Genomic DNA, 115,343 nt, shown 5'->3' on the forward strand with positions numbered 1-115,343 from the left:
AAGTGCCTGTAATAGCCATCGATGATGCAATGTGTGAGTTGGCAGTGAAATCGGGCAGCCGAATCAGAGTCATCGCTACGGCCCGTAGTACGGTTGGACCCACTGAACAACATCTGCGTGCGACTGCTGTTCGATATGGTCTTCCCTTACCAGAAATCATGTCTTCTGATGATTCCGAAGCCTATGAGGCGATGAAACGTGGCGACATGGAACTTCATGACAAACATGTATTGCAGACAATTGCCGATACATCTGGGTATGATGTCATTGTCCTTGCCCAGGCATCCATGGCACATCTGGCCGATCAAGGTACCAGATTGTCTGGGATTCCTGTCCTTGGTTCGGTCCCGTCGTGTCAAGCGACTATTGCCGCTATGCTCAATAAGGAGAATGATTGAAATGAAGGTTCCTATCCGTTCATACTGCAGGCTCGGTATTGTCCATTCCATGGCTTATCCTGAAGCTGCCCAAGCTTCTTCATCGTTCATCCAGACTTTGCATCATCTCATGGAGGATCCTTGGTTTGACATCATTGAGCTGGGACAGCTGCCGTTTCCTGAACAAGAAGCTGTTGTGGTGGAGAGCTGTGCCCAGGCCCATGTCGGCTGTACATACAGCGCACATGGAAGACTGTTCAGGACAGGGCTGAACATCAATTCCCTTGATGAAGCAGAACGACTTCAGGCAATCCGGGAACTTGAAGCCGGAGTGGATGAGGCTTATCGTCTCGGAGCTTTGGACTTTCAGTTTCTGTCACGGGGATGGTCTTCCGATGCTATTGATGAGCATTTGGCTGCCTTGGTTGATTCCACAGTTACGATTTGCAGATATGTAGCGGAAAAGGGTCAGATGCCTGTAGTATTGGAGATATTCGACAACGATATTGATAAATGTTCTCTCATCGGACCTGCTCCGTTAGCCGCGCGATACGCTCAGGCCGTATGCCGGGAAGTGGACAACTTCGGGCTTATGGTTGACTGCAGCCATATACCTATGCTGCGGGAGACGTTGGATGAGGCTATCGATCCTATACGAAAATATATCCGGCATGCTCATATGGGCAATACGTTGATTTCTGATCCATCGAATCCTTGTTATGGTGACCTTCATCCCCGCTTTGGATATCCTGGCAGTGAAAATAATACGGAATATCTTGCGGCCTATCTGTCAAAGCTTCTGGAGATAGGATATCTCAATCCTGTTTCGCGTCCTATTTTGAGTTTTGAAGTGAAGCCACGTCCCGATGAAAATCCGGAACTTGTCATCGCCGGTTGCAAGAGGATCCTGGATGAAGCTTGGCTGATGGTATAGTGCAGACTTGCCTGATGTTTTTCCAAGATAGTGAAGATGCAAACTAATCCTATTGTTGGTTCAGTCTGAAATCATTCTTATGCTTCTTTTTGAACATTGGCTGAACGTCATGTGATTTGCATAAAGGTATGAAGGGAATACCTTGTGAATCTGTTTATTTGAATGATGGCTGTTGTTTCATGAAACAATATTTGTAACATTGATAAAGGTATGATATTTTTCATTGATTTGAATTTTAGTAGAATATGATAAGTAAGTTATGTTGGTTACAGTAAATAGTATATATATCAGAGGTTTTTGCAAAACTCACGGATGCCTGAATAAATATTCACGGATGATGCATATCCATGCAGAAGCCATGCCTGACAGCTGCAGGGGATGGAAACCGGCCGCATCATGTAGCCTTTATGGCCTGTCGCAGGCCTGCGCGCACACGCAGGACGGACGCCCTCCCGGGTGCCTGCCTCTGTCATCATTTCCGTTCCTTCCTGCTATGCGCTCTTCCCTGCTGCCTGCCGTGCTTCCAGCACCTTGCCCATCCGCTTGACGGTCAGCATCAGCACCGCAAGCCGCAGGTCGAAATGTGCCCTCGGCCCCCGGCCGTACAGCACCTTCGGCAGGAAGCACTCCTTCAGCTCGCTGTTGGTACGCTCCACCGTGGTCCGTGCCCCGTACCTGGCGCGTTCGGCAGGGTCCATCTCCTCCTTGGCCCCGTTGCGGTCGGCCTTGAAGTCGATGAGCGGCACCCTGCCCATGGCAAGCACCCTGTCCCTGATTGCCCCGCTGCTGTAGCCGCCGTCCATGAGGGCATACAGCCAGGTGCACCGCCCTGCGGCGATGCGCAGCAGGGGGATTGCCGGCTGCGTGTCATGCACGCACGCCCCCGTCACCGCACTGGCCACCGGGATGCCGCTGTCGTCCACTGCCAGGTGTACCTTGTAGCCCACGCGCCACTGCATGTGCCCCCTGCTGTTCCGCTTCCCGGTGACCGTACACCGCTGTTCCAGCGTGGCCAGGTAGGCATGGGGGTCCCCGCTGTCGCGCAGCTGCACCAGGCGTGCCTCCTGCCCCTTCCTTTCCTGCACCGCCTTCTCCTCTGCGCTGCCGGCCTTCGGGCGGCCCCTCCGGCCCTTCTGCCGCTTCGCCCTCACCGCAGGCTTCTCCCGTGCATCCACGGGCGTGCTGTCAAGGCTCAGGTGGCACACCGTCCTGCCTGCATAGAACTGCCTGCACAGCCGGTCATGGATCCCCCGGAAGTCCATCTCCTCCAGCAGCCGTGCCGTCCGCCTGCTCACCGACGACGGGCTGGGTACCCGTCCCAGCTGTGTCACCGTCCTCAGGTTCGGGCTCGAGCGCAGCAGGGCAACCGCCGCCGTGACGGTGTCCAGGCGGAAGAAGAGCAGCACCGCACGCACCGCCAGTATGTCCATCAGGCTGTAGCCCCTGCGCCCGGTACGCCCTCCCGCAGGCCGGGAAAGCCGCGTGGGGACCAGGGCAACCAGTGCCTGCCAGTAGCGCAGGAACTCCACCTCCTTCGGGGTGGGCTCAAGGAAGAAGCAGCCGCACAGGTCCTGCCGGTCGAAGAGGAGGGGTTGCAGTGAAAGGCGGTTCGGTGTATTATCCATGGTAAAGGCTCCTTTTATTCTTTTTTACAATCAAAGTATATCAAAAGCGAGCCTTTTTTCATACCCTAAAAAGAATTGTTTTTCAAAGAAAAGAATGACGGTGCACCTGTCCTTTGCCGTACGGGGCGGGGCTGTCCTCCCGGCACCATGGCATGCTGGTGCAGCCTTTCCCTCAGTTCCTCCCTCTTCTTTCCCTTCCGGACACAGGCCGGGAATCCTGCTGAGAAAACTGCATATTTATGCACCCTGACCAATCAGTTTCGAGTTTTGCAAAAACCTCATCAAAAAAATATAAAATTTTTATATAGTAAGCAGGACTTGGCACGGAATATGTTTATATGTGGTAAGTGTTGGAAATGGTGTTATCCAACCAGTAAAAGGAGAGTGGTAGAATGTATATTGATTTAAGTTGGCCGATTATAGAAAATCATTGGCGATACCCGAAGTTCCATAGGGAAGAGATTTCTTCATTTGAACGTGGAGATATGTGGCAGATCACAGGATTCAATCTGACTTCCCATTGGTTTTCACACATTGATTTTCCACGTCATACCGGTGCTGAATTTCCAGACAGTACGGCTTTTCCTCTGTCATATTTCAATGGGGAAGCCCGGGTTGTTGACCTTGTGTTGCCTCATGGATGTGCTGACCATGCTTATACAGCAGAGGAAATTGAAAAGGCAGTCACTGCTGGACCCCAGGCAAAGATTTTGTTATTGCGAACAGATTGGGGTGTACAAATGGATTGGAAAAGTAAGGATTTTTGGGATCATGCACCATATATAACACCTGAAGGATTGTCCTATATTGCATCCATACACCCTCAGACAGTGGCTTTTGATTTTCCCCAGGATTATGCAATTAGATTGTTGAAAGAACGTAAGGTAGGCCCTGAAGAACAACCTTCTCATACTATATTGCTTCGAAATAATATTCTCTTGGTAGAGTATCTTACTAATTTTGACAAGATCGGCAGTGACCGTTGTGAATTCATCTGTATGCCATTGCATTTGGAGCATGTGGATGGTTGCCCTGTGCGTGCAGTTGCAAAGGTATAGGTTATGGATGCAAAAAAATATGCTCGTTTGGTTTATGATTTTAAAATTTTTCTCGGTATTCTCGTATTATTGTGGATTATTTTGGAAAATATAGTCATCGTTACCCGATATGTACTTAAGATATCCATTCCTTGGAGCAATGAACTGTTTATTCTCATGTTCGTTTGGTTCGTTTTCATTGGTGCTGCTTTGGAGAGCATTGACGAAAAACATATAGCAATTACATTGCTGCATGATGCACTCAAGACATCCCGATCAATTTATATTTTGAAATTGGTTCAGGATTTTCTGTTTCTTGTATTTATTGCTATTGTCTGTTATGAAAGCTGGAATGTTTGTTTGCTTCAGCATCATTCAGGGCAGATTACGTCTATATTGAAACTGCCTGTTTATATTTCCACGATGTCTCTTTCAGTGGGATCAACAGCTTGGGCAGCCATTCTGATACAGAAGATTCGACTTGATTTCAAAGGAATAAAGGAAGGAGACAATATCCATGAGTAGTTTGTTGATGATTGTTTTCTTTTTGGTTTTATTGCTGTTAGGGGTACCTGTTGTTGCTTCAATGGGTCTTGCTGCAATTGGATATGTGCTCGGTTTTATGAATTTACCCTTGAATATTGTTGCAAATCAGATGATGACCGGAGTTGGATCCGTCCCTCTTATGGCGATACCATTCTTTATCATTTCTGGTGCATTGATGGAATATGGGGGTATTTCGAGAAGAATCATTGGCTTTGCCGAAGCTCTGGTCGGACATTTGCCTGGTGGTATGGGTCTTGTGGTTATCGTTGCCAGCGCATTTTTTGCTGCCATGACTGGTTCTGGAGCCGCCTGTGTGGCTGCAATAGGTGGAATGATGATTCCTGCAATGACCAAGAATGGTTATGATATTGATTTTGCCTGTGCACTTCAAGCTTCAGGAGGTTCTCTTGGACCGATTATCCCGCCAAGTATTCTGATGGTGCTGTATAGTTGCAGTACAGGAAATTCTGTTGGGGATATGCTTCTTGCAGGGCTTTTCCCTGGCCTGTTGATTGCAATTTTGATGATGGTCCTTACGGTGCTGATTTCAAAAAGGGAAGGATATAAAGGCAGCGGTTCTTTCTCGATGAAAAAAGTCTGGCATAGCTTCAAAGAATCCATTTGGGCATTGCTGACACCCGTAATTATTTTGGGTGGTATCTATTCCGGGATATTTACACCGACGGAGGCTGCTGCCGCCAGCTGTCTCTATGCCATTATCATTGGACTATGGGTGTATAAGGAATTAAAGTTCAAGGAGCTTATGCTATGTCTTTATAATTCTCTGAAAAGTGTCGGAATGATTCTTAGCATTGTTGCTGTAACACAATTATTCAGTTGGATTCTCACGCGGCAAGGATTGCCTCAGATGATTGCACAGATGTGTACTCATATTTCCGATGATCCAAAAGTGTTCATGATTTTGGTAGGCATGATATTGCTTGTCGTCGGTTGTTTCCTGGATCCTGTTCCTGCTGTATTGATTTTTGCACCTATCCTTACACCAGCAGCAGGTGCAATGGGTATTGATCCTATACAGTTTGGCGTAGTAATGGTGGTGACATTCTGTATCGGCCTGGTAACACCTCCTGTCGGCATGACACTTTTTGTTGCTTCGGGTATCGGTGAACGTCCTGTGATGTCAATAAGCAAGAAAATCTGGCCTTTTGTCCTCGTAATGTTATTTGCTGTCATATTATTGATTATTTTCCCGCAAATCAGTCTGTGGTTACCACAGATGGCAAAATAAAAAAGGAGGAGTGATAAAAAGTAAATAGTTGGTGATTACCTAGGAGCTGGAGGGCCTATACTGGAAGGTACAGGCAGGAAGGCTGAGATGCAAGTCCGGCATATCTAATGGCACTTGATGTCGCAAAGGAGAATGGAAGGGTTTACATCGAATCACTCAGTGGTCCGCCGCAGCGATGCGGCTGAGGCCGGATAGGAGATTGGAAGGAATCACCGAACGGAAGCCGTCCTGCCCGGAAACTGAAGCGAGGAGGCCTGATATGGCAAACGGCATGGAAGAAGGGACGGAGAGGCTGGACGTAGGCGTGGACCTGCACAAGACGCAGGTGACGGTATGCGTCCTTGCGGACGGAGACGAGGAAAGGCCCGTGGAGGAGAAGGCATACGTCACCAGGGGACATGACGGGCTGGGACAGCTGGCAGCGAGGCTGCATGGCCTGCAGGAGGCATACGGCTGCCCGGTACGGCTTGCCGTGGAGACGACGGGCAACGCCCGGTACTTCAAGAACAGGTTCGAGAAGGAAGGCTTTGCCGTGACGGTGGTGAACACGAACAGGTTCAAGGTCATCAGCGAGAGCACGAGCAAGAACGACAGGAACGACGCGAGGACGCTGGCCTATTACCTGTACAAGGACATGCTCCCGCAGAGCCACCTGTGCGACCAGCAGAGCGAGGAGGCCAGGCGGCTGCTGAAGGCCAGGAGCATCCTGGTGAGCACGCAGGTGAAGGTGAAGAACCAGGTCCACGGGATGATGCTCGGCTACGGGGTCGACACGAGGCACAGCCAGCTGCAGAGCAAGAGGAAGCGGCAGGGACTGCTGAAAGATCTCGAAGACCATGGATTCACGCAGACCGCCGCCGCTTCGCTCAAGCTTCTGTTCGGCATTATAGACGACCTGGCGGAGCAAATCAAGGCAGTGGAGAAGCAGCTGGCCGAGACGGCCGGGGAGAACGAGGACGTGGCGCTGCTCAGGACGGTGCCGGGGATCGGCGCGGTCACGGCGATGACGATCGCGGCCTATGCGGGGGACCTGCAGGGACGGTTCGGGGGAGACTTCAGGAAGTTTGCCTCGTATGCGGGGCTGGTGCCGTCGGTGCACAACTCGAACGACACGGTCCTGCTGGGGAGGATAACGAAGCACGGGCCGCAGATGCTGCGCACGGCGCTGGTGCAGGCGACGATGGGGATGCTGCGGCTGTCCAAGAAGACGGGCAGCTGGCGGCTGATGGTGGCTTACCGAAGGATGAAGGAGACGAAGGGGTCGGGGAAGTCCATCATAGCCACGACGCGTAAGCTGGCGAGGGTCATCTTTGCGATCCTGAACAGCAGGAGGCCGTTCGACGAATCCCTGATGGTAAGGGAAGTCGGGGGGTCACTGAGTGCGGAGGAGGTCATAGGGGCCTAAAGGTAAGGTCTCCTATGAGGAGAAAACAAACGGAGCTTGATAGTTTCCGTAGAAACTATTGACTTTTTATAGGAGCTCTATATGAAAAGAAAAAGTATGATGATGTTGGTATTGCTTTGTGCTTTGCCTATGCTGTTTGCAAATGGAACAGGTGAAGCTGGAAGTAAAAAAGGGATTGAACTTTCTGCTGCAACAGGTGGTATGTCCGCAAATAGCCCGGCTGGAAGAGCCATGGCAAAATTTGCAGATAAGGTACAGGAATATTCACAGGGATCTGTGGATATAAAGGTTTTCTATGATACGACCTTAGGTAATGCCTCTTCGATGATCAACGGATTCCAACAGGGTACTGTTGATATCGGAGTATGCGGTGATTCCTACTATTCAGGTCTGGTTCCTGAAATTCAAGCTTTTGAGTTGCCATATGTCTTTGACTCACTTAAGGATGCCCGTACTGCTGTAGCAGGTAAAGCTGGTGATTATATCAAAGATAAGTTGCAACAGAAAGGAATACATCCCTTGACTTTTTGGGAGATTGGTTTCAGGGAGTTGACAAATAACAAGCGTCCGGTGACTGTGCCAGCTGATCTCAAAGGAATCAAATTACGCTGTTTGCCTGCAAGTTTTCAAGTCAAAGCCTGGGAAGCCGCAGGAGCCATTCCCGTGCCGATGGATGTTTCAGAGCTTTATTCATCTCTGCAGCAAGGAGTAGTCGATGGGCAGGAAAATCCTTTAAGCGAGATATATAACCAGCGATTTTATGAAGTGCAGAAGTATTTGTCTTTGACTGATCATGTGTACACGCCGATGCTTTTCAGTATCAGTAACATTGCATGGAATAAGCTTGATGCTTCCCAACAGGATGCACTTGTCAAAGCTGCAAAAGATGCGCAGAGCGAAGTGTATAGGATCAATGACGAGGAATCAACGATATTGCTGAAAAAGATTGAAGATGCAGGGGTGAAGGTCGAACAACATCCTGATAAAGCAGCTTTCAAGGTTGCCATGGCTCAATCCTTGGTATTATTTAAAAATGAATATGGTGATACAATGTTTACCCTAATGGGAAAATAACCGATATTGTTTCATAGAAGGCATGGAAAATGGTTTCCCATGCCTTTTTTTTACAAAAAACTAAGCAGAAATTTTGGAATATGCAGGATTTTGTGAAAGGTTTTTTTCGGTTATGTTTTTGTCATCGAATCAGGATCGGTATTCTTGATTCCGACATTTCGAAAAGTAACCGCTATCCTTTAGCCATTGCAATATACCGGGAGTATCGTTCCGGTAAGCCTGATATGAGCTTTCCTGGCAGACGGCGAGCCATGCCAGTTACTTTTTCAGCATACGGGATCCGATGAAAAAGTCTGTCGTTTGGTTAAGTTCACTGATTTGCTGCAAAAACAGATTTAGAAATCATACTACATTTGGACAGCGGAGCTAGATATGTTTTTTGTTGCTGACTATCACAGAGACTCCGTCTGGGATTGCTATGATTTTTGCCTGGGGATTGCCTACTATGTCTTCTGCGAGTTTCAATGCTTCCCCAATGCTGTGAGCCGGGATCATGTGCAGAGCACGTATCATATCGTCGGGAGCTTCTGATATGTAGATGACCGTTGCCTTTTGTAGGATCCTGATGAAAATCTGCGTCTGCCATTGATCGGGAACGGTAGCTGTCCTGTTTCTGCTCATAAACAGCTTGAGTGTCTTGTTGATATCCGGTTCATCTGCCATCTGATGGTAGAAAGCATCTCCACCGGTACCGTCGTCTGATCGTGCGATCATGATGATGACTCCTGATTTGGTCACGGCAGCTTCAGCGGCGGTCATTCCTTTGACAGCCTGGTAGATGTTCTGATCAAGCGGGTAACCGCCGTTGGTGGAGATGACTATAGGGGCTGGGGCCGTTTCAACCTTGCACAAGTTGTCCAGGAACCGACAACCTGTCTCATGTGCTGCTTCCATATCTCCTGCGACTGCATATATGGGAGATTTCCTGGCATCTATGACTACGTTGACGATGAAGGCCAGCTTTGCCTGGCGGGCGGCCCAGACCATGTCCTTGTGTATCAGGTTACCTTCAAGAATCCCTGTCCTGGAATGGGAGTCTGCAATGAACTCTGAGCAATGGTTGGCCAGTACCGTTGTCCTGGAGGCGACTCCGGGCAGAACACTTTTCCGTGATCCTGAGTATCCGGCAAAGAAGTGAGGTTCTATGAACCCTTCGGATACCAGCAGGTCAGCTTCAACGGCCAACTTGTTGATCAGGCAGGTACCGCCGCTTGGCAGTGTACCGATGTCCACTACAGGAGAAGTGTCACAGTCGTGGATGACAATATGTTCTTTGCTGACTATTTCTGTTCCGAATTTTGCAATCAGTTCCTGTTTTGTCGTTCCACGATGACAGCCGGTTGCAATCAATATAGTAATTTCAGCTTCGGGGTTGCCTTTACGTATTTCCCTTAGCATTGCAGGAATGATAAATCTGCTTGGTACTGGTCTGGTATGATCACTGGCCAACAGGACGATGTGTTGGCGATTTTCCGAAAGTTCGCACAGTTTCTTGCTGCCGATGGGATGTTCCAGGGCCTCATCGATGAGTTCCTGTGGGGAGGCAGGCGCCTTGTATTCGTGCAGGGGTGATACCAAGATATTCTGTATCCTGTCTTCAGGGATATCGGCATGGATTGTGTTTTTTCCGAATGGGAAGTCAATGATCATATGCTACCTCTTATTTTTTGTATACAGTATACAATATACTTCAATAGTAATTCTTTGTGATGCTTTGTTCAAGATGAAATTGAATGTTTCCATAGGCTGTAAAAGTTCCTGATCGAAGTGTTTCATTGGTCCGTTTATGGTCTCAAATGAACAGCGATTGAAACAAATAGGTGAGCGTTTTATCTGAAATCAAATGAATTATATTTTGAATAGGGATTTTTTTTTCTGCTAACTACTGGTTATATGCTAATTACGTAACAATACCTACTTATAAGACAGAAAGGTTGTTTCTTCCATGGATTTTGGCATGGAAGTTGCTTGGAGAATGATACGGATGGAGTACCGTTGGATGTGGGACACTAGTACCTAAGCTGATGCTGCGATTCGTCCGTTTCATATTTAACATAAGGAGATTCCAGAGTATGAATGAAAAACCTGTTCTAGGTATATTGCTCGGCGATGCTGCTGGTGTTGGTTCAGAGATACTTGCCAAGTTGGCTTCTTCCCATTTCTTCGATGCATATTGCAGACCTTTGTTCATCGGTGACATACGTGTTATGCAAAGAGGATTCGATATCATCGGAAAAACTTCATGCATCAATGCAATTGAGGATGCTCATGAGGCTTCATGGGAACAAGAAGGATGTTATCCCCTCTTGGACCGAAAAAATGTTGATCCTTGTAAGGTTCCATTCGGGAAGATATCCCTCATTGCAGGACGTGCCTGCATCGATATGCTGGCGACAGCAGTGCAATTGAGCAAGGAAAAACTGATTGCAGGATTTTGCTTTGTTCCATTGAACAAAGCCGGCTTGCGTGAAGCTGGCTGTCTCTATGAAAGTGAACACCATTTTCTTGCCCATGCCTTTGGTGTGACCGGGCCTTTCGGTGAGATAAATGTCGTCGATGACTTATGGTCCACAAGGACAACCAGCCATATTCCTATCAAGGATGTGAGTAGCAGTCTTTCTGTCGAAAGGATCGACAATTCGATTCTCTTATGTAATGAAGCCTTGAAATCGAGTGGAGTCAAGAAGCCTAGGATTGCCATCTGCGCTTTGAATCCCCATTGTGGCGAGAACGGCAAGTGCGGCACTGAAGAAATTGAAATCATCACACCGGCCATTGAAAAAGCAGAAGCTATGGGTATTGATGTTACAGGGCCTTATTCTTCTGATATTACGTTCATCAAGGCTTTCAAAGGTGATTTTGACGGAGTCGTGACTATGTATCATGACCAAGGACAGATTGCACTCAAACTCAAAGGTTTTGACCAAGGCATAACGATTGCAGGGGGGATGCCTGTGCCGATTGCCACCTGTGCTCATGGAACAGCCTATGATATAGCTGGAACTGGGGTTGTCAATCCCCATGCATTTGAGAATGCAGTCAGGATGGTAAGTCGAATGGCTGAGCATCTTGCACAAGAATAAAAAGAAAAAACAAAAGGAGAAAACAATGAAAAAGATTTTTTTGAGTTTGATTATTGCCAGTGTATGCAGTTTTACTTTGATGGCAAATGGTACAGCGGAGGTTGATCACAGTTACCCTACGAAACCTGTTAAGATTGTGGTTCCCTATGGTGCAGGCGGAGGTTCAGACATTACAATTCGTTTGCTTGCAAAATATATGGAACCGACCCTTGGCCAAAATATTGTCATACAGAATGTAAGCGGTGGCAGTGGGACCATTGGGTGGACTCAGGTCTCTGAAGCAAAACCTGATGGATATACACTTAGTTATGGAGATTGCCTGATGTCCAATGGTCAACTTCTGTTTAAGGGAATTACCTATGATAATACATCCTTTACTCCTATTGCCATGTATGCCAATGATCCTCATATCATCGTTGCTTCAAAAAATTCGGGTATTACAAGCTTCCAGCAGTTGGTTGAATATGTAAAACAGCATCCGGGTCAGGTAACTTTCGGACTTGGTGGGGCCTGGACCAGTCATGATTTCTTAAGGCTGAGTTTGGAAGAAGCCACTGGGATTTCATTCAAGAGGATGGTATTCCAGAGTGGTGCACTGGCAGTCACTGCCGTTGCAGGTGGCAATTGTATGGTAGCTGTACCATTCGTGAGTGAAGCCCTTGCACAGATTGAGGCAGGCAATGTCATTCCTTTGGCTGTCTCGAGTGCAAAGAGGATTGATGTAGCCCCTCAGATTCCAACTATCAAGGAATGTGGCGTTGACTACACGCATACAATGTGGAGAGGTATCATTGCTCCGGCTGGGTTACCGGATAATATAATTCATGCTGTGGATACTGCAATTGGAAAAGCTTTTGATAATCCTGAATATGTCAAAGCTGCAAAAAATGCTGGTTCTTTCCCTGAGTATATGGGATATGACCAATTCCATGACTATTTCAATCAGAATCATGAAACGTATAAGGCATTGATTACGAAAGCATTAAGCGAAACCAACTGATTGTTTTTTGAAAACGGCCGATAATTTATCTGGCCGTTTTCTGATAAAGAAAGGAGAAAAATCGATGGGAAAACTTAATGGTAACAGATTGTTTATCTTGGCATTCATTGGTCTGCTTGTTGCCTTTGCAACGCAATTGCCGGCAATGCCTGCAACTGCTGCACACTATCCTTTGGTATTGTTGATAGCTAGTTTTGTCCTTGCCTTATGGTTGTTGTTCGATAAGCAAAAAGAAGAACAGCATCTGGACTCTTGGTGTGTAATCCATGTCTGTGTGTTTGCATTGGCTGTTATAGCATATATTTTTCTAATGTCATATATCGGCTATGTGATTTCTACCTTGCTGTTTTTGTTTTCTAGTCTTTTATATCTGAAAATACCTGGTAAGAAAGTGCTGTTTATTTTTCCTGTAGTCGTTACTCTGTTGCTCTATATATTCTTTACCGATGTCCTCAATGTCTATTTACCGACTGGACATATATTTTCTTGATTGTTTTTCGGGAGCGTTATGATGATTCACAACATTCTTTTGGGCTTGTCTGGGGTATTTACCGTACAAAATTTCTTTTTTATGGTACTTGGTATTATCATTGGAATTATTTTTGGCGCGTTGCCTGGTTTCAGTGCAACGATGGGCGTGGCTGTATTTGTACCATTTTCATATGTGCTTTCTTCGGGTGCAGCAATGTTGCTATTGTCAGGAATATACTGTGGTGGTGTGTATGGAGGTTCGATTCCTGCTGTTTTGATTGGCATCCCTGGTACTCCTGCAAGCGTACCGACTGCTATGGATGGCAGACCTATGGTCGAGAGAGGCGAAAGTGGCAGGGCTTTGTCCTTGGTGACTATGGCATCGTCTTTTGGTGGATTCATTTCCTCGTTGGCTTTGCTTTTGGGGGCGCCTCTTCTAGCAATCGTTGCCATGAAAGTAGGACCTCCGGAACAAATGATGATAGCAATCTTTGGGTTGTCCGTAGTATCTACGCTCAGTGAACATAATATGAAGAAAGGACTGTTTGTTTGCTTTGTTTCGTTATTGATTGCAACGGTCGGACAAGATCCAGTCCTTGGTTTTCCCCGTTTTACTTTTGGTAATTATCAATTATCAAGTGGTTTTGAAATTGTTTCTGTGTTGATTGGCTTATTCAGCATGCCTGAAGTATTTAGGATGATTGAGAGCTTACATGAAGAGAATAGACAGAAACAAGCTCATATAAGCAAAATGAGTTTTTCTGCTTTTGAAGTATTCAGTAATCTCCGTAATTTACTTAGATCGACCTTCTTGGGAATAGGTATAGGTATCATTCCGGCAGCAGGCCCTGACATTGCCTCTTTCCTTTCTTATAACCAAGCAAAGCAAGCCAGTACCCATCCTGAAAAGTTTGGTCATGGATCTTCTGAAGGCATTGTTGCGAGTGAGGCTGCAAACAATGGTGTTACCGGAGGTTCGCTCATTCCTTTATTGACGCTGGGTATCCCTGGAAGTGCTCCTGCAGCGATTTTTCTTGGTGCTTTGATCATCCATGGTCTACGTCCGGGCCCTTTGCTTTTTAGTGCCCATGCTGGTGAAGTGTATACGCTTCTGGTAGGCTTTGCGATAATTAATATTTTGTTGTATTTCCTTGGTATGTTGTTTTGCCGTTTTGCTGGCAAAGTCTTGATTATTCCAAAACAAATCCTGATAGTGATTATCGTCACGTTGGCTACGGTCGGTTCATTTTCTATTCAACAGAATTTTGTTGATGTTATTACTATGTATGGTGCCGGAATCATTGGCTACTTTATGACAAAATATGACTATCCTCTTTCTCCTGTAGCGCTTGGTTTGTTGTTGGGGCCTATGCTTGAGGAAGCCATTAAGCTGACTGGTACGATGTATACCAATTTTGCACTGATTTTTACTAGACCTTTGACTGATGTATTTCTTTTCTTCATTATCCTTTCCTTTGCTTGGCCTGTCCTACGTAACTATTTGTCTCATAGAAAGAAATGTGCAAGTGCTGAGGAGGTTTGCAATGATTAGGTTGTTTGTCGCGCATTTGCTTGCAGGAGCTGATCTACATCTTGAAACAAATAAAATACTTACCATTGAGGGAAAAACAATTACATCTATTCTTCCCGGAACTGCTGATTCTGCTGATGTTGTACTGCCGTCTTCGGTGACATTGCTTCCGGGGTTGATAGATTGTCATTCCCATCTTGCATTGGATGCTCGGATTCCTGGACATCTGGACATGATGGATGATACTGAATCTGTACAAACACTTCGGGCTCTGAGAGCCATAAAAGATGATCTGTACCAGGGTATAACGGGTCTGAGATGTATGGGTGATCGATATTATCTTGACATTGTCCTGAGAGACAGTGCTGCATGCGAAGACATCATAGCTCCTTGGATGCAGGTCTCAGGTATTGGTATGAAGGGGATACATGGACATGGATATGTCGGCAAGGCTTTTTCAGGGGTCGAAGAATTCAGAAAGCAGGCTCGCGAAAACTTGCATCATGGAGTTGATTGGTTGAAAATTTTTGTTACCTCCGGAACTCCAAGTGAACATATTGACTGGTATCTCAGGAGGGAAGAAATCCGAGCTGTTATCGATGAAGCTCATAGTTGTGGCATAAAGACCTCTGCTCATTGCATAGGAGGGCAAGGACTGCAATACTGTGTTGAAGAAGGCATTTCTGTTCTTGACCATTGCTATTGGGTTGATGAACACAACATTGAATTAATTATGAAAAGTAATTCAACGGTATGTTTTACACCCGGTATTTTCATGGATGATTTGAGATTACCCATGTGTCCTGCTGCTCATGCCGAGAAAGTGAAATACTATCGGGCGGAAGTTGAAAAAAGGCTGTCAAGATTGGTTGCTGCAAAACCTCGGTTTGTGGTTGGAAGCGATGCCAATCATGGCTTACTTTGGAAAGAAGTTAATTATATGGTACAATTAGGAATGCCTGTAGAGGAAGCAATCAAGGGCGTAACCGTATATGCTGCACATTTGATGGAGCGAAAAACCGGGCAACTTACCTCAGGCTATGATGCTGATATGATTGCTGTGGATGGTAATCCACTTAAGGATGTTGCTTGCTTGGAACATGTTCGCTTTGTCTGTAAGGGAGGGCGAATGGTCCGTTGTGATTTTCCTACGACAAGTTCTGACCGATGTGCTGGTGAAATTTGATTGTTGAAAAGTGATTGACAAAAGCACCCTTCTTCTCCAGCTGTGCGATCTTGCCTCTCACCCGCTTGGAACCCCTGTCCGCATAGGCTATGACTGACGGGCACTGTCCCTGCTGCCTCGCGAGTATCCGCTTCGACTTGCCGTACGGGCTGCTCCTCTTGATGCCCTTCGCCGCTTCCACCAGCAGCAGCCGAAGCCTGGTGTTGCCGCATTTCGTTATCGTGTTGTACCTCACCTTCTGCCCGCTCGATTCCTGTCCCGGGCATATGCCCAGTAAGCTTGCGAACCGCCGTGCATCGGGGAAGCGGCTGAAGTCGCCGACCTCGCAGCAGAACGAGAGGGCCAGGTGCGTCTGTATGCCGGTGAAGCAGACGAGCCTGCCCACCTTTTCCCTGTAGCGCTCCGAATCCGCCAGCTCCTCTATCCTGGCGTCTATGAGCTCCAGCTTGGCCCTGAGGTCCTCCGTCTCCTGCAGGTACTGCTCGAAAGCCAGCTGGAGCAGCCCGTTCCCGAACCGTATGGACTTCAGCCACTGCCTGAACTTCCCGGTCCAGTAGGAACCGGGGAACGGATAGGAGTAGCCGGTCCTCAGCAGGAAGGAGAGGAGGTTCTGCTTCGCCTTCTTCAGATGCCTTGCAAGGGTATTGCGCATCCTCGTGTATTCCTTCGCCGCCTCATCCTCGCCGTCGGGGAGGACCACCTTCCTGTAGGTGCCGTTGGCAAGCGTCACCGCAAGCAGCATCGCATCGCGCCTGTCGGTCTTCACCTTCTGCCCCGATGCCCGCGCTATGGTGGTCGGCGCCATGATCACGCAGGTGCATCCCTGCTCCTTGTTCATCGCCCTGCACAGCCCGAAGCCCGTGGGACCGGCCTCATAGCCGACGAGGAACCGTACTGACGGGGCAAGGGCGAAGTCCCTGCGTGCCTTCCTCAGGAACTTCATGAGGAACTGCGCCCCCGCTTCCATCCTTGCGGCTTCTCCCAGGTAGCGGTTGTGCTCCCTGTCGAACATGCAGACGCTGTTGGTAGCCTTGTGGACATCCACCCCTACATAAATTATACTTTCCATCGTGACCTCCGATTTGTATGTGCTAACGCTCCATACTGTAAGATTTATTTTTCCTAAGTATGCAGCCGAATTCACGTCTTTGCAAACTCAGGAGGTCACATCATATTGTCTAAGCGAAAATAGATAGAGGAGAAATTAATGAAAGAAAAAAATCACAACAGAAAACAGTCTTTTACCGTAAGTTGGACTAAGAAAGAACCTAAGACTACCAGAAGTAGAGTCGGCATGATGTATTGCTTTAGAAATTGTTCAAAAAATAATAATTAGTTTCTACATAGTTGTCTTGAGTTTGCAAAAGCAATATGAGCAGTAAAGAAATAAATCTCCATATGCGGTATATCCTTCCTCAAGAAGTTGCTTATGTCTCGGTTGAAGATAAAGAGCTGGTAATTTTTTCGGAAGGATGTAATTGGTTGGTCTTACCACAGGGAGGAGAAAAAGTTTACCGTGCTCTTGCTGAAGGAAAAACAATTGCCGAGGTATTGGCAAAATTTAAGCGGGAAACTGTTATTTCGGTTATTGCTGAAATCGAAGCGAAAGATTTTGTACATTCATCCAAGGATTATGTTCTGCAGACATCAGAAGTGTTTATATATCTTACAAATCGATGTAACCTGAAATGTCCTTATTGCTACTTGTCCTCTGGTGATGTTACCTATGCTGAATTGTCATTGTCACAATGGCAAAAAGTGCTTGAAAATTTGTTCGCTGCAGGATTTACTACAGTAACTTTCAGTGGTGGAGAACCATTGCTTTATCCTGCGTTTCCTGAACTTTGTGAATTCGCACATAAATTGGGATTTCAGATTTGTGTGTTGAGCAATGGTCTCCTATGGACAGAAGAGCTGATTGCTAGACTTGCTCCAGTCTTAAGTGAAGTTCAGCTCAGTCTTGATGGATTTGATGCAGATTCTTATGCATTTGTACGAAAAGTGAACGGATTTGACCGTGTGCTCCGGTCCTTGGATTTGCTTTATGATGCAGGTGTGATGTTATCAATTTCTGTAACGCCATTATACGAAAATGTTGCTGATTTTCAACAGCATTATATAAATTTCGGTCATCAGCTACTTTCTCATTATCCGAATCTACAAATTAAATTTTCCTATGAATTGATGCCTGGAAGAGCTATTGAGGTATCGACAGAACTTAATGATCGGTACAGACAGATAATTTACGGAATCGTCGAAGAATTATATCCCGATTATGCTGCAGAGAATTTCTATATGAATCTCAAGACTAAAAAACGCATCAGAGGTTGTGGCTATGGAGGTCTTACTTTGGCTGCCGATGGAAACGTGTATTGGTGTAACAGATTGCCACAGTTGAAATCTGTAGGTAATATCCTTTCAATGCCTCTTGAACAGATACTGAGTATGTCAATGCAGACAAAATCTGCTGTGGCTGTAGAACATGTCCGTCCTTGCAATGACTGTCCTGTCAAATATATCTGCGGGGGTGGATGCCGTCTACAATATCTTCCTGTTTCTTCAGCTACAGATGAGAACATCCATTTTGAGACCAAATGTTCTGAAACTGTAAGAATGTCATTTTATAAAAGGATGATATGCGCCGATAGGTATTTTTATGTCTGATCCTTATCTTATTGTAGTAATGGATATATACACTTCAAAAAAATATCATGCTTTTTGCTTGGAAACCTATAGTGGCGAGAAAAAAATAGTCGGAAATGGAATTTTTTCAGGTTTATTGCATCCTGTTGATATTTTTAACTTTGATATCAATATTGTAAATGATTCTTTATTAAAACTTATGCAAACATCTTTGCACACTGGCGAGTTGCAACAAATCTCAAAGGCTCTTGTACTGTGTCAGGATTTACAATTGCTTTCTCTGGTTGCTACCAGCGGAATGTTGTTTTACCGACTTGAGAAACTGGGTAAAGTTTCATTGTTAACAAAAATTACACACCATTTTGCTGATAAATTTTCGCCAGGACATATACTTGAAATCAGTAACATGCAAATTTATTTTCATGATCATACATTGTACTGGTATGAAAATGCTAAAACTACAGTTGAGAAACAGCTCTTAGGATGTCTGCCGCAATCCATACTTCTTTTAGAAAAAGATGCTACAAATATTTCCCAGATAGAAGGACATTTATATTTCCGGTATGGGAACGAAGATATACATCCAGATTCAAAAAAACTGATGGTTTCTGGTTGTTTCAGAAATTTGAAAGTAGAGAAAGAAACAACAGAACTGTTTTTGCATAGTCCGTGGCATCATAGAAAAGCAAATATCTATGCTGTTTTATTACCAGAATTATATGAAGCCTGTGTTTTTGCCTATTCCCACGGTGTACAACTGTTTCGAGATAATAGAGCAGTACAAATATACCAAGGAAAGGCTTTGGAGTTTTCACAGAAAAAACGAGATTGGTTTGAATTAAGTGATTCTGTTTCTATTGAAGGTGAAACGTATGCGTTGACAAAACTTATGGATATGCTGAAACATCATCAGGATTGGGTGCAGCTTGATGATGCCTTTTTTTTGTTTCCTCATTCGATACAACAACTTTTGAAATTTCCTCGGCAAGAGAATACTGTACACATTCCTGTGTCAGGATTGAAGGAAAGTATTGACTTTTTGTCCGATAGCCACATATCACCTGTAATCGTGAATACTTTACCTAAAAGACAACTGGTAGATGTTCATTTGGATATCAACGATAGATTATTGAATCTATTACGCCCATACCAAATCGTTGGAGTCCGTTGGTTGAAATATCTGTATATGAATGGGTTGGGAGGTTGTCTGGCCGATGAAATGGGATTGGGAAAAACCATCCAGACATTGGCAACGCTTTCAGATAATGAGGTAGCAAAAAACAGTGTTCCTGATCTTATTGTGGTACCGAAAACACTTTTATTTAACTGGTTACATGAAATTGCCAGTTTTTTCCCTGAAGCCCATGTAATTCTTTACTACCAATCAAAGCGATGTTTACCGAAAACTGTTAAGTCCCATACTTTGATTATTACGACATACGGAATCATAGATAATGACATACAACTTTTTGCCTCAACTACTTTCAATTGTCTTGTGTTTGATGAAGCTCAAGCCTTGAAAAACAGCAGGACAAAGCATCACCAATCTTGTTTGAAATTAAAAGCTCGTTTTTGTTTGGCATTGACAGGGACACCTATAGAAAATTCTGTAGCTGATATTTGGTCGATCTATCATATTGTGCTTCCTGGATATCTTGGAAAACGAAAAGAATTTATCACAAGATATGTATCCTCTGAAAAACAAATTTATCTTCATAGGATACTTTCTCCAGTATTGCTTCGGAGGACAAAAGAAGAGGTACTCAAAGAATTACCTCCGAAACAATTTATTCCTATATATAATTCTATGGATGACAAGCAAAGGGAATTGTATGATGCAATTCTTATTACGATACGAACGGCATTGCAGAAGCATGGATCCTCCCATGTAATGACGAATAATTCAGTAATTGTATTGAATGGCTTACTACGACTTCGTCAAATATGCTGCCACCCTCAGTTGTTGCCTTTTGAGTTGAATTTCAATCATGCACACAGTAGTGGTAAATTTGACCAATTTTGTGATTTAGTTGCTCGGTTAATCAGTGAAAGACGGAAAATTGTGGTATTTTGTCAGTTTACGTCTATGTTGAAAATTATTTTGAGATGGGTGATTGCACAGCATATTCCGCATTGGTATCTTGACGGTACAACAGAAAATCGAGGAAGTATTGTCGAGGGATTTGAATGTGCTGATATAGGTATTTTTCTGATTAGTCTTAAGGCTGGAGGTACAGGAATTAACCTTGTCTCTGCCCATGATGTCATTGTGTATGATCCTTGGTGGAATCCTGCAGTGGAAAACCAAGCTATTGACAGACTACATCGTATCGGACAAACAGAAACTGTTTCTGTATATAAAATGATTACGATAGATTCAATCGAAGAAAAAATTGTTAAGTTACAAAATGAAAAAAAGGATATTTTCGATGCTGTATTGCAGCATCAGGAAACTCCACAGTCCTTTGAAGTTCTGAAAAAACTGCTATTGCAATAGTTTGTTCTTATTCTTGGCTTTAGCCTGTAGCGACCATGGAACAGGTACTGCAAAAAAGGGGCTGTTACCGTGACATCCGATGACTTTTGCAGATTATATATGTATAAACTGAAGTTTCGCAGTTGATCAGGCACTTGCCTTCAGATTCTCTCCGAGGGTATCGGGAAGGTGTTTCAGAAAGATATCCATCAGCCTTGTCCTGTCCGACTCAGAAAGACAGATGTGAATGTCAAGAAGATTTTTCAGAGATGGAAAAGTCCTTGCCGATGAAAACATCATATCGCGCACAAGACAGAAGGACTGTGGAATGTCGTCGAAGACGGCCTTGATGATGAGGGCCAAAACCGTGTGGGCGGAGATATCCGCCATCTGGTCGCACATGTAGAAGAACAGCTCGCCGATCGTCCTTTCGTCGACATCGCTGCATTTTATGACGGCCAGCATCATGTACTGGATGAGGACCAGGGAGACGTAGCTGCTGACGATGCTGCTGTAGTAGTGGTGGCGGCACTGGCAGCCCTTGGTAATGTGCAGCACGCTCTTGCACACCTTTTAGAATACCTCTGTCGATTATCCCGTTTGCGGAATAAGCGACAGATCGAGCTGGTGATGCGCTATTACAAGTCGGCCTGCTCGCTTGGCAGTACACGGGTGCATGACGACTACTCGGTCATCGGCAGCGAGTTCTGTGATTTCCTTGCCTCGGTGCTCACCTACAGGCTGCTTGACGCGTTCGACAGGGCCGGGCTGTTGGAAAGCCTGACCTACAGGAAGATCATGGCCGTGCTGAAGAGGGTGAAGAAGGTGAGGAGCGGCAAGGAAGAGTGGAAGACCCGGGAAATCATGATATAGTCCTACGATTTGGGAAAGTGTTAGTTAATGAATGTTGTAGGCCCGCAAGGACTGTAAAGGCTGCAGATGTGGTCATTCCTGGCCTTTTGTAATTATTCTGCATAACTTTTGAGTAAATAGGCATTGGCACTAAACATTCATTCAAACATTCATTCAGGCATTCATAAGATTTGCAAAAGCTCTAAAAGATAGAAATATTTTTAATATTTTTATTGATAAATTAAATATTATTGTTTAAAATAGGTGTATTTGGAGATAATAAATGAGAATTGACAAACAATTGAAAATACTTAGCGTAAAAACAGATTTATCATTGACAGAAATTGGAAAACGTCTAGATAAGTCACCTCAGGCTTTTAGCCAGAAAATTAAAAGGGGAACTTTTACTATTGATGAATTGGAAGATATTGCAATGGTTACCGGGTGTAAACTGGAATGTTTTTTTACTCTACCAAATGGTGACAAAATAATTATCAGAGGGACAGATTTATGATTAGGTACTTAGAAGGAGATTTATTTAAAAGTCCAGCACAAGTTATTGTAAACACCGTAAATACAGTAGGTGTCATGGGAAAGGGAATAGCCTTGGAGTATAAAAAACGCTATCCTGATATGTTTGAAAAATATCGAAATGTTTGTGAAAAAAGGCAATTACAGATTGGAAAATTGATGTTATGGTATGCTCCTGATCATTGGATTTTGTTATTTCCGACCAAAGAACATTGGAGAAAACCTTCACGAATGGAATATATCGAAGAAGGTTTGATGAAGTTCGTTCGGACTTATTCCGAAAAACATATAGTATCCATAGCTTTTCCTAGGCTTGGTTGTGGAAATGGGGAATTGAAATGGGAAGAAGTAAAGCCTTTGATGGAGAAATATTTAGAACCACTTCCTATTGATGTATATATCTACCTTGGAAAAAATGAAACGGTGAAGCCTGAGCATAAAAATCAAGCGGAGACTATCAAATGGCTTAGGCAACATGCAAAAGACCTATCCTTCAATGGTGTCAAGGATGATATTATACATAGTAGGAAGGATTTGTTTACTCCTTATTCGTTCGGTTTTGACGGGGATCAATGGTCAGCAGAATGGGATAATGGTTTGAAATTTTTTAGAGGAGATAGCAATGATTTCTCTATACTGGTACCAGAAGATAATTTTAGAGAATTATGGGATGAAATTCGTACGCAGTCTTTTGTTTTGAAAGATGAAAAAAAAGTTGATGCAAGCCTGATTTATGCATTGCTTAATTCCTTAGGATATTTATCAGAAGTGCGTATTAAAGAAAAAAATACTGAAAAAATGATTGATGGATACCAATTAAATGAAGGTGTCGGGCGTGTTTTTTCTTTTAAGGAGGACTGAATGAATTTTCCAGAAATAATAACAGATAATTGTGCGAATCATTCAGAAATCGCATGGTGGCCAGAGTTCGCATTTCATTATACAAATATTACAAATGCTATCAATATTCTAAGAACTGGTTATCTTTATAGTCGTGTTAAGGCATCAGAACAAAATTTGATGAAAAGTGACAATGCTAGCAAGCAGGTCATAAACATGACAAACTCAAAAACAACCGAATTCGTTCGGTTTTATTTTAGGCCAATGACTCCTACCCAATATCATAATGAGGGATTTAAACACAGCCAATTGCGTTATGATGGTGATACAAATGCAAATGTCCCTGTTCCTATTTTTTTTCTTTTTAATCTTAGAAAATTGTTGGAAATGCCTGGCACCCAATTTTCACAAAATCCACAATCTGGCTATGGGTCCTCTTTATATACCGGAGCAAGTAATTTTGCAAAATTGGATTTTGATAAAATTTATGGAAATGGACCTATGTCCAATCCTTCAGAAGACAAGAGATTCCGTCATGCAGAAATAGTATACCCAGGCTCTTTTGATATTTCTTCTTGTTTGCAGTTTATCGTATGTAGGAATAATATAGAAAAAATTACGCTTCTCAATTGTATAAAAGATGTAAGCATCAAGCTGTTTGAAAAATATAGTCCAATAGTGAAGGTCCCGACCAAAGAAGTTTTTTATAAAAATGGATTGTTTATTACTGATTGTGCATATAATAACAGAATTTGTAGCGTAGTGTTTTCTGATACATATGCTAAATATAGTTATATGAATTATCAAATGAGTAAGCTTTCCGTAAATGAGTTAAGGAAACTAAATGTTCAGGTATCGTTTGATTGGGTAAATAAGCGTGATCATGTGTATCAAGAAGTAGTTGATTTTTATATTGATTATGCTAATCCAATAAATATTACTTTAACAGATTTACCTTTGTTCCCTAGAGCAACAAATATCAAGATAAAGGTTTTTATAAATAAAAAACTAATGTGCTATATTGAACAGCCGTTAGTCAGTGATTCTGTTTATTAAACCTAATTGTGTATCGTATGACTGGAAGTGTAGCAATTTCCAGAATGATAAGAAGAGAAAATTACTTGTAGGATTAGTTTCTATCTAAGCTTCATTTTTCTCTGGGGGTTCGGACGATTGTTCGGACCTTTTCTTATGATACCAGACCAAGACTCTTCCTGTAGTCCTGCGGGCTTCGCCCACCCAGTGACAGCTTGATCCGCTTCTCGTTGTACCACCTGATGTAGGCAGCAACTTTCTTGATGAACGGACTGACTGTTACGTCCCTCAATGACCTACCGTAGAATATCTCGTTCTTCAGCCGTCCAAAGAAGCCTTCACATGTCGAGTTATCAGGCGTGTAGTCTTTCCTTGCCATCGAGCGTACCAGCCCTGCCTGTTCCATTTTCCAAATCCATCCCGACCAGCAGTAATGGCAGGCAGTTCCTGTCCGTATTGTGTGCGGTATGATATTTTTATCGGTAAGGAGTTTTTTCAGCAAGGACTTTTCCTTTGGAAAATCTTCTTGACATTCACAGCCTTCTCCAGGATGCCATCCTCATCCTTGCCTGCTGGAGTTGCTTCCTTGTGTTACTCTGTGGTATAGGCATTGAAGGTGGCTTGTTCTTTTCCAAGGTTTCGGTACTGCCTGTACCTTGAAACAAGTATCGTGCGTTCAGGGTAACCCAGCTCATGGATTACAGAAGGTGTTTGTTTTTAAGCCATCAATTTCATCTATGAAATCAATTGTTCATGAATTCAAGAAGATTTATATGTCTGATCCCTTGCTGTGAGAAATCCAGGTGGTCTGTAGTGATCAGATATTTCGGATAGTTATCCCTTATGCTAAGCAACGGATCAAGTTCTCGTTTCAGTACGGATCCGTCGGCAACGGAAAGACATACTTGATAATATGAAGTTTCCGATTGCCTTACTGCGATGAAGTCGATTTTTTTACTATTGTTCTTTCCCGTACAAACCTCATAACCGCGGCGTTTCAGCTCCAGATATACCAAATTCTCTATGATGTGCCCCACATCTGAGGGTCTGGATCCAAGCAATTGGCTACGGAGTGCAGTATCTATGACATAATACTTACCGTTTGTCTTCAGTCGTTCTTTTCCTCGGATATCATATCGTTCGCACTGGTACAGGATATAGGCATTGCACATAAGCTGAAGGTACGCATCGACTGCATCTACGGATATCCTATGACATTCGGTCTTAAGGGTATTGGCAATTGAATGCGCAGAAATCGGTGAGCCGATATTTTCAAATACAAATTTTGCAACTTTGTAAAAAGAACCTATATTCTTTATTTTTCCTCGAAGCAAGATATCACGGCTGAAAATCGAATCAAACAAACCGGAAATAATCGCTGTTTTGAGATCTTCGTTTTCCGTCAAGGCCATCGCAGGAAATGAACCGATACGAATATATTCAGCCAATTGCTTTTCCTTGTCCATGCCAGCAGTCTGCAAAGATGATTCGGCTCTGAACTGTATAAATTCAGAGAAAGAAAGCGGATACATACGTATTTCTATATATCTTCCGGTCAGGTAGGTAAGATGTTCACCTGCAAACAACCGGGAATTGGAACCGGTAACATACAAATCGACATTGAAACTGACGCGGATGCTGTTGATTATTTTCGCCCATTCAGAGATTTCCTGAACTTCATCGATGAGAACATATCGTCGTTTGCCATCATCAGTGATTCGTTCCTGGACATATTTCTGCAATGCATCACCCTGCTGCAATGGAAAATATTCGCTTTTTTCAAAGTTGACATACAGGATGTTTTCTTCCGTGATATGACCCTTTGTAACAAGGTAATCACGGAACATGGCAAGAAGTGAAGATTTTCCACATCGTCTGACACCGGTAATGATTTTGACAAAGTCAGTGTCCATCGCGGAAATCATTTTATTCAAATAGAATTCTCTCTGAATCATACGACAAATATATATCCGAAGAGAGAGAAAATCAATAGTTTTACGATTATAAACCGTAAAACTTGTTATTATTTAATATTTTTCTATTATTAACCCAAAAATGTTATCAGATTTCTTGTTTTTAAGGATGTTTATTGCTATTTTTATAACAGTTATTGCCTTCAGAGACTGTTTCTTTGATTTTTATCAGACTATATATATATGGTCTTTGCTCCCTAAAAATTTACACTTTCCGGTACACTGCATCCCGACAGGTTGACAGGCCGATCTGTTTTTTCATTGCAGTATGTTTTCTAGTTACGTTAAGTGTTTGTCTGACGACCATTGATAACGGTCCCATTCAAGATATGTTGCAGGGGATAGCCAGCCTAGACTTTGCTTTAGCCGTTCCTTGTTGTGCAGACATTCGTCCTTCAGTACTCCGAGGAAGCTCTCCATCGTAGCATTGTTCAGGTATCCACAAACTGTCAATATTCTTCGTAATGACCTTTGCATGAGATGATGAAAAGGCCAAGTTCCGTCATTGTGTAAACCAGTCTGTCCTTCTGGTTGATTCGTCTACTGTAAATTTCCTTATCCTTGTATTTGAGCCGCTCAGGATTGCCGGGACCTTCAAGAACCCCTTTGTGGACGATCTCAAGTATGAGCTTGTTGATTTTTTCCTAGGTCGTATGGGTATTCCTCAGCTATGAAGTGTATTCGGCAAAACCTTTAGGTGAGAAAATTATGTTAGTCCTTATACAGTCCCAGCTTCCTGGCCTCTTCATCGGTGATGGCCTTCACATTTCCTTTTTTCAGGGCCTGCATAGCCTCATCAATTTTTGCCAGATACTGGGCATTGTTATAGACTTTTTCCATTTTTCTGAATTCGGATTCAGAAACCAGCACTACGTTTTTGTTTTTGGTACGGGATACAATCACAGGCTCTCCGTTTGCAGCGATGTCGCAGAAGTTCTTGAAATTGTCTCTCACGCTTATGGTTTTTGCAGTAATCATACAGCACCTCTATCATTAAAATAGTACGATTTTTCGTACGAAATCAAGTCTTTGGAAAATTTATTGACTGGTTCATGCATCTTCTGCATTGTGCGGAAAGTAGATGATAACCGGGGAAAGATTCCCGAGTCCAATTACCATTAGGAGGACATAGGCATGGCAATGAAAGTCCTCATAAAAAGGTAATACGTCATCGGCAAGACGGTGAAGGTCGCTACATTCAGCCCACAGCCCTCCTGCCGCTGCATGTACCTCCTGCTGTTCCGTTTCCCAGCCCAAGTAGGTATGGGGGTCATATAAAGATACCCAAAACCAAAAGTTACAGTTTGCACGAGACAATAATTAAAACCATTGGTTTAATTGGAATTATCTAGTATAATGACAATTAGACACTGGAGATAGGTAAAATGATTCATAATCTGATTGCAGAGGCTACTGAATGCGATTTTAAGGTTGCACTTGAAACAAAGAAACCAAAAAGCTGGCTTAAAAGCGTCAGTGCCTTTGCAAATGGAATTGGGGGGAAGCTTCTCTTTGGTATAGATAATGACGGCAAGGTGACTGGACTCACTAATGTCCAGTCAGATGCAGAAGCAATCAGTAGGCTGATAAAAGAACGCATTATTCCGCTTCCTCAGTTTGTTCTGACTCCCTTAAAGGAAAAAGGATTGGATATTTTGTCTTTAACTGTTGAAGCCGGGCGTTCGACACCCTATTATTACAAAGCTGATGGGATTATGGAGGCTTTTATTCGTGTTGGAAATGAAAGTGTTGTTGCTCCAGATTATATTCTCAATGAATTGATATTAAAAGGTACTCACCGTTCATTTGATGCATTAATTACAGATACAAAGAAATCCGATTATAGCTTTACACTTTTAGAAGCTACTTACCGTGAAAGAACAGGCTTGGTATTTGAACCATCCGATTATATTTCCTTTGGTTTGGCTAACAAAAATGGGTATTTGACAAATGCAGGAAAGTTACTATCTGACCAGCATATTGTATATAACTCAAGAGTATTCTGTACACGATGGAATGGGCTTGAAAAAGGTTCTATATTTGATGATGCGCTTGATGATAAGGAATTCGAAGGTAGTTTGATTTATCTGCTGCAAAATACTGAAGATTTCATTCGTAATAATTCAAAGACACGTTTTATAAAAGGTAATCAGTACCGAATTGATAAACCTGATTATGCAAGCAGGGCTATTACAGAAGCAATTGTCAATGCTTTGATTCACCGTGATTACATCATCCTTGGTAGTGAAATCCATGTTGATATGTATGATGACCGTCTGGAAATACAATCTCCAGGAGGTATGTTTGAAGGAAAAGCTATCCAAGAACGTGATATAAAATCTATTGGTTCTGCACGTCGTAATCCTGTAATTGCAGACCTTTTCCATAGAATGAAATACATGGAACGTCGTGGAAGTGGATTAGGTAAAATCCTGCTAGAAACAGCGCATTTGCCCGGATATAGAGAACAATTTAAACCTAAATTTTATTCCTCGTCATCGGATTTCCGTGTGGTTTTGAAGAATGTTAATTTCAACTTGGATGTTGTAGCCATGCAAGATAACATGCAAGATAACATGCAAGATAACATGCAAGATAACATGCAAGATAACATGCAAGATTTATTATCAAAAAAATATATAAAAGAAATTATTGGATTTTGTTCAAAGCCTCATACAAGGGAAGAAATTCAAGATTATATTAAAATAGCAAACCGTGATTATTTTAGAAAAACCTATTTAAAACCTTTGATAAATTCGGGATTACTTAAAATGACAATCCCAGATAAGCCTAACAGCCGTAATCAAAGGTACGTGGCATCTGATTCCCCTATCATAACGTAAATAATATAGAATTCAGATAGAACATAAATTGAAAAACATTGAAGAATTGAAATATATGGCAACCTAAAATGAACTGGCCAAAAGATTCTGAGAGGTTTTGGCTTGAGGAAAGGCTGAGGACATAAGCTTGCCCGACAGGCCGGTGAATAATCAGCAACACTTTCAAATTTGAAGTGTTCTGCGGTTGTACAAAATCCAATACCTATTCTATTTTAGATATTGTAGGATTGATACTATGATAAACAAAGTGGCTACCCTGAGGGAATGGAAATTCATGCTTTGCCATGCAAGCTTCTTTATCCGTTCGAAAACATTGGTTGTTTCATAGTTGGAATAATGATAGCATATCGTATAACTTGCCGGCTTACTTTTTGCTGATGATTTCTTCTTTTCACTGATTTTATTCGAAAACAGCGTTCTTATGTTGCAAAAGGAACAGATGGTATGCTTTCAATTAACAATAAGTTAAAGAATGTATCTTTGTCTCATAGACTTACCTTGGTAAACATTATTCCTATTATTGCCATAATGTTGGTCCTGACATTTTTGATAAAGGTTATTTTTACCCATATCATGATTGAAAATGCACAGAAGGAATATGCAGTCAGATTCCAACAGGTATCTGCCGGTTGTGCACAGGTTTTCCAAGATGCCCAACAGATTTCAACAGTGCTGCTGACTGATGCTGAAGTACAGCGATGGTTTGAAATTGATACTGTTCCGTATTCTGAAAAGCTTCGCACTCAAATGGATATAGAAAGTCGCCTTGATTATCTTGATGCTATCAGATTCTCATCACTTTTCAGTAACATTTTGATTTTTAATACAGCCGGTGATGTCGTTGCAACAAATGCCGTCCGAAAATTTGCAGATAAACAAAAAGAGCTGTTTACTACAAAACTTAAATATATTACGAAACCAACATGGCTTGTTATTCCGTCAGAGGAAGGCACGAAGAGTGTAAATACCGTTTCAATTGGTTATCTGCAACCTTACAGGGATTATTTGTCCGGTAAAATCATCGGCTATGTTATGGTTCTGTATGACAGCCATTTCTTGCTTAGCAATTTTATGCATCTCCAGTATGGTGAGATGGGACAATTCCTCGTAGTTGATTCCTCTACGGCTGAAATTGAATTTGCCTCTGATGAGGTCAAACTGCATGTATCGGCTTCACAACTGCATGATATTGTTACTTCAGGTACTGATGAAAAGGGAATACAAGTCCTTGATGGAACAGATTACTTTTTAGTCCAGCAGCCGATTGCTCCCCTTGATTGGACGATGATTGGGTTCATTTCAGTCAGTGATATGATTGCTCCAGGGAAAAACATCATCTATACCATCTATCTGATCGGCGTGCTTGCGTCATTGATTGCTTTTGTTATCAATGAAATTACCGTACATAAGCTGATGAAACCGATTCATGATCTTGTCTTGACGATGCAGGCATTCGGCAAGAGTGGCAGAAGCAATCATGTTGCAGTGACTTCTGCTGATGAGATTGGGATTTTGGCACAGACATACAATACAATGACAGATAAAATCCAGAATTTAATGGAACAGGTAGCCATTGAGCAACAGAATAAGCATAAATTTGAGCTTTCTGCTTTGCAATCGCAGGTAAATCCTCATTTCCTTTACAATGTCTTGAATAGTGTATGTTCTCTTATCTCTTTGAATGAACCTGAAAGTGCTATTGCCATGGTCCATGATATCAGTACGTTCTATAGGACTTCCTTGAGTGAAGGCAAGGATCTGATACCATTGCAGGAAGAAATGGAAAACCTGAAGAGTTATATCAAGATTCAATCATTTAGGTATGAGGACAAGATTTCTTACTCAGTTTCCTTGCCGCAGGAACTTCTTTCTTGCCAGATAGTCAAATTCACCTTGCAGCCTTTGGTTGAAAACGCCATTTATCATGGTGTCAAGGAGAAGGACACTGAAGGGCATATCCAAATCATAGGATCTTCAGACAAAAAAGACATATGCATCCGTATCATTGATGATGGGAAAGGGATGAATACAGAATTGGCTCAGAAGCTGCTTGCTCCTGAAGCTGAAATTACGAAGGGTGCTTTTGGACTGACTAACATCAACAAACGGATACAATTGTACTTTGGAAAGACTTATGGCTTGACCATCCATAGTATTCCAGGTAGCGGTACAACAGTCCTTGTACGTTTTCCCTACAGATTGGAAAAGGAAGAGAATGATGATTACGGTACTTGTTGTTGATGATGAACCCTTACAGTTGAAAATGATTCGGAAAACTATCCCTTGGGATGAACTTGGCATGAACATCATAGGAGAAGCCCAAGATGGTTCAAAAGCCATTGCCATGGCAGAGAAGACATGTCCGGATATAATTATCATGGATATCAATATTCCACATTACAATGGCTTGGAAGCTGCCCGTATGATTACATCTGCCTTACCTGATACACAGATATTGATACTTACGGCTTATAATAAATTTACCTATGCAAAGCAAGCAATAGAACTTGGTGTGTTGAGTTTTGTCCTGAAGCCTCTTGACCCAGAGGAACTGGTTCGCGGATTGCGCAAAGCCCGTACTCGGATCTTGCAGATCAAAAAGGAAAAAAACAAGATTTTGACTCTTGAACAGAGAGTCAGAAATGACGGCAGGAAGCAGACGGTTCTTGAATTGCTTTCAGGTGTACCAAACAGCAGACTTATGTTTCAAGAATCAAAACTTGAAGGAAAAATCTGTATTGCTGCTTTTTTGGAAATCAACATGGAAACAAAGAATATTATAAAAGATTTTGCTATGTATATGTTTCCGTATGCACCATGTTTTGATTCAAAGGGCATTTTCATCATAATCTTTTGTTCTGGCCAGCTTGATGATAAAACTTATTTTTCAAAGATAAAGGAATCCTATGCCTTGTATGAGACAAAACTCAAAAATAAGCTTTGCGGAGCAATAAGTACGGTGTATCAAACTCCATCTGAACTCTATCTTGCTTGGCAGGAAATACTGTCAATTTTGCCACAGGCACGGGAAACGAATTCTTTTGTTATTATGACAGAAAAGGAGTTGTCCCATATTCTTGCTGATTTGCCTTTTCGTCAAAATCAGATGCTTGTCTATTTGAGGCTTCAGCAATATGACAAGGCAATGCATGAGGTCAAAGCCGCACTGATACTTATGAAATCACACCAAGAGCATCAGAAGTTCTATATCCTTTTTGCCATACTATCGACTTTTTCCCTTTATTTTGCTGAAAAAGGACAAAATTTCCATACTTTGTTTGCAGATGAAATCGCCCAGATGGATAAGGCCACATACAAAAATGATTTTTCGACGATTGCACATCTGATTCAATGCATCATGGCGTATGTACAGTTGCCGTCTCCGACAGCTGCACAATCTGCAGTAGAAGAAAAAGTCAACAAAGCGGCTGAATATGTCAATTTACATTTCAAGGACAAGGAACTTTCCTTGTCGATAGTTGCACAGGAAGTTGGTGTAAATCCCAACTATCTTTGTGATATTTTCAAAAAGAACAAGAAGCAATCTCTTCGTGCCTACATCATTGCAACCAGACTGGAATTCGCCATGACATTTATGAGGGAACATCCAAATTTTACATTAGCTGCCGTTGCCGATGAAGCCGGATATACTGATGTGAGTTATTTCAGTAAATCTTTCAAGAAATATTTTGGTTGTTCTCCTTCCCATTCCATAAAACAAATATAGGTACGACACACAAGACTTGAAGAAAATTTTCCAAAGTCTGAAGAAAGTTCAAATAGGCTGAAATTACTCCATATATTGTTGCTCTCATGTCCATATACTACAGATAAAGACTCAGTAGAGACAAAGGAGAGAATGTGGATGAGTAGGCTAGGATTGCGTCAGATTCATCTTGATTTCCATACCAGCAGTGCCATAGATCCTGTAGGGGACCAGTTTGATCCGGAAGAGTTTGCCAAAACACTTGAGGATGCTCATGTCGATTCAATAACGTTGTTTTCCCGTTGTCACCATGGGAACCTTTACTATGATTCCAAGCTTTTCCCCCAGAATGTACATCCTCATTTGCAGCCGAGAAATTTACTGGAACAGCAAGTACACAGTTGCCATGCACATGGAATTGCAGTGAATGTCTATACGACGATACGATGGGACAAGCGATGTGCAGATGAACATCCTGAATGGGTTTGCATAAATCCTCAGGGTGCGCTGGATGATTACAAAGGCAAAGGATATTTTGAAGCAGGGTTTTATAAGAATCTTTGTATAAATACTGGTTACCGGGATTACCTCAAGAAGCAATTGCAGGAAGTTCTCCAGATGGTTCCTGCAGAAGGTGTATGGTTTGATGCTGCGTTCCTCACTGATTGCTGTTGTCCGACATGTATCAGGAAAATGCAGGAACTTGGTCTGGACCCGACAGACAGTAATGACCGAAGGGCTTTTTCTTTACAGACATATGCAGATTTGGTCAAGGAATTATCAACTTTGGTTAGACAGATCAATCCAAAACTAAATATTTTCTACAACAAAGGCCATGTCGGATTCGTAGATAAAGCAGTACAGGATTATTATTCTTATTTTGCTTTTGAATCCTTGCCTGGAGGAGAATGGGGCTATATGGATTTTCCTCTATGTGCAAAATATGTAAGGAACTTTGGCAAAAGATGTCTGGGTATGACAGGACGTTTCCATACCGAATGGGGTGATTTCCATTCATATCGGAACAAAGCTGCCTTGGAATTCGAGTGTTATTCCATGCTGGCAAATGGGTGTGACTGTATCATCGGAGACCAACTGACACCCAATGGTAAGCTTGATTCATTTATGTATAAGGAAATAGGTGATGCCTTTGCATCTGTAGAACAAAAAGACCCATGGTGTGAAGGAGCAGTCCCCGTAGTGGAAATCGGACTGTTTACCGAGGAAGAATTTACAGACTCTGTAAAAGTCGGACACTTGCCAAAGGCAACAGAAGGTGCGGCGAGAATATTGATGCAGCTATCGTACCAATTCGATATAATTGACAGTACTTTTGATTTTTCCAAGTATAAGCTATTGATTCTTCCTGACTCTATTCCTGTATCGAAGCCGTTTGCCAGAAAACTGTCCATGTATGTTGCTGAGGGAGGAAAATTACTTTGCTCGTATCATGCCGGATTGTTGCCGAATGGAGATGCTTTTGCCATGGACTTGGGTGTTACCTATAGAGGAGAGGCTCCATACAGTCCTGATTTCATTATCCCTACTGGTAGAATCGGAGAAGGACTTTGTCCTTCTGAACATGTCATGTATCGTCAGGGGGCCCTTGTGGAGGTTTCTGATACAGGGAAACTGCTTGCAAATACGACATTGCCCGTATTCAATCGTACTTGGGAACATTTCTGTTCGCATTTACATTCACCTTCTTCCGGGAAACTTGGCTATCCTGCCATTGTCTGTACAGAACACAGCATATATTTTATCCATCCTGTATTTTCACTGTATCAATATAACGCTACGCCTTGGTGCAGGACGTTTGTCCGCAATGCCTTGCGAATGCTGATCATGCATCCCTTGGTCCAGCATTCGGGGCCTACGACAATCATAACCAACCTGATGACACAGGACGAACATGAGAGGTGGGTACTCCATTTGCTTCACTACGTTCCTGAACGTAGCTGTGATACGATGGATATCGTTGATACAGTCATCCCTCTTCATGATATCAATTGCGTGGTATGGGTACCTCGTGCCGTCAAGTCCGTCAGCTGTGTTCCTGAGTGTCGACAGATTCCATTCACCTATCATCCTACCGGCGAATTGACATTTTGTGTCCCTGAGGTGAAAGGACATCAAATGATAGAAATAAATTTTGCTACATCTGCTAATTAAGGAGGAAAACGTATGAGGAAGATGTTGGTAAGTATTACGATTGGGTTACTGCTATGTTGCAGTGGACAATTGTTTGCGAATGGTACCGGAGAGACTACCAAGGTACAGCAGAGTAACGATAAGGTCAAAATTACCTTTATGAGCCGTGACAGTGGTGATACTCCTATGGCCAAGGTGTATGAAGAACAATTGGCCGCCTTTCAGAAGGAGAACCCGAATATTGTTGTACAGAATGATTCGATTTATGAGGAATCTGCCTACAACAATAAGCTGAAGGTTGAAATTTCTACCGGAGTTACTCCCAGTATCTTTTACTATCCAGCAATTGCCGGATTGACTGAATGGGCAAAAAATGGAGTAATCATGGACCTGAGTCCGGCATTGGATGCTAATCCGGAATGGAAGGATTCATTCCTGGACGGAGCCTTGGATACCTATAGGCTGGATGCATATGACGTAAAAGGTATCTATGCTATTCCTAATGAAAGCAATGTTGATGCAATCTTCTATAACAAGGCCTTGTTCAAGAAAGCGGGTATAACTGCACTTCCTACAACTATGGATGAACTTTATGCTGACTTTGATAAGTTGAATGCAGCAGGTATTACTCCTTTTGGTGTAGGTGGAAAAACAACATGGGTAATGGGGCATATATTCAATAATATCCTTTTCAAGCAAATTGGATTGAAAGGTGTTGTTGCACTTGGAACCGGACAGAAAAAGTGGACTGATCCTGATGTTGTCAAAGCTCTGGAAATAGCAAAACAACTGAAGGATAAAGGTGCCTTTGCCAAAGGCTTTGAGGGCATGGACTATAATACCCAGATGAATCAGTTCCTGTCTGGTGAAGTGGCAATGATTTCCCATAGCAGCCCTATTATTCCGGAAATCATGGCTTCGGATTCAGAAATTAAAGATCAGTTCAGCTTTTTCCCATTCCCTTATTTTGCGGACAAGCCGGAATATAAAGACTTGCATGTCATTTATACTTCAGGATTGATGGTTTCCGGTTCAATGAGTAAGGCCCAGCAGGATGCTACGATCAAGTTGCTTGAATATCTGACAACCAAGCAAGCAATCAAGGCCAGGATGGATAAAGCAAAGCGGATTGCTCCGTTCAAAGATGCCCAAGTCCCTGATTCTGCACCGCAGATTTTCAAAGATATGATTGCTTATTCAAGTACTATCAAAAAATCAGGAGGAGAATATTTTGACTATGACACTTCATCGTCATTGGTTGATGTATCTCGAAATGCAATCTTGGATATGATGCTTGGCAAATCTGCTCAAGAAACGGCAAATACCATTCAGAAATCTCTTGATGCATCAAGGTGATTGTTCACTGGCTACATAAGATCTCCCTGCTTTCCTTGTCGGAGGGGAGGGAGATCAAAATTATAGATTGAGCACGACAATGGATAAATACTATAAAAATCGAAAAATAATAATTGCTTTTCTGATTCCTGCTATGGCAATTTACTTGTCCTTTGAGATAATACCTGTAATTTTGACTATATTGTTTTCTTTTAATACTTGGCCTGGCATACAGTCTGTTCCCTTGAAATTCGTCGGACTACATAATTATTTGTTATTGTTCAAGGACTCTGTTTTTCTTCATTCGCTGAAAAATATTGCCGTGTACGTGATTGCAAGTGTTTTTTTGCAAGTTCCCATAGGATTTGCCCTTGGTTTTCTGATTCATTATTTTAATAAAGGTGAAAAACTTTTCAAGGCAGCTTTTTTCATTCCGATGATCCTGTCTGTAACTGCAGTAGCTCTCCTATGGAATTTTATTTTTTTCCCTACTGAAAAAGGAATCCTCAACAGTATTCTTCTGGCACTTGGTATATTGAAAACTCCTCATCAGTGGCTGGTTGATCCTTCGACTTCTTTGATTTGCCTTATTGCTGTTACGACATGGACAAGTGTCGGTTACTATATGATAATCTGTCTTTCTGGATTGACTGCTGTCCCGCAAAGTATAGTTGAAGCATCTGTTCTTGATGGGGTGACAGAATTTCAAAAAATACGATATATGTATGTGCCTCTGCTTTGGGATTCAATAAAGGTTTCTGTCATTATGGTGATTACCGGGGTCCTGAAAGTGTTCGATACTGTTTACATACTTACACCGACAGGCGGTACTGATAATTCCACGATTGTCCCAGCGTTGCTTATGTACAATGAAGCATATCGCTACAGCAGATACGGAATCGGCAGTGCCATTGCAACGCTTATTTTTTTGTTGAGCATACTTGCTTCAATTTTCAGTTTACGTCTTATGCGACAAAGCAGTGAGGAAGATACTTTATGAATGTTAGGAAAATTTTGCATTTGATTGGTTATGTCCTGTTTGTTTGCCTTGCAGTGGCTAACATTTATCCTCTTGTTTTCTCCTTGTTCTGCTCTTTGAAAGGTAATTTGGAAATATTCCAGTCTTTCATGGCTTTACCAAAGCATTTCCGATACCAGAATTATATAACGGCATGGAAAGTCGGGAGAATCGGACGATATTTTGCAAATACTATTTTTCTTGCTGCAATGACCATTGTATTGTCTGCCGCAGTGGGCTCGCTTGCCTCATATATTCTTTCACGGTTTCGTTTTCACTCAAAAAATTTTGTTTACTTTTTTTTCATTGCCGGATTGATGATTCCGATGCAGGCCGTACTGATTCCTCTTTCTTATCTGCTGGGAAAACTCGGGGCAATGAACAAATATTCAGTATTGATTCTGTTGTTTACAGGATTTTGTCTTCCTATGACGATAATGATCATTACCAGTTACATGAAAAGTATTCCAAGAGAATTGGAAGAGTCTGCTGTAATGGATTATGCCAATACGGTTCAGATATTCATGTTGATTATTTTTCCTTTGATTCAACCTGCAATTATCAGCGTATCAATATTTAATTTTATTCAGGTGTGGAACAATCTGTTGTTTCCTCTGATTTTTATTTCGGATTCAAGCAAAGGTACTATCTCAATGGGGCTTTTGTCTTTCTTCGGAGAGTTCAGTACAAATTATAGTGCTTCAATGGCAGGTATTTGCCTCACGACAATTCCTGTCGTAATTGCTTATCTGTTCTTTCAGGAGAAAATTGAAAATGGAATTATGTCCGGAGCATTAAAGGGATGATGAGATGATATAGGGTCTGATATCTCGGAATTTGTTTACTTCCAAATTGCAAACATCATTTTATACTGTTCCTAAAATGAACTGGCCAAAAAATTCTGAGAGGTTTTAGCAATATTGAACGTTACGGAAACATGTGCTGTATTTTTCGGATATTCATAATTCTTTTGGACTCATCATATACCTCTGAAAAAATATTGTCTGCATGCACTGGAACTTTATGGTATTGACGACTATCTAATGCGTGAAAAAACAACCATTTTGTACATTTTGCTTGAGAAAAAACTGATTGTGTAAGCTTTTTTAATCAGAGTTTTGCAATACAGGTTTAGTATGAATTGCTGAAAACCATGTAATATCCTTGTCTGATTGCAGTTATGTGCCTTGAATCTTTTCTTTATTTGTATTAAACTTTAGTACATATAAAGGAGGCCAGGCATGGGCAGGAAGAAGGATCCGAACGCAAAGTACCGGATGAAGGCATTCCGTTCAAACGGCCATAGGTATGCGATAACCACAGATCCCAAAATCAACAGGAAGGGCATCCGTGTCCCCGACATCACCGTCTGGGGCAAGCTTGACGAACCCTTCCTCTTCATCCCCAACATCCGCTTCAGGCTTCTTTCTTCCGATGAGAAGGAAAGGTTCCTCTTCCCCGAGGCATGGGACCTGTCCCGCCGGTATGACCGTACAGGGGTTCCCGACGACGGTCCCCCATACGAGGGTGAGGATCGGTACCTGCTCTACGGCGACAGCCTCATGCTTGACCTGCTTGCCTGCGACTGCGGGCTGAAGGAGGATCTCGAGACCGTCTTCGGTCGCGGGCGTACCGCCGAGATCCTCACCATCGCCTACTTCCGGCTCATCTACGGACGCAGCTGCAGCAGGCTCGAGTCGTCGTCAAAAACCCAGTGGTATCCTTCCGCAGGGATCGACTCCAGCAGGATAACGAGGCTGTCGCAGTCGGTCACCAAGGAGCAGGCCGACCGGTTCATGGCACTCCGCACCTCACGCGAGGGCGGGGCTGCCGACTGGTTCGGGATAGACAGCACCAGCATATCCAGCCATGCAAGGGACCTGGCGGATTCCCGATGGGGGAAGAACAAGGAACACGACCTCGCAAGGCAGGTGGGGCTGCTTGTCATGTACGACATGGAAACCGGCCTTCCCGCCCATTACCGGAAGCTTCCCGGAAACATCCCCGACTCCAGGACGCTGAGGCTATTGCTGGAGGAACTCAAGAGTGCGGGATTCAGTGACTACGGCCTCATCCTGGACAGGGCGTATCTCAGCAAGGAAAACCTGGATCTCCTCGTGCCGGAGGGGATCAGGGCCATATTCATGGCGAAGACCGGTGACGCAAAGATCACGAAATGCATCGGAGAGGCCCTTTCCGAAAGCGGGAGCATCACGGCCAGGGGAGTGTTCCTCAGGGACCACGACTGCTATGCCAAGGATTACGAGTACCCCTATTGCTACAGGGAAAACGAAGGGAAAGGCCATGGGACGTCGGTTCCGCAGAGGCTCTGTCTCTTCTTCGATCCCGAGGCCAGAGGCGCAGAGGACAAGGCGCTCACCGTGGAGCTGCTTGACGAGGAGGAGAGCCTCCTCGGTCACCTGGAGGGCGGCCCGGCGCCGGATGAGAGGCTCCTGAAGAAATTCCGCAGGCACTTTGCCGTCGAGACCGATGGTGACGGGACGGTCATCTCCTGCTCGAGGGACGAGGAGAAGATTGCGGGATGCAGGAAACGCTGCGGGTTCTTCGCGATCGTCTGCACGAACATGGATGCACGGGAGTATCCGCTTGGGTGGGTCCTTTCCAAATACCGGATGCGGGATTCCCAGGAGAAGGCTTTCATGTATCTGAAGGGCTGGCAGGGAGGAAGGAGGCTCCGGACCTGGACGGAGCCCAGTACCGACGGAAGGGTCTTCTTCCAGTTCGTCGCACTCATCCTCAACTGTTACCTCCATGCCCGCTATTTCTCCACGAGCGATGGTTTCAGGAAGCGGTTCGCGACTCCGTGGGACGTACTTGACGAGATGCGGTCTGTCAGGCTTGTCCAGCTCAGGGGCAGGTCCCCGAAGGTCTCGGAGTTCGTCGGGAAGCAGGTGGACATCTTCGACGAGTTCGGGCTGGAGATCCCCAAGGGTTCAAGGCCCGGTTCCAGGAAGAAGCCGAAAACAAGCGGTAAAAAGAAGGATTGAGGGATTTGTACTAAACCTGCATTGCAAAACTCTGAATTCTCAGTGACAATGACAGGAAGTCCGGTCTTGCTGACGGTTCTTCTTACACAATCTGCTACAGCAAACGGAGCAAACTCATATCCCATAGCAGTCAGCTTCTTGCCAGGAGGACAAGGGAAATCATGCTTGCTGACCGGTGCATCAGGATTATGTCCGGCAGGAATATAATTGGTCGTATACGCCTGTACACCTACGTAATCATCACCCTTTGTCAATGCAAAGTAATGCCCTTCACAATTCTTTACGATACGTTGCTGGCATAGTTCTTCTTCAGTTCCATCAAATACCCAGTCAGTGACAGCGAGGCCAAGTCCGACCTTTACGTCCGGAATATTTTTTCTGATTGCTTCCCTTGCAAGTATATGAGCCTGGGACATGTGGGGCTCGACAATAGCTGCCACTTTGTCAGGTTCCATTGTCTTGATCGCCATGAAACCAGGATAGGTACGTCCATAACGATAACCAAGATTTGTATCCAGATCCGGCTGGTTGATCGTCATGGCATATGGGATAAGATCACCCAGTTCTGCTGTAACCAGATCACAATACTGACTGAACCGCTTAGGTGCATCTTTCCAAATCCAACCACCCTTACGGCTTACCCAGATAGGAAGCGTATGATGGCAGAATGTTACGATCGGCGTGACATTGTTGGCCTTGCAACATTCAAGCACCCTTCTGTAATGCTGTAGTTCTGCATAGCTGATCTCCCCGTCTTCCGGTTCAATGCGTGCCCATTCGATACCGAAACGGAACGTGTTGAGCCCAAAAGAGGCGAGCATGGCAATATCTGCTGCATATCGATGATAATGATCAGTGGAATCTCCACACTTATCTTCACATGGGCTATCATAACGACGTTCAAATTCCCACCAGTCAGAAAAACGGTTACCTCCTTCTACTTGATATGCAGAGGTGGCAGCACCCCAAAGAAAACCTTTTGGAAAGTCCATGTTATACTCCTGTATTATTTTTCAGCCTTTGACAGCACCGGCAATGGCGCCGCTTTCAAAAGCTCTTTGAGTGCATAAGAAAAAAATCAACGGAGGCAGCAACAGCAACATTGCTCCTGCAGCCTGCACCGTGATATGCTCACCATAGCCGCCTCCGGCATTTGCAAGAACAGCCGTAAGGGGACGGTATTGTGAATCCGGGATGACGATAAGTGCTCTGAGCAGATCGTTCCAGACCCAAAGAAAATCGAATATTGCAAGCGAGACCATACTTGAGGCAGACAGAGGAAGTACAATCCTCAGATAAGTCTTGAATATACCAGCTCCATCAATCTTTGCAGCATATATCAATTCCTTGGGAATGCTTGACATGAAAGCACCTAGCAGGAAAATTCCGAACGGGAGTGTAGCTGCAGTATGACTCATCCATATCCCTGGAAAGGTATTTTGTAAATGTACGCTTTTCAGAATGATGAGCGTCGGTGCAAGCGTAATCTCTGCAGGTATGATGATCAGGGCAGCAATGTATTCATATAGTTTCTTCCTATGTGGTACGGAAGTGAAGAACAGTGCATATGCAGCAATGGAAGAAAAGAAGAGCACAAAGAAAACAGTCGGGAAGGTGATGAAAACGCTGTTCTTGAAACCTTGCAGGAATTTTCTTTGGCTGACCATTGCCCTATAGTTATCCATGGTGAATTTGTGCTCTGACAATGCATGCCACCAACCGGAACTGGCTGCATTGCTGAAAGGACGGAATGAATTCACAAATACTCCGCAGAGAGGAAGTACCCAGATCAGAATGAGCGAAACAATGACTACTGCCTTAACTATAGCAGAAACAGAGTATTTCTTATCCATTATGCTTCCTCTCTTGTGGCGACTCGGCTGATGTAGTAAATCATCACGATGAAAAAAGCCATAATGGAAACAACTGCAGCTCCGTAATGCGGAGACGAGAAAATAAACGTCTGTTTGTAGAAAAGCAATGCCAGTGTCTGGCTTTTATTGGCCGGCCCTCCATCTGTGAGTACGAAGACGATATCAAAAACCTTCAGGACCTGTACCAGTTCAGTCACGACAAGAAATGAAAACTGCGGCCTTATGGCAGGAAGTGTGATATGCCAGAAACTCTGTCTGTTGTTGGCACCATCTATGCTTGCTGCTTCCAGAAGTTCTGTGGGGACATGTTCCAACGCTGCTGCCAGAATAATGAGCGCCATGCCCATTTGGCTCCATATCCAGATGAAAACCAAAGCGATATTGACAGTCTTGGGGTTCCCCAACCATGAAACGGATGCGTGCAACAGGGCGGCAAGCAATCCTACGTTCGGGTTCGGAGTAAACACAAACATCCAGATGATTGCAGTAGAAGTACCTGAAATGACAAGAGGAATAAAGAAAATGCCTCTAAACAACTTCCGGTGCTTGTACTGTTGTGTAAGGAGGGCTACACAGAATCCTAGGCAGATAACTACAGGAACACCAAGTAGCAGCCATTGTAACGATGTAATGATTGCTCCCTCACTTGAAAACCCTTTCCATGAGAAGAAGTTTTTATCATGGAAAAGCCTGCTATAGTTTGCAAGTCCGACAAAAGAGCCTATGTTGAATCCCTTCCCGTCACTCAGACTCAATATGATGGTCATGCATGCGGGAAGGAGGAGAAAGAAAAAAATAAGCAGAAGAGCAGGTAGCAGCAAGAGCAAGCCCGATATGCTTTCGTTCTGTCTGTGATGATGCCGAATCTGTCTGCTTTTCATGCTTATACCTTCTTTCAATTTTTTCCGAAATTTTTCTGCATATCATCAAGCAGGGAAGGAATATCTTCCGGGTTGAGAATTGCAGCCTGCAAGGCACTTACCAAAGCAGCATTTTCTTCATTGCCGATAGATGCAGTAATAGCAGGTATGATGGCTGAAGAAGCAAGCATGTCCATGGTTTTCTTTGTCAGAAAAGCACTGTACAGGTCACTGCTTACATGTCTGTTCGGTACCACATATCCTGACGGTGCAAACTGAGCTTGCCCGTCCTCACTGGCTAGGAATGAAATCAGCTGCAGTGTTTCTGCATCATCTGTCAAAGCGAGTGCCACATCGGCATTTGCAATGGCAAGACCTTTTCCTGCATCGGTACCTGGGAACAAGGTGTAGTCTATATCCTTACCCTCGACAAGGCTGTCATTTACAGCGCTTTCTGCAATCCCTGCTACCCAGCTGCCGCTTGAAATAACAGTTGCTGATGCATTTGTTCCGAATACGTTGGCAATTCCGTCGACGAGATCGGTTCCGAGACCTGCCATTTTTCCGCCGGCAATATAGTTGTCACCGTAGAAAACAGCAACTTTCCGGAATGCGTCCACAACCGTAGGATCGTTCCATGCAATATCCTTTGCAAGGAAACCAAGATACTTGTCATGCCCGTTGGTTGCTGCATAGATAGAAGTGAAAAGTTGAGGAATGGTCCATGAAGCTTTGCCTATCGCACTTACGATATAATTTTTCTTTGCAGCTTCGCTGTCGGCATAGGAAATGAAAGAGTCCCATGAAGAGAAGTCACTTTCTTGTGCCTTTTTAGGATTGAACCAGAGCAGATTGAGTACGTTTGTCCTGACAGGAACTGCATAAATATTGCCATTTGAACTGAACTGACTTGTCCAATCAGTTCCAAAATCAGTTTCAAGCTCGTCTCCAATTGAATTAAGGCTTACTGCATTACCTTCCTTGACTAGGTCTGTATACCCAGTTGCACCTCCGAGAATGACAATGTTCGGTGGATCTCCTGCAGCTAACCTCGGTCCAAGGATAGGCATCGGGTCCGCAACACCTTCGTAAAGAACTTCAATACCTGTAGTTGTCCTGAACTTGTCAAGCACTTTCTCAAATGCCTGTTCCTCACTGGCACTCCAAGGTCCGAGAATCTTGAGAGTTTTTGTCTCTGTGGCATCTTCGGTCGTACCATTGGCAAAGACCATACCACAGTTCAGCATAACAAGCATGGCACATATTGCAACCATTTTTGTCTTGTATCCCTTCATTTCTTTCGTAGCCTCCATGATGCAAGTATTTATAAAGATAATCTTTATATAGCTTTTGAACTTCCTCTTATAACCAATCTTGTGGGTAAGATGACGTGGGGTTGGTCAAGTGCTGTGTTTTCAACACGTTTTACCAGCATTTCAACAGCTTTCGTTGCTATTTCATCTATGGGCTGATGAACTGTCGTCAGCGGAGGAATGATCATGGATGCGGCATGGTTGTCATCAAATCCGATAACCGAAATATCATCAGGTACTCTGAATCCCAATTGCAGGAGTGCATTGATGGTGCCGAGGGCAGTTTCATCACTTTCACAGAAAAAAGCGGTAAGCTTTTTATTTTTCTTCAAGATTTCTTTTGTGTTCTTGTATCCTGAAAAAAAGGCACTTTCTCCTTCCTGCATGGAAAATAATCCAGACTGTACTTCAAGATTTGCTTCCTGCAGGGCAGTCTTATAACCATTGAATCGATCTATACCTTCCTGATAGGTATTGCCGATGATACATCCGATCTTTTTGTGTCCAAGCGATATAAGGTATGAGACAGCTGTCTTTGCACCTTGAAAATCATCAATAGTGACATAGTCATGATTGGCATGGGCTGTGAGATCGTGAGGATGTACGATGACAAATGGAGTTTCATGTTTTGTAAGTTTTTCGATAAATTTGCTGTTTATGCCAGATATCGTATCAAGTACCAAGCCATTGATGATGCCTCCGGCACAAGCTGTCAGTATACGGTTCTGGGCTTCCGTGGCGTCAGTAGCAGTTGAGAACACATTCAGGTTGTAGCCACGCATGGTACAAGCCTTGAACGTTTCGTTTATCAGCTGGGATGTGTAGAATGAATCGATTGGCCACCCTACCACAATGCCAAGGTTCATTATACGTTTGCTGTTCAGTGAACGTGCAATGAGATTAGGGGTAAAGTGAAGTTTCTCGATTGCCTTTTCAACTTTTTCACGGGTCCCTGCAGAAACATTTGGTTCGTCATTGATTACCCGGGACACCGTCTTGAATGCGACGCCGGCTTCTTTTGCGACATCTCTCATGGTTGTACTCATAGGAAGACTCCTTATCCACATATGACACCGTTGTCAATCTGACAATTTGCATATTATTATAAAATGACACCGTTGTCAATAGGATTTTATGCATAAATTCCTACAGATAGTAATGGATGATGATTTATGAACCTTCAGACGAAAAGCTTCATTTATTTGTAGTATGATGAGGATTGACACTATTTCTATTTCTGCTATGCTACCTTCATGAATGAAAAGATAGATGAAGACTTGCTCTCTGCTGTATGCAAGTCATACCAGGCTACAGCATCTCTTGCTGAAACAGGAAGACAATTGGGACTATCCTATGTAAAAGTAAGGAAGATTCTCATTACAGCAGGTGTATACCATTCTGACACCTGTGATGCAGTACTACGACTGTATGAAGAAGGCATACCTCCTTCTCAGATTGCTTCTGCACTTTCTATGACAATGAAGCAGGTAAATGCCTTTATTCCATATGAAAGAACTGCGTATAATAGAAACACAGCAAGCAAAGATGCAAGTAAATGTGAACTCTACAGGAAGAGGATCAAGCATGCCAAGGAACAAAGCATAGGAAAGAAGAAAGGAGTGAGAAAAATGACTAAGCTTACCAGTACATTTGATAATAGTGAGTTTGAACCAGTACGATTACATCTTGAACTCTCAAACAGGATGACAGCTGATGAAATCAGCATCTTGCACCAGTATGGCAATGTAAAACATGGCAAAACCATTTCCAGGGATATCCTAGTCCCCTCTGATATCACCCTGCATGCCTTACATTTCATAATACAGAAACTCTTTGGTTGGCAGAATTCTCATCTACGGGAATTTTCTCTTCCCGATAAACTGTATGATTCCTTGACCAAGGGAACCATGGAAGGCTTTACCAGATACGCAGGAATTCTATTCCAATACTTTGCTGATGTCGATAGACCGAACCAATACTGGGATGATATCTTCGATGAAAGGACCAGTTACCAGACATGGCTCAGAAGAAAGTATCGGGGACCATATGCTTGGTACTGTGATGAAGAACGATACGATACTGTTCAAAAAGCTTTGCAGGAACTTTTTGACAAATTTCTCTCTGCCAACGTAAGGGAATCCTGGAGTTCCGATAAGATCGTAAAGACTTCGCTACTTAAAAAACTGACTATAAAAGAAGCTGGGAAAAGCATTGCATTCTATACTGATTTCAAAGGCTTGCTGGAACGCCTTGAAGTATGTGCTCTTCTGACTTCTCCGACAGAAAAGCTCCATGACATAGAAGCCTGCCGGGGCCGCTATGACAGGAAAGGGGATCCAATCGTATGCCCATGTACCAGAAAATTGGACTATGCCTACGATTTCGGAGATGATTGGCATGTAGCCATCACCAGACCTGATGACTACAGTGATTTGCTCAAGGCAGGTATAGTTACCGAAGAAGCCATACAGGAAGCAACAGATACGGTCCGTACCAAGCATCTTCCAGTCTGCATAGCCTATGACGGCTATCGTCTTGTCGATGATGTTGGCGGTATAGGTGGTTTCTTGGATCTTCTGCAGCAGAATGTCTTTTTGCATGGTACACCTTATAGTGATGACCCTGACGAAGACCTGCGAGGCTGGGCAAGGGATATGGGGTGGTCTACCCGTATGGGAAAAGCAAAGAACCTGCTCTAACAACTTGTTTATTTCTTAAGTACTATATTCCTTGGATAGCCACATGAAGTGTCTTATCTCTTAGGCTCTTCATGTGGCTATCCAGTTTCTGGTGTTTTTATCTGATTTTTCCTACTTGTTCTATCCTTCCTGCATTTTTCCCTGATAATTGCTGCTACAGCTTCTACTGTGTATCTATCGCAGATAGCATTGATCCACTTGTTCTTTTCATCTTCATCATCCATAAAGGACTTGATCGGTTTCGGTATTATTTCCAACCCTTTGAGCGATATCACAGGGACTCCTCTTTGCTTACCTTCTTCTTTGACCATGAAGTCCTGTTCCATGCAGTTTGTTCCGTTGATCCAGACCCAACGCGTCTTTGGATTTTCTCTGAGTGTCATATCAAGGAATACGATATTTCTTTGCACAATATCTTCATGGGCGTAACCCTTGCCTGTAATGACTAGAAGAAGTTTTTCTTTGTTTTCTTGTAAAAGGATGCTTTTCCCTTTGAGAAACAAACTGCAGTACTCAGGAGTCGAGTAAATCCCTTCGGGAGTAACATCACGATAGTCTTTGTTTTTGAACAGCCGATGGATTTCGTTCATCATCCTGCTGGTGTAATCCTTGTCAATCTGTCGGACTGTAATGATCATACTACCGGCAGATGCCTTTTCCTGTCTTGGTACAGGAGTTACCTGTAATTGTTCAAGTTTCATATTTGCTACCTTTGCCTATAGGTGTTTCCTTCTTTGTCTGATGTGCTTTTATCTCTTTTCCCTTTATGGTCGAATAGCATGCCGAAAGAATTTTTTCTCTTTCAGCATGCTGTTCTCATGCAATCAAATAACCTTCCTGCCGTTATTCTTCAGCTGACTTGGCAAACTGGGTAAAGGTTTGACTCCCTAAAGCAGTGGCTTTGAGGTGGTTGGTTGCCTCATCGTAGGCGAGGGTAAAGGAAGCATCACTTTCACTGGTTCCTTGGTAGTACAGACTACCGGAAACAACAGTCAGGTCATACGTACTGTCCAAGATCACTCCACCGGCATCGTTATATGCATACATCAGCCAACTGTCATCGGTACAAGTAAGCACAATCCTTCCAAAACCATCTAGGATACCTCCATCCTGTGTACCAGTTTGCAACCAAGTCCCGACATATAGGCTCTGAGCTCTGGCCTGTTCTGCTTCTTGGTCGACCAGCGAATCAATGTTATCCGGTAGTTTGATCTCTGGATCATCCAGACATCCTTGATTCAACACACAGCATGCCAGCAATACTGCACACACTCCGATACCATGTCTTAACTTCATGGTAGACCTCCTTATATTGTTCACTTGCTTTGATTTTTCGGGATATAGAACACTCTGAGGTTATCTTTTCCGACGAGAGACAATGTTTCACTCAGGCCGTTCCTACTTGCAGCATGAAGCAGCTTCATCTTGTTGCCATTGGGTAAGTAGGCAACAAGGCACTTGGTTTCCTTGTCGTAAGTAGCAGATCCAGCAAAAGGCAAGGCAAGCGTATCGTCTATGAGATAAAAGTACAGTGGAAACAGCCTGAGGCCTTGGACTTCTCCATGCTTGTCTGGCAGGCCGGAGAATACCAATCGCTGGAACTCAATCCCTTCAAATTCAGCAGGTAGTTCAGCACCTGCCATCCTGTCATATTCCCAACTGCTTCCTAAGAAAGAGAGCAACAATGTCGTAGCTTCATCTTCTTCAATTTCCGGAACCGGACTCTTCCGTACACTGCAGAACAGGACATAGACGAGAAGTGTGAGAGCAGCAAGGAACAGTATGCACATGGCTATCCGCCCACGGGTCCAGAACTCCTTCTTTGAAGGGGTATTTGACCCTTCATCTTCTGTTTGTTTCATTATCAGTTACCTCTGTTGTTATCAGCTTGCACTGGATTTGCGAAGAAATCCATCTACTTTGGCCGAAGTAGAAAAATGGCAATTAGAGTACTCTATTTGCTATTTTTTCATGCCCAGCTGGATAAAACGCCTTTTCTCGAAGTAACTGATAAGGCAAAAAAAAACTCATAGTACGGATGTTTTCTAATCCGAAGTAACAGAACAAAAGCAACGGGAGGTTACTGTCCCTTATGCTGTAACAAGTGTGAGCGAAGTACCCAATGTGTACGATTCATACTTCAAGCAGAATTCCTCAATGGAAGTATCCAAGGCTGTGACCCATAGGATGAGGGTGATCATGGGAAGTTCATCTATGGAATCACGTTGTTCGTTGCGATAGATTGTCTGTGGGCTCAGACAGGCTTTCTTAGCAAGGGCAGATTGGGACAATCCTTTCTTTTTCCTTTGTTGCCGGACAAAGGTTCCGAACCTGTGTATTTCGGGATTTTTCTGGGCAAGATACTGTAACCGTTCCTGTTCCAGATTTACTGCCTTGCCGCCGGCCAGTGCGAAGAATGCATGTGGCAGTATCTGGACAGCTCGGCAGAGCTTGCGGATTGTCAGGAACTTTGGGTTCCAATTGTCTTCTGCGTAGAGAAGCGTCGTCTGTCCGATTTTTGCAAGGGCTGCAAGGTTACTGGGAGACATGGATGCAAAAGTAGACAATTCTTCGATTGCCTTGGCATAGGAAAGGGTGCCATTTTCTTGATGATGCATGATAGTTCCTTTTTGAGCTAGTAAGCTATATAGCAAACTATTGTAATATGGAATTTCTATTTACGCAATAACTTTTTACCATGTCACAAATTAATGACATTGCTACACATATGTAATGTTATTTTTATATCTAAAAATGGCTTTTATTTGTTGCTATCAGATGTCAGAAGTATATATCTTTTTCACTATAGGTTCGGATTTACATTATTGAAAATACGATAATTTATGTGTTATATATCAATCTATTTCTTTACTATTATTGAAGAAAAGTCCTCTGTAACTTGACTTGGCAATACTTACAGACAGGAGACATGGCAAGAATCTTTTTGCTTTTGCAGAGACCTTTTTTTCGGGATTACCATATTTCAAAAATGAGTTTTTCTTTGAACAAGTTCCGAGGTATCAGTTGATACTTTTTCATAGCGTCAAGAAGGATTACACATACTTACTGTGTGTTGTTACAGCTTGCAATATAGACAACAAGAAGTAAGGATACTGTACTTCATCACAATTGCCTTGTAAGGGAATGCAACGGTTTTCTGAACATCGGTATGGGCCATATGTAAGGCTAAGAGAATATTCAATATCGGGAGGTACATTGGAAACATACGGTGTATTTGCATTGTTGCCATCGCTTGTAGCGCTGTTGCATTTTTTCTTGACGAAAAAAGTCATTGCATCATTGTTCTACGATGTACTTGTGGGAGGTCTGATGATTTACCATGGGAACATCTTTGCTGCGGTAGCTCAGAGCTGGTTGGAATTAGTCTTCCCAGCAGTTGATGGATAAGTGGTAGGCAGAGTACTTCTTGTTCCTGTTTGTCACCGGTGCTATCGGTATCATCAAGGTTTGTGGTGGCTATGTACTGGCAAAGAAACTTGAGAAGTGTATCAATTACAGCAGGAGATCAGAATTTCTTATTGCTATCCTTGGTATACTCATATTTTCAATGAATATGCCAATACTATCATTGTCGGCACGGCAACTAAGTCACTTTCTGATGGAAAGCGCCTACCCTGTGAGAAATTTGCTTACCTGCTTGATTCTACTGCTTCACCGGTATCAGGGCTGTCCCCGATTTCTGACTGGGCTGGATTCCAGACAAACACCATTGCAGTTTCCTTGGCTGGTATCGGTACAGGTGCCTATGCTATCTGGCTGCGTTCCATCCTGTATATGTACTATTACTGATTTACCATTACCTTGGTATGCATCATTGCGCTTACCCAGAGGAACTTTGGCTCGATGTATCTGGCCGAGTACCGTACCAGGACAACTGGCAAGTTGCTTCGTGACGGTGCCGAACCTGCCAGAAATGTCGAAGCCGAAGTAGGTGAGATGAAAACAGAATATCTTTCGATCTAGACCTTCATACTGCCGATTGTCATCTTGATTTTCCTTGCTCTCTTTGACATGTGGTGGACCGGCGGCGGTCCCGAGGCTGAGTCTTTCTCTGCTGCCTTTGGGGATTCCAATACTGCCTGTGCCCTGCTGTGGGGTACCTTTGACATAGTCATCATCGGTATGATCATGCGCCTTGTACTGAAGATCATGAGCTTCAAGGAGATTATGGATACCTTCATGAGCGGAGCCAAGACAATGTTCGTTGCATTCCTGCTGATGGTATTTGCCTGGGCGCTGAAAGCTGCCTGCCTGTGATGCTGTAGAAACTGCAGACTTCTGTATCAAGACCATTTTGCTGTTGGTAGATAATCTTCCTGCTGTTCTTCCTGTTGCCGTCTTCATCGTCTGCATGATTCTGTCTTTCGGACTGGGTACCTCTTGGGGAACGGTGGCAATCATCACACCGATTGCTCTCCCTCTTGCTTTTGCTACTACCGGTGGTCAGCTTAACTGGATTGTCTATGCAACCGTAAGTTCTGTACTCAGCGGTTCGATATTCGGTGATCATTATTCTTTGATATCGGATACAACGATTATCTCTTCTACCTTTGCAGGATCTGATCATATGGACCACGTGACTACACAGATCCCATATGCTGTGTTTGCTGCAGTGATTGCTATCATAGGCTACTTCCTGATGCTTATCGGGTTGCATTGGGCTATTATCCTGCCACTTGATGTCGTAGCTCTGTACTTCGGTACCATCTGGCTCAACAAGAGATCTGCCAAAAAGTATGGGATCCCTGAAATCCGGCAGGATTTCAAGGAATGACAACGTCTTTTACCGTTTGATTGGTGTTTGTTTTGCTATGTGCAGTGGCATCGGAAGAGTCCGGTGCCACTGTTCTTTTTGATGCTATGATTCTTACTTATAAATTGCGGTCGATAGAATAATGGCAAGAACTATTTTGAGTGAAATTCCATAAGTATAAATTTTAGATCTTCCTACTTTGAAAAAAATTAGAATAAAATATTTGTAAGTATTTGATTTTAGATGTATTCTTTTGCTATTATTTTTTAAGTAGGATGGTAATTTTCTTGTAGTAAAAGGAGATGATAGTATGAGATATTGGATTACAACACAGTGGCCTGAATATGACATCAAAGATTCAAGTAGCCATGCTTGTATATGGGTAAGAGAAAATGGTAGAGAAATTATCAAACAAATGGCAATTGGGGATTATGTTTTTATTTATGAGTCTAAGACTGGTCCATGCAGATATTGTAATGGTGAGCAATTTTGCAGTCCGACTGATAAGAATTGTCGGATATGCCGTGCGAAAAAAGGTAAAAAAGGAATAGTCGAATTACGAAGAATATGCTCTGAGGTGCAGAAAAATGATAAGTTCTCATATTTTTCAAATAGAAAGAGTGACAAAGAATTATGGGGTTGGTATCGGGAAACAGATTTGGTTAATCAATTTGGCAAGGCCAGTCCCTCTGTGGAAGTAAATAAAGTGTTGGGCTATAAAAGTGGTTATAACCTTCATGGTTTTGGACAAAACCATTCTGGTATACGTGAGATAAAGAATACTGAATATAAAGAATTGCTAGCTTATGCACATAAAGTGATTTATCAAGAAATTTAGTGTGTCTAGACACCCCTGTATCATCTGTAATTCTCTGTACTGTGGCCCTTTCCTGTAGAGGCAGCACCTGCATAAGCAGTTGCACGGCCTTCCTTTTTACTCTCTTCAGTTGTTGCACGGCCGGAAACGGGTAGCCGTACAGGTTGTTGTCCTTGTGGCAAATTGCCTTTATTTCGTCCTTGAGTGTCTTGTCCCTGTCAGGCTTGTGGCTTGTTTCGGCAAGACAAGGTCAATCATTTGCTGGTATCAGACCTCTTCTGTGCCATGTCATGGAGGATATGTTTTTTTAGCAATTCCTTGGCTTGTTGCTTCTTGTTATCCTTGAGCAACTGCATGAGTGTACCATGTTGTCCTATGTACATGGATAGCTCCTCGTCTGGTTCGTCTTGTTCGATTCTCAGTTGCTGGACCTTTGCGTCCAACCGATTGTAAAGGTCCATCAAGGCATTATTGCCTGTTGTCTTGATCAGTGTCGAATGGAAGAGAGAGTCATATTCAAAGGCTTCTGCACGTTTCCCTGTGGAGAAAGCAAAGAAACAGTCTGCGGCATGCCGTGAAAGTGTGGGGAAGTTCAGTTCCAAGATTTTCGGATCGATGTTGTCGATTGCAAAACACTCCAACGCGATGCGTACCTTTGCTATGTCAAGTGCTTCCCTGTCATTTATTTTGTTTACTTCGGCATGTGTCCGTGGATTCAAGGTTACCAAACCATATTCACTTAATCTCCTGATGGCTTCCCTTATGGGTGTCCGTGATACCCCGAACTGGCGGGCCAGTTCCTCTTCCTGTATTTTTTCTCCTCCTTTGATTTCCTTGCTCAGGATCTTTTCCTTGAGTACCTCATATACTTGATCCGCAAGACTGGTCTGTTTGATTAATGACATTTGTTTCCTTCGGGTTATTGTTTTGTGTATACAATAAGCATAATGCCTTATTTCGTCAAGTTTGGTTTCTTTTACAAAAGTCCAGTAATTTGCATTTTATTCTAGGAGAAAAACTTTGGCTATTTTTCTTGACAAAATAATAAAACAATGGTAGGTATATTGTATACTGTATACTGTATACAATTGTACAGTAAGGAGACAAGATGGAAAAAGGAATATCAGAATTGCTGGCAGATCCTTCAAGAAAAATGAATGCCGAGGAACTGGCTGCTCTTGCAGCAGTATTTCGGAGGAAGATGTTTGAAATCCTTCACCAGAGGGGAACAGGTCATTGGGGAGGTGCCTCTTCCTGTGCAGAACTGGTTACCTCTCTTTATTTCAACAGACTGAACATAAAGGCCGATTGCCCGGAGTGGACAGATCGTGATCGTTTCATACTGAGTAAAGGACATGCTTCTGTGAATCTCTATACCGTCATGGCATACAGAGGATTCTTTTCCGTGGACATGCTTCCTGAGTTCAGGACGCTGGGGTCCTGCCTGCAAGGACATCCTTGTATGACGAAGTTGAAAGGTGTGGACATGTCTACTGGAGCTTTGGGACATGGTATTTCCGTAGGACTAGGTATGGCCTTGGCAGCAAGGGTAGCGCACAGGGACTATTGGACGTATGTACTGACCGGAGAAGGCTGTCTGGATGAGGGTTCGAGCTGGGAAGCGTTGATGGCAGCATCCAAGTATAAACCTGAGCACCTGGTACTGATGATCGATTACAATAAGGTCCAGTTGGATGGTACCGAGGATGAAATAATGCCGTTGGAACCTTTGGATGACAAACTGAGGGCCTTTGGATGGAATGTCTGTCCCTGTGAACTTGACGGCAACAATACATCTGATATCCTGCGGTCCTTTGAATGGATGGATGAGGAAGGTCCATGGCCGAAGGCAGTTATCTACAATACCGTCAAGGGGAAAGGAGTATCCTTCACGGAAGGAAACCATAAGTGGCATGGAGCTGTCATTACGGACGATGCTTTCGAGAAAGGTATCGTTGAACTGAATGCGGATATTGTTTCAAAGGAGGCTGCATTATGAGCGAAGCAATGAGAGATGCATGGGGCATGGCCCTTGTCTCCTATGGAGAAGACCACCCAGAACTTGTCGTGCTTGATGCTGATGTTTCTTCTTCGACCAAAAGTCGGCTCTTCGGTGAAAGATATCCTGAACGTTTCTTCAATCTCGGTGTAGCAGAAGGCAATTTGCTCGGTACTGCAGCAGGCCTTGCAACGGCAGGTTTCCACCCTGTGGTCAATGCTTTTGCAATTTTTCTGGCATTGAAGGCGAGCGATCAGATTCGCAATGATATCTGTTACAACAATTTACCAGTTGTCATAGCCGGGGCTTATGGAGGACTTTCCGATTCCTTTGATGGTGCCAGCCACCAATCAATTACCGACATAGCTATCATGAGGGCTTTTCCCAACATGCAGGTGATTGTTCCTTCCGATGCTGGGCAAGCGAAGGCTGCCCTTGCATATGCCATGGCCCAACACGGACCGGTGTATGTGCGGTTGAACCGCAATGCGATGCCTGATCTTCCTTTTTCGGCTGACTTCGCCAAGGGCAAGGCCATATGCTGCAGGAAAGGCAGTGATGTGACCATCGCTGCCAATGGCATAACTGTTTCCCTTGCCATGGAAGCCGCTGAAATGCTTGCAAAGGACGGTATCGAAGCTGAAGTACTTTCCGTTCCCTTTGTGAAACCTTTGGATGTTGCTGGTCTTGCAGAAAGCGCTATGAAAACAGGAAGGATACTTACCGTTGAGGAACATAACCTTGTCGGAGGATTTTCCGGAGCGGTAAGCGAGGCTTTTATGAAGAAAGGCATCTGTTGCCGTTTTGACAGCATCGGAATCGAGGATAGATTTACAGAAACAGGTCCATATCTGCCGTTGTTGGCGGCTTATGGAATCAGCAGTGAACATATCGCAAAATGTGCGACCACACTTTGCAAATAGGAGAGAACATCATGGATTATAGAAAAAAAGCTTATGACTTGCTGAAGGCTTGGAAAGGTGAGAGCTATGTCTTCGGCATGGGTGTACTTGACCAAGTAGGCAGTATAGCTGCCGGGTATGGGAAAAGAGCTTTGGTGGTATGCAATGGTACCTATATGAAACCGGTGCTTGACCGGATCCTCCAGTATCTTGATGCTGCCGGTGTCGAACTGGTCGGAGGACGTGTGGCTCCGGATGCAAAGCCGAATGCCCCGAGGGAAGATGTCTACCGGCTCGTTACCTATATCCTTGACTATAAGCCAGATTCAATCATTGCTGTCGGTGGTGGTTCTACCATTGATGCCTGCAAATGTGCCGGTGTCCTTGCAACGCTCGGTGGAAAGGTAACACCGGAAGTCGATCATTACTTCGGAACCGGGATTGTCAGTGAAGAACTGGTGAAGACAGGCAGCAAGTTGCTTCCTGTCATTGCCGTAGAGACTTCTGCTTCTAGCGGAGCCCATCTTACCAAGTATTCCAATATTACGGATCCTGTAGTTGGACAAAAAAAGCTCATCGTGGATGAAGCTGTCATTCCTGCTACCAGTATCTTTGACTATGAAATAACAGCTACGATGCCTGTACGTGTGACTATTGACGGAGCTTTGGATGCCATTGCACATACCTTTGAAGTCTATTGCGGAGCAAAGGGCGAGAAACTTGAGTTATGCAGGCAACTTGCTGAAACTGCCATCAACCTATGTGCAGAGAATGCACACAAGTTGGTCGATGATCCGACAGATCTGAAGGCCCGTGAGGCCATAGGTCTGGCAACAGACCTTGGCGGCTATGCAATCATGGTCGGTGGAACCAGCGGTGCCCATCTGACGAGCTTCTCCTTGGTTGATATCGTGGGACATGGGACGGCCTGTGGCATCATGAACCCGTACTATGCCGTATTTTATTCCAAGGCTATCCAGCCACAGCTCAAGGTTGTCGGTAAGATCTTTGCAGCCCATGGATATACCGATGCAGACATTGAGCATTTGGAAGGCCGTGCTTTGGCTGAGGCTGTCGCACGGGCGATGATTGCCTACGGGAAAAGTATCAATGCACCTACGACACTGGGCGAGCTTAGGGGCTTTACCGAACAGCATATCCAGCGGGCACTGAAAGCTGCAAAGGATCCTCAGCTGAAGATGAAGTTGCAGAATATGCCGGTACCGATGCGTGCAGAGGATGTCGATACCTATATGGAACCGATACTCCGAGCTGCTGTAGCAGGTGATTTCAGTCTCATCAAGGAGATGTGATGATTGCCGCAGTATCCGCTGTACAGGCGGATGCTGCTCTTGAAAATTGAAAAGGAGATGGCCAATGAAGATTTCAGTTGCAATTGCTGGCAGCGAAGCGATGCCGAACGCCTTTGTCGTGTTCCGTGGTCTTGAGACTTCGATTGAAAAAGCTGCCAGACTGGGATATGACGGCGTTGAACTTGCGTTGAAGCGTTCGGATGAAATTGGAAGGAAAGACCTGAAGGCTTTGCTGGATAAGTACGGTATGGAAGTGTCCGCAATATCCAGCGGTCAGGTATGGGCTGCGCGTGGATTGAGTTTCATGGAAGAAGATCCACGCAAGCGGGAGGAGCTATCCAGGACGTTCAAAGGATTCATCGACCTTGCCTCAGACTTCGGTGGCTTGGTAAATATCGGCCGTACAAGAGGAAGTATCGGAGAGAGGGACCGAGAACATTGCATTCAGCTGTTTCTCGATATGGCGGGTGAGTTGAGTGTGTATGCACAGACGAAAGATGTCGGACTGATCCTAGAACCGGTGAATCGGTATGAGATTGATTTCATCAACACCCTTGATGAAGGTGCAGAACTGGTACGCATGGTCAATCAACCGAACTTTTATATGATGCCTGATGTATTTCATATGAACATCGAGGACAGGAATTTGCATGAAGCATTGCTGGAGAATCAGGAAATGATACGTTACATACATTTCGCTGATTCAAACAGACATGCACCGGGAGATGGGCACCTTGACTGGAATCAGATATTCGAAGCTCTCTCAGAAATGGCATATGATGGATGGACGACCGTGGAAATATTACCTTGGCCTGATCCTGAAATTGCTGCCCGGCGTTCGATTGAATTCCTGCGTGGGACATACGGCAGGTTCTACACATAAATATGTTGGAACTGATAGCATGTCTTGTAATTTCCATCATAGGGGGATATGTAGCCCGAAAGCTCCATATCCCGGCACCTTTCCTCGTCGGAGGTATCCTTGCTGTCGGTGGCTATAGCATCCTGCTTAGGCTCCATTGTTATTTCCCTGCAGTCAAGTTTTGGGTGCAGGTCATAAGCGGGACATATATCGGCAGTACCATCGACAGACATTACCTTGCCCAGAGTCGCAAATTGCTTTTTCCCATTGTCTTTTTGGTGAGTGGGATGTTGGCTGTGAACCTGGGAATGGGGAGCTTGATTCATTTTATGTCTGGCTTTGATCTGTTGACGTGCCTGATGGGGACGATACCAGGGGGTGTGACCGAAACTGCTGTCATTGCTGAGCAATTCGGTGCTGATGTATCTGTTGTCGCACTGCTTCAGTTGTGCAGATCGGTATTTTCCATCATGCTGTTTCCCTTTGTGATAAAGTGGTTGCTTCGTAAGCAGCATCACGGACTTGAAGGACAGATTCAAGATGTACCTGCTCCTACTGAAAAGGTAGAATCTGAGGGGACCTTTCGAACCAAGATGCCACGGTTGTTGATCTCATTGACCATCGGAACCATCGGGGGTATCTTTGGTCAATATGTCCAGTCAATTCCTGCATCGGTCCTCGTATGTTCCCTTCTCTGTGTCGGTGCTTACAACCTGAGTGTTCACAAGGCCTACTTGCCCATGCAGGTGAAACGGGCGGGACAGGTCCTTACCGGTGTGTTCGTCGGTACGAAGATGACTTATGAGACGATTCTCAACCTGAGGTCGATCTTGCTCCCTGTCATCATGCTGTTGGCAGGATTCCTTGTCTTTCATACACTCTTGGCTTTGCTGGCCTGCCGTGTATTCCGGATGGATTTAGGGACTATGCTCTTTTCTTGCATTCCTGCCGGAGCCAGTGATGTAGCTTTGATTGCAGGGGACTTGGGTTGTGACGATCCCGGCATTACCTTGTTCCAGTTATCACGCCTGATCTCCTGTATTCTTCTTTTTCCTGTGGTACTTCTTCGCTTTGCGTCTCTGTTTTCCTAAAAATGTTTTCGGTGGTGTTTTCTTCTGGACTCAGTATTGAAAAAGGTTTACTTCCCGAGTGTTCGTGTTAGAATGGCATGCATATGAAAGAGGGCTTACCTTCGGTCGGATGGAGCGTGATTACCACAAGACGGTATGTACAGGCATATTTACTGTCGGCGGAAGTTCCATATGGATGTTCCTTTCTGATGATGGCGGGACTATGTATGCTTTGCAGGATATAACAAATGACGAAGATATTCTTTATTGTACCATATGAGGAACTGGAGGTACTGTTCCGTGAGGAAGCCTCTGTATACAATGTGTCAAACATTGTGTGTGAATTCAAGCATATCTATGGAAGTGACTATACAAAGCTTTCTTCCATAGATGCCGATATCATCGTAGCTCGTGGAATCACTGCCCGGGCTGTGGAAGCTTGCCATCCTGATGCCAATGTAATCCCGATACCGATGGGTACGAATGACTTGCTGGAGGCACTGTACAAGAGTCGGGAGCATCCTGCCAAGTGTATTGGCCTTCTTGCGGAAAGCAAAGAAGTATGTGATGCCGACCATGTTTCACGGATGATAGGTAAAAAGGTAATCATGCACATTGCCAATGATCAGGAAGAAGTCAGGGCCGGGATTGATTTGTTGCGTTTTAAGGGCTGTTCCCTGTTCGTCGGAGGATTGACCATGGCACGCATCTGTGAAGAGAAGGGCTATGCCTATATTTCCATCCAGACAGGACGACATGCAGTCAAACGTGTGGTGAGGGATGCCATAGCATCTGCCCGTTCCTTGGAAAAAGCAAAGGTCAGGACCAACCTGCTGGTTTCCTTGCTCAACAAAGGTGATGATGCGATTGTGGCAATCGACAGCAAGGGTATGGTCATGGAAAGCAACCTGCTCGCTGACAATCTGTTTGGGAAAAAACTGACAGGGACTATTCTCGGGAAAGTATATTGCAACCAGGCTGTCAACCTGACCATGGAACTCGGTACTGAGAATGAGTTCATTGATGATATCGGTAAGGATCCGATGTTCATTACTTGCCAGCCTATCGGTAAGGATCCGATGGGATATAAAGTCCTGCTGATTTTCCATAGGGTCGAAGCGATACGGGATGAAGAGAGCAAGATTCGCCGTGAATTGAGCAAGAAAGGGCTCATTGCCCATTATACCTTCGGGAACATCATCACGGACAATGCACAGATGAAGTTACTGATCCTCAAAGCCAAGCGATATGCATCGGTCGAAGGATCAATCCTACTTGTCGGTGAGACTGGAACGGGCAAGGAAATGTTTGCCCAGAGCATCCACAATGCCTCTTCAAGACGTAACGGTCCTTTTGTTGCTCTCAATTGTGCCGCGTTGTCGGAACAGTTGTTGGAAAGTGAACTGTTCGGATATGCCCCCGGGGCCTTCACCGGTGCTCGGAAGGAAGGTAAAGTCGGTTTGTTCGAATTGGCACATACGGGTACGATTTTCCTTGATGAGATAGGAGAGATGCCGATACAGCTACAGGCCAAGTTGCTGCGGGTGCTGCAGGAACATGAGATAATGCGTGTGGGCGGGGATTCAGTAATCCCGGTCGATGTACGGGTCATCAGTGCGACGAATGTCGATATCAGTGAACGGATCAAGCACAATACGTTCAGGCTTGATTTGTTCTATCGGCTGGGACTGTTCATACTGAGTCTTCCTCCCCTTCGGTCGAGGGAATCTGATATACCTTTGCTATTTACATATTTTCTCAGACAGTATTGCATCGCAGCCAAGCGTGAAGTTCCACGGCTTACAAGTTCTGCCTGCCGGTTGTTGGAGGAGTATGCCTGGCCAGGTAATATCAGGGAGTTGAAGAATGGAGCCCAGCGATTGGCTGTATTGAACCGTTCCTCAATCGTTGATGAAACAGCCGTCCGAGATTTGGACATCAATACATCGATGTTTCAGAAACAGGCCGTCGAACAAAAGTCTACCCGGAAAATGAGCGCATGTGAGATTGCCATGCTATACAAGGAAAGCGGGTTGAGCAAAGAAGAATTTGCCGAGGAATTCGACATAAGCAGGACAACATTATGGCGGAAACTGTCTGAAGCGAAAAGATAATTTGATATATAGCAAGTTACTGACATATTGCATTAGAAGCCATTTCCTGCTGCATGTCGATGGTTTCTGTGCTATTTCCTTATCCTCTTACTTCGTTATGTTTTATCTGACCGTTCAGAACGTGTTTCATGGGCGTTGAATGAAACATACCATTGGTTCCAAGAGAAAAGTTGGCGAAGGTACTTAAGTAAATTTTTATATTTAATTAGTTTCTATATATGTAAATAATCTGATGTTTTTAAAATATTGTAAAAAAGGTCGATGTGGGTATGTGCAGTTGGCATGTGTTTTGCTGTAGTACTCCTTGAAAGCAAAAGAGAGGAGTGTCTATGAGAATAGCCAGACCAATCCTAGGGGCCTTACTAGGAAAGACGACCGAAGTCAAAACGGAAATGATTGTAACATTGTCAAAAAACAGCTTCTTCGTGAAGTGTTGCTAGCCATTGGTCATCAGTGATCACAGGAACCTTGGCATGTTTCCGATGCTTGCTGGAGAAACTTGTTTTACGTATGGTGTCTGAACTTTTCATGTTCGGATATAAGGCAGGCTTCTGCTTTGCACCGTTGGACAGGATCACTTTAAGGCAACAGGTTTTATGTGAAGAACAGGTCAACGGAAAAGGATGCAAAATATGAATAAGTTCAGAAAGTTAAAGACAAAGATTATCATTCCGATTGCTACTTTTGTCTTCGGTGCCGTCTTTGCGTTTCTTGGGATAACCAAGTATGGCTTCTATCATGCAACAAAGGGGCCATTACCGGGATTTTTCCCGTCTATTGTCGGTATCTGTCTCATGATTGTCAGCGTGCTGACCTTGTTGCAGGCTCGATCGGATGATGATCAACACAGCAGGAAGGAAAATTGGTATCCGGTTCTTGGTACCTTGGCTATCCTGCTTGGATGCTTGGTTTTCGGCATGTATCTGTCACTTGGGATATTCCTGTTCTGGTGGGTACGTATCTATGAAAAGGCCAGCTGGAAAGCCACCATAATATGTTTCATCATTATGGGTGTCATTGTAATCGGAGCTTTTGGCTGTTGGCTCAACATAGATTTTCCAAAAGGTTTGCTATTTAGCTGGATGTAAGGGAGGTAGATGAATGCATAATCTCATATTGCTGGGCAACGGTCTTCTCAATGTCCTGTCGATACAGAATCTGTTGGTTACCGGTTTGGGTGCAATTCTGGGCTTGATGGTCGGAGCCATGCCTGGAATAGGTTCTTTGGCTGGCGTTGCACTGTTGCTTCCTCTTACCTATAAGTTTAATCCAACGACAGCAATCATCATGCTGGGTGCACTGTATTATTCGAATATGTACGGAGGCTCCTTCAGTGCCATCCTGCTGAATATTCCTGGAGACAGCCCTGCGGTTATGACGACATTGGATGGCTATCCTATGGCTACAGTGAAGAAGCGGCCTGGACAAGCCTTATATACATCCAATTTGTCTTCCTTCATCGGTGGATTTATCGGTATTGCAATCCTCATATTCATGGGACCTGCACTGGCCGAGTTCGGGTTGAAGTTCGGTCCTGTTGAGATGACAGCCCTGCTTCTGGTGGCTATGACTAGCATTGGATGGTTGGTGGGGGATAACCCTACGAAAGGCGTTGTCCTTACCCTTGCCGGTATATTGGTTGCGACTGTAGGCATGGATACGCTGACAGGTTCACCGAGATATGATTTCGGCAATGTATTCCTGTTGGGGGGTATACCTTTCATCCCGTTTGTTATCGGTACTGTCGGTTTTGCCCAAGTTATGAAGCTGATTGATGAAAAGGATGTCGGTACAAAAACAGTGGTTGAAGGAAAGATGTCCCTGAAGGGTTCCTTGCTGTCCCGGCATGAATTGCGCCGACTGTTGCCTCCTGCTATCAGGAGTGGTTTCATGGGAACGTTCGTGGGAGTGTTACCTGGAGCTGGTGCGACGACGGGTTCATTCCTTGGCTATGCCATGCAGAAAGGCTTCAAGAGCGAAGAACCGTTGGGGACCGGTGCCATCGAAGGCATTGCTGCCTGTGAAGCTGCGAACAATGCTGCAGCTGCTGGTTCCTTTGCACCCTTGCTTGCCCTTGGAATTCCTGGTTCGGGTACCGGAGCTGTCCTTCTCGGCGGATTGATGATGTGGGGGCTGAATCCCGGACCTCTGCTTTTTTCTTCCCAACCTGAATTCTGCTGGAGCTTGATTGCTTCCCTGATGTTGGCAAATCTGCTGACGCTAGCCATCGCTTTGGGAATCATCCCATGGATAACTCGGATTTTGTCTGTTCCGATAAAGTTGATGATTCCTTGTATTACAATCGTCTGTATCGTAGGTTCCTACAGCAGTACCAATTCTCTGTATGGTGTCATCGTCATGTTGATATCAGGAGTCGTTGGTTATCTCTGTGAAAAGAATGGATATACCACAGCTCCCATGTTGCTTTCATTCGTCCTTGCGCCCCTGTTGGAATCAAACATGAGGAAATCCTTCATCATAAGTCACGGAAGCATCTCCATATTCTTTACAGAACCGATTGCCTGCTGCTTTATGATCGTCTTGCTTGCAATCATCGCTACCCCAATCATCAGAGGGATACTATCGGGGAAAAAACGGTAACCGGCAAATTCCGGCTATCTTATATAAATAAAAGGAGTTAACCATGTACAAGAAAATCTTGACAGTTGTTGCTGTCGCTTTATTGGCTCTTCCTGTCTTTGCAAACGGAGACAGTGAACAGAAGACTGGAGGTACCTTTGTCCCGACACAGAACATCGAATGGTATTGTACTTCGTCACCTGGGGGTGGAAGTGATATCTTTACCAGGACCATTCAGGATATCATGACGTCTGAAAAGCTGGTGAATGGACAGAATATCATCATTCAGTATAAGACCGATGGTGCAGGAGAAGTAGGCAGGGCGTTGGTCTCGACATTGAAAGGTACCAAGGCAGATTACACCTTGTTGACGTTCAACAGCGGAGACCTGATGCCGATGGATAAAAATACTGACCGACGGTTCTCGGATTTCCAACCCATTGCCCATATGGCCGTTGACAACCACTTGATTTTTGTTACACCTGATTCTCGATTCAAGAGTTTTAAGGATGTCCTTGCAGCCCTGCAGAATGGGGATAATGTGGTGATGGCCGGTTCCAAGGGTGATGATATCGCCTGCCACGCTGCTTTGATCAAGGAACTGGGTGTTTCTGCCGATCAGTTTGCTTTTATTGCAAATGATTCTTCAGGTACTGCTGTTACCTCAATCCTAGGAAACCACGTGGACCTTCTTATTTGCAAGCCTGCGGCTGCTTCCCAATATGTCGAAGCTGGACGTTTGATACCGATACTTGCTCTTGCCTCGAAACGTTTCCCAGGCAACCTGCAATCTGCTCCGATTCTTTCAGAGCTTGGATATCATGATGTTGAGGTCCCGAACTGGAGATCCGTCGTCGGTTCAAAGAACATGAGTCCCGAAGCCGTTGCCTATTGGACTGATGTATTCAAGAAAGTTTCCCAGACTTCTGCTTGGCAGGATGGCTATATCAATAAGCAAAAGCTGGTTGCCGACTATATGGACAGTGTCACCTTCAAGACATATGGGAGCAAGTTTGAGGCAGATTATCTGGCTTCAATCGGAAAGTAAATATTTGTTTATTAATTATTTGGGCATCAATCTCCAGTACATAACTGGAGATTGATGTCAGAAAGGAGCAATTTATATGAAAAATATCGGACTTATCTATACGGTTCGGCCGGTCCTGGATAGTTTTGTCCCTCAATTGTCCAAATTGGTAAAAGGCCAGGTTGCCTATCACAATCTATTTGATGATTTCCTAGCTTCTGATCCCGGTCTGCGAGGATTTTTCAGCAAAGACAACAAGCTTCGTCTTTTCAACGATATCAGGAATATGGAGCTGGCAGGATCTGAACTGATTGTAGTCACTTGTTCCACCTTGACTCCGACTGTAGAAGAAATACGACCGTTCATACAAGTGCCTGTAATAGCCATCGACGATGCAATGTGTGAATTGGCAGTGAAATCAGGTAGCAGGATTAGAGTCATTGCTACAGCTCGTAGTACGGTTGAACCCACTGAACGGCATCTGCGTGCGACTGCGATTCAATGTGGTTTTTCCTTGCCCGAAATCACATCTTCTGATGATTCCGTGGCCTATGAAGCTATGAAGCGCGGAGACATGGAACTTCATGATAAACGAGTATTGCAGATGATTGCCGATACGTCTGGCTATGACGTCATTGTCCTTGCCCAGGCATCCATGGCACATTTGGCCGATCAGGGTAGCAAACTGTCTGGGATTCCTGTCCTTGGTTCCGTTCCGTCGTGTCAAGCGGCTATTGCCACTATGCTCAACAAGGAAGGTGATTGAAATGAAGGTGCCTATTCGTTCATACTGCAGGCTCGGTATTGTCCATTCCATGGCTTACCCTGAGGCTGCCCAAACTCCTTCATCGTTCATCCGGACCTTGCATCACCTCATGGAGAATCCATGGTTTGATATCATAGAACTGGGACAGTTGCCGTTTCCAGAACAAGAAGCTGCTGTGGTAAGAGACTTCGCCCAAGCCCATGTCGGCTGTACATACAGCGCACATGGAAGGCTTTTCAGAACAGGACTAAACATCAATTCCCTTGATGAAGCAGAACGGTTTCAGGCAATCCATGAACTTGAAACAGGAGTGGATGAGGCTTATAGTCTTGGAGCTTTGGATTTTCAGTTTCTGTCACGGGGATGGTCTCCTGATACTCTTGAAAAGCATTTGGCTGCTTTGGTTGATTCCACGATTACGATTTGCAGATATGTAGCAAAAAAAGGTCGGATGCCTGTAGTATTGGAGATATTTGACAAAGATATCGATAAATGTTCTCTTATCGGACCTGCTCCGTTAGCTGCGCGCTATGCCCAGGCTGTATGCCGGGAAGTGGATAACTTCGGACTGATGGTCGACTGTAGCCATATACCTATGTTGAGGGAGACGTTGGATGAAGCTATCGATCCTATACGACAATATATCCGGCATGCCCATATGGGCAATACATTGATTTCTGATCCTTTGAATCCTTGCTATGGTGATCTTCATCCCCGTTTTGGATATCCAGGCAGTGAAAATGATACGGAATATCTTGCTGCCTATCTGTCAAAGCTTTTGGAAATAGGATATCTCAATCCTGTTTCACGTCCTATTTTGAGCTTTGAGGTAAAACCGCGTCCTGATGAAGATTCAGAGCTTGTTATAGCCGGTTGCAAGAGAATTTTGGAAGAAGCTTGGCGGATGGTGTAGTGCAGACTTGTATGATGCTTTTCCTGAAATATTGAAGATGAAATTTCAAGCTGGTTTAATTGATGAAGCTATCTGAGGTCATTTTTATGGTTTTGTTGTGAAAATTGGCCCGAAGCTATGTGTTTTGTATGTAAGGTAGGAAAGAAATACCATTGAATCTGTTTATTTGAATGACGGTTGTTGTTTCATGAAACAATATTTGTAACATTGATAAAAAAATTATATTTTCCGTTGATTTGAATTTTAATAAAATATGATAAATAAATTCTGTTGAATGCAATAAATATTATGTTTAATAAAAAAATATAAAATTTTTTTACAGCAAACCGAACTTGGCACGGAATATGTTTATATGTGGTTAGCGTTGGAAATGGTTTTATCCAACCAGTAAAAGGAGAAATGACAAAGTGTATATTGATTTGAGTTGGCCAATCATCGAAAATCATTGGCGGTATCCAAAATTCCATAGGGAAGAGATTTCTTCATTTGAACGTGGAGACCTGTGGCAGATTACAGGATTCAATCTGGCTTCGCATTGGTTTTCCCACATTGATTTTCCACGTCATACAGGTGCTGAATTTCCAGACAGCACGGCTTTCCCTCTATCATATTTCAATGGGAAAGCTCAGGTCGTCAATCTTGTGTTACCTCAGGGATGTGCTGATCATGCTTATACAGCTGAGGAAATTGAAAAGGCAGTCAATGCCGGACCTCGGGCAAAGATTTTGTTGTTACGCACTGATTGGGGCGTACAAATGGATTGGAAAAGTGAGGATTTTTGGGATCATGCACCATATATAACGCCAGAAGGATTGTCATATATTGCATCCATATATCCTCAGACAGTGGCTTTTGATTTCCCTCAGGATTATGCAATCAGATTGCTGAAAGAACGTAAGGTTGGCCCTGAAGAACAGCCTTCGCACACTATATTGCTTCGAAACAATATTCTCTTGGTGGAGTATCTTGCCAATTTTGACAAAATTGGCAGTGACAGTTGTGAATTCATTTGTATGCCATTGCATTTGGAGCATATGGATGGTTGCCCTGTGCGCGCAGTTGCAAAGGTATAGGTCATGGTTATGGATGAAAAAAGATATGCTCACTTGGTTCATGGATTTAAAATTTTTCTCGGTATCCTCGTATTATTGTGGATTATTTTGGAAAATATAGTCATCGTTACCCGATATGTGCTTAAGGTGTCCATTCCTTGGAGCAATGAACTATTTATTCTCATGTTCGTCTGGTTTGTTTTTATTGGAGCTGCATTGGAGAGTATTGATGAAAAACATATAGCAATCACACTGTTGCATGATGCACTCAAGACATCTCGGTCAATTTGTATTTTGAAATTGGTCCAAGATATCTTGTTCATTGTATTTGTTGCCATTGTTTGCTATGAAAGCTGGAATGTTTGTTTGCTTCAATGTCATTCAGGGCAGATTACATCCATATTGAAATTGCCTGTTTATATTTCCACTATGTCTCTTTCAGTAGGATCAACAGCTTGGGTAGTCATTCTGTTGCAGAAAATTCGACTTGATCTAAAAGGAATAAAGGAAGGAGACAATATCCATGAGTAGTTTGTTAATGATTGTTTTCTTTTTGATTTTATTGCTGTTAGGGGTACCTGTTGTTGCTTCAATGGGACTTGCTGCAATTGGATATGTACTCGGTTTTATGAATTTACCTTTGAATATTGTTGCAAATCAGATGATGACCGGAGTTGGTTCTGTCCCTCTTATGGCAATACCTTTCTTTATCATTTCTGGTGCATTGATGGAATATGGGGGTATTTCGAGAAGAATCATTGGCTTTGCTGAAGCTTTGGTCGGGCATTTGCCTGGTGGAATGGGCCTTGTGGTTATCGTTGCCAGTGCGTTTTTTGCTGCCATGACTGGTTCTGGGGCTGCCTGTGTGGCTGCAATAGGTGGAATGATGATTCCTGCAATGACCAAGAACGGCTATGATATCGACTTCGCCTGTGCACTTCAGGCTTCTGGAGGTTCGCTTGGACCGATTATCCCACCAAGTATACTGATGGTATTATATAGTTGCAGTACAGGAAACTCTGTCGGTGATATGTTGCTTGCAGGACTTTTCCCTGGTCTGTTGATTGCAATTTTGATGATGATCCTTACCGTACTGATTTCAAAAAAAGAAGGATATAAAGGCAATGGTTCTTTTTCGATGAAAAAAGTCTGGCATAGTTTCAAAGAATCCATTTGGGCATTGCTGACACCAGTAATTATTTTGGGTGGGATCTATTCTGGTATATTTACCCCGACTGAAGCTGCTGCTGCCAGCTGTCTATATGCCATTGTCATCGGACTGTGGGTATATAAAGAATTAAAGTTCAAGGAACTTATGCAATGTCTTTATAATTCTTTGAAAAGTGTCGGAATGATTCTTAGCATTGTTGCTGTCACACAATTGTTCAGTTGGATTCTTACGCGACAAGGATTGCCTCAGATGATTGCACAGATGTGCACTCATATTTCCAATGATCCAAAAGTGTTCATGATTCTGGTAGGTATGGTGTTGCTTGTGGTCGGTTGTTTTCTCGATCCTGTTCCTGCCGTATTGATTTTTGCACCTATCCTCACTCCGGCAGCAAGTGCAATGGGTATTGATCCGATACAGTTTGGTGTAGTGATGGTGGTGACCTTTTGTATTGGTCTGATAACACCTCCTGTCGGCATGACACTTTTTGTTGCTTCGGGTATCGGTGAACGTCCTGTGATGTCGATAAGCAAGAAGATTTGGCCTTTTGTCCTTGTAATGTTATTTGCTGTCCTGTTATTGATTCTTTTCCCGCAAATCAGTCTGTGGTTACCACAGATGGCAAAATAAATAAGGAGCTCTATATGAAAAGAAAATGTATGATGATGTTGGTATTGCTTTGTGCTCTGCCGATGCTTTTCGCAAATGGAACAGGTGAAACAGAAAGTAAAAAAGGAATTGAACTTTCTGCTGCAACCGGTGGTATGTCTGCAAGTAGCCCAGCTGGAAGGGCTATGGCAAAATTTGCAGATAAGGTACAGGAATATTCGCAGGGTTCAGTGAATATAAAGGTTTTCTATGATACGACGTTAGGCAATGCGTCTTCGATGATCAACGGATTCCAACAGGGGACTGTTGACATCGGAGTGTGCGGTGATTCTTACTATTCAGGTCTGGTTCCTGAAATTCAAGCTTTTGAATTGCCATATGTCTTTGATTCACTTAAAGATGCCCGTACTGCTGTAGCAGGTAAAGCTGGCGATTATATCAAAGGTAAGTTACAACAGAAAGGAATACATCCTTTGACATTTTGGGAGATCGGTTTCAGAGAGCTGACAAACAATAAACGTCCAGTGACTGTGCCAGCTGATCTCAAAGGGATAAAATTACGCTGTTTGCCTGCAAGTTTCCAAGTCAAAGCCTGGGAGGCCGCAGGAGCGATTCCTGTACCGATGGATGTTTCCGAACTTTATTCATCTCTGCAGCAGGGCGTAGTTGATGGACAAGAAAATCCATTAAGCGAGATATATAACCAGCGATTTTATGAAGTGCAGAAGTATTTGTCTTTGACTGATCACGTGTATACACCGATGCTTTTTAGTATCAGTAACATTGCATGGGATAAACTTGATGCTTCTCAACAGGATGCACTTGTTAAAGCTGCAAAAGATGCTCAGAGTGAAGTGTATAAGATCAATGATGAGGAATCAACGATATTACTGAAAAAGATTGAAGATGCAGGGGTGAAGGTTGAACAACATCCTGACAAAGTAGCATTCAAGGCTGCCATGGCTCAATCCTTGGTATTATTTAAAAATGAATATGGTGATACAATGTTTACTTTAATGGGAAAATAACTGATATTGTTTCAGAGAAGGCATGGAAATTAGTTTTCTATGCCTTTTTTTTTACAAAATCTAAACAGAAATTTTGGCATGTTTAGGATTTAGCAAAAATTACTGTGAAAGGATTTCTCAGGTTATGACTCCGTCATCGAATCTAAATCGTTATTCTTGATTCCGACATTTCGAGAACTACCCGCTATCTTTTGTCCATTGCAATGTACTGGGGTTTGCATCGGTCTTGGTAAGCCTGGTATGAACTTTCACAGCAGACAGTGAATCAAGCCGATTCTTTTTTCAGCATAGGGGATTCGATAAAAATTCTATCGATTGGTTGAAATCATTGACTCACCGCAAAAACAGATTTAGAAATTATACTACATTTGGACAGCAGATCTAGGTATGGTTTTTACCGCTGACTATTACAGAGACGCCATCAGGGATTGCTATGATCTTTGCCTGAGGATTACCCACAATGTTTTCTGCCAGCTTCAATGCTTCTTCTATGCTGTGGGCCGGAATCATGTGCAAAGCACGTACCATGTCGTCGGGAGCTTCCGATATGTAGATGACCGTTGCTTTCTGCAAAATCCTGATGAAGATCTGTGTCTGCCATTGATCGGGGACGGTAGCTGTACGGTCCCTGTCCATGAACAGTCTGAGTGTCTTGCTGATATCTGGTTCATCTGCCATTTGGTGATAGAAAGCATCTCCACCGGTACCATCGTTTGACCGTGCAAGCATAATGATGACTCCTGATTTAGTTACTGCAGCTTCAGCGGCGGTCATCCCCTTGACGGCTTGGTAGATATTCTGGTCAAGTGGATAACCACCGTTGGTGGAGATGACTATCGGGGCTGGAGTTGTTTCAACCTTGCACATGTTGCTCAGAAACCGACAACCTACCTCATGTGCTGCTTCCGTATCTCCTGCGACTGCATATATGGGAGATTTGCTAGCATCTATGACCACGTTGACGATGAAGGCTAACTTCGCCTTGCGGGCGGCCCAGACCATGTCCTTATGTATCAAGTTACCTTCCAGAATTCCTGTCCTGGAATGGGAATCTGCAATGAATTCTGAGCAATGGTTGGCCAGTACCGTCGTCCTAGAGGCAACGCCAGGCAGGACACTCTTCCGTGATCCTGAGTATCCGGCAAAGAAGTGAGGTTCTATGAATCCTTCGGATACCAACAGGTCAGCCTCGACGGCCAACCTGTTGATCAGGCAGGTACCGCCGCTTGGCAGTGTACCGATGTCAACTACAGGAGAAGTATCACAGTCATGGATAACAATTTGTTCTTTGTCGACTATTTCTCTCCCAAATTTAGCAATTAGTTCTTGTTTTGTCGTTCCACGATGACAACCGGTTGCAATCAATATGGTAATTTTAGCTTTAGGATTGCCTTTGCGTATTTCCCTTAACATTGCAGGCATGATAAGTTTGCTTGGTACTGGCCTAGTATGATCACTGGCCAACAGAACGATGTGCTGGCGATTTTCTGAGAGTTCACACAGCTTCTTGCTGCCGATAGGATGTTCCAAGGCTTCATTGATAAGTTCCTGTGGGGAAGCCGGTGCCTTGTATTTGTGCAGGGGTGATACCAAGATGTCCTGTATCCTGTCTTCAGGGATGTCGGCATGGATTTTGCTTTGTCCGAAAGGAAAGTCAATAGTCATGTATGCTACCTCTTATTTTTTTTGTATACAGTATACAATATACTTCAATAGTAATTCTTTGTGATTCTTTGTTCAAGATGAAATTGAATGTTTTCCAGAGCTGTAAGTTCCTGACTGAAGTGTTTCATTGGTCTGTTTGTGGTCTCAAATGAACAGCAATTGAAACAGACGGGTAAGCATTTTATTCAAAATCAAATGAGATGTATTGTAAATAAAATTTTTTTCCCATGCTAATTGCTTATTGTATGCTAATTACGTAGAAATATTTTATTAACAAACAGAATGGTCGTTTCTTCTATGAATTTTGGCATGGAAGTTGCTTGGAAAATGTTGCGGATGAAGTGCTGTTGGATGTGGGATACTGTACCTAAGCTGATGAGATTCGTCCGTTTCATATTTGACATAAGGAGATTTCAGAGTATGAATGAAAAACCTGTTCTAGGTATATTGCTCGGCGATGCTGCCGGTGTCGGTTCAGAGATACTTGCTAAATTAGCTTCTTCCCATTTCTTCGATGCATATTGCAGGCCTCTGTTCATCGGTGATATACGTGTTATGCAAAGAGGATTCGATGTTATAGGAAAAACTTCATGCATCAAGGCAATTGAGGATGCTCGTGAGGCTTCATGGGACCAAGAGGGGTTTTATCCTCTCTTGAATCGAAAAAATGTTGATCCTTGTAAGGTTCCATTCGGGAAGGTATCTCTTATTGCAGGACGTGCCTGTATCGATATGCTGGCGACAGCAGTGCAGTTGAGCAAAGAAAAACTGATTGCAGGATTTTGCTTCGTTCCTTTGAACAAAGCTGGCTTGCGTGAAGCTGGCTGCCTTTATGAAAGTGAACATCATTTTCTTGCTCATGCCTTTGGCGTGACCGGGCCTTTCGGTGAGATAAATGTCGTCGATGACTTATGGTCCACAAGAACAACCAGCCATATTCCCATCAAGGATGTGAGTAGCAGCCTTTCTGTTGAAAGGATTGACAATTCGATTTTCCTGTGCAATGAAGCCTTGAAATCGAGTGGAGTCAAGAAACCTAGGATTGCCATCTGCGCCTTGAATCCTCATTGTGGCGAGAACGGTAAGTGTGGCACCGAAGAAATTGAGATTATTACACCAGCCATTGAAAAAGCAGAAGCTATGGGTATTGATGTTACAGGACCTTATTCTTCTGATATTACGTTCATCAAGGCCTTCAAAGGTGATTTTGACGGGGTCGTGACTATGTATCATGACCAAGGACAGATTGCACTCAAACTCAAAGGTTTTGACCAAGGCATAACGATTGCAGGGGGGATGCCTGTGCCGATTGCAACCTGTGCTCATGGAACAGCCTATGATATAGCTGGAACTGGGGTTGTCAATCCTCATGCATTTGAGAATGCAGTCAGGATGGTAAGTCGAATGGCTGAGCATCTTGCACAAGAATAAAAGGAAAAAGGAAAAAACAAAAGGAGAAAACAATGAAAAAGATTTTTTTGAGTTTGATTATTGCCAGTGTATGCAGCTTTACTTTGATGGCAAATGGTACTGCGGAGGTCAATCACAGTTATCCTACGAAACCTGTTAAGATTGTGGTTCCCTATGGTGCAGGCGGAGGTTCAGACATTACAATTCGTTTGCTTGCAAAATATATGGAACCGACCCTTGGCCAAAATATTGTCATACAAAATGTAAGCGGTGGCAGTGGAACCATTGGGTGGACTCAGGTCTCTGAAGCAAAACCAGATGGATATACACTTAGTTATGGGGATTGCCTGATGTCCAATGGTCAACTTTTGTTTAAGGGAATTACCTATGATAATACATCCTTTACTCCTATTGCCATGTATGCCAATGACCCTCATATCATCGTTGTTTCAAAGAATTCGGGTATTACAAGCTTCCAGCAGTTGGTTGAATATGTAAAACAGCATCCGGGTCAGGTAACTTTCGGACTTGGTGGGGCCTGGACCAGCCATGATTTCTTAAGGCTGAGTTTGGAAGAAGCCACTGGGATTTCATTCAAGAGGATGGTATTCCAGAGTGGTGCACTGGCAGTCACTGCCGTTGCAGGTGGCAATTGTATGGTAGCTGTACCATTCGTAAGTGAGGCCCTTGCACAGATTGAGGCTGGCAATGTCATTCCTTTAGCTGTATCGAGTGTAAAGAGGATTGATGTAGCCCCTCAGATTCCAACTATCAAAGAATGTGGCGTTGACTATACGCATACAATGTGGAGAGGTATCATTGCTCCGGCTGGGTTACCGGATAATATAATTCATACTGTGGATACTGCAATTGGAAAAGCTTTTGATAATCCTGAATATATCAAAGCTGCAAAAAATGCTGGTTCTTTCCCAGAGTATATGGGATATGACCAATTCCATGACTATTTCAATCAGAATCATGAAACGTATAAAGCATTGATTACAAAAGCATTAAGTGAAACCAACTAATTGTTTTTTGAAAACGGCCGATAATTTATCTGGCCGTTTTCTGATGAAGAAAGGAGAAAAATCGATGGGAAAACTTAATGGTAACAGATTGTTTATCTTGGCATTCATCGGACTGCTTGTTGCCTTTGCAACGCAATTGCCGGCAATGCCTGCAACTGCTGCACACTATCCTTTGGTATTATTGATAGCTAGTTTTGTCCTTTCCTTATGGTTGTTGTTCGATAAACAAAAAGAAGAACAGCATCTGGACTCTTGGTGTGTAATTCATGTCTGTGTGTTTGCATTGGCTGTTATAGCATATATTTTTCTAATGTCATATATCGGCTATGTGATTTCTACCTTGCTGTTTTTGTTTTCTAGTCTTTTATATCTGAAAATACCTAGTAAGAAAGTGCTATTTATTTTTCCTGTAGTCGTTACTCTGTTGCTCTATATATTTTTTACCGATGTCCTCAATGTCTATTTACCGGCTGGACATATATTTTCTTGAGTGTTTTTTCGGGAGCGTTATGATGATTCACAACATTCTTTTGGGCTTGTCTGGGGTATTTACCATACAAAATTTCTTTTTTATGGTACTTGGTATTATCATTGGAATTATTTTTGGCGCGTTGCCTGGTTTCAGTGCAACGATGGGCGTGGCTGTCTTTGTACCATTTTCATATGTGCTTTCTTCGGGTGCCGCAATGTTGTTGTTGTCAGGAATATACTGTGGTGGTGTGTATGGAGGTTCGATTCCTGCTGTTTTGATTGGCATCCCTGGTACTCCTGCAAGCGTACCGACTGCTATAGATGGCAGGCCTATGGTCGAAAGAGGCGAAAGTGGCAGGGCTTTATCCTTGGTTACTATGGCATCGGCTTTTGGAGGATTCATTTCTTCGTTGGCTTTGCTTTTTGGGGCACCTCTCTTGGCAATCGTTGCCATGAAAGTAGGACCTCCGGAACAAATGATGATAGCAATCTTTGGGTTGTCTGTAGTCTCTACGCTCAGTGAACATAATATGAAGAAAGGACTGTTCGTTTGCTTTGTTTCGTTATTGATTGCAACGGTCGGACAAGATCCTGTCCTTGGTTTTCCACGTTTTACTTTTGGCAATTATCAATTATCAAGTGGCTTTGAAATTGTTTCTGTGTTGATTGGCTTATTCAGCATGCCTGAAGTGTTTAGAATGATTGAGAGCTTACATGAAGAGAATAAACAGAAACAAGCTCATATAAGCAAAATGAGTTTTTCTGTTTTTGAAGTATTCAGTAATCTCCGTAATTTACTTAGATCAACCTTTTTGGGAATAGGTATAGGTATCATTCCGGCAGCAGGTCCTGACATTGCCTCTTTCCTTTCTTATAACCAAGCAAAGCAAGCCAGTACCCATCCTGAAAAGTTCGGTCATGGATCTTCTGAAGGCATTATTGCGAGTGAGGCAGCAAACAATGGTGTTACCGGAGGTTCGCTCATTCCTTTATTGACGCTGGGTATTCCTGGGAGTGCTCCTGCAGCGATTTTTCTTGGTGCTTTGATCATTCATGGTCTACGTCCGGGCCCTTTGCTTTTTAGTGCCCACGCTGGTGAAGTGTATACACTTCTGGTAGGCTTTGCGATAATTAACATTTTGTTGTATTTCCTTGGTATGTTATTTTGCCGTTTTGCTGGCAAAGTCTTGGTTATTCCAAAACAAATCCTGATAGTGATTATTGTAACATTGGCTACGGTTGGTTCGTTTTCTATTCAACAGAATTTTGTTGATGTTATTACGATGTATGGTGCCGGAATCATTGGCTATTTTATGACAAAATATGACTATCCTCTTTCTCCTGTAGCGCTTGGCTTGTTGTTGGGGCCTATGCTTGAGGAAGCCATCAAGCTGACTGGTACGATGTATAGCAATTTTGCACTGATTTTTACTAGACCTTTGACTGATGTATTTCTTTTCTTCATTATCCTTTCCTTTGCTTGGCCTGTCCTACGTAACTATTTGTCACATAGAAAGAAATGTGCAAGTGCTGAGGGGGGTTGCAATGATTAGGTTGTTTGTTGCACATTTGCTTGCAGGAGCTGATCTACATCTTGAAACTAATAAAATACTTACCATTGAGGGAAAAACAATTACATCTATTCTTCCCGGAACTGCTGATTCTGCTGATGTTGTATTGCCGTCTTCGGTGACATTGCTTCCGGGGTTGATAGATTGTCATTCCCATCTTGCATTGGATGCTCGGATTCCTGGACACCTGGACATGATGGATGATGCTGAATCTGTACAAACACTTCGGGCTCTGAGAGCCATAAAAGATGATCTGTACCATGGTATAACGGGTCTGAGATGTATGGGTGATCGATATTATCTTGACATTGTCCTGAGAGACAGTGCTACATGCGAAGACATCATAGCTCCTTGGATGCAGGTTTCAGGTATTGGTATGAAGGGGATACATGGACATGGTTATGTCGGCAGGGCTTTTTCAGGGGTCGAAGAATTCAGGAAGCAGGCTCGTGAAAACTTGCATCATGGTGTTGATTGGTTGAAAATTTTTGTTACTTCTGGAACTCCAAGTGAACATATTGACTGGTATCTCAGTAGGGAAGAGATCCGAGCTGTTATCGATGAAGCTTATAGTTGTGGCATAAAGACTTCTGCTCATTGCATAGGAGGGCAAGGACTGCAATACTGTGTTGAAGAAGGTATTTCTGTTCTTGACCATTGCTATTGGGTTGATGAACACAACATTGAATTAATTATGAAGAGTAATTCAACGGTATGTTTTACACCCGGTATTTTCATGGATGATTTAAGATTACCCATGTGTCCTGCCGCTCATGTTGAGAAAGTGAAATACTATCGGGCGGAAGTAGAGAAAAGGCTGTCAAGATTGGTTGCTGCAAAACCTCGATTTGTGGTTGGAAGCGATGCCAACCATGGCTTACTTTGGAAAGACGTTAATTATATGGTACAATTAGGAATGTCTGAAAAGGAAGCAATCAAGGGCGTGACCGTATATGCTGCACATTTGATGGAGCGAAAAACTGGGCAACTTACCTCAGGCTATGATGCTGATATGATTGCTGTGGATGATAATCCACTTAAGAATGTCGCTTGTTTGGAACATGTTCGCTTTGTTTGTAAGGGAGGACGAATAATCCGCTGTGATTTTTCTACGACAAGTTCAGACCGATGTGCTGGTGAAATTTGATTCTTTGAGTGTTTAATTTATTTGTCAATCAATATTGTTGCTTATCTTTTTCCGAAGGAAAGAGTGAGTATTTCACTGTTATCGATATCCGTATCCACTCGATTTTATGGGTTGAAGTCTGTTTTATGTTTAACTCTATGCATCTGAATCTCCATGACTGCAGCTGGAAAGATTCCTGTCATATGTTTTAGATATAGGCGGTTTTCCTTGTGCTTGGGGTGCATAAGCTGGACCAGTACTGATTTTACCTTTGAAGAGGCTGAGATACGACAAAGTATAGCTTATCCGACGGAATATAGCTTGCATGCTTAATCCTTGATATTGAGTTTATTCGCCAATACTTTTCCCTAATCAGAGGATTAATGCCGATATTTTAGAACCCTGGTTTCGATAGAAGTGTTTATTTCAAACCTAGCAATAGAAATAAACGTCTGAGAACTGATTTTATCTTTCTGCGATGCAATTATTTTTCTTGACCAGGTACAATAAAAGTGGCCTTTCGCTGTTTGTAGTGGGTAGCTCTACATGATTGGCTGTAGGGGGAGTGACAATTCTCCACAGACGAAGTAGATCATATTCATGAAGTTCCTCATGTTCTTGAAGCCTCTTGCACGGCTCTTGATGATGCTTATCTTCGAGTTGAATCCCTCCAGGATGGCATTTGTCCTCAAGGTCAGGAAGTAGTTGAGAATCTCGACTGCGTTCCTTGTAAGGCACGCTGCAAACTTGCGCATCTCCATGACCGTGGAGTTCGCGAACTTGATGGCCAACTGCTCAAAGGCTGATACCATGTCCTCATCATAGGCCTTGTGGGTCTCATAGAAATCCTGCAACTCAAGACGGCAACTGTAGGCCTGGACCGTGTCCAGGTACTCGACCTGGAGCAACTGGTCGAGTCTATCCCGTTGCTTGTCGGTGAGGTTGCCGGGGTTCTTCAGCCAAATGTACCGCGTCTCTTTCAGCGCCTTGGTCTTCTCATTGTCCTTGCAACGCAGCTCCCGCTTGCGGGTGTTGTCCACTGCCTCCGAGCAATTCTTGATCACATGGAACTTGTCCACGGTGACGACGGCGTTCGGGAAGCTTTCCCCCATGGCGCTGCGGAAGCCGTGGATCATGTCGCTGGTCGCCACCTTCACCTGTTCAGGCTTGCCGTGCTTATCCTTGAAATGCTCCAGGAAGCGCAGCACGGCAGCCTTGTCTTTTCCTTCCGTCACAAAGAGAACCCTTGCTTTCCCCACCTGCCTGCGCCTACCCGCCTCATCGGTGACGACGTCCGGGTGGGACAGGAACACCGTTATGTAGTTGTGCCCCTTGTGGCTGTACTCATCCACCCCTATCGCACTGACATCCGAGAAATCCTGGCCGTTGAGGGCCTCCTCCACATGGTAGTCTATCAGACGCCACAGCTTGGTGTCGTGCTCGCCGATTTCCCGGGCAACCGTCCTGACCGGCATGTGCTTCACAAGGGTGAGCACCACGCCCTCCATCATCAGCGTGAACCCGCTGCCGCTTCGGGCCCAGGGAACATCAACGGTCCTCACCTTGCCGTCGGGCGTGATGATCCTGGGAACCCTCGCCGTGATGTAGCAGCGATACTGGAAGAAATTGAGGTGCCTCCAGGTTCTCTCCCGGGTGTCGTGGACCTTGCATGCCTGCTCAAATCCTGCTGGGTATGGGAAGCTCGCACCTTCTGCGAAATCGACCCTTATGTGCAGTTCCATTAATGAGGGGTTTTTATTGGCAGGCTCCATCTCGATTGATGTGATGCGCCAGGGTTCCTCTATGTTCAGTCCAAGGGCGAAAAGTTTCTGGAAATGCGGGTCAATCATCTGCTTTGCTCCTTGCTCTAAACATAGCAGAACACCACCTAATTTTGAATACTCGTTTGGGTCTTACCCACTAGGAATAGCGAATAGCCATAAAAGTTTTACAATAGCATTTGCGTGTGCGGACACGTTATACGGTAATGTATATTGTATATTATCAGAATGTAGGTGCTTGCCAATATGAATTATGAAAATCAGGGGATTTAGTTGTCCTTGCTTTTAGGAGCAGGATGTATCATCAAGAAGTCGTTTTTATTTGTTACATTGAATATACAAAAGGAGAATTTTATGAAACTAGGATTTAATGAAGGCTGTGACCGCTTCTGCAAGGATCACTCAGTCATGAAAGACTTGGAATACTGTGAGAAGTATGGATTTGAATTCATCGATGTACAGTCATGGTGCTTGGAAAAGGATCTGGAAGCAAAGAAATACAAATTGGAGGATTTGGCTGACTATTTTAAGACACACAAAATCAAGATGCTATCCTACAATGCACTGGAAGGATTCAACATGAAGCAGACAACAGACGAGAAGGAAGCTGTCATGAGTAAGCTTGATGAGATCATCAGACGTTGCAACATACTCGGTTGCAAGATGATCGTAGTCGTACCTACGCAGAACATCACCTACAAAGCTACCAGAACTGAGATAAGGGAAGATGCCGTAGCCGTACTCAGAGAAATGGTAGAGAAGTGCAAGCCCTTTGGTATCAAGCTTTCCCTTGAGTTCTGTGGATGCCCTGGCATGACCATCAATCGGTTTGAAGATGCCTATGCAATTGCCGAGGAAGTAGATTCACCTTTTGTCGGGCTTACGCTAGACCAGTATCATTTCCATGCAATGGGATCTTGCTGGCAGGACCTGGAAAAAGCAGACGGCAGCAAGATATTCATCTGGCATCTCAACGGCATGGAGGATATGCCATGCGGCGCAGCCTACAATACCGATGAGATCCGGTTATGGCCTGGAGATGAGGGAGATTGCCTTGACCATGGACGATATGCCAGGACATTGAAAAAGATCGGTTTTACCGGTAATGTCTGTACTGTAGAAGTATTCAGACCGGCTTACTATCTGCTGAGTCAAGAAGAAAACGTAAGGATTGCAGCAGCAAAGACAAAGGCTCACGTCGAAAAATACTGCAGATAAAGGATATCGGTTGATGGCCGTCACTATTCAGGAAATAGCAGAGAAAGCACATGTTTCGCGTGGTACGGTAGACCGTGCCCTTAACAACAGGAAAGGGGTCAATCCGGAAGTTGCGGACCATGTGAGGGCAATTGCAAAAGAATTGGGCTATACTCCAGATATTGCAGCGAAGTCACTTGCAAACAGGAGATACCATCGGAAAAAGATAGGTATACTTGCCTTTTCTGATGCAAGGCCTCTTTTCGGCATGCTGCAGGACGGTATACGTGACGGCTTGAAGATGTACAAGGACCTTGGGTTCAGAATCGAACTTGTTGTCCAACGCGACTATGATCCAGAGGAGCAGGTTCGTCTTATTGACCAGCTGATGGCACGGCATATAGACGGACTTGCACTTACACCGATCAATGATGTACAGGTCAGGACGAAACTCCAGGAGCTGGAAGCAAAGCATATTCCCATTGTCTGCATGAATACCAGTATCGAAGAAGTACATTACTTGGCTTATGTCGGCTGTGACTACTTGAAGACCGGCTACGTCGGTGCGGATTTGTTCGGCTTCCTTGCCCATGGAGAGAAAGAAGAGATTGCGGTTATAGCTGGTTCCCGCGAGAACCTTGGAGTAGAAGAACGCGTCAAAGGCTTTCTGGAAAATATCAGATTGAACTATCCAAACCTCCAGGTCATTGAAGTCCTTCATAATGATGAAAATGGTGAGCTTTCCTACAAGATGACCAAGCAGCTGCTGCAAAGGCATGCAGATGTCAGAAACATCTGCTATGCAGGTCCTTTCCCTGGAAAGGGAATTCAGGCAATCATCGATGAAAGAGGTAAGAATGACCTGCATATCATCACATATGATGAAACTGCCGACATAAAACAATTGCTCAAAGACGGGCTGACTATTGCTACGATAGGCCAGGATCCCTATGCACAGGGATTCAATGGTATCCAGATCCTATGTAATTATCTTTTGACAGGTGCAACCTGTTCCCCCGTCCAGCAGTTAACCCAAATCGTCGTCCTTATGAAGAATTGCCTACCATAGGAACTATATTGTAATTCACGATACATCCTTTTGCATTTGCTAATAGTAAATTATTTGCATTGGTGGCAATATACCGTTGTTCAACAATAGCATCATACCTGTTTCATTTTTATTATGATAGTTTGACATGTAATTAGATCAAGTTGCAATTTCTGTTTCACTGATTATTTGATTTATTGTTTCAAAATGGATACGAATAAGTAGCTTTTTATTTTTGTTATTTGAGTTTTTTTACAAAAATAAAATATATATCTGAAGTTTCGCAGTTGATCAGGCACTCGCTTTCAGGTTCTCTCCGAGGGCATCGGGAAGGTGCTTCAGGAAGATATCCATCAGCCTTGTCCTGTCCGGCTCAGAAAGACAGAAGGACTGTGCAATGTCATCGAAGACGGCCCTGATAATGAGGGCCAGAGCCGCCTGAGCGGAGATGTCCGCCAGCTGGTCGCACATGTAGAAGAACAGCTCGCCGATCGTCCTTTCGTCAACATCGCTGCGTTCCATGACGGCCAGCATCATGTACTGGATGAGGACCAGGGAGACATAGCTGACGATGCTGCCGTAGTGGCGGCACTGGCAGCCCTTGGTGATGTGCAGCACGTTCTTGCAGACCTTGTAGAATACCTCCGTCGATTATCCCGTTTGCGGAATAAGAGATCTTATTCCGTAATTCTGAATTATTCCGCAAAAGTAGCTAAAATGGCATTTGAACACATAGGATAGAAATCAACACCAGAAAATACGGAATAATTCTGCAGCGAAAAACACCCATGCTGTCATTCTTCCATTCCAAGAAAGGAGGAATGCAATGCACGGAGATGATTCCAGGAAAGCAACGGGCATCGTCACAGAGTATTATGCCCATCATGATTATTCTGAAAGCCGACGGGATGCCGTCATTGCTACGTTCTGAAAAATCATCACGACATACATCCCGAATTCCCGAAAATTTATATCCAATCCATACAAATGTTGAAATAACAACCTGTTTTGTCTATCCGGGTATTGCCATGCAGAGGTGACGACCACCATGGCGTACATAAAACCGGACCAGGAGAAATTGCGGAAAGCCGTCGGACAGTCTCCGTCGGTCCAGGAATTGTCCGGCAAGGACAAGAGGGACTATGAAGAACTCAAGGCAAGGATGTGCGGCATACGCTGATGGAATTATTCCGCATCTTCTCTTCCGGAAGTTGGCTACGGCATCCCGTTCGCTGTTTCAGGCCGTTTTGCGGAATAATTCAGGATTACGGGATAACGTCGTCCACCTTCTCGAGTATAGGTGGCAGATGTCCTCGTCGCTGAGCGAGGTGTCGGTGCAGAGGATGACGAGCCAGTCCTTGCGGTTGGCACGGTGAGAGACGAAGACCATCCTGGCCGGTATCCTGGTGGTCGTTCCGTCCTTGCCGAATACCACGGTGATGTCGGCCCAGAGCCTTATGTGGGCCAGTCCCCTGCGCTTCCTGCTGTGGCTGTAAATGTACTTGTCGCTCACCATCTTCCCCTGCCATTCGAAGTGTATCCTTGAGGACTTCTTCACCATCCCGACGACGTTGTAGCCCATTGCGTGTATCTTGGTCACCAGCCCCGGCATGGTGGGCCATGAGTCGAAGAGCACGTAGCCGGCCTCTATGCCGTTGCGCCTTGCCAGCGACAGCATGTCCAGGGCCACCTCGGGGGCCTTCTTCACCGATTCCCTGAGGGCGAAGCCCCTGTGTTTTTGTCAATCACTTTTTCAACTGATGAAATATGAAATCATAGACAATTTCCTTCTGTTTAGGTTCATCTATGGCAGTCAAAGCGCAATTGAATTGGAGAATTTCAATTGTCTTATCACTACTGTTTCCAATCAGCTTCCAGCCTATTCAGGGATTCTCATGGAATGCCTGATACAGCAAGCAGGAAAATATAAACCAAGAGGAAATGGCAGGCTTTTTCTTGGAAATTACAATGAGAACTGATAATCTTTGACTACTTCAGTAAAAAATTTATCGACATTGCTGTATGTGGCTTTTTCATCACCGACACAGGATATGCGAAGCTGTTCACAATTCTTGATAGCTCGGGGAAGTTTATCGTGCAAGAGTTGATACATGGAGTGTTTTTCCTGCCATTCTTTTTTTTTGTCATAGCCAGGAATATGACGATTCAATTCATCAATCACCGAACCCTGATTGCTGTATGAATGAGAAGGCAAAAGAAAGTGAGCAAGAAACCACACTTCAAAAGATGGATTGCTATCCAGAAAGACAATCCCTTTGTTTCGGGCTTTACGAAGGTCGTCTCTCGTCTTGCGTGTTAGAGTTGTATCGACATCATGATCAAAGGCACAGCAAATGATATCATAAACTCCGGAATCATAAGCTTTGAACGCCATTTTCAAAATAGCATCCAGACTGCTATGTGTTGCTTCCTTCGGAGAAACCGTCAGATTATGCAATCTTACTTCTCGTCTGAAGGAATCCAGATAAAGCTTTTCCGTGCTCCCTTCTGTAATGACCAAAATCGTTGTATTGCTCTTTCTATTTTTTGTTTTTCTTGGCATTCATACATCCTTTGAGAGAAAAATAGCCATCTGTCAGAGGATAACCGCCGAATTTACCTGCTTCATAGTAATATTTTCGACTGACATCCTTCCTCAGCCCTGTATAGTCAGTGATGGAAGTGTACTCGCATGCACCATCTTCTTTTTTCCTGGCAATCCAGATTTCATCATCCCTAAGCAATTTGCTGTCCATAAGATCAAGGATATGAGTCGTGAACAGCAACTGGCTGTCATTGCAATTATGAAGGAAAGACCTGATGAAGAATTCTATCAGTTCGATATGCAGGGAAGATTCTATTTCATCGATCCGCAGCAACTTCGGAATATTGCAGGAGAGTATCAGCGGCACCATCGTTTCGAGAAACCTTTGCGTTCCCTCTGATTCTTCATCCAAAGGCAATTCCATCGCATGTCCTTCAAATGTATGGGTAACAGACACATCCCATTGTTTCATATTCACTCCATTTTTCTTCAATTCTTCTACTACATCATGAGACATTTGTGTTTCCAGTTGCGTAGAAAAATCAAATTCTTTCATCGTTATATCACTGATATCATGGAAATCAGCTGCTTTCAGTACTGAAATAACGTTGCGCTTTTCAATGGCATCGACGGACATGGCTGTAAAAATATCATAATAACGGTCCGGGGTAATGAGCGGTTCAGGCAACAAGCCACTCAGTACTTTATGGATAGAAGCCATGAAAGTTTGATTGAGGTTGGCCGCTCCACTGATCAACGATACGTTGTCCCTGATCATCTGGGAAATCTGCTTCTTTGTCCCTTTTATCATATCCCCCCATTTTACATGGGTACCGATACGGTTGAAGATAAGTTTCTTCTGGGACTTCGGGTAATAAACCAAAGATTCCTTAAAAACCTTATGTGCATCCATACTGAGTTCATAGACGAATCGCCGGGGTTCATTGGTCAAGGAGCCTTCAGGGACATGATAGAAGGTGATGGAAAAAAAACCGGGAGAGTTCCTGCAGGTTTCATCGAACAGGAAAGGGACATGTCCAGTCGGGGCGTCCGGCTTGATATTCTGGAAACTGTGAAGCATAAAATTCAAATAGTCCCGCAAAGCCACAAGCAATTTCGATTTTCCTGAAGCATTGGCACCATATACACAGGCAATCTTCAACAATTTCTTCCCATCCGGCATCACACATACATGTAGGTCGTCATCGACATTGTTGGTCAATGCTGTTTCAAAACTGACGGTCTGCAACTCTTTGATACAATAGGTATTTGCTATCGAAAACTCCAATATCATGGAAACCTCCAAATCTATGTCTAGCACAGATTATCAACACTATATTCAAAATTATATCATATTTCAACATTATTGTGTCATTTATTATAATAATTTTACATATAAGTTTGCGCCGTATTGTTAGCGGATAATTGAAACAAGAGTATCCAGACCAGTATCATCAGTCTTGCAGTTACAAAACTGTGTTGCCGGTCGGTTGCGATATGGCAATCCTTCTGGTTGATTCGTCTACTGTAAATTTCCTCATTCTTGTATTTGAGCCGCTCAGGATTGCCGGAACCTTCAAGAACCCCTTTGCGGACAATCTCAAGTATAAGCTTGCTGATTTTTTCCTAGGTCGTATGGTCATCCTTCAGTTATGAAGTGTATTCGTCGAAGCCCTTAGGTGAGAAAATGATATTAGTCCTCATGCAGTCCCAGCTTCTTAGCTTCTTCATCGGTGATGGTCTTCACATTTCCTTTTTTCAGGGACTGCATAGCCTCATCAATCTTTGCCAGATACTGGGCATTGTTATAGACTTTTTCCATTTTTCTGAATTCGGTTTCAGAAACCAGCACTACATTTTTGTTCTTGGTACGGGATACAATTACAGGCTCACCGTTTGCGGCGATGTCGCAGAAGTTCTTGAAATTGTCTCTCACGCTTATGGTATTGGCAGTAATCATACAGCACCTCGATCATTAAAATAGTACGGTTTTTCGTACGAAATCAAGTCTTTGGCAAATTTATTGACTGGTTCATGTATCTTCCACACTGTGCGGAAAGCAGACGATAGCCGGGGAAAGGCTCCCGAGCCCAATTACCATTAGGAGGACATAGGCATGGCAATGAAAGTCCTCATAAAGAGGCAGCACAGCATCGGCAAGGCGGTGAAGTTCACCACATTCAGCCCATAGCCCACATGCCACTGTATGTACCCCTGCTGTTCCGCTTCCCGGTGATTGTGCACCGCTGTTCCAGCCTAGGTAGGTATGGGGGTTACCGCTGTCGCGCAGTTGCGCCGTCTCCTTTCCCATATTGTCGGCTTCCTCAGCATTGCGGTGCAGCCTTCTAATGTGGATACTTCGTGGGACTGAGCGTGTATTCGCATATCAAGCACATCTGGAAAAAGCTGAATCTGAAGGACCAGTTCGGGACCGTGGATGCCGCTATCGACGAGATAAAGAACATACGGTACCTCGAGCACAAGCGCAAGGCGAAGATCGTGACCCCGTTCATCGGACGGCAACTGAAGGTCTGCAAATACTTTGAGCTCGAGATTCCAAAAGGATGCGGGTTGTAGGCCAAGCAGATAAGCTTGAAGACAGGACGAAAGAACAAGAAGGCAGCCCAGGTATACAAAGACAAAGAGTCTGAGAACTCGGGGTGATGATTTATCTGATGACAACAATGGAAGATGAATCCTTTGATAGTAGCCGAAAGGATATTTCTTCAAAGTGAAAATACTTCGGGAATTTCAACATTCTGTTCAATTCCATTCTTCAGCAAGCAGGAAATCACGGATATTCCGGTGCTTGATCCCGTTCCGGCTCATATCAAGTTCGTCGAGTGATACGACATATTTCGGATAGTTGTCACGGACGCTGTCAAATACCCTGAATTCCCTGTCGATCGTATCCTCGGATGCGAACAGGTACGTAACTTGGATATAGACCTTTTCACTTTGTTTTTCACAGATGAAGTCGATTTCTCGATTTCCTGTCTTTCCGACCATGACTTTATAGCCGCGACGCAGACTTTCCATGAAGACAATGTTTTCCAGAATCATGTTGATGTCACGCATGTTGCCGCCGTAGACGGCTTCTCGGATGCCATGGTCGGCAAGATAATACTTGTCGTTGACGGAAAGGATTTTCTTGCCGGAAATATCCTTCCGCCGTACCCGATAGAATAGAAAGGCATCGGTGCAGTATCTGATATAGTTCAATATCGTTTCCGTTGCTACCGTACGGTGCTCACTCCTGAAGTATTTCGAAATTGATGAAGCCGAAAAAAGCTGGCCGACATTGACGCTGAGATAGCCGATGACCCTTTCCAATAAATCAACGTCACGGACATTGTTGCGTTTCACGATGTCTTTCAATTCGACGGAGTTGTAGACATCCTGCAGGTATTGGCGGCAAGGTCCTTCCTTGTAGCTGAGTTTCCCTAGATACGGCATGCCACCCAATACCAGATAGCGGGAGAAAGCATCACGGGCTGTAGCCTCAGGGACGGTCTCACGATACAGTTCCAGGAATTCTGAGAAAGAAAAGGGATAGACAGTGAACTCGACATATCTTCCTGCCAGATACGTGGCAAGTTCACCGGACAGAAGCTTTGCGTTTGAACCTGTAAGGTAGATGTCGCAGTCGGATTCTACCCTCAGTGAATTGATGCAGGTTTCCCATTCCTTGACCTCCTGTATTTCATCAAGGAAAAGATATGCTTTTCCTTGTATGGTGGAAATACGTCTTAGCATTTCTGCATGAAGTGTCTCTGCTGTACAGAGATGGGCATTGGTCATGTCTTCAAAATTGATGCAGATGAAGTGATCTTCTGACAGTCCGCTGGCTTTGAGTTCTTCCTGGATAAGTTCAAGCATGACCGACTTTCCGCTACGACGGATACCGGTCAGCACCTTGATCAGGTCGTTTCCGATGAACGGTCTGATATGCCTCATATACAGTTCTCGTTTGATCATGGGGATCTCCTTCATTTGTTTTCCTATGAAAATATAGCATAGGTATAACTGAAATTCAATAACTTATATTAAGTTTTGTAAGTTATAACTTATAAAAATATATATAAACAATAAATTATAAGATACAAATTTAAATAATTAAATAGGTAAATACCAAAGTTAAACTTGATAATTTTGAATTCTCAGATAGATAATTCTTGTACAAATGAATATTAGTTTATTAGTATAACTTAGTAAATTTGTTTTTTTCCTGTCAATATCCTTGTTTCTCTACCAAAGTTGGAGTATAACAAAAGTAGTAATTGAAAAGTTAGATAGAATTGTTTATTATAATCGGTTGCGTTGTTTATAACGATATATCTGTAGTATATTAGTTTGCAATACAGAAAAGGACTATAATGTGTCAGAAAAAATTTTGATTGCAGTGGGCCCAGATGATCAGGAAATCTTATTATCAATCTTATCCTCTGCAAAAAATTTTATTGCTATATCAGAACAGGATGTATTTTCTCTATTGGAAAAGAATCCAGGGATTTCTATTGTTATAGCTGATCCTCTTTTTCTTGGCCTGGAATCCGATATCTTTGTCCGATTGCTAAGGGAAAAGTATCATTACCTTCCTATATTGATAATCTCAGACGGAAGTTTCCAATTGGACCAAAAGAGATTCTTGACCTATGGTATTGCTGATTTTCTGGACAGGCCGCTGGATCCTCGGTTCATTGCTATGAAAGTCAAAGTATATGGTTGTCTGAAATTGCAAAGATCTCTATTGGAAAGAAAAAACTTTACATTGCTGCAGGTAAGTCATGGGCGGACCCTTGAACAGGTTCATGAAATAATCCTGAAATTGTTTGACCTGGATAACCAGAGCCTGCTTAGCCATCTGAAAAGGACCTCAATGATGATGCAGGTGGTTGGCAGTCATATTGCTTCATTGCATCTTCCCGGTTATGAGCTGTCTGCTTCTTTTCTGAATGGGATTGTAGAGACGACTCCATTGCATGATATAGGCAAAGCCTGTATGCCCTTGGATGTACTCAATAAGCCAGGTAAGCTTACTGATATGGAATTTGAGATGATCAAACACCATGTTATCTGTGGTGCAGCAATGTTGGTAAGGGAAAAAGAGGAATTGTTGAAATCTTCTTTTGCCTTTCATGCTGCTCTGGATATTATTCTCTATCATCATGAACGGTATGATGGCAAAGGTTATCCTTTTGGTCTTAAAGGGCAAGAAATACCGTTGCCTGGTCGGATGATGGCCGTAGTCGATGTTTATGATGCATTGACAAGTATCCGTCCTTACAAAAAGGCTTTTACACATCAGGAGTCCATTGCTTTGCTTTGCGAAAGCAGAGGTACTCATTTCGACCCGATTATACTTGATGCGTTGCTGCAGGAACAGGATAAGATAGAAGAGATAGCGGAAAAACAGCGACCGACAGGTGGAATAAAACCGTTCTATTGATCGTCAGATTTCTCAATGTTTCTATAAACAAGTTCCTTGCAAAAGTTCATTTTCAATTTTTTTGCTGCTTATTTCTTTACCATAGAACTTATAAAAAGGGAATTCTGTTTCGTTTACCAGTGCTAGTTTTTGTGGTTGTGGTTTCGTAGTTTGTCTTCTTGTTTCATTGATGTTCTGTATATAGATAATCCGATCAAGAAAAGAATTCAATGTAGTAGCTTTAAAGTTTTTCAATTGGGCGGCAAGGTAGGCGCAGATGCTATTGCCACCTTTTAATTGATGTATTACATGCTGCTTGCTTTTTGAACGGTTTGACTTGGCTAATTCTATGATAATTGTATAAGGCTTTCCCTTTTGATCACATGTAAAAATAATGTAATCAGGTCTACAACAATATTCTATATCTGGTGGGTTGTCTTTAAATATTGCTTTTGGAACTGGGAAGCTATCTCCTTTAAATATTAATGAACTTCCAGCGGCAAGGTGATGAATTGTCAGCGCATAGTCTGCTTTTTCTTCTATCAAAGTAACATCTACTTCATGAAATGTTTTTTGAGAGTTTGGCAAAGGATATATCAACAGATCCTGCAGCATACTATCCAAATCTTTCAGGCAGTCATTTCTATTTGGCATACCAGACCTCTGAAATAGTATCTTGAATACGGTTGATTTCTTCTATGGTGGTATCGAAAGAGGATATTTCAATTCCCTCTTCAGCAGATACTGCTTTTTTGCCAAAGTTATATGTATTTCCTTTTTTCTTTTCTGATACATAACAGTTTATGTCTTCAGGATAAAGGAATTCACTTTCGTGATAGCCTTCCTCATGTGCTAATTGTAATAATTTGCTATTTCCCTTATAGTTGGAAAAAAGGATTAAGGTATTCAATTCGCGGATGATGATATCACTGTGAGTGGATACCATGACTTTGATTCCTTTATGTACTATTTGTGCAATAAATCTAGCCATTCGCCGTTGGTTGACCGGATGAAGGTTTGCTTCTGGCTCATCAAAAAAAACGAGATCATCCCTTCGAATATATCGTGATATTTCATAGATACCCATTAAAGCGTGAACTGAACTAGAAGTTTCTGGCAATGTCAAGTTATTGTTTTCCTGTTCTAATGGTTTGAATGTAATTATCTGTCCTTCATGGCTGAAGGAACCTCCTACTATGTTTTGATACGTATCCTGTAGGTCATTATCCATGATTGAAGCTGTTCTTTCTTTTTCGCGTATTCTGTTGCTTCTTGCCAGAGATAAATAATCTGAAACAATCAGAGGATACTTTTCAGTTTTTGCATTTAGCAATTCCATTCCTTGGTTTTTTGATTCATTCCGTTGCAGTATATCCACTAATTGACTACGATATCCATCTATTTCAACTTGAAATTCTTCAATACCGGAACGTTGGGCACAGAGATAGTACATATTAGGGAAAATGCTGTCAGCAATTATGGTAGAAAATGAACTTATAATTAAATTTAGAGGTATTTTTTCTCCTTCCGGAGTCATTGGATGGATACTTATATTTCCATTTTTCATACTTTGGGAAAAAGTAAATGCTTTTCCATTTTTTTTTGATATGACTGCAGTTGCAGATAAAGGAACATGTAATGGGAAGTTAGGTTCTGGTTTAATAGTGATTTTGGCATTTTTATACCGTTCTGGATTCCCACGGAATATGTTTGAAAAATTCTTGGCAGAAAATGAATTAGCACAGGTTTGTATACCTGTTGCAATATCAGAGAAATAATTTTTTGTATCAATGATAAGTTCACTTCCATTATTTAAGGTCTCAAAATCATCTTTGTGAAAATTTATCTGTAGGTTGTGCTTTAAATATTTGATGAACCCATAAATAGCAGAGGCAATATATGTCTTTCCCGTATTGTTCTCTCCTGTAAGTATGACAAGTTTGTTGCTTTCAATTTCACACGAATCGATCACACCTAAATGAGAGATGTTAAATTTCATTCTTTTGCTCCGTTTTTGACCATACAACTGTTATACTATGAAAAGAGGAATAACGGTTCCCTTTGATTACTGTATATATACTATAACAATTTACTGAGAGTAGTAAATAGAGAAAAATGTGACTTGAGGATATCTGGACGTGGATACTGTTACGTACATAATTCCGTATGCATCTCATCTTACTGAAATAACTTTATCTGAAAAGCAAACTTCTGCTTTTTTATATGAATTTATCTTGGCTAATTGTTATCACAAAGAAGTAAAATTATTTTATAGGTCGTTAAATTCGGGAATACAAGTTTTTCTTAGATACTATTTAGAATAGTAGTATAATTAGAAAGCCCGAATTGCACGGATATGATATTTGCTGTCTTTCCGTACTGGTACCAATAGGTCTGTGTAGAGATTGGCGGCAATCACAGCGCCATTTGCTTCTGTCGAGGTCAGGTAAGTTTCAGATTTTAGATTTCCTATCTTTTTTTGGATGAATATATTATACAATACTTTCAATTCATACTTGCTTGGCAAAAACCAGTCTGTATAGATTTTCCCTTTATAGGTGCTGTATTTGTTTTTGCATATCAATGCTGCATAATCTGCCGAACCTTTGCTGGGTTCCTGTGTCCCGTATGTTGCTACAACCTTATCTGTATTTGCCTTACCTGTGCCTATAGCTGCTGAAGTACCGACAGTATTGGATCGCCAGTTGCCTCCCCAGATATAAGAACCGGTTTCGTCGGCAGAAGCGGCTTCAAGATATTTCCATCCACAAACATCAGATTTCAGGTTATCTGCCCCATCAGGATCTTCCTTGGTATTATCTGCATCACAGTCATAAAAAATATAACCGCCTGCAGGACCTATTCCACCGATTTCATAGCTATGGGGAGTCATTGATGACAAGAAAATAAGGAAAACAATGAAGCAGAGACAAAATATGATAATTTTGATTCTATTGATTATTTTCCGACCGAATTTTTGTATATAACTGGACATGGGGACAACGCATCCTTTTGTGGAGTTGGTTTATATGTATATGGATATTATGGTATCTGTTTTTTAAAGAATGATTATACCATATATGTTTTTTACCTTATGTATTCTTCTTATCTTTTGCAAGAAGCACGGGATTTTTTTTTGGCATTGTCAGCCAGTTGTATAGTTTGATAGTATCTTTTGATAGGGAAATACATGGAGAAAACACTGATGTGTGGTAATAAAAGGATTGTCGTAGCTGCCATGTTGATTGAATTTGATATTGGAATGTCGAAAAATATTGCCAGCCTTCTTGGCTGGCAACTATTGATATAAAACAAAGTATCTTAAAGAAGCAATGAGACCGTTCTTGGGGTCATCTGATATCGTATATGCTCCTTGCCTTCAGTTTCCTAGGCGTTCCCTCGATTATGTGGATAATCCTTTTACCGCGTTCCATATCGAAGAAATTATCATCCAAGACGAAGTCATCTTCATCAGAGTAGATTTCCACACATTTTGCAAAACATGACGAAGAAACCTGTACTGCATTTCCTGAGACTTCCAAGGAAATCCGGGGATCTTGGAAATGATAATATTTCGGGGCAGTAAACAGAACTGAACCCGAAGAAGTAATCTCTTTGTCTCTGACCAATTCGTATTGGAAATGGTTGTCAAGGAAATCAGTCGAGTGAAAATCCAAGTCGGCTATATATGCTGCAGAGAAAGGCAGGATTTCTACTGGTATAGAACCTTGCTCTATGACTGTAGAGTTTGCATTTCTTAGGTACCAATGTACGAGACCTGTTGCCGTTTTCTTCGTTTCATTGGAAATGTTAAGCCGTGCACGGGTAGGGACAGGTCCTGTCGGTTCCGTGATGATTGAAGTCTTGGCCTGACATTCTCCATATTCTTCACAGCTGAGCAACACAGGGACAAAGAATCGCTTTGCAAAGTACTGCAGGGCTTTCCAACGCCCGTAGTAGTCAATGGATGACCATGAAGCACCAGGCCAGATGTCATTGAGCTGCCAATAAATGGCACCCATACATCGTCCTCTGTTTCTTCTCCAGTGTTCTACTCCATATTGGATTGCCAATGCCTGCAGCAACTGTGAAGCATATACCAGCTTTTCAAAAGAAGTCGGGTATGGGAATGTCTGGGAAAGATAAGCAAGTATCTTTCCGTTTGCTCCTTCATTTCTCTGGTGCATTTCCATGATTCTTGAGAAGATGTTATGGTCTTCGGGAAGCGTGAAGCTTTTGATCGTCTTCATGTCTGGAAACGATTGGAAGCCGAATTCTGAAACGTAACGGAAATAGTATTTTCTGTATTCAGAAAAAGGTTTCTCGCCATGCCATACTTCCCAGTAATGGACATCACCCCTGTTTGGGTCATTGGGTTCATCGAAGCTTCCTCCTGATGAAGGGGAAGACGGCCAGTAAGGTGTATTTGGATCTACCCTATGGAGAATATGCGGAATGATGTGTTCATTCATACGTATGTAGGTTGCTTTTGTTCCTTCATTGCCGTCATAGCCGTATACTCGTGCAAACTCTTCCATTTCATTGTTGCCGCACCATAGGCCAAGACATGCATGATGACGTATCCGCCGTACATTCTGTTCTATTTCTGCCGTAATGTTGTCTTCGAATGCATAATCCAGAGGATAATTTGCACAAGCAAACATAAAGTCCTGCCAGACGACCAAGCCCATTTCATCACAGCAGTCATAGAAATCATCCGAAGGGTAAAAACCTCCGCCCCACACGCGTATCACATTGAAATTCGATAATACACACTGTCTGAGAAGCTTTTTTGTCCTTTTCGGGGTAATCCTGCTGAGGATGTTGTCTTCAGGTATGTAATCGGCTCCCATTGCGAAGAATTGGACACCGTTTACACAGTGGCAGAATTTTTCTCCCCATTTGTCTTTTTCCCGTGTCAACGTCAGTGTACGGAGTCCGATTCGTTTCTTTTGGACAGCAACAGTACTGCCGGTTTCCTGAAGTTCTGCTGTTACTGTGTACAACGGTTGTTTCCCAAGTCCATTTGGCCACCAGAGTTGCGGATTTTGTATTTCAAAGGGGATTCCCTCGGAAAGTTCCTTTGAATTGCCTTCAGGGTCTTCAAGGAACAGCCGTACTGTTGCATTCTTGGTCTTGGATACATTGACAGTAAGGAAGACTTTGCCATTCTCATGTTTCTGTGTGACGAACATATCACTGATGGTCGCATGTGATATACCTGCCAAGCGGATATCACGCCAGATACCGGCATCTGGAAGTCGAGGACCCCAATCCCATCCAAACATGCAGTGGGCTTTTCTTAAATGCGGAAAACCCCGCATGGATTCTGTTGATCCTCCGACATGCCATTGTGCATCTTTTTCTTTGATGAATCTAAGCGGGGAAGGAAAAGAAAGAACGATTGTATTTGTACCAGCATGCAACAGGTCCTTGATATCATAGGTCCATGTCCGATGCATATTGTCAGCATGACCTACTGGTATGTCATTGATGGAGATATCACAGAGAGTATCCAAGCCAAGACATTGGAGCTGTATTTCATCATTGGACAATAGTTCTGATGTGACAGAAAATTGTCTGAAAAATACATAATCATTTTCCATAAGTCCAAGGGCCTTGAGCTCATTGTCCCTGTAGAACGGATCATCCATCAATTTGTTTTCCAGCATGAAGGAATAAACGGAACCAGGAATATTTCCTGTGATAACCCTGTCCTTGTCCTGGATGGCATACATCTGCCATTTGCCCGATAAAGATTGCAACATCATGTCTGTCCTCCTTCATTTTCCACTGAAATGACTGGAATAATTATCTGAGGCTATTTCTTTGATTTTATGATTGCGAAATTATTGTAATCATGCAAGTACTTTATTTTACTAAGCATAGCTTTAAGATTTGATATTCGATCAAAACAGCAGAGATAGCTTCAAAAAACAGCTGGAACTGTCGATGGCTTCCAGCTGTTTCTTTGTAATCGTACCTGTTATTTGTGCTGTTTCCTGTATTCCTGATATACAGACATTTGGCTTTGACGGAAATTGTAGTTTTGGTTGAAAGTATGTCAGAGGCTTTCCCTTGTTATGATGTTGGTCTTCAAGGACACATGAAGGGCTTTTTTGCTTATTTCTTCGCCATTAAACATCCTAGATAGGATTGATGTAGCGGATTTTCCAATACCGGCTCTGTCAATGTTGAGAGTTGTAAGCTTAGGACTGGAATAGTAGCCGAGGCGACTGTTGTTGACGCCGATGACGGAACAGTCCTCTGGAACTCTATGGCCGAGATTGATCATCCTGTACATGGCATTGAGTGCCACGGCATCGGTACGGCCGAAGATGCCGTCAATTTGGAATCCTGAGGCCAAAAGTTTCTCTATTTTTTGATTGAGGTCGGCTTCGCAGGGACAGCCTGACAGTATCCTGCAATGTCCATCATCAAATTTGCCATAGGCTTTCAGTTCATCGACAAATCCCCCGTATCTGAAGTCAGCGGAAATATCTTTCTCTTTGGTGTCGGAAAAGCTGTCTACATAGACAAGGTGTTTTCTGCCTTTGTCCAGAAGAGCCTTGCAGCAATCCCTGGCACCTTGGTATAGACCCGAGTTGATCAGGCCGAACGTTCCTGTCAGCTCTGTATATGCTTTCATTTCAAGCAATACCAAAGGAATATTGGTATCGATGATATCTTGGATATAGTTGGTCCGGAACGTACTGGAACCGATGATAAGCCCATCAAAATAACTTTGCGTAATTGATTTGACGAAATCATCGGTGTTCTGTGTCTCACATAGGCAGATGAAATAGTCGTGTTCCGTAGCCCAGGCATTCATCTGTTTGTTTATCTGGCCGAAGTGTTCACTGAGGAGATTGTCGACAAGGAAGAGGATCAGATGGCTATGTTTGCCCTTGAGAGCCCTTGCAATTGAGTTCGGGCGGTAGCCAAGTTGCCTTCATGGCTAGCTTTACCCTTTCCCGCTTGTCCTTGTCAACGTATCTGTTGTCGTTGACCACATAGGAAACGATGGTCGGGGTAACGCCTGCTTTTTCTGCAACATCCCTTCGTGTTACTCTTTTTACTGGACCTGTCATACTGCTCCCGGTACTTTCTTGTATTTTACCTTCAGCCTTGTGTTTGCTGTGATTTCAAGGCCTGTATCATAATCAAGTTGCCTGATCTCACCGATATCACTGGGGCGCTGACGGGTATATCCGTCACATTCCCAGTCAGGTACTACCTCTCCCTTGTTCCATGGCCTGCATTTCCACTGATAGCCCCTGTAGGGATCACGGGTAGTGTTCATCCAATCCATGATGCTTTGGTGAAGCCTGTTCCTGATTTCCCTATAGGCTGGATCATTGATTATGTTTTTCATTTCGTAAGGGTCATCTGCAGTATCATACATTTCATCGGTTTCATCAAGTAAATGAATGGCAAGCTTGTACTTATCGCTGATTGCTGCTCGCATGAACTGGATACCGCCGAAACCGTCATGGTCAATTTCATACCTATGGAATTCACAGAAGACTTCTTCATGGAGTACCTTGTCAGAAGAAGGGTCTTCGATGACCGGACGCATGCTGATGCCGGGCAGGACAGGAGGCTGGTATATGCCGAAGTAATCAAGGAAGGTAGGAACTAGGTCGATATGGGACATGACATGGTCATAGGTTCTTCCTGCAGGTGCCTGCAGATAGGCACCGCCTTTGATGATCAGAGGGATATGTGCAATTTCTTCGTAGATTGAAGGACCTTTCAGTGTCAGTGAATGTGCTCCAAGGGCTTCACCATGGTCACTTGTAAAGATGACCATGGCATCAGGAATCTTTTTCTTTATTTCATCAAGTACCCTGCCGATTTCATGGTCAGCATAGCTGTTGCAACCAAAGAACAGCTGTGGCCGTATATGCAGGTTTGCCTTGTCTTCAGTCAGTCGTTTTCCTGCCCATAGCTTTTGATACAGAGGTTTTCCTTCAAGGGTATCATAGTAATTGGGAGTCTTCGGCAGTTCATAATCCTTGTACATCGAAGCATATGGTTCCGGACAAAGGTAGGGCTGATGGGGCTCATCATAGCTTACGCAGAGGAACAGGTCATCCCTACAGTGGCTGTCGATGTATTTTATCGCTCTGTCGGAGACCCTATGTCCGAAAGTAAATTCTTCCGGAATGCCTTTGCCTTCCAACGAGATGTTTTCATCTCTGCTTTTGATTCTGTCTTCCTTTGACAGCTCGTCCAGATAACAGCGCATATCATACCAGTAGTCCGGATCATATCCCTTGGGACAGATACCGTTGCCGAAGTAATCGCCGCCGTCGAGATGCCATTTGCCGATGAAGGCCGTGTTTATGCCGTTGGGTTGCAGATATTCCCCTATGGTCTTGACGCCGGTAGTAAGGGGCACCGTATTGGTGATTCCTCCGTTGGAATGAGGGTAGAGTCCCGTAAATATTGCACTTCTGGCCGGACCACAGACCGGTTGGGTCGAATATGCCTTATTGAATCTTATGCCTTCGCTTGCCAACTTGTCGATATTCGGTGTTTTGAGGTCATGGTTGCCATAGCAGCCGATCATATCCCATCTTGTCGTATCAGTCATGATGAAAACTATCTGTTTCTTTTTTGCCATAACAGCCTCTGATTTATATCTTTGAAAAGAACAGTCATTAAGAAATATCCTGTAATGTCACATATGCTGCACGATACAAGATTATGCTTGGGTATCTTTAGCTGTTCTGCTTGGAACTTCAGTATAGGATGATCTGCAACAGGGCTTTTCCTTTAGTAATGTACACTCGTATGTATATAGCTCAAGCGTATCACTATATTGCTGTCTGTCAAGAGAAATTTTAGTTGTTTCTAGAAAAGGTGAAGTTGCTTGTCCTACCATGCCGGATACTTTGCAAGTTATGGCCGTAGCCTGAAATAAATATAATGAACATACGTCAGTGTGGTCGTGAGTGTTGGTTTTATATATCTCTATATTTACTTTTATATAAGTAATTACATCTTGATTTATGGCAATCATAACACATAGATGAAATACATATTTATTTTATGATCAAGAATCCTTTATGGAATCAGGAGATCTTCAACATCTGGTTTTTGCTGCATGGAGGATAGGGAAGGTGACAATGTCTGGACATGGAAAGGCCGGTCGGCAGCAGCTTGAAGGCCTGTGACAATCCTTTGGCAATGGCTGCTGTACCGACCTGATTGCCTGTCACAGGTCTGTCTGCTTTTTCAGTTTATGTACTGCCCATGAAAAGCTGATGCAGCACATTACTGAGAGCATGATGATTGTCGGGACAACAGTATGTATCTCTATGTTTTCCTGCAGGACCAAGGTCCGAAGTGTATTGATCACATGGGTGAAGGGATTGATGTCCACGGCAAGAGCCATGCTGCCTGACAGGCTGTTTTCCGGTAGCAATGCTGTACTGAGAAAGAATATCGGAAGGGCTATGGCATTCATTACGGTCTCATATGCGACTTCGTTGGGAAGACAGAGGCTGATTGTATACGTCAGGCCTGAGAGGAAAAAAGCAGTCATGCAGACCAGAAGGGCAATCAGCAATATACCTGGAAGGCCGGATGCAACCCTTACCGAGAAGAAAAGGCTGACGATGCACATGATCATGACTTCAAGGCCGGTACAGGCAACCGCTTCCAGCAGCTGGCCGAGTACGATTGCCTTCCTCCTGACAGGGGCAATCAGAATCCTGTAGAAACTTCCGTCTGCCTTCATGAGGTAATTCATGATGCCGTTGCTGCTGCAGGCTCCGAAGCTTGTCAGTATCATCAGGCCGGGAAGCAGGAAAGCCGTATAGTTTTCAATGCCGATGCCTTGCATGACCTGGCTGGCAAGGGAACTGTACAGTACCAGCCAGAGCATGGGCTGCAGGATGGTAACGATGATTGTGAATGCGTTATGCAGACGCCACAGTATATTTCGACGAAGTAAGGTAAAGACATCCATCATATGGTCTCCTTTTTGCCTGTAGACAGCAAGTTGATGCAGATATCCTCCAACGTAGGTTGCACGATGCCTATGCTGCGGAAATTGACATCATGTTCCAGCAGCCAACGGTTTATCTGATTCAGGTCCTTGCTGTTGCCGTTTGATTTGATGATGATCTTGTCCTGACGTAGATCTGATGCATCCAAGGCGAAGACTGCCTGCAGCATGCTGAAGCAGTTTCCTGCATCTTTTCCCGAGGCAAAGCTGATCTCCAGCATGTCCCGGTGCATGCATGTCCGCAAGGTATCAGGCGTTCCTTGGATGATTTCCTTTCCGTCCTTCATGATGCAGATGGTATCACTCAACCTGTCTGCTTCTTCCAGATAGTGGGTAGTCAGGAAAACGGTACTGCCGAAATTACTTTTGATTTTCTCTATCATCTGCCACATTGCCCGGCGGGAAGTGATGTCCATGCCTACGGTCGGCTCATCCATGAACAGTATCCGGGGATTCGATATCATGCACAGTGCAATGTCGAGCCGTCTCTTTATACCTCCTGAATAGGATGCAACCGGGTATTTCATATAGGCATTGAGATCGAAGCTTTCGATCAGGTTCCGTATGCGTGCCTGAGCTTCTGATTTTGGAATCCTGTACAGCCTGCTTTGGAACAGCATGTTTTCCATGAGGGAAAGATGCATGTCGATTGAAGTGTGCTGGGCCACACAGGCAATCTGTCTCCTGATGGCAGCTGCATTCCTGCATATATCCTTGTCGAGCATGATGACCTCACCTGAAGTGGGTCGCAGATACGTGGTAAGGATATTGACGAGGGTCGATTTTCCCGCACCGTTCGGTCCGAGAAGGGAGAATATTTCTCCTTTCTTGACGGTTATGGAAATCCCACATAGTGCTTGGGTACCGTTTCTGTATGCTTTTGTTACATCCTTGACGCTGATGGCAGTCATTCTTTTTCTCCTTGTTCAGCAAATAGAATTTCTATCCCGTTTAACAGGATGTTACGTGTATGGCAATCTTATCCCCGGTGAAATGTCTGTACGGGGACAATGAAAATTTTTTACTATCGGGTTCAAGGTCAGCTCAGTCCTTGCTCTTTTTCTTTATGGCAATCCATACCTCAATGTGTCCGGTCCGTATCATTTCCTTCTTGATCGGGTAGACTTCTATATCGGGAAGCCCCGCATACTCGTAACCAGAACAAGGAAGCCATTCAGCAGGAAAACGTCTGAAGATACCTTGGACTGCATCCTTGAAGTTGCCATTATCTTCAATGACTACCCAAGTTGCAGTAGGGATTGTCACTTCTGACAAACCCTTTGGAATTGGTTTGTCTGTTTCCATGGCTATGTAGTAGCGAATGTCCTGAGGAGCATTACAAAACGTGATGCCTGATATTGTTTCAGGAATCTGGTCTGACAGCTTGGAAATTTCTTCCAGTCGGTTATCCTTGATGATCTTTTCCCAGAAAGCCGGCACAATCTTTCTGTTGCTTTCCATATCAGAAGTCAAGGAAATGCGAATTCCGACCATTCTCATTGTTGCCTTTTTTTCGATCCGGTAGGAGAAGGCATTTTCGCCGGAAATCTTGACTGAAAGCCGGATAGGGGGATAGGCCTGCAGTACGCTTCCCTTTGCCCGTGCAAGGACGGGAGTTATACCGTGTACTTTCCTGAAGGTCCTGTTGAAGGAAGTCGGGGAAGTATATCCGTACTTCAATGCGATGTTGAGGATCTTACAATCCGTAGCCTGCAGTTCAAAGGCCGCTTGGGTCATCCTGCGGCGTCTGATATACTCTGACAGCGGAATTCCTGCTATATAGGAAAATATCCGTTGGAAGCAGGATGCCGAACAGCATGCGATTCTTGCTGCTTCTTCATAAGAAATCTGTTCATCAAGATTCTTTTCAATGTAGTCGATGGCATTGTCCAGCTGTTTCAGGCTTTCCATATCCCCGTTCCTCCATATGAAGTCATACAGCATAAAGAAATTTTTATCCTCTCCTTCCATGCCGTTTTCTGTAAACTTAAGAGGTTTTTGCAAAACTCGAAACTGATTGGTCAAGATGCATAAATATGCATTTTCTTCTGCGGCTTTCCCGACCTGTCCGAAGGCGTACCTGGCGCAGGGTTACAGCCTGCTGGACATACCTGCCGTGTGGATGGTGCTCTCCTCTTCCGCATGAATATGGTGTCGGAAGCATATATGGCAGGCGGCAGGGAAGAGCACATAGCAGGAAGGAACGGAAATGAGGACAGAGTGCAGGCACCCGGGAGGGCGTCCGTCCTGCGTGTGCGCGCAGGCATGGACAGGCCATGAAGGCTATGTGATGCGGCCGCGCTTTCCATTCCCTGCAGGTGTCCGGCATGGCTTCTGCATGGATATGCATCATTGGCGATATTTATTCAGTTATCCATGAGTTTTGAAAGAAACTATCCAAATCTAAATTTAATGAGAATTTCCAATGAGTACAAAAGCAATTGGAATCAGATTAGAATCTGGATATAATAATCCAAAAGACTGTAATGATATTTCAGAAATAAAATTAAAATTTGATTCTTATTGTCAGAATCCTACTTGGGTGGCAAAGGCTGACGTATATGACCACAGAAACGATAAAGATGAAACTAGAAAGGTGATATACCTCCCTATTCGGATCTTTTTGCTGTAAAAAGCAGGCTTGGAGATAAATATGTTCGTTCAAAACCAAATGATATCCCCTGAAGACAACCTTATTAAACTTTCGCAAAATAGTAACTAATTAATTTTGTAATCTTTTAATCTCTTTTTAGTTACGTTATATTTCTTTTCTCTTTTCGTTCTTTATTTCTTTGATTGTTTGCTTTGTAGAAAATGCCAGCTAATGTTGCTATAGGGACAAGAATTGAAGCAATACCATAACCATCTTTTCCTATAGCAATAAGATAAAATCCGCCGATTACACAGGTTAAGACAATAATAAAGGCAAGAATCTGTCCTCTGGCTGCACGGACTGAATCACCTTTGATAACAGTTTCCTCTATTTTGATTCTGTGATCAACTTGTTTTTCATATGTAATTAATAACCTATCTGTAATGCCAGGACAAAGACGTTCATCTCTTTCTAATTCATCAGGAGGAGGTAATATTCCTGTTCTTGTTTTGAAAGCGGCCATAGTTTTAATAGTGGCAGTTTGCTGTTGCTTTGTCGGTTGCGGTTTTTGATTTGAGCTAGATTTTGTTGGCACAAATAACCTCATGTGCGATATTCATATCTTGTTTTAGAACGTTAATATCATTCAGATATGCTTTATAATCGGCCTCTTCGGAAGTATTAGAATCATTATATTCGTTCAAGATGCCAAATAAATCTATATTTCGTGCTATTCCTTCGAGTATCGAAGGCCTAGCAAACAAAAAATCACTCATTGTATTTTTACTCCATAAATCAATTCTGATGAATTCAACTCTTCATTTCTAGAATACTAAGACATTTTTATTTCGTCAATTATTCTTTTCAATCATTGCGAGTATGTTGAATTGTAGAGGTTTTTGTAAAACTCGAAACTGATTGGTCAGTGTACATAAATATGCAGTTCCCTCAGCAGGTTTCCCGGCCTGTGTCCGGAAGGGAAAAGAAGAGGGAGGAACTGAGGGAAAAGCTGAACTGGCATGCCATGGTACCGGAAGGGCAGTCCCGCCCCCGTATGGCAAAGGACAAGTGTATTGTCATCTTTTTTTGAAAAACAATTCTTTTTAAGGTATGAAAAAAGGCTCGCTTTTGATATGCTCTGATTGGAGGAAAAAAGAAAGGGAAGAGGCCGGAGGCCCACCTGGTGCAGCTGCGCGACAGCGGAGACCCTCATGCCTACCTGTCCACGCTGGAACAGCGGTACACGGGGAAGCGGAACAGCAGGGGCACCTCTGTCTCTATGTCCTCATGAACGGGGGCTACAGCAGCTGGGCAATCAAGGCTTGCGGTGCTGCAGCTGTCAGGCATGGCTCCTGCATGGATATGCATTATCGGTGAATATTTATTCAAGCATCCGTGAGTTTTGCAAACATCGCTTAAAGTTATCAGAACCAGATTTCCTGAATATGTCCGTGGAATTGTAACGGTGGGATTGCTGAAGAGTCTGTTTGCTGTCTTTGCCGGTTCTGATTCTGATATTTTCCATGCTTATATTGAAGAATTGACGGAAAAATCGGTGTACGAAGTATCGGCAATGATTAGCTGCCATGAAGGAACTTCTTTGTCAAAATAAACTGAAATGCTACTGTCCGATGGCAACTTGCATATGTCCTGCATGGAAAATACTGTCAACGGCGATCCCATGTTCCCTTGCGATTCCTGTTGAGGGTCTGTGCCGTAAGCTCGATGCCAAGTTCTTCCAAGGCCGATACAGAAGCCATGGTGATGACGATGGCAAGCAGTTTGTCTTGGAATAACGGCATAAAGATCAGGCCGAACGGAAGGAGAAACAGCAGGAGACCTGAAACTTTGTTCAACCAGGTATGAAGGATTGCAAAAGCCTTGAAACGGTAGGCAGTGACGATGATTGCAGTAATGCGGATCGCCACTGTCATGATGATCCAAGGTAAAAAGGTATAGAACAACGTACCATATGACCTTATGAAATAGATCAGTACTGCAACAGTCAGAGGCAGGTCAGCAAGGGTATCAAGCAAGGCTCCCCGTTCGGATGGCAGGTGTGAGAGCCGTGCAAGAGGACCATCTGCAAGGTCCGTGAGTCCTGACAGGGCAAACAGAATGAGGAATACCGGCTGCCTGTCGACAAAGGCCAATGCAAGCAGGGAAAGGAATATCCTTGATATGCTCAGTCCATCAGCAATGTTTCTCAGCAATTGTCTTTTTGTTTTCTTATTGCTCGGCATGGTATTGGTATCATAGAAGAGAAAATGCCGCCATGTCAAAACTTGTTTGTCTTTTTATTTATGTTTCCAAGTTTTGATAATCGAAAAAGAATATATACCGTTGTCAATAGAATAGACTGAAACGGAAATAATGACGATATTGCATTGACCGTGTAATAAAAGTTTCCCAATTTTTCGGACTATAGAAATTACTAAAAAAGCATTAAATTCTGATTTTATTATAGATTTGGTCTCGTAGGAGAGTCCTTTTGCATGATTTTTCTTGAAAAGGACTCTTTATCGGGTTCTTTTTTTGCTGTTTTCTTAGATTCAAAGTTACAAATCACTATCAGGATCCTTGATATATAGTCCTGTTTTAATATATAATGGACTATATATAAAAGGAGCTTTTCATCATGGGTGTTTCAGAAGAGATTCGTAAAGTAGAGAGGCCAAAGAATACTATTGTCGAAGACAGCGGCAGGGAAGGAGTGAACAGATATTCCGTGCGTGTAAGGTCAGGGACAAAGTACATCAGAGGGGGAAACCCCCAACCAGGAAACGGGAGAGTTATCGGACATATCGTCAATGGACGGTTCGTGCCGATTACTGACAGGATGTCGGATGAGCCTGATTCCCTGTCCTATGGAGCAGCGGCAATGGCCAGATCTGTTTCAGATGATCTGTTTGAAGATCTCCTTGCAGTATATCCGCCGAATGAATCCGCTATGATTATGGCAATTGCAATGCTTAAGGCCTTAAGGCCAGGAATAGCAGCCAATAGATATTCCACACACTATGAAAGGACATTCATATCCAAATACTATCCCCACGTGGCATTGAGCAAGAATTCCGTAGGCTCACTCTTTAAGAAACTCGGGATGGATGGCAAGAAGAGAAAAGCTTTCTATGCATCCAGGATAAGCAGGGCAGCAGAGGACCATCATATTGCCATTGATGGGACTTTGAAGCAGGATACCAGCAATGTGAATGACCTTTCCGCCTTTTCCTATAAGGCCCGAGTGAAAGGATGCAGGGATGTTTCAGTGCTCTATGCATATGAAATAGAGACATTGGAGCCTCTATGCGCTGAGGTTTTTCCAGGGAACAGTATCGATGCAAGCTCTTTTTCTGCATTTATCAATGATAATAATATAAGCAAGGGCATAATAGTAGCAGATAAAGGTTTTCCTGTCAGTTCGATAGCAAAAGACTTGAAATCCAGGCCAGAGCTCCACTTCATGACACCTATAAGGAGAGTTGACCACAGAATCCATGACAATGACATGTTGGAATTCAATGAAGTGGTCACGGGGACAGACAAAAGTGTTGTCGGAAAGAAGGTAAAGCTCAATAATGGCAGCTATCTCTATTCTTTCAGAGATCCTTGCCTTGCAGGCAGAGAGGAAAGCTCTTTTATTTCCAGGTCAAAGGAGAAGAAGACTTTTGACAGTGAAAAGTACCTATCCCATAAGGATACGTATGGAGTCGTTGTTTTTGAATCAGACCTAGACTTGACCCTGAGTCAGGTCTACAGGAACTATGAGGACAGATGGTTGCTTGAACTTCTTTTTGCTCAATATAAGGGGGAGGAATGTCTCGATTCAACGAACGTGCAAGGAGATTATTCACTCATCGGAGTAGAATTCGTAAACTTCATAGCTACACTCATGACATCCAGGATGGTAAGGAAGGCCGCTCTTGCGAAACTCTTGGATGCGATGACTTATGGCGATCTGATGGAAGACCTTTCATCTGCATGGAGAAAAGCTGACGCTACCAGGAAACCAAATTCAGCCGACAACAAATGGGTACACACCTTGCCTTCAGTGTTGGCCTTGCTTGAAAAACTCGGGCTCTCTGAACCACTTGTCAAGGAACCAAAGAAGCGTGGAAGACCTAAAAAGGTAAGGACTATGCCGGAAAAGCCCAAAAGGCCTAGAGGCCGTCCAAGAAAAAACAAAGAAATTTCAGTTGAAATCAACAAACTATAGTCCGAAAAATTGGGAAACTTTTAGTGTAAATGTCTGAAGAAATATCATAAGTTATTCTGGAGCTAAAGACGATGCTACAGCCAGGAAGAACTGGTCAACATAGGAAAATGTTGTAATTTTTTCTATTACTACGTAAAATCTGACAATTTTTGATTGTTTGATTAAGTTTAGGCCTAAGTTGAAGATACAAATTATGATTTTCTTGCCATTTTTGTTCTTTGCAATAACCTTTGATGTGTTTTTCAAGTTCCCTTATGACTGCTTGTTGGTTAGGATAGTATTGTGAAGGAAGTATATAATGGGCGAGAAACCATACCTCGAATGCAGGATCGCTATCAAAGAAAATTATACCTTTCTTGATTGCTTTATCCACATTCGTCTTAGTTTTTTGGGACATATTGCTACATGTATCACGGCCGGTAAGGGAGGAAGATATACTGTCAACCTACTATATGCGGTAGCAGATCGAGCAGGTATTTGTCCTGTGCAAGCACAAAACCAAGATGCTTCCTCTCAGAGTCCAGAGTGAGGAGACCTTTAGGGGTCATCTTCTCCTGTCCTTTACAGCATCCGTCATCGTAAAACACCTCTAGGAAGAACTGAAGGAAACATCCATAGTCTCCCAGGGAAGCCTGATAGCCCTGAGGAACCATAAGTGCAAAGTCTTCGATGATACTGTACTTACCATGGAAGCTGCAAGGAAAGCCAAGGATGTGTATAAGCTGTTCACAATCAAGGTTTTTCATGAAAGTTCTAAAAAGATCTGATGTAATTAGAAATTTTCACAGGGAACTATAGATTAAGATTCCTTTTGATTATCTCAATTGATGGTCCTTATGTATTGATATTCTTTTATCGTAGCGTTTCTTTGTTGATAGTTGACAGTTCTATTTGTGAAATTTCAGATAATATAAAAAGGAGCCATACAAAATGACTTTTGTATCAGCTCCAATTAATTATTAGACTTTTATTTATACCGAATAACTTGAAGAGGCGGTTTTCCCCCCTTTGCCTGTCCAATTCGTATGAAAGAATTTACCACGTGCTTGATTAATTCTTTCGTAGGTATGAGCACCGAAATAATCTCTTTGAGCTTGTAACAAGTTAGCTGGAGAATCTGCACTAGTATAACCGTCTAACCATGAAACAGCAGTAGTCAGCGCTGGCAGACTAATACCTAGGTCCATGGCAAAAATTACGGTATGACGTAAACCTAATTGGTTTTCTTCAATGGCTTTTTTAAAATATGTATTGGTAATAAGGTTTGTCAAGAATGGATCTGTAGCATAAGCCTGTGATATATCATTGAGGAATGATGACCGAATAATGCAACCTCCACGCCATGTTAAGGCGATTGAGGCAAGATCCAAGTTCCAATTATGCATTTGTCCTGCCTTGCTAATTAATTCAAAACCTTGTGCATATGAAATAATCTTTGCTGTATATAATGCACTATGTAGTTCTTCAGGTGATAAAGTTCGATTGTTAAGAAACTTTAATTTTTGGGTAGGGGAGTTACGAAGGAATTTTTCTGCGGCCTGAACCCGTTGATCCTTTTCTGCTGACAAACACCTAGCAAATACTGCTGATGAAATAAGGGTTAACGGAATGTCTTCGTCCAATGCAGCTTCAACAGTCCATTTCCCTGTTCCTTTTTGCCCGGCAGAATCAAGTATTTTATCTACAAGGAAATTACCATCTGTGTCTTTAAACTTAAGTATGTTACTGGTGATTTCGACAAGATACGAATTGAGGTTACTATCATTCCAAGTAGCAAAGGTATTGGCAATTTCAATATTATTCATATGCAATGCTTTTTTCATTATCCAATAGATTTCACAAATAAGTTGCATATCTCCGTATTCGATGCCATTGTGTACCATCTTGACGAAATGTCCCGCTCCACCATTTCCTACCCAATTACAACAAGGTGTCTGTTTTTGTCCAGCCTTAGCCGAAATATCAAAGAACATCTGAGAGATAAGTTTCCAAGCTCCATGGGAACCTCCAGGCATAATAGCCGGTCCAGTAAGTGCTCCTATTTCTCCTCCTGATATACCTGTACCGATGAAATATAGTCCTTTGCTTTCCAGTAACTTAACTCTTCTTTCTGTATCATTATAATTAGAGTTTCCACCATCAATAATTACATCTCCAGAACTAAGCAGTGGTATAAGTTGCTTAATCAATTCTTCAACAGGAAGACCAGCTTTAATCATCAGCATGATGATATGTGGTGACTTTGTATTTTTAATAAGTTCTTCCAGACTATGGCAACCTAAGATTGCTTTACCTTTTCCTCTTCCTGCGGTAAAACAATCGACTTTAGATACAGTTCTATTAAAGACAGCAACAGTATATCCCTTGCTTTCTAAATTAAGTACAAGGTTTTCTCCCATCACAGCCAATCCGATTAACCCAATATCTGCAAGCATTATAAACTCCTTTTGTTAATTTCTCCGTGAAGCAATGATGTCTCTCATGCTTTCTAGAGATTTCATTCCTGTTTTTCGAATTTTCATAAGTTCAACATATACGGTATCTATTATCATCATCTGTGCAATTCTTCCTGTAAAAGACTCTGCAACAGGAGTTTGTGTCGTAACAGAAACACTTAGGACAAGGTCAGCCTTCATGGCTAAAGGAGATCTTTTGTTGCTTGTGAGAAGAATTATTTTAGATCCCTTTTCCTTTGCTTCATCCATTAGGCTCATTGTATCTTTATTAACACCGGTATGAGAGGTAACCAAGACGACATCATTTTTTGTAAGCTGTGATACAAGCATAAGTTGAATATGAAAATCTTGTGCAAAAACACAGTTTATTCCTGTTCTCATTAATTTATGGAAAGCATCTTCACTTACAATATTTGAGCCTCCAAGACCTAGCATGATGGTTTTATCAGCTTCATTTATCCATTTCGATGCTTTTTTTATACTGTTCCTGTCAAGATATTTCTGTGTACTTTGAAGAGTTGATATAGCAGCTGAGAAAATGATATCAATTTCATCATCTTCTTTATTGATTGGCAATTCGAATAGATTTGATTCTCTTTTAACTGTTTCTTCCACCAATGCTATTCTGAATTGCTGATAACCAGTGTATCCTAGTTTTTTTGCAAACCTGACTAGGGTTGATTCGCTTATACCTATATTTTCTGCCAAACTATCGATACTTGGTGATATGCCCAATGAGGGATCATTGAGAATATAATCGGCAATTATTTTTTCTTTCTTGCTGAAACTGGGATAGAGTGTCTTTATTAATTGAAGGCAACTTTCATTATGATCCATATAAAACCTCTAGTTTTTAGTTCTCTATTAGCTATCATAACATAAAAAAAATATTCATGCAAATTAAAAAAAATATTTTTTTCATCTTTACAGAATGATTTTTCCAGTTCATAATAAACCAAAATAATAATTAACAAGGAAATGAAAATGAGAAAAGTTGGACAAACAGATCCTATTCTACTAATCACAATCATAGTGGTAATGGCATCTTTAGTTCTTTTTTCTGTAATTCCATTGTTGCAGATACTGGTACAAAGTTTTGTTTCTTTTGATGGCAATTTTTCTTTGCAGGCATATATAAAAGCTTTTACTTCACGACAGAACTTTCATGCACTTACAGATAGCCTGCTTTTAGGGGTAACGTCAGGCATCATTGCCACAGCAATAGGTTTTGCATTCTCTTACTGTGCTTCCTATGTAGCAATGAAGGGAAAGGGTGTATTTAATCTGATTGCGATGCTGCCGATTGTATCTCCACCGTTTGCTGTTGCCCTTTCTCTTATTTTGCTTTTTGGAAGCCGAGGGTTTATTACGTACACTGTACTTGGCCTAAGAGATGTAAATATCTATGGATTCAAGGGCATACTTTTTGCACAAGTACTATCATATTTTCCGATTTCATATCTACTGTTGAATGGCGTATTAGGAGAAATTGACCCTTCAATAGAAGAAGCTGCTAGAAATTGTGGTGCAAGTCGATGGAATACTTTCAAAGATGTGACATTTCCATTGACATTGCCAGGGATTGCAAACTCATTTCTTTTGGTATTCATAAAATCAGTAGCAGATTTCGGTAATCCGATTACCATTGGCGGAGACTATCCAACCTTGGCAACACAAATTTATTTTCAAGCTATTGGCAACTATGATATGCAAGGAGGAGCTGCTGTTGCCATTTTACTTCTGATTATTTCAATGGGGTTATATGTATTCAGTAAATATTTCGTTACAAGTAAATCATATGTAACTATTACAGGAAAAGCAACGCGAGAAAGGGTAATGATCTGTGAAAAACATATTACGAGACCATTGAATACATTTTGTTTAACTATTTCTGGAATTGTAATTGCTTTTTATATTTTGATTCCTATGGTATCTTTTACCAAACTTTGGGGTATCAATTATTCTCTCACGCTTGATAACTATCGCTATGCACTTGCAATCGGGCTTGAAGGACTGAAAGATTCGACATTAATGGCTGCGTTTGCAACACCGATTACCGGAATTATTGCAATGGTTATTGCTTATTTAGTAGTCAGAAGAAGATTTTTCGGACGAAAAAGTATGGAATTCATTTCTATGCTCGGTATGACAGTTCCCGGAACTGTAATGGGAATTGGTTTTGTCTTGACTTTCAATAACAAACCTTTTGTATTGACTGGTACTTTGCTGATTATGGTCCTATCTTGCGTAGTCAGATACTTGCCGATAGGAGTACAGTCTGGAGTTACATCCTTGAAGCAAATTGATCCTTCAATTGAAGAAGCCGCAGCTGATCTTGGAGCGAATTCTTTTAAAGTTTTTACATCAGTTACATTGCCATTGATTAAGACAGCATTCTTTGGAGGGTTGGTCTATACCTTTGTAAAAAGTATGACGACAATCAGTGCAGTTATTTTCTTAATTTCAGCTCGTTATAAGTTGTTGACAGTTTCTATTCTCGATCAGGTTGATGCTGGCAAATTTGGTGTCGCTTCGGCTATGTCAACTTTGTTGATTGTTGTCGTTTATATTGCAATTGCAGTTCTGTATTGGTTTATTGGTAAACTTGGTGTCAATAAAAAAGATATCAAATTAATCTAAGGGAGTTTTCAGATGAGTAATAAATCTGTAAGGTTGGAAAATATAACCAAAGAATATATATCGCCGAATAAGAAGATATTCAAAGCTGTAGACCATATTTCACTCGAGATCTCAGAAGGTGAATTTGTCACTTTACTTGGTCCTTCTGGTTGCGGCAAGACTACTACATTGAGAATGATAGCCGGATTTGAAACACCTACTGCTGGTAGGATATACATTGGAAATACCGAAATCAATTCTCTGACACCAGATAAGAGAAATACTGCAATGGTTTTCCAATCATATGCCCTTTTTCCTCATTATGATGTATTCAATAATATTTCCTATGGCCTTCGTCTTAAGAAACTTGGTGCAGAAGAGATATCCGCCAAAGTACATGGAATAATTTCATTAGTAGGTCTTGAAGGACTTGAAACAAGATTTCCTAATCAACTGTCAGGGGGGCAGCAGCAACGGGTAGCTTTGGCACGTGCATTGGTGATGGAGCCTGCCGTTATGCTTTTTGATGAACCGCTTTCAAACCTTGATGCAAAGCTTCGTGTATCTATGCGGAATGAAATTAGAAAAATTCAGCAACGGCTTGGTGTTACAAGTATTTACGTTACCCATGATCAGTCTGAAGCCATGAGTCTTTCTGATCGAATCATAATCATGAATAATGGCAATATTGAGCAAGTAGGGACTCCTGTTGAAGTATACAAAGAACCCTCTTCGAAATTTGTTGCAAATTTCATTGGTAAAGCAAACTTCATCCCCGCTACCGTTATTAAGAAAATAACAGAAGATAAAGTGTTGGTATCGTTTTTTAATACTACCGAAACGGTCAGGGCCGATGTAAAAAAAACATATCAGCCCGGTGATCAGGTTGATTTACTTATACGTCCTGAGTCCATTGAAATTGATTCACAAGGGAAATTTCTAGGTAAAGTGTCTGTTTCTACCTTTATGGGTAATCTTCAGGAATATTTTCTTGAAATAGGCGGAATTACTCTTGATGTTGAACAAACAAACCCTGATACGGATCATATGGTGAAAGCAGGAGAAGAGATTAGATTTGCAATCAAGGCTGCAAATTTTCATATTGTTTAAAAAATAATTATAAAGGAGAAAAAAATGAAGATGAGGAAGTTTGTTATTGCTTTGCTTGTTGCGTTAGTTTCAATGGGTATTGGTTTTGCCCAGGGAACTACAGAAACAAAGTTGGATTCCGGAGAATTGACTATGTACATAGGAGTTGTCGAGGAACAAGCACTTAAAATTGCCCAGATGTATGAAGCAAAGACTGGAGTCAAGGTGAATTTTGTCAGAATGAGTGGTGGTGAAATCTTAGGACGACTACGTGCGGAAAAGGCCAATCCAAAAGCAGATATTTGGTATGGAGGTTCTGCTGATTCATTTGTTACTGCACAATCAGAGGGATTATTGACTCCTTATATTTCTCCCAACGCAGCTGATATCAGTAGTCAACAGAAAGATCCAGAAGGATACTGGACCGGTATCTATATCGGTTATCTAGGGTTTATTTGTGAAAAACAATGGTTTGAGGAACATAACATGAGATATCCTACGAGTTGGGATGATTTGCTTGATCCAAGATTTGAAAAACAAATTATTGTAGCAAATCCAGGTTCTTCAAGTACTGCATATAATCTTCTTTCAACTATGGTTCAGATGAAAGGGGAGAAAGATGGTATTGCGTATATGGCTGCCTTGGACAAACAGGTCAAGCAATATACATCAAGTGGTTCTGCACCAGCAAAATCCGTAGCATTGGGTGAATGTGCAGTCGGAATTACTTATTTGCATAACGGAATTCGTCTTATGAAAGAAGGCTATACAAACATTGCTTTATCAGTACCGAAAGAAGGAACAAGTTATGAATTAGGTTCTGTTGCAATAGTAAAAGGGGCTCCGCACGAAGAGGCTGCAAAAAAATTTATCGATTGGTGTTTGACTTCTGAGTGTCAGGAAATTGGACAGAAATATACAAATTCGTACCAATTCCTTACCAATCCTGCATCACATACACCTGATGAGGCAAAATCACTGGAAAATACAAAGTTGATACATTATGATTTTGAATGGTCGGGAACCAACAAAAATAGGTTGCTTGAAGAGTGGAATACTGCGACTAAGCATTGATATGGTTTTGGAATGCTACATGTGGAGCACTTCTATGGGATATACCCATAGAAGTTGACACATGATTGTTCATTATTCCCCTTAGGATTGACATTCGGAAGGAGTGGCATATGATGAAAACCTGATGCAATATTGCGTCAGGTTTTCCTTGTCCAAGGAATCTCTTTGTAAAATACAGATATAAGTATGATAGTTCCTTATGCAAAAAGAAAATAATCTAGCAACGAACTATCACATCGTAACAACTAGGTTACTTTGGTTTTCACTTGCACTTTTTTTGTTTCAATGGTCCTTTACAATTTAGTAACACTGTGCAGGAATGGTTTTATATTTATAGATTCATTTTACTGATTCAATCATTATTCCTTTTTTATGGAGAATGCAAAGAAAGCAAAAGCATAGGCCAGTATCTTTGAAGGGAGAGTTAGCTCACGGAGAACTTGGTTTGGTCGATGATTTTAAAAACTGGTGTGAATATTCTGATACACGTTCTGCATATGAATTTGCTAGTTTTTTACGTACAAAAAAGCGGGTAGCAAACAAATTACTATGTCCCTGTGGAAGTGGTATTAGGTATGCAAAATGTCATTGCCACGAAACTAATAAATATAGAAAATTGAAAAAATTCTTTATACGCAAAGAATTGGATGAATTGTTAAATAACCTTGGGGCCAATCGTTTATCATAAAGCTAATTGGTCCTGATGATGTTGTATGGACAGATAGTTTTGTTTTATTTTCGCTTGACGATAAACGTTTTGATTTCAAAGGGATGATATACTGGTGAAGTTGGTGGGCATGGACGTTCCAACATATCAGTTTCGGTCAGTGATGTTGCATCCAGACTAGAGTCCAGTTCAAGAATTCCTTCTGCATATGTTCCTGTCGTTTCTCTGATCCTGAAAGCGATACACTGGCGATTTTCTGCTATTTTGACCGTTTCAACTACCAGATGATTGCTTCCCTTGATGCTGATCAACGGTACAAATGTTTGCTTGCTTGGCCTCAACGGGTTGTTGATGACGGCAGCTTCGGATAGGACCGCAGGCAGACCTTTATCAGTAATATAGATGGAATAACTGAATACCTGTATTCCTCTGTCTGCAGTATCGTCGGGAGCTGTCGGACTACGTAGCAACGTAACTCCGATGACACCTTGTTTGGCATGATAGCCGAATTTGCTGTCGGTGATCAGAACACAGCAGAGATCGTCATCACGTACCATAGCATATTGTCTGCCAGGAACTTCAAACATTGCTCTCTCAAAGGAAGTATTTTCTGTTGTATTCCGGCAAACAAAACCGAATGGAATGTCAAATATGGCTTCGCACGATTCAATAGCTACAGGAAATATAGCTTGGAACATCCTGTGCTTTTCCTTCCAATCGACTGTAGTCTTGAAGTCAATGCGTGCCTTGTCAGCATGGACAATCATTTCTTGTCGTATTGTTGAATCTAAGCCTATTTTTCCTTGTCTGGTCATGTTGCAGTCCATTGGGCAGGCGACAGTATCAAGCTTGTCTACCATATCTTTTTCGATATCCCAGGCATCCCAGCCGATGGCATAATCTTCACCGAATAACAAGGTATTCCATCCTTTGCCATTTTTCCTCACCATTTCTTTCCCATGAAACAGGACACTGGAAAGTGTACCGTCAAAGGCAATGGCAATGGTTCCCCATGGAAGTCTGATACAATTATCTGTCAGGATAGCCGGGACTGTGGTAGCATGCTGGTCTATACCGGTTGCGTAAGGAGCAATACCCTCTGATGGGTATGGAGTAAGGTTCAGCATATACTTGCCTGGCTGTACGAGAGCAGAAAACATTTTTTCAAGTTGTGCTATAGCAGCTTGAAATGCAATCTTCATTTCCTTATACACAGTTGAAATACTACTGCCAGGTAAAATATCATGGAACTGACTGACTAGTACGGTCTGCCATACCTTGTCGATTTCGTTAGTGAAATTTTCTGCCATTGTTTGGCTGATGGATTTTCGTGCATATGCATTGCAGAGCAAATATTCACAGTCGTGTAGTAAGGCTTCAAGTTTTCTATAATTGCTTTTGATGACAGCTTGAGTCGTATAGGTGCCGCGATGAAGTTCAAAATAAAGTTCTCCTTTGTAGATCGGGAGATTCTTGGATGTTGCAAATACCTGATGCATCGATTGGGATAAAGAAGCCCATTTTACCTTAGGAAAACCTTCAAGATCTGTAAGTCGCTTCATTATTTCCAAATCATCCAAGGTGGTACCGCCTCCGCCGTCACCTTCTCCGATGGTGCGGAACAGGACTGATTGTACATCTTTATGCTGCACATGGTTCCATGAAGAGG

110 protein-coding genes and 3 pseudogenes (2 of these 113 running past the window's edge) are annotated in these 115,343 nt (G+C 43.0%); 69 read left to right on the forward strand and 44 right to left on the reverse strand.

Translation table 11 applies throughout. The features are described 5' to 3' along the window. Nucleotides 1-398, forward strand: the 3' portion of a protein-coding gene (locus LKE40_12545; GenBank protein ID MCH3918259.1) for an aspartate/glutamate racemase family protein. Its footprint begins 271 nt before the window's first position; only the last 398 of its 669 coding nucleotides appear in the window; its start codon lies off the left edge, out of view; its stop codon occupies nucleotides 396-398. Then, on the forward strand, nucleotides 391-1,311 hold the full coding sequence (locus LKE40_12550) for a sugar phosphate isomerase/epimerase (protein ID MCH3918260.1): 921 nt from the start codon (nucleotides 391-393) through the stop codon (nucleotides 1,309-1,311). Before LKE40_12545 ends, LKE40_12550 begins: the two co-directional genes overlap by 8 nt. A 491-nt stretch (nucleotides 1,312-1,802) precedes the next feature. Here the strand turns inward: LKE40_12550 and LKE40_12555 are convergent, their stop codons facing one another. Next, nucleotides 1,803-2,936, reverse strand: a complete 1,134-nt coding sequence (locus tag LKE40_12555) for a transposase (protein ID MCH3918261.1) — start codon at nucleotides 2,934-2,936, stop codon at nucleotides 1,803-1,805. Nucleotides 2,937-3,030: 94 nt separating this feature from the next. Here LKE40_12555 and LKE40_12560 point away from each other — a divergent pair, with 94 nt between their 5' ends. The 6 genes from LKE40_12560 (at nucleotide 3,031) to LKE40_12585 (ending at nucleotide 8,247) form a co-directional block, all read left to right on the forward strand. Then, nucleotides 3,031-3,186 (forward strand): hypothetical protein, encoded by a 156-nt coding sequence (locus LKE40_12560; protein MCH3918262.1) that lies wholly within the window; start codon nucleotides 3,031-3,033, stop codon nucleotides 3,184-3,186. A gap of 142 nt (nucleotides 3,187-3,328) precedes the next feature. Further along, nucleotides 3,329-3,994: a cyclase family protein gene (locus LKE40_12565; GenBank protein ID MCH3918263.1), complete on the forward strand. Its 666-nt coding sequence runs from the start codon at nucleotides 3,329-3,331 to the stop codon at nucleotides 3,992-3,994. A 3-nt stretch (nucleotides 3,995-3,997) separates the two neighbouring features. Continuing rightward, nucleotides 3,998-4,498: a TRAP transporter small permease subunit gene (locus LKE40_12570; GenBank protein MCH3918264.1), complete on the forward strand. Its 501-nt coding sequence runs from the start codon at nucleotides 3,998-4,000 to the stop codon at nucleotides 4,496-4,498. Beyond that, nucleotides 4,491-5,768 carry a TRAP transporter large permease gene (locus LKE40_12575; GenBank protein ID MCH3918265.1) on the forward strand — a complete coding sequence of 426 codons (1,278 nt, stop codon included), beginning with the start codon at nucleotides 4,491-4,493 and terminating at the stop codon, nucleotides 5,766-5,768. Before LKE40_12570 ends, LKE40_12575 begins: the two co-directional genes overlap by 8 nt. A 259-nt stretch (nucleotides 5,769-6,027) precedes the next feature. Then, on the forward strand, nucleotides 6,028-7,173 hold the full coding sequence (locus LKE40_12580) for an IS110 family transposase (GenBank protein MCH3918266.1): 1,146 nt from the start codon (nucleotides 6,028-6,030) through the stop codon (nucleotides 7,171-7,173). Nucleotides 7,174-7,254: 81 nt separating this feature from the next. Next, nucleotides 7,255-8,247 (forward strand): DctP family TRAP transporter solute-binding subunit, encoded by a 993-nt coding sequence (locus tag LKE40_12585; protein ID MCH3918267.1) that lies wholly within the window; start codon nucleotides 7,255-7,257, stop codon nucleotides 8,245-8,247. 366 nt (nucleotides 8,248-8,613) lie between these two features. Here the strand turns inward: LKE40_12585 and larA (LKE40_12590) are convergent, their stop codons facing one another. Beyond that, on the reverse strand, nucleotides 8,614-9,897 hold the full coding sequence (gene larA / locus LKE40_12590; GenBank protein ID MCH3918268.1) for a nickel-dependent lactate racemase: 1,284 nt from the start codon (nucleotides 9,895-9,897) through the stop codon (nucleotides 8,614-8,616). Between the two features lie 422 nt (nucleotides 9,898-10,319). On the opposite strand from larA (LKE40_12590), the gene LKE40_12595 reads away from it, so the two are divergent. The 5 genes from LKE40_12595 to LKE40_12615 all read left to right on the forward strand — a co-directional run bounded on the left by LKE40_12595 (nucleotide 10,320) and on the right by LKE40_12615 (nucleotide 15,518). After that, nucleotides 10,320-11,330, forward strand: a complete 1,011-nt coding sequence (locus LKE40_12595; GenBank protein ID MCH3918269.1) for a 4-hydroxythreonine-4-phosphate dehydrogenase PdxA — start codon at nucleotides 10,320-10,322, stop codon at nucleotides 11,328-11,330. A gap of 25 nt (nucleotides 11,331-11,355) precedes the next feature. Next, nucleotides 11,356-12,330, forward strand: coding sequence for a tripartite tricarboxylate transporter substrate binding protein (locus tag LKE40_12600; GenBank protein MCH3918270.1), 975 nt, complete (start codon nucleotides 11,356-11,358; stop codon nucleotides 12,328-12,330). A 64-nt stretch (nucleotides 12,331-12,394) separates the two neighbouring features. Further along, complete coding sequence (locus LKE40_12605) at nucleotides 12,395-12,820, forward strand: tripartite tricarboxylate transporter TctB family protein (protein MCH3918271.1); 426 nt, start codon at nucleotides 12,395-12,397, stop codon at nucleotides 12,818-12,820. A 21-nt stretch (nucleotides 12,821-12,841) separates the two neighbouring features. Further along, entirely contained in the window at nucleotides 12,842-14,353 is a 1,512-nt protein-coding gene (locus LKE40_12610; GenBank protein ID MCH3918272.1) for a tripartite tricarboxylate transporter permease, read from the forward strand. Further along, complete coding sequence (locus tag LKE40_12615) at nucleotides 14,346-15,518, forward strand: amidohydrolase family protein (GenBank protein ID MCH3918273.1); 1,173 nt, start codon at nucleotides 14,346-14,348, stop codon at nucleotides 15,516-15,518. The genes LKE40_12610 and LKE40_12615 overlap by 8 nt, the downstream gene beginning before the upstream one ends. On the opposite strand, the gene LKE40_12620 is transcribed toward LKE40_12615, so the two are convergent. Then, complete coding sequence (locus LKE40_12620; GenBank protein MCH3918274.1) at nucleotides 15,481-16,587, reverse strand: IS110 family transposase; 1,107 nt, start codon at nucleotides 16,585-16,587, stop codon at nucleotides 15,481-15,483. The two genes, LKE40_12615 and LKE40_12620, sit on opposite strands and share 38 nt — an antisense overlap. Before the next feature lie 302 nt (nucleotides 16,588-16,889). Here LKE40_12620 and LKE40_12625 point away from each other — a divergent pair, with 302 nt between their 5' ends. Then, nucleotides 16,890-18,182 (forward strand): radical SAM protein, encoded by a 1,293-nt coding sequence (locus LKE40_12625; GenBank protein ID MCH3918275.1) that lies wholly within the window; start codon nucleotides 16,890-16,892, stop codon nucleotides 18,180-18,182. After that, complete coding sequence (locus LKE40_12630; GenBank protein MCH3918276.1) at nucleotides 18,175-20,658, forward strand: DEAD/DEAH box helicase; 2,484 nt, start codon at nucleotides 18,175-18,177, stop codon at nucleotides 20,656-20,658. The genes LKE40_12625 and LKE40_12630 overlap by 8 nt, the downstream gene beginning before the upstream one ends. Nucleotides 20,659-20,784: 126 nt before the next feature. Here LKE40_12630 and LKE40_12635 read toward each other — a convergent pair whose 3' ends face one another. Next, nucleotides 20,785-21,195, reverse strand: a complete 411-nt coding sequence (locus LKE40_12635) for a hypothetical protein (protein MCH3918277.1) — start codon at nucleotides 21,193-21,195, stop codon at nucleotides 20,785-20,787. Nucleotides 21,196-21,237: 42 nt separating this feature from the next. On the opposite strand from LKE40_12635, the gene LKE40_12640 reads away from it, so the two are divergent. The 4 genes from LKE40_12640 to LKE40_12655 all read left to right on the forward strand — a co-directional run bounded on the left by LKE40_12640 (nucleotide 21,238) and on the right by LKE40_12655 (nucleotide 23,916). Then, nucleotides 21,238-21,510, forward strand: coding sequence for a hypothetical protein (locus tag LKE40_12640; protein MCH3918278.1), 273 nt, complete (start codon nucleotides 21,238-21,240; stop codon nucleotides 21,508-21,510). Nucleotides 21,511-21,772: 262 nt separating this feature from the next. Next, nucleotides 21,773-22,003, forward strand: a complete 231-nt coding sequence (locus LKE40_12645; protein MCH3918279.1) for an XRE family transcriptional regulator — start codon at nucleotides 21,773-21,775, stop codon at nucleotides 22,001-22,003. Further along, the gene (locus LKE40_12650; protein ID MCH3918280.1) at nucleotides 22,000-22,881 is read left to right on the forward strand and encodes a macro domain-containing protein; all 882 of its coding nucleotides are present in this window, start codon (nucleotides 22,000-22,002) and stop codon (nucleotides 22,879-22,881) included. The genes LKE40_12645 and LKE40_12650 overlap by 4 nt, the downstream gene beginning before the upstream one ends. Further along, nucleotides 22,882-23,916 carry a DUF4433 domain-containing protein gene (locus LKE40_12655; GenBank protein ID MCH3918281.1) on the forward strand — a complete coding sequence of 345 codons (1,035 nt, stop codon included), beginning with the start codon at nucleotides 22,882-22,884 and terminating at the stop codon, nucleotides 23,914-23,916. A 133-nt stretch (nucleotides 23,917-24,049) separates the two neighbouring features. On the opposite strand, the pseudogene LKE40_12660 reads toward LKE40_12655, so the two are convergent. Next, nucleotides 24,050-24,331 (reverse strand): annotated as a pseudogene (locus LKE40_12660) (IS3 family transposase). A 77-nt stretch (nucleotides 24,332-24,408) separates the two neighbouring features. Here LKE40_12660 and LKE40_12665 point away from each other — a divergent pair. Then, entirely contained in the window at nucleotides 24,409-24,555 is a 147-nt protein-coding gene (locus tag LKE40_12665) for a hypothetical protein (GenBank protein ID MCH3918282.1), read from the forward strand. 83 nt (nucleotides 24,556-24,638) lie between these two features. On the opposite strand, the gene LKE40_12670 is transcribed toward LKE40_12665, so the two are convergent. From LKE40_12670 to LKE40_12680, 3 genes are all read right to left on the reverse strand, one after another. Further along, the gene (locus LKE40_12670; protein ID MCH3918283.1) at nucleotides 24,639-25,808 is read right to left on the reverse strand and encodes an ATP-binding protein; all 1,170 of its coding nucleotides are present in this window, start codon (nucleotides 25,806-25,808) and stop codon (nucleotides 24,639-24,641) included. A gap of 509 nt (nucleotides 25,809-26,317) precedes the next feature. Then, nucleotides 26,318-26,485, reverse strand: coding sequence for a type II toxin-antitoxin system YoeB family toxin (locus LKE40_12675; protein ID MCH3918284.1), 168 nt, complete (start codon nucleotides 26,483-26,485; stop codon nucleotides 26,318-26,320). A 94-nt stretch (nucleotides 26,486-26,579) separates the two neighbouring features. Then, on the reverse strand, nucleotides 26,580-26,846 hold the full coding sequence (locus tag LKE40_12680; GenBank protein MCH3918285.1) for a type II toxin-antitoxin system Phd/YefM family antitoxin: 267 nt from the start codon (nucleotides 26,844-26,846) through the stop codon (nucleotides 26,580-26,582). A 407-nt stretch (nucleotides 26,847-27,253) separates the two neighbouring features. On the opposite strand from LKE40_12680, the gene LKE40_12685 reads away from it, so the two are divergent. The 8 genes from LKE40_12685 (at nucleotide 27,254) to LKE40_12720 (ending at nucleotide 39,929) form a co-directional block, all read left to right on the forward strand. Continuing rightward, nucleotides 27,254-28,711, forward strand: a complete 1,458-nt coding sequence (locus LKE40_12685) for a putative DNA binding domain-containing protein (GenBank protein MCH3918286.1) — start codon at nucleotides 27,254-27,256, stop codon at nucleotides 28,709-28,711. 444 nt (nucleotides 28,712-29,155) lie between these two features. Next, the gene (locus LKE40_12690; GenBank protein MCH3918287.1) at nucleotides 29,156-30,952 is read left to right on the forward strand and encodes a sensor histidine kinase; all 1,797 of its coding nucleotides are present in this window, start codon (nucleotides 29,156-29,158) and stop codon (nucleotides 30,950-30,952) included. Continuing rightward, complete coding sequence (locus LKE40_12695; GenBank protein ID MCH3918288.1) at nucleotides 30,930-32,438, forward strand: response regulator; 1,509 nt, start codon at nucleotides 30,930-30,932, stop codon at nucleotides 32,436-32,438. Before LKE40_12690 ends, LKE40_12695 begins: the two co-directional genes overlap by 23 nt. A 138-nt stretch (nucleotides 32,439-32,576) precedes the next feature. Then, a complete protein-coding gene (locus LKE40_12700) occupies nucleotides 32,577-34,589 on the forward strand; it encodes a beta-galactosidase trimerization domain-containing protein (GenBank protein MCH3918289.1) in 2,013 nt (670 codons plus the stop codon). 12 nt (nucleotides 34,590-34,601) lie between these two features. Beyond that, entirely contained in the window at nucleotides 34,602-35,924 is a 1,323-nt protein-coding gene (locus LKE40_12705; GenBank protein ID MCH3918290.1) for an extracellular solute-binding protein, read from the forward strand. A 307-nt stretch (nucleotides 35,925-36,231) separates the two neighbouring features. Next, the gene (locus LKE40_12710; GenBank protein MCH3918291.1) at nucleotides 36,232-36,903 is read left to right on the forward strand and encodes a sugar ABC transporter permease; all 672 of its coding nucleotides are present in this window, start codon (nucleotides 36,232-36,234) and stop codon (nucleotides 36,901-36,903) included. Further along, a complete protein-coding gene (locus LKE40_12715) occupies nucleotides 36,900-37,727 on the forward strand; it encodes a carbohydrate ABC transporter permease (protein MCH3918292.1) in 828 nt (275 codons plus the stop codon). The genes LKE40_12710 and LKE40_12715 overlap by 4 nt, the downstream gene beginning before the upstream one ends. Before the next feature lie 435 nt (nucleotides 37,728-38,162). Further along, a complete protein-coding gene (locus LKE40_12720; GenBank protein ID MCH3918293.1) occupies nucleotides 38,163-39,929 on the forward strand; it encodes a transposase in 1,767 nt (588 codons plus the stop codon). Nucleotides 39,930-40,321: 392 nt separating this feature from the next. Here LKE40_12720 and LKE40_12725 read toward each other — a convergent pair. From LKE40_12725 to LKE40_12745, 5 genes and pseudogenes are all read right to left on the reverse strand, one after another. Beyond that, nucleotides 40,322-40,921 (reverse strand): annotated as a pseudogene (locus tag LKE40_12725) (family 1 glycosylhydrolase). Nucleotides 40,922-40,942: 21 nt separating this feature from the next. Next, the gene (locus LKE40_12730) at nucleotides 40,943-41,782 is read right to left on the reverse strand and encodes a carbohydrate ABC transporter permease (protein ID MCH3918294.1); all 840 of its coding nucleotides are present in this window, start codon (nucleotides 41,780-41,782) and stop codon (nucleotides 40,943-40,945) included. Then, a complete protein-coding gene (locus LKE40_12735) occupies nucleotides 41,782-42,684 on the reverse strand; it encodes a sugar ABC transporter permease (GenBank protein ID MCH3918295.1) in 903 nt (300 codons plus the stop codon). The genes LKE40_12730 and LKE40_12735 overlap by 1 nt, the downstream gene beginning before the upstream one ends. A 14-nt stretch (nucleotides 42,685-42,698) precedes the next feature. Beyond that, a complete protein-coding gene (locus tag LKE40_12740; protein ID MCH3918296.1) occupies nucleotides 42,699-43,976 on the reverse strand; it encodes an ABC transporter substrate-binding protein in 1,278 nt (425 codons plus the stop codon). Between the two features lie 26 nt (nucleotides 43,977-44,002). Then, entirely contained in the window at nucleotides 44,003-45,022 is a 1,020-nt protein-coding gene (locus LKE40_12745) for a LacI family transcriptional regulator (GenBank protein ID MCH3918297.1), read from the reverse strand. A gap of 207 nt (nucleotides 45,023-45,229) precedes the next feature. Between LKE40_12745 and LKE40_12750 the strand changes: the two genes are divergently transcribed. Further along, entirely contained in the window at nucleotides 45,230-46,675 is a 1,446-nt protein-coding gene (locus LKE40_12750; GenBank protein MCH3918298.1) for a plasmid pRiA4b ORF-3 family protein, read from the forward strand. A 77-nt stretch (nucleotides 46,676-46,752) separates the two neighbouring features. Here LKE40_12750 and LKE40_12755 read toward each other — a convergent pair whose 3' ends face one another. From LKE40_12755 to LKE40_12770, 4 genes are all read right to left on the reverse strand, one after another. After that, a complete protein-coding gene (locus tag LKE40_12755) occupies nucleotides 46,753-47,376 on the reverse strand; it encodes a hypothetical protein (GenBank protein MCH3918299.1) in 624 nt (207 codons plus the stop codon). Between the two features lie 142 nt (nucleotides 47,377-47,518). After that, nucleotides 47,519-47,971: a hypothetical protein gene (locus tag LKE40_12760; GenBank protein MCH3918300.1), complete on the reverse strand. Its 453-nt coding sequence runs from the start codon at nucleotides 47,969-47,971 to the stop codon at nucleotides 47,519-47,521. Between the two features lie 20 nt (nucleotides 47,972-47,991). After that, nucleotides 47,992-48,537, reverse strand: a complete 546-nt coding sequence (locus LKE40_12765; protein ID MCH3918301.1) for a hypothetical protein — start codon at nucleotides 48,535-48,537, stop codon at nucleotides 47,992-47,994. A 228-nt stretch (nucleotides 48,538-48,765) separates the two neighbouring features. Then, the gene (locus LKE40_12770) at nucleotides 48,766-49,293 is read right to left on the reverse strand and encodes a helix-turn-helix transcriptional regulator (protein ID MCH3918302.1); all 528 of its coding nucleotides are present in this window, start codon (nucleotides 49,291-49,293) and stop codon (nucleotides 48,766-48,768) included. 598 nt (nucleotides 49,294-49,891) lie between these two features. Between LKE40_12770 and LKE40_12775 the strand changes: the two genes are divergently transcribed. From LKE40_12775 to LKE40_12790, 4 genes and pseudogenes are all read left to right on the forward strand, one after another. Beyond that, nucleotides 49,892-50,083: a hypothetical protein gene (locus tag LKE40_12775; protein ID MCH3918303.1), complete on the forward strand. Its 192-nt coding sequence runs from the start codon at nucleotides 49,892-49,894 to the stop codon at nucleotides 50,081-50,083. 96 nt (nucleotides 50,084-50,179) lie between these two features. After that, nucleotides 50,180-50,485 (forward strand): hypothetical protein, encoded by a 306-nt coding sequence (locus LKE40_12780; GenBank protein MCH3918304.1) that lies wholly within the window; start codon nucleotides 50,180-50,182, stop codon nucleotides 50,483-50,485. Between the two features lie 222 nt (nucleotides 50,486-50,707). Further along, nucleotides 50,708-51,470 (forward strand): annotated as a pseudogene (locus LKE40_12785) (Na+/H+ antiporter NhaC family protein). Nucleotides 51,471-51,759: 289 nt separating this feature from the next. Further along, nucleotides 51,760-52,287: an EVE domain-containing protein gene (locus LKE40_12790; GenBank protein ID MCH3918305.1), complete on the forward strand. Its 528-nt coding sequence runs from the start codon at nucleotides 51,760-51,762 to the stop codon at nucleotides 52,285-52,287. 233 nt (nucleotides 52,288-52,520) lie between these two features. Here the strand turns inward: LKE40_12790 and LKE40_12795 are convergent, their stop codons facing one another. Further along, the gene (locus LKE40_12795; GenBank protein MCH3918306.1) at nucleotides 52,521-53,171 is read right to left on the reverse strand and encodes a GntR family transcriptional regulator; all 651 of its coding nucleotides are present in this window, start codon (nucleotides 53,169-53,171) and stop codon (nucleotides 52,521-52,523) included. A gap of 203 nt (nucleotides 53,172-53,374) precedes the next feature. Here LKE40_12795 and LKE40_12800 point away from each other — a divergent pair, with 203 nt between their 5' ends. The 16 genes from LKE40_12800 (at nucleotide 53,375) to LKE40_12875 (ending at nucleotide 69,672) form a co-directional block, all read left to right on the forward strand. Beyond that, the gene (locus LKE40_12800; GenBank protein ID MCH3918307.1) at nucleotides 53,375-54,265 is read left to right on the forward strand and encodes a transketolase; all 891 of its coding nucleotides are present in this window, start codon (nucleotides 53,375-53,377) and stop codon (nucleotides 54,263-54,265) included. Then, a complete protein-coding gene (locus LKE40_12805; protein ID MCH3918308.1) occupies nucleotides 54,262-55,188 on the forward strand; it encodes a 1-deoxy-D-xylulose-5-phosphate synthase in 927 nt (308 codons plus the stop codon). The genes LKE40_12800 and LKE40_12805 overlap by 4 nt, the downstream gene beginning before the upstream one ends. Before the next feature lie 11 nt (nucleotides 55,189-55,199). Next, the gene (locus LKE40_12810) at nucleotides 55,200-56,480 is read left to right on the forward strand and encodes an iron-containing alcohol dehydrogenase (GenBank protein ID MCH3918309.1); all 1,281 of its coding nucleotides are present in this window, start codon (nucleotides 55,200-55,202) and stop codon (nucleotides 56,478-56,480) included. Between the two features lie 64 nt (nucleotides 56,481-56,544). Next, complete coding sequence (locus LKE40_12815; GenBank protein ID MCH3918310.1) at nucleotides 56,545-57,363, forward strand: sugar phosphate isomerase/epimerase; 819 nt, start codon at nucleotides 56,545-56,547, stop codon at nucleotides 57,361-57,363. A gap of 2 nt (nucleotides 57,364-57,365) precedes the next feature. Then, on the forward strand, nucleotides 57,366-58,433 hold the full coding sequence (locus tag LKE40_12820; protein MCH3918311.1) for an AbrB family transcriptional regulator: 1,068 nt from the start codon (nucleotides 57,366-57,368) through the stop codon (nucleotides 58,431-58,433). A gap of 64 nt (nucleotides 58,434-58,497) precedes the next feature. Continuing rightward, nucleotides 58,498-58,692, forward strand: coding sequence for a hypothetical protein (locus tag LKE40_12825; protein MCH3918312.1), 195 nt, complete (start codon nucleotides 58,498-58,500; stop codon nucleotides 58,690-58,692). Further along, nucleotides 58,661-60,526 (forward strand): sigma 54-interacting transcriptional regulator, encoded by a 1,866-nt coding sequence (locus LKE40_12830; protein MCH3918313.1) that lies wholly within the window; start codon nucleotides 58,661-58,663, stop codon nucleotides 60,524-60,526. The genes LKE40_12825 and LKE40_12830 overlap by 32 nt, the downstream gene beginning before the upstream one ends. A gap of 632 nt (nucleotides 60,527-61,158) precedes the next feature. Next, on the forward strand, nucleotides 61,159-61,614 hold the full coding sequence (locus tag LKE40_12835; protein ID MCH3918314.1) for a tripartite tricarboxylate transporter TctB family protein: 456 nt from the start codon (nucleotides 61,159-61,161) through the stop codon (nucleotides 61,612-61,614). Nucleotides 61,615-61,627: 13 nt separating this feature from the next. Beyond that, nucleotides 61,628-63,127: a tripartite tricarboxylate transporter permease gene (locus LKE40_12840; GenBank protein ID MCH3918315.1), complete on the forward strand. Its 1,500-nt coding sequence runs from the start codon at nucleotides 61,628-61,630 to the stop codon at nucleotides 63,125-63,127. 43 nt (nucleotides 63,128-63,170) lie between these two features. Then, the gene (locus LKE40_12845; protein ID MCH3918316.1) at nucleotides 63,171-64,154 is read left to right on the forward strand and encodes a tripartite tricarboxylate transporter substrate binding protein; all 984 of its coding nucleotides are present in this window, start codon (nucleotides 63,171-63,173) and stop codon (nucleotides 64,152-64,154) included. 76 nt (nucleotides 64,155-64,230) lie between these two features. Further along, complete coding sequence (locus LKE40_12850; GenBank protein MCH3918317.1) at nucleotides 64,231-64,899, forward strand: aspartate/glutamate racemase family protein; 669 nt, start codon at nucleotides 64,231-64,233, stop codon at nucleotides 64,897-64,899. 1 nt (nucleotide 64,900) lies between these two features. Continuing rightward, nucleotides 64,901-65,812 (forward strand): sugar phosphate isomerase/epimerase, encoded by a 912-nt coding sequence (locus tag LKE40_12855; GenBank protein ID MCH3918318.1) that lies wholly within the window; start codon nucleotides 64,901-64,903, stop codon nucleotides 65,810-65,812. Between the two features lie 407 nt (nucleotides 65,813-66,219). Next, nucleotides 66,220-66,885, forward strand: coding sequence for a cyclase family protein (locus LKE40_12860; GenBank protein MCH3918319.1), 666 nt, complete (start codon nucleotides 66,220-66,222; stop codon nucleotides 66,883-66,885). A gap of 9 nt (nucleotides 66,886-66,894) precedes the next feature. Next, nucleotides 66,895-67,395, forward strand: a complete 501-nt coding sequence (locus tag LKE40_12865; GenBank protein MCH3918320.1) for a TRAP transporter small permease subunit — start codon at nucleotides 66,895-66,897, stop codon at nucleotides 67,393-67,395. Then, nucleotides 67,388-68,665, forward strand: a complete 1,278-nt coding sequence (locus tag LKE40_12870) for a TRAP transporter large permease (protein MCH3918321.1) — start codon at nucleotides 67,388-67,390, stop codon at nucleotides 68,663-68,665. Before LKE40_12865 ends, LKE40_12870 begins: the two co-directional genes overlap by 8 nt. 32 nt (nucleotides 68,666-68,697) lie before the next feature. Further along, nucleotides 68,698-69,672, forward strand: a complete 975-nt coding sequence (locus LKE40_12875) for a DctP family TRAP transporter solute-binding subunit (GenBank protein MCH3918322.1) — start codon at nucleotides 68,698-68,700, stop codon at nucleotides 69,670-69,672. A 381-nt stretch (nucleotides 69,673-70,053) separates the two neighbouring features. Here LKE40_12875 and larA (LKE40_12880) read toward each other — a convergent pair whose 3' ends face one another. Then, entirely contained in the window at nucleotides 70,054-71,337 is a 1,284-nt protein-coding gene (gene larA / locus LKE40_12880; GenBank protein ID MCH3918323.1) for a nickel-dependent lactate racemase, read from the reverse strand. Between the two features lie 420 nt (nucleotides 71,338-71,757). On the opposite strand from larA (LKE40_12880), the gene LKE40_12885 reads away from it, so the two are divergent. Genes LKE40_12885 through LKE40_12905 form a run of 5 tightly spaced genes read left to right on the forward strand, consistent with a single transcriptional unit; the run spans nucleotide 71,758 to nucleotide 76,964 of the window. Further along, nucleotides 71,758-72,768, forward strand: coding sequence for a 4-hydroxythreonine-4-phosphate dehydrogenase PdxA (locus LKE40_12885; protein ID MCH3918324.1), 1,011 nt, complete (start codon nucleotides 71,758-71,760; stop codon nucleotides 72,766-72,768). A 32-nt stretch (nucleotides 72,769-72,800) separates the two neighbouring features. After that, nucleotides 72,801-73,775: a tripartite tricarboxylate transporter substrate binding protein gene (locus LKE40_12890; protein ID MCH3918325.1), complete on the forward strand. Its 975-nt coding sequence runs from the start codon at nucleotides 72,801-72,803 to the stop codon at nucleotides 73,773-73,775. A 43-nt stretch (nucleotides 73,776-73,818) separates the two neighbouring features. Further along, nucleotides 73,819-74,265 carry a tripartite tricarboxylate transporter TctB family protein gene (locus LKE40_12895; GenBank protein MCH3918326.1) on the forward strand — a complete coding sequence of 149 codons (447 nt, stop codon included), beginning with the start codon at nucleotides 73,819-73,821 and terminating at the stop codon, nucleotides 74,263-74,265. A gap of 19 nt (nucleotides 74,266-74,284) precedes the next feature. Further along, nucleotides 74,285-75,799, forward strand: coding sequence for a tripartite tricarboxylate transporter permease (locus tag LKE40_12900; GenBank protein MCH3918327.1), 1,515 nt, complete (start codon nucleotides 74,285-74,287; stop codon nucleotides 75,797-75,799). Continuing rightward, nucleotides 75,792-76,964, forward strand: a complete 1,173-nt coding sequence (locus LKE40_12905; protein MCH3918328.1) for an amidohydrolase family protein — start codon at nucleotides 75,792-75,794, stop codon at nucleotides 76,962-76,964. Before LKE40_12900 ends, LKE40_12905 begins: the two co-directional genes overlap by 8 nt. Before the next feature lie 521 nt (nucleotides 76,965-77,485). Here LKE40_12905 and LKE40_12910 read toward each other — a convergent pair. Beyond that, on the reverse strand, nucleotides 77,486-78,793 hold the full coding sequence (locus tag LKE40_12910; protein MCH3918329.1) for an ISL3 family transposase: 1,308 nt from the start codon (nucleotides 78,791-78,793) through the stop codon (nucleotides 77,486-77,488). Nucleotides 78,794-79,078: 285 nt separating this feature from the next. On the opposite strand from LKE40_12910, the gene LKE40_12915 reads away from it, so the two are divergent. The 3 genes from LKE40_12915 to LKE40_12925 all read left to right on the forward strand — a co-directional run bounded on the left by LKE40_12915 (nucleotide 79,079) and on the right by LKE40_12925 (nucleotide 81,710). Continuing rightward, entirely contained in the window at nucleotides 79,079-79,942 is an 864-nt protein-coding gene (locus tag LKE40_12915; GenBank protein ID MCH3918330.1) for a sugar phosphate isomerase/epimerase, read from the forward strand. Between the two features lie 13 nt (nucleotides 79,943-79,955). Then, nucleotides 79,956-80,990, forward strand: a complete 1,035-nt coding sequence (locus LKE40_12920; protein ID MCH3918331.1) for a LacI family DNA-binding transcriptional regulator — start codon at nucleotides 79,956-79,958, stop codon at nucleotides 80,988-80,990. 312 nt (nucleotides 80,991-81,302) lie between these two features. Continuing rightward, complete coding sequence (locus LKE40_12925; GenBank protein ID MCH3918332.1) at nucleotides 81,303-81,710, forward strand: hypothetical protein; 408 nt, start codon at nucleotides 81,303-81,305, stop codon at nucleotides 81,708-81,710. Nucleotides 81,711-82,206: 496 nt separating this feature from the next. Here the strand turns inward: LKE40_12925 and LKE40_12930 are convergent, their stop codons facing one another. After that, the gene (locus LKE40_12930; protein ID MCH3918333.1) at nucleotides 82,207-82,677 is read right to left on the reverse strand and encodes a transposase; all 471 of its coding nucleotides are present in this window, start codon (nucleotides 82,675-82,677) and stop codon (nucleotides 82,207-82,209) included. 52 nt (nucleotides 82,678-82,729) lie between these two features. Here LKE40_12930 and LKE40_12935 point away from each other — a divergent pair, with 52 nt between their 5' ends. Further along, nucleotides 82,730-82,948 (forward strand): DUF234 domain-containing protein, encoded by a 219-nt coding sequence (locus LKE40_12935; GenBank protein ID MCH3918334.1) that lies wholly within the window; start codon nucleotides 82,730-82,732, stop codon nucleotides 82,946-82,948. Here the strand turns inward: LKE40_12935 and LKE40_12940 are convergent. From LKE40_12940 to LKE40_12960, 5 genes are all read right to left on the reverse strand, one after another. After that, nucleotides 82,933-83,532, reverse strand: a complete 600-nt coding sequence (locus LKE40_12940; GenBank protein MCH3918335.1) for an RloB family protein — start codon at nucleotides 83,530-83,532, stop codon at nucleotides 82,933-82,935. The genes LKE40_12935 and LKE40_12940 overlap by 16 nt on opposite strands. Beyond that, a complete protein-coding gene (locus LKE40_12945; protein MCH3918336.1) occupies nucleotides 83,510-84,808 on the reverse strand; it encodes an ATP-binding protein in 1,299 nt (432 codons plus the stop codon). The genes LKE40_12940 and LKE40_12945 overlap by 23 nt, the downstream gene beginning before the upstream one ends. Before the next feature lie 95 nt (nucleotides 84,809-84,903). Continuing rightward, on the reverse strand, nucleotides 84,904-85,113 hold the full coding sequence (locus tag LKE40_12950) for a type II toxin-antitoxin system YoeB family toxin (GenBank protein MCH3918337.1): 210 nt from the start codon (nucleotides 85,111-85,113) through the stop codon (nucleotides 84,904-84,906). Nucleotides 85,114-85,207: 94 nt separating this feature from the next. Further along, nucleotides 85,208-85,474: a type II toxin-antitoxin system Phd/YefM family antitoxin gene (locus tag LKE40_12955; protein ID MCH3918338.1), complete on the reverse strand. Its 267-nt coding sequence runs from the start codon at nucleotides 85,472-85,474 to the stop codon at nucleotides 85,208-85,210. Between the two features lie 72 nt (nucleotides 85,475-85,546). Further along, on the reverse strand, nucleotides 85,547-85,825 hold the full coding sequence (locus tag LKE40_12960) for a hypothetical protein (GenBank protein MCH3918339.1): 279 nt from the start codon (nucleotides 85,823-85,825) through the stop codon (nucleotides 85,547-85,549). Between the two features lie 50 nt (nucleotides 85,826-85,875). Here LKE40_12960 and LKE40_12965 point away from each other — a divergent pair, with 50 nt between their 5' ends. Beyond that, a complete protein-coding gene (locus LKE40_12965) occupies nucleotides 85,876-86,091 on the forward strand; it encodes a hypothetical protein (protein MCH3918340.1) in 216 nt (71 codons plus the stop codon). Nucleotides 86,092-86,277: 186 nt separating this feature from the next. Here the strand turns inward: LKE40_12965 and LKE40_12970 are convergent, their stop codons facing one another. Next, nucleotides 86,278-87,492 (reverse strand): ATP-binding protein, encoded by a 1,215-nt coding sequence (locus LKE40_12970; protein ID MCH3918341.1) that lies wholly within the window; start codon nucleotides 87,490-87,492, stop codon nucleotides 86,278-86,280. A 400-nt stretch (nucleotides 87,493-87,892) separates the two neighbouring features. Between LKE40_12970 and LKE40_12975 the strand changes: the two genes are divergently transcribed. Continuing rightward, entirely contained in the window at nucleotides 87,893-88,963 is a 1,071-nt protein-coding gene (locus LKE40_12975) for an HD domain-containing protein (protein MCH3918342.1), read from the forward strand. A 21-nt stretch (nucleotides 88,964-88,984) separates the two neighbouring features. Here LKE40_12975 and LKE40_12980 read toward each other — a convergent pair whose 3' ends face one another. From LKE40_12980 to LKE40_13025, 10 genes are all read right to left on the reverse strand, one after another. Continuing rightward, on the reverse strand, nucleotides 88,985-89,596 hold the full coding sequence (locus LKE40_12980) for a hypothetical protein (GenBank protein MCH3918343.1): 612 nt from the start codon (nucleotides 89,594-89,596) through the stop codon (nucleotides 88,985-88,987). Beyond that, a complete protein-coding gene (locus tag LKE40_12985) occupies nucleotides 89,586-90,941 on the reverse strand; it encodes an ATP-binding protein (protein ID MCH3918344.1) in 1,356 nt (451 codons plus the stop codon). The genes LKE40_12980 and LKE40_12985 overlap by 11 nt, the downstream gene beginning before the upstream one ends. Nucleotides 90,942-91,274: 333 nt before the next feature. Beyond that, on the reverse strand, nucleotides 91,275-91,937 hold the full coding sequence (locus LKE40_12990) for a hypothetical protein (protein ID MCH3918345.1): 663 nt from the start codon (nucleotides 91,935-91,937) through the stop codon (nucleotides 91,275-91,277). Nucleotides 91,938-92,292: 355 nt separating this feature from the next. Beyond that, the gene (locus LKE40_12995) at nucleotides 92,293-94,713 is read right to left on the reverse strand and encodes a glycoside hydrolase family 2 protein (protein MCH3918346.1); all 2,421 of its coding nucleotides are present in this window, start codon (nucleotides 94,711-94,713) and stop codon (nucleotides 92,293-92,295) included. A 293-nt stretch (nucleotides 94,714-95,006) separates the two neighbouring features. Further along, nucleotides 95,007-95,786, reverse strand: coding sequence for a substrate-binding domain-containing protein (locus tag LKE40_13000; GenBank protein ID MCH3918347.1), 780 nt, complete (start codon nucleotides 95,784-95,786; stop codon nucleotides 95,007-95,009). Between the two features lie 52 nt (nucleotides 95,787-95,838). After that, nucleotides 95,839-96,033 (reverse strand): LacI family DNA-binding transcriptional regulator, encoded by a 195-nt coding sequence (locus tag LKE40_13005; GenBank protein ID MCH3918348.1) that lies wholly within the window; start codon nucleotides 96,031-96,033, stop codon nucleotides 95,839-95,841. After that, on the reverse strand, nucleotides 96,030-97,571 hold the full coding sequence (locus LKE40_13010; GenBank protein MCH3918349.1) for a sulfatase-like hydrolase/transferase: 1,542 nt from the start codon (nucleotides 97,569-97,571) through the stop codon (nucleotides 96,030-96,032). Before LKE40_13010 ends, LKE40_13005 begins: the two co-directional genes overlap by 4 nt. A 594-nt stretch (nucleotides 97,572-98,165) precedes the next feature. Continuing rightward, entirely contained in the window at nucleotides 98,166-98,921 is a 756-nt protein-coding gene (locus tag LKE40_13015; GenBank protein ID MCH3918350.1) for an ABC transporter permease, read from the reverse strand. Continuing rightward, nucleotides 98,921-99,871 carry an ABC transporter ATP-binding protein gene (locus LKE40_13020; protein ID MCH3918351.1) on the reverse strand — a complete coding sequence of 317 codons (951 nt, stop codon included), beginning with the start codon at nucleotides 99,869-99,871 and terminating at the stop codon, nucleotides 98,921-98,923. The genes LKE40_13015 and LKE40_13020 overlap by 1 nt, the downstream gene beginning before the upstream one ends. Nucleotides 99,872-100,004: 133 nt before the next feature. Continuing rightward, the gene (locus tag LKE40_13025; GenBank protein MCH3918352.1) at nucleotides 100,005-100,871 is read right to left on the reverse strand and encodes an AraC family transcriptional regulator; all 867 of its coding nucleotides are present in this window, start codon (nucleotides 100,869-100,871) and stop codon (nucleotides 100,005-100,007) included. Nucleotides 100,872-101,385: 514 nt separating this feature from the next. Here LKE40_13025 and LKE40_13030 point away from each other — a divergent pair. Next, complete coding sequence (locus LKE40_13030; GenBank protein ID MCH3918353.1) at nucleotides 101,386-101,592, forward strand: hypothetical protein; 207 nt, start codon at nucleotides 101,386-101,388, stop codon at nucleotides 101,590-101,592. A 121-nt stretch (nucleotides 101,593-101,713) separates the two neighbouring features. Here the strand turns inward: LKE40_13030 and LKE40_13035 are convergent, their stop codons facing one another. Both LKE40_13035 and LKE40_13040 read right to left on the reverse strand, forming a co-directional pair. Continuing rightward, nucleotides 101,714-102,148: a DUF2335 domain-containing protein gene (locus LKE40_13035; GenBank protein MCH3918354.1), complete on the reverse strand. Its 435-nt coding sequence runs from the start codon at nucleotides 102,146-102,148 to the stop codon at nucleotides 101,714-101,716. Further along, nucleotides 102,132-102,329 (reverse strand): hypothetical protein, encoded by a 198-nt coding sequence (locus tag LKE40_13040; protein MCH3918355.1) that lies wholly within the window; start codon nucleotides 102,327-102,329, stop codon nucleotides 102,132-102,134. The genes LKE40_13035 and LKE40_13040 overlap by 17 nt, the downstream gene beginning before the upstream one ends. A 161-nt stretch (nucleotides 102,330-102,490) precedes the next feature. Between LKE40_13040 and LKE40_13045 the strand changes: the two genes are divergently transcribed. The 3 genes from LKE40_13045 to LKE40_13055 all read left to right on the forward strand — a co-directional run bounded on the left by LKE40_13045 (nucleotide 102,491) and on the right by LKE40_13055 (nucleotide 103,165). Then, nucleotides 102,491-102,643, forward strand: a complete 153-nt coding sequence (locus LKE40_13045) for a hypothetical protein (protein ID MCH3918356.1) — start codon at nucleotides 102,491-102,493, stop codon at nucleotides 102,641-102,643. Between the two features lie 20 nt (nucleotides 102,644-102,663). Then, entirely contained in the window at nucleotides 102,664-102,930 is a 267-nt protein-coding gene (locus LKE40_13050) for a hypothetical protein (GenBank protein MCH3918357.1), read from the forward strand. 88 nt (nucleotides 102,931-103,018) lie between these two features. Beyond that, complete coding sequence (locus LKE40_13055; GenBank protein MCH3918358.1) at nucleotides 103,019-103,165, forward strand: hypothetical protein; 147 nt, start codon at nucleotides 103,019-103,021, stop codon at nucleotides 103,163-103,165. Between the two features lie 55 nt (nucleotides 103,166-103,220). On the opposite strand, the gene LKE40_13060 is transcribed toward LKE40_13055, so the two are convergent. Next, entirely contained in the window at nucleotides 103,221-103,835 is a 615-nt protein-coding gene (locus LKE40_13060) for a CDP-alcohol phosphatidyltransferase family protein (protein MCH3918359.1), read from the reverse strand. Between the two features lie 356 nt (nucleotides 103,836-104,191). Here LKE40_13060 and LKE40_13065 point away from each other — a divergent pair, with 356 nt between their 5' ends. Continuing rightward, nucleotides 104,192-105,769, forward strand: a complete 1,578-nt coding sequence (locus LKE40_13065; GenBank protein ID MCH3918360.1) for a transposase — start codon at nucleotides 104,192-104,194, stop codon at nucleotides 105,767-105,769. Between the two features lie 440 nt (nucleotides 105,770-106,209). Here LKE40_13065 and LKE40_13070 read toward each other — a convergent pair whose 3' ends face one another. The 3 genes from LKE40_13070 to LKE40_13080 form a co-directional block, all read right to left on the reverse strand. After that, nucleotides 106,210-106,515, reverse strand: a complete 306-nt coding sequence (locus tag LKE40_13070) for a hypothetical protein (GenBank protein ID MCH3918361.1) — start codon at nucleotides 106,513-106,515, stop codon at nucleotides 106,210-106,212. Between the two features lie 225 nt (nucleotides 106,516-106,740). Continuing rightward, the gene (gene gnd, locus LKE40_13075; protein MCH3918362.1) at nucleotides 106,741-108,204 is read right to left on the reverse strand and encodes a decarboxylating NADP(+)-dependent phosphogluconate dehydrogenase; all 1,464 of its coding nucleotides are present in this window, start codon (nucleotides 108,202-108,204) and stop codon (nucleotides 106,741-106,743) included. Between the two features lie 15 nt (nucleotides 108,205-108,219). Continuing rightward, nucleotides 108,220-109,062 carry a MurR/RpiR family transcriptional regulator gene (locus LKE40_13080; GenBank protein ID MCH3918363.1) on the reverse strand — a complete coding sequence of 281 codons (843 nt, stop codon included), beginning with the start codon at nucleotides 109,060-109,062 and terminating at the stop codon, nucleotides 108,220-108,222. Between the two features lie 147 nt (nucleotides 109,063-109,209). Here LKE40_13080 and LKE40_13085 point away from each other — a divergent pair, with 147 nt between their 5' ends. From LKE40_13085 to LKE40_13100, 4 genes are all read left to right on the forward strand, one after another. Beyond that, a complete protein-coding gene (locus tag LKE40_13085) occupies nucleotides 109,210-110,865 on the forward strand; it encodes an iron ABC transporter permease (protein ID MCH3918364.1) in 1,656 nt (551 codons plus the stop codon). A 12-nt stretch (nucleotides 110,866-110,877) separates the two neighbouring features. Next, nucleotides 110,878-111,954, forward strand: coding sequence for an ABC transporter ATP-binding protein (locus LKE40_13090; GenBank protein ID MCH3918365.1), 1,077 nt, complete (start codon nucleotides 110,878-110,880; stop codon nucleotides 111,952-111,954). A gap of 219 nt (nucleotides 111,955-112,173) precedes the next feature. After that, nucleotides 112,174-113,007: an ABC transporter substrate-binding protein gene (locus tag LKE40_13095; GenBank protein ID MCH3918366.1), complete on the forward strand. Its 834-nt coding sequence runs from the start codon at nucleotides 112,174-112,176 to the stop codon at nucleotides 113,005-113,007. Nucleotides 113,008-113,386: 379 nt separating this feature from the next. Then, the gene (locus LKE40_13100) at nucleotides 113,387-113,695 is read left to right on the forward strand and encodes an SEC-C domain-containing protein (protein MCH3918367.1); all 309 of its coding nucleotides are present in this window, start codon (nucleotides 113,387-113,389) and stop codon (nucleotides 113,693-113,695) included. 44 nt (nucleotides 113,696-113,739) lie between these two features. Here LKE40_13100 and LKE40_13105 read toward each other — a convergent pair whose 3' ends face one another. After that, nucleotides 113,740-115,343, reverse strand: the 3' portion of a protein-coding gene (locus LKE40_13105) for a hypothetical protein (protein ID MCH3918368.1). 1,048 nt of this gene lie beyond the right edge of the window; 1,604 of the gene's 2,652 nt are visible here — the last part of the coding sequence; its start codon lies beyond the right edge, outside the window; its stop codon occupies nucleotides 113,740-113,742.

The organism is Spirochaetia bacterium (genome assembly GCA_022482625.1).
GTDB lineage: Bacteria > Spirochaetota > Spirochaetia > Sphaerochaetales > Sphaerochaetaceae > Pleomorphochaeta.

Excerpts from the sequence above, each read along its gene's own strand:
- LKE40_12550 (MCH3918260.1), top strand. The coding sequence starts at position 391 with ATGATTGAAATGAAGGTTCCTATCCGTTCATACTGCAGGCTCGGTATT.
- LKE40_12555 (MCH3918261.1), bottom strand. The coding sequence starts at position 2,936 with ATGGATAATACACCGAACCGCCTTTCACTGCAACCCCTCCTCTTCGAC.
- LKE40_12560 (MCH3918262.1), top strand. The coding sequence starts at position 3,031 with ATGACGGTGCACCTGTCCTTTGCCGTACGGGGCGGGGCTGTCCTCCCG.
- LKE40_12565 (MCH3918263.1), top strand. The coding sequence starts at position 3,329 with ATGTATATTGATTTAAGTTGGCCGATTATAGAAAATCATTGGCGATAC.
- LKE40_12570 (MCH3918264.1), top strand. The coding sequence starts at position 3,998 with ATGGATGCAAAAAAATATGCTCGTTTGGTTTATGATTTTAAAATTTTT.
- LKE40_12575 (MCH3918265.1), top strand. The coding sequence starts at position 4,491 with ATGAGTAGTTTGTTGATGATTGTTTTCTTTTTGGTTTTATTGCTGTTA.
- LKE40_12580 (MCH3918266.1), top strand. The coding sequence starts at position 6,028 with ATGGCAAACGGCATGGAAGAAGGGACGGAGAGGCTGGACGTAGGCGTG.
- LKE40_12585 (MCH3918267.1), top strand. The coding sequence starts at position 7,255 with ATGAAAAGAAAAAGTATGATGATGTTGGTATTGCTTTGTGCTTTGCCT.
- larA (MCH3918268.1), bottom strand. The coding sequence starts at position 9,897 with ATGATCATTGACTTCCCATTCGGAAAAAACACAATCCATGCCGATATC.
- LKE40_12595 (MCH3918269.1), top strand. The coding sequence starts at position 10,320 with ATGAATGAAAAACCTGTTCTAGGTATATTGCTCGGCGATGCTGCTGGT.
- LKE40_12600 (MCH3918270.1), top strand. The coding sequence starts at position 11,356 with ATGAAAAAGATTTTTTTGAGTTTGATTATTGCCAGTGTATGCAGTTTT.
- LKE40_12605 (MCH3918271.1), top strand. The coding sequence starts at position 12,395 with ATGGGAAAACTTAATGGTAACAGATTGTTTATCTTGGCATTCATTGGT.
- LKE40_12610 (MCH3918272.1), top strand. The coding sequence starts at position 12,842 with ATGATTCACAACATTCTTTTGGGCTTGTCTGGGGTATTTACCGTACAA.
- LKE40_12615 (MCH3918273.1), top strand. The coding sequence starts at position 14,346 with ATGATTAGGTTGTTTGTCGCGCATTTGCTTGCAGGAGCTGATCTACAT.
- LKE40_12620 (MCH3918274.1), bottom strand. The coding sequence starts at position 16,587 with ATGGAAAGTATAATTTATGTAGGGGTGGATGTCCACAAGGCTACCAAC.
- LKE40_12625 (MCH3918275.1), top strand. The coding sequence starts at position 16,890 with ATGAGCAGTAAAGAAATAAATCTCCATATGCGGTATATCCTTCCTCAA.
- LKE40_12630 (MCH3918276.1), top strand. The coding sequence starts at position 18,175 with ATGTCTGATCCTTATCTTATTGTAGTAATGGATATATACACTTCAAAA.
- LKE40_12645 (MCH3918279.1), top strand. The coding sequence starts at position 21,773 with ATGAGAATTGACAAACAATTGAAAATACTTAGCGTAAAAACAGATTTA.
- LKE40_12650 (MCH3918280.1), top strand. The coding sequence starts at position 22,000 with ATGATTAGGTACTTAGAAGGAGATTTATTTAAAAGTCCAGCACAAGTT.
- LKE40_12655 (MCH3918281.1), top strand. The coding sequence starts at position 22,882 with ATGAATTTTCCAGAAATAATAACAGATAATTGTGCGAATCATTCAGAA.
- LKE40_12670 (MCH3918283.1), bottom strand. The coding sequence starts at position 25,808 with ATGGACACTGACTTTGTCAAAATCATTACCGGTGTCAGACGATGTGGA.
- LKE40_12680 (MCH3918285.1), bottom strand. The coding sequence starts at position 26,846 with ATGATTACTGCAAAAACCATAAGCGTGAGAGACAATTTCAAGAACTTC.
- LKE40_12685 (MCH3918286.1), top strand. The coding sequence starts at position 27,254 with ATGATTCATAATCTGATTGCAGAGGCTACTGAATGCGATTTTAAGGTT.
- LKE40_12690 (MCH3918287.1), top strand. The coding sequence starts at position 29,156 with ATGCTTTCAATTAACAATAAGTTAAAGAATGTATCTTTGTCTCATAGA.
- LKE40_12695 (MCH3918288.1), top strand. The coding sequence starts at position 30,930 with ATGATTACGGTACTTGTTGTTGATGATGAACCCTTACAGTTGAAAATG.
- LKE40_12700 (MCH3918289.1), top strand. The coding sequence starts at position 32,577 with ATGAGTAGGCTAGGATTGCGTCAGATTCATCTTGATTTCCATACCAGC.
- LKE40_12705 (MCH3918290.1), top strand. The coding sequence starts at position 34,602 with ATGAGGAAGATGTTGGTAAGTATTACGATTGGGTTACTGCTATGTTGC.
- LKE40_12715 (MCH3918292.1), top strand. The coding sequence starts at position 36,900 with ATGAATGTTAGGAAAATTTTGCATTTGATTGGTTATGTCCTGTTTGTT.
- LKE40_12720 (MCH3918293.1), top strand. The coding sequence starts at position 38,163 with ATGGGCAGGAAGAAGGATCCGAACGCAAAGTACCGGATGAAGGCATTC.
- LKE40_12730 (MCH3918294.1), bottom strand. The coding sequence starts at position 41,782 with ATGGATAAGAAATACTCTGTTTCTGCTATAGTTAAGGCAGTAGTCATT.
- LKE40_12735 (MCH3918295.1), bottom strand. The coding sequence starts at position 42,684 with ATGAAAAGCAGACAGATTCGGCATCATCACAGACAGAACGAAAGCATA.
- LKE40_12740 (MCH3918296.1), bottom strand. The coding sequence starts at position 43,976 with ATGGAGGCTACGAAAGAAATGAAGGGATACAAGACAAAAATGGTTGCA.
- LKE40_12745 (MCH3918297.1), bottom strand. The coding sequence starts at position 45,022 with ATGAGTACAACCATGAGAGATGTCGCAAAAGAAGCCGGCGTCGCATTC.
- LKE40_12750 (MCH3918298.1), top strand. The coding sequence starts at position 45,230 with ATGAATGAAAAGATAGATGAAGACTTGCTCTCTGCTGTATGCAAGTCA.
- LKE40_12755 (MCH3918299.1), bottom strand. The coding sequence starts at position 47,376 with ATGAAACTTGAACAATTACAGGTAACTCCTGTACCAAGACAGGAAAAG.
- LKE40_12760 (MCH3918300.1), bottom strand. The coding sequence starts at position 47,971 with ATGAAGTTAAGACATGGTATCGGAGTGTGTGCAGTATTGCTGGCATGC.
- LKE40_12765 (MCH3918301.1), bottom strand. The coding sequence starts at position 48,537 with ATGAAACAAACAGAAGATGAAGGGTCAAATACCCCTTCAAAGAAGGAG.
- LKE40_12770 (MCH3918302.1), bottom strand. The coding sequence starts at position 49,293 with ATGCATCATCAAGAAAATGGCACCCTTTCCTATGCCAAGGCAATCGAA.
- LKE40_12790 (MCH3918305.1), top strand. The coding sequence starts at position 51,760 with ATGAGATATTGGATTACAACACAGTGGCCTGAATATGACATCAAAGAT.
- LKE40_12795 (MCH3918306.1), bottom strand. The coding sequence starts at position 53,171 with ATGTCATTAATCAAACAGACCAGTCTTGCGGATCAAGTATATGAGGTA.
- LKE40_12800 (MCH3918307.1), top strand. The coding sequence starts at position 53,375 with ATGGAAAAAGGAATATCAGAATTGCTGGCAGATCCTTCAAGAAAAATG.
- LKE40_12805 (MCH3918308.1), top strand. The coding sequence starts at position 54,262 with ATGAGCGAAGCAATGAGAGATGCATGGGGCATGGCCCTTGTCTCCTAT.
- LKE40_12810 (MCH3918309.1), top strand. The coding sequence starts at position 55,200 with ATGGATTATAGAAAAAAAGCTTATGACTTGCTGAAGGCTTGGAAAGGT.
- LKE40_12815 (MCH3918310.1), top strand. The coding sequence starts at position 56,545 with ATGAAGATTTCAGTTGCAATTGCTGGCAGCGAAGCGATGCCGAACGCC.
- LKE40_12820 (MCH3918311.1), top strand. The coding sequence starts at position 57,366 with ATGTTGGAACTGATAGCATGTCTTGTAATTTCCATCATAGGGGGATAT.
- LKE40_12830 (MCH3918313.1), top strand. The coding sequence starts at position 58,661 with ATGACGAAGATATTCTTTATTGTACCATATGAGGAACTGGAGGTACTG.
- LKE40_12835 (MCH3918314.1), top strand. The coding sequence starts at position 61,159 with ATGAATAAGTTCAGAAAGTTAAAGACAAAGATTATCATTCCGATTGCT.
- LKE40_12840 (MCH3918315.1), top strand. The coding sequence starts at position 61,628 with ATGCATAATCTCATATTGCTGGGCAACGGTCTTCTCAATGTCCTGTCG.
- LKE40_12845 (MCH3918316.1), top strand. The coding sequence starts at position 63,171 with ATGTACAAGAAAATCTTGACAGTTGTTGCTGTCGCTTTATTGGCTCTT.
- LKE40_12850 (MCH3918317.1), top strand. The coding sequence starts at position 64,231 with ATGAAAAATATCGGACTTATCTATACGGTTCGGCCGGTCCTGGATAGT.
- LKE40_12855 (MCH3918318.1), top strand. The coding sequence starts at position 64,901 with ATGAAGGTGCCTATTCGTTCATACTGCAGGCTCGGTATTGTCCATTCC.
- LKE40_12865 (MCH3918320.1), top strand. The coding sequence starts at position 66,895 with ATGGATGAAAAAAGATATGCTCACTTGGTTCATGGATTTAAAATTTTT.
- LKE40_12870 (MCH3918321.1), top strand. The coding sequence starts at position 67,388 with ATGAGTAGTTTGTTAATGATTGTTTTCTTTTTGATTTTATTGCTGTTA.
- LKE40_12875 (MCH3918322.1), top strand. The coding sequence starts at position 68,698 with ATGATGTTGGTATTGCTTTGTGCTCTGCCGATGCTTTTCGCAAATGGA.
- larA (MCH3918323.1), bottom strand. The coding sequence starts at position 71,337 with ATGACTATTGACTTTCCTTTCGGACAAAGCAAAATCCATGCCGACATC.
- LKE40_12885 (MCH3918324.1), top strand. The coding sequence starts at position 71,758 with ATGAATGAAAAACCTGTTCTAGGTATATTGCTCGGCGATGCTGCCGGT.
- LKE40_12890 (MCH3918325.1), top strand. The coding sequence starts at position 72,801 with ATGAAAAAGATTTTTTTGAGTTTGATTATTGCCAGTGTATGCAGCTTT.
- LKE40_12895 (MCH3918326.1), top strand. The coding sequence starts at position 73,819 with ATGAAGAAAGGAGAAAAATCGATGGGAAAACTTAATGGTAACAGATTG.
- LKE40_12900 (MCH3918327.1), top strand. The coding sequence starts at position 74,285 with ATGATGATTCACAACATTCTTTTGGGCTTGTCTGGGGTATTTACCATA.
- LKE40_12905 (MCH3918328.1), top strand. The coding sequence starts at position 75,792 with ATGATTAGGTTGTTTGTTGCACATTTGCTTGCAGGAGCTGATCTACAT.
- LKE40_12910 (MCH3918329.1), bottom strand. The coding sequence starts at position 78,793 with ATGATTGACCCGCATTTCCAGAAACTTTTCGCCCTTGGACTGAACATA.
- LKE40_12915 (MCH3918330.1), top strand. The coding sequence starts at position 79,079 with ATGAAACTAGGATTTAATGAAGGCTGTGACCGCTTCTGCAAGGATCAC.
- LKE40_12920 (MCH3918331.1), top strand. The coding sequence starts at position 79,956 with ATGGCCGTCACTATTCAGGAAATAGCAGAGAAAGCACATGTTTCGCGT.
- LKE40_12935 (MCH3918334.1), top strand. The coding sequence starts at position 82,730 with ATGAAATATGAAATCATAGACAATTTCCTTCTGTTTAGGTTCATCTAT.
- LKE40_12940 (MCH3918335.1), bottom strand. The coding sequence starts at position 83,532 with ATGCCAAGAAAAACAAAAAATAGAAAGAGCAATACAACGATTTTGGTC.
- LKE40_12945 (MCH3918336.1), bottom strand. The coding sequence starts at position 84,808 with ATGATATTGGAGTTTTCGATAGCAAATACCTATTGTATCAAAGAGTTG.
- LKE40_12955 (MCH3918338.1), bottom strand. The coding sequence starts at position 85,474 with ATGATTACTGCCAATACCATAAGCGTGAGAGACAATTTCAAGAACTTC.
- LKE40_12960 (MCH3918339.1), bottom strand. The coding sequence starts at position 85,825 with ATGGGAAAGGAGACGGCGCAACTGCGCGACAGCGGTAACCCCCATACC.
- LKE40_12970 (MCH3918341.1), bottom strand. The coding sequence starts at position 87,492 with ATGATCAAACGAGAACTGTATATGAGGCATATCAGACCGTTCATCGGA.
- LKE40_12980 (MCH3918343.1), bottom strand. The coding sequence starts at position 89,596 with ATGCCAAATAGAAATGACTGCCTGAAAGATTTGGATAGTATGCTGCAG.
- LKE40_12985 (MCH3918344.1), bottom strand. The coding sequence starts at position 90,941 with ATGAAATTTAACATCTCTCATTTAGGTGTGATCGATTCGTGTGAAATT.
- LKE40_12990 (MCH3918345.1), bottom strand. The coding sequence starts at position 91,937 with ATGTCCAGTTATATACAAAAATTCGGTCGGAAAATAATCAATAGAATC.
- LKE40_12995 (MCH3918346.1), bottom strand. The coding sequence starts at position 94,713 with ATGATGTTGCAATCTTTATCGGGCAAATGGCAGATGTATGCCATCCAG.
- LKE40_13005 (MCH3918348.1), bottom strand. The coding sequence starts at position 96,033 with ATGACAGGTCCAGTAAAAAGAGTAACACGAAGGGATGTTGCAGAAAAA.
- LKE40_13010 (MCH3918349.1), bottom strand. The coding sequence starts at position 97,571 with ATGGCAAAAAAGAAACAGATAGTTTTCATCATGACTGATACGACAAGA.
- LKE40_13015 (MCH3918350.1), bottom strand. The coding sequence starts at position 98,921 with ATGGATGTCTTTACCTTACTTCGTCGAAATATACTGTGGCGTCTGCAT.
- LKE40_13020 (MCH3918351.1), bottom strand. The coding sequence starts at position 99,871 with ATGACTGCCATCAGCGTCAAGGATGTAACAAAAGCATACAGAAACGGT.
- LKE40_13025 (MCH3918352.1), bottom strand. The coding sequence starts at position 100,871 with ATGGAAAGCCTGAAACAGCTGGACAATGCCATCGACTACATTGAAAAG.
- LKE40_13030 (MCH3918353.1), top strand. The coding sequence starts at position 101,386 with ATGAGTACAAAAGCAATTGGAATCAGATTAGAATCTGGATATAATAAT.
- LKE40_13040 (MCH3918355.1), bottom strand. The coding sequence starts at position 102,329 with ATGAGTGATTTTTTGTTTGCTAGGCCTTCGATACTCGAAGGAATAGCA.
- LKE40_13045 (MCH3918356.1), top strand. The coding sequence starts at position 102,491 with ATGCAGTTCCCTCAGCAGGTTTCCCGGCCTGTGTCCGGAAGGGAAAAG.
- LKE40_13050 (MCH3918357.1), top strand. The coding sequence starts at position 102,664 with ATGAAAAAAGGCTCGCTTTTGATATGCTCTGATTGGAGGAAAAAAGAA.
- LKE40_13065 (MCH3918360.1), top strand. The coding sequence starts at position 104,192 with ATGGGTGTTTCAGAAGAGATTCGTAAAGTAGAGAGGCCAAAGAATACT.
- LKE40_13070 (MCH3918361.1), bottom strand. The coding sequence starts at position 106,515 with ATGAAAAACCTTGATTGTGAACAGCTTATACACATCCTTGGCTTTCCT.
- gnd (MCH3918362.1), bottom strand. The coding sequence starts at position 108,204 with ATGCTTGCAGATATTGGGTTAATCGGATTGGCTGTGATGGGAGAAAAC.
- LKE40_13080 (MCH3918363.1), bottom strand. The coding sequence starts at position 109,062 with ATGGATCATAATGAAAGTTGCCTTCAATTAATAAAGACACTCTATCCC.
- LKE40_13085 (MCH3918364.1), top strand. The coding sequence starts at position 109,210 with ATGAGAAAAGTTGGACAAACAGATCCTATTCTACTAATCACAATCATA.
- LKE40_13090 (MCH3918365.1), top strand. The coding sequence starts at position 110,878 with ATGAGTAATAAATCTGTAAGGTTGGAAAATATAACCAAAGAATATATA.
- LKE40_13095 (MCH3918366.1), top strand. The coding sequence starts at position 112,174 with ATGAGTGGTGGTGAAATCTTAGGACGACTACGTGCGGAAAAGGCCAAT.
- LKE40_13100 (MCH3918367.1), top strand. The coding sequence starts at position 113,387 with ATGCAAAGAAAGCAAAAGCATAGGCCAGTATCTTTGAAGGGAGAGTTA.